The sequence below is a fragment of the Nocardioides turkmenicus genome (assembly GCF_011045035.1).
Lineage (GTDB): Bacteria > Actinomycetota > Actinomycetes > Propionibacteriales > Nocardioidaceae > Nocardioides > Nocardioides turkmenicus.
The window spans coordinates 340581-454565 of record NZ_JAALAA010000001.1 but is presented as its reverse complement, the minus strand read 5'-3'; the positions used below and the strand labels follow the sequence as shown (position 1 = coordinate 454565).

Below are 113985 nucleotides of genomic sequence, written 5' to 3'. Positions count from 1 at the left end.
CCCAGCACGCCGCCGAGCCCACTGCTCGTCGGCGGCGTGCTGGGGGCGGTGGCGGCCACGGTGGTGGCGGGCTGGGCGATCGACTTCTCGCTCGCGCCGGTCGTCGAGCAGTGGCCGATGCTGACCATGATCCTCGGGGAGGTCGTGCACCCGGAGTGGTCGGAGATCACCGACCCGTCCTCGCGGCTGTGGACCGCCCTCATGGAGACGGCCGCCATCGCGGTGATCGCGACCTTCGTCGGCTCGCTGATCGCCCTCGGCGTGGCGCTGCTGGGCTCCAAGGTCAGCGCGCCGACCGCGGTCTACCTGGTCACCAAGCCGGTGATGTCGGTGATCCGCTCGCTGCCCGACATGGCCTACGCGCTGGTCTTCGTCGCCGTCGTCACCGGCCCGCTACCCGGGATCCTGGCGCTGACCGTGTTCAACGTCGGCATCGTCGCCAAGCTGACCGCGGAGAGCATCGACGCCGTCGACCCAGGGCCGCTGGAGGCGCTCGACGCCGCCGGGGCGACCCGCTGGCAGCGTGCCCGAGCGGCGATCGTGCCGCAGATCCTGCCCAACTACGCCTCGTACGTCCTCTATGTCCTCGAGCTCAACATCCGCGCCTCCGTGGTGCTGGGTGCGGTCGGGGCGGGCGGCGTCGGGCAGCTGATCATGCTCTACTTCAACCGGGCCGACTATCCGCGGCTCGCGGCGGTCGTGATCGTCATCTTCGTGGTCGTCATCGCGATCGACCTGTTCTCGCAGGCCCTGCGGCGGAGGCTGGTGTGAGCGCGGAGACTCCGACGCGGCCGAAGCCGCCGCCGAAGTGGCCCTACACCCTGGCGGGCCTGGCACTGATCGGCATCGTGCTGGTCGCCGGATGGTCGCTGGACGACGCCAGGTGGGAGCGGCTGCCGCAGTTCCCCCGGGAGATCGTGCAGTACGCCGGCCGGATGCTCGACGGCGTGCTCACCTGGCCGGGAGCGCATCCCGAGGGCCAGGCCGATCCCGCGCTCACCTACGGCGACTGGTGGCTGCAGTCGCTGCGGCTGATGGGGGAGTCGGTGGCGCTCGCCTGGATCGGCACCTGCGTCGGAGCGCTGTTCTCCTTCCCGCTGGCTTTCCTGGCCGCCTCCAACACGTCGCCGTTGGTCCTACGGGTCCCGGTGCGACTCTTCTTCAACGCCATCCGCGCGGTCCCGGAGATCCTGCTCGCGGTGATCGTGATGCTGCCGCTGTTCGGGCTCAACCCGATGGCGGGGGCGATGGCGATCGGCATCCATTCGATCGGTTCGCTCGGCAAGCTCACGCTGGAGAACATCGAGGCGGTCGATCCGCGCCCGGTCGAGGCGGTCGCCGCCGCGGGTGCGTCGTGGTGGCAGCGGGTCCGGACGGCGGTGATCCCGCAGATGCTTCCGGAGACGGTGGCGTTCTGGCTCTACCGCTTCGAGGTGAACATCAGGGCAAGCGCGATCCTCGGCGTCGTGAGCGCCGGTGGAATTGGTGCGTTACTAAACCGTGTCCTTCGGGGCCGGGAGTGGGAATGGGGTGGAATCATGCTAGCTGTGATCATCATCGTGACGATCCTGGTAGACCAGCTGTCCGCAGCGCTGCGTCACCGGATCCTGCACGGCGCCGAAGCCACCGTGGTGGCGGCATGACGAGTGCGCCGGTTCTTCCAGCCATCCGGGCCGCGATGCCGCGGCTCAACCCGTCCGAGCGCGCGGTCGCAGAAGTGGTGCTGACTCGCTCGGAGTGGGCTATCGAGGCGACCACCGCCGAGATCGCCGCCGAGGCATCCGTCTCGACCGCGACCGTGGTCAGAGCCGCGCAGAGACTCGGGTTCCGCGGTTTCCCGCACCTCAAGGTGCTGCTGGCGCGCGATCTGGGCTCGGCCAAGACCGAGACGACCGAGGGAGGCAGCCCGCTGACGGTGGTGCGCTCCTTCTTCGCCGACATCGCCGACTCCGCCTCCGACATGGTCGGCCTCCTCTCCGAGGAGCAGGTCAGCCGGGCCGTGGAGCTGCTCGCCGAGGCGCGCCAGATCCTCGTCGCCGGCACGGGCGTCTCCTCGCCGGTCGCCAAGGACATCGCGATGAGGCTGGCCTCCCAGGGGCTCAGCACCGTCGCCCCGGGCGATCACCTCGATCAGCTCATCCGGGCCCGTCTGCTCCAGCCAGGCGACGTCTGCGTCGTCGTCAGCGGCACCGGGGCCACCGCGCCGACGATCCAGGTCGCCCAGGCCGCCGTCGCCGGGGGAGCGGCCGTGATCGCGCTGACCTCGTTCACCGGCACCCAGCTGACCAAGCTCGCCGAGGTCGAGCTGGTCACCCCGCAGGGTGGCCGTGCCGGGTTCCGTCAGGAGCTCGACTCGATCATCCGGATCCCGCAGCTCATCCTCGGTAACGCGCTCGTCGCCGCTGTGGCGGCCCGTGACCCGGAGGCCGCGGCCAACGTACGCGCCCGCGTGCTGGAGGTCGTCGGCGGCGAGCTCGACCCCCAGGGCTGAGTCCTAGAGATAGACAGCGAGCAGCTCCGCCTCGGCGCGGAGCTGCTCTGCTTTTTCACCCGCGCCGTGGGCCTCCAGGTCCGTCGCGGCGGCCAGCCGCTCGCTCTGCTCGGCGGAGACGATGGCGCGGACGTCGTCGTCGGTCAGCTCCCGCCTCGGAGCCTCGGTCGCCCCGAGGCCGATCGCCGCGCCGGCGATCGGGCCGTCGGCGGTGAGTGCCGACTCGGCCACCGGGAGCGCCTCTGCGTTGGCGACGGCGGCCAGGGTCGAGCGCAGCACGGCGGTCGCCGTGGTGTCGCGGGCCTTGCGGGCGGTGAGGAGATCGGCTCGGAGGCGAGCCTGGAGGCCGGTCATGTGCTGGACCCTAGGGTTCCTGCCGGGCCCGGGGCAATCGGGTTTCTGCCGGGAAAACGCACGTGGCGCCGTCCCCGGAGGGAACGGCGCCACGTGGCGTACTTGATGTGGATCTCGACCCGCCCGTCGCCCGCTCGCAAGCTCGCGGGCGGGGCTCGCTCGATCTCCTCCGGTCATTGGTGGGCGAGCAAGCTCGCCCACCAATGCGTCGGACCTCAGCGGCTGAGGGGCTCCTCGATCGCCGAGTGACGGTGATCGTCGAAGTCGTGACCGTCGACCTGGTGACCCTCGTGGGCGGCCAGGGCGTGAGCCTCGTGCTCGGCGTGGTGGTGTGCCTCGCTGAGCTCTTCGGCGGTCGGCTTGTCGACGTCGTGGTCGTAGTAGAAGGCGCGGAGCTTGGCGCGCAGCGACAGCTTGCCGTTCTTCTTCAGCTCCGGCTCGTCGCCGGTCCGGCCGCGGTCGCGGACGGTCATGGCGAAGGCCTCGTCCTCGGGAAGCGGGAGGTGCTTCTCGTGGTAGGCGCCCTCCGGCGTACGGATGACCGTGCCGGTCTCGTAGCCGTGCAGCAGCTTCTCGTTGTCGTGACGCTGCAGCGCGATGCACCAACGACGCGTGATGATGAACGCCGCGATCGGACCCAGGAACACGAACGCCCGCAGGAAGTAGGTGATCTGGTTGATCGAGAGGTCGAACTTGATCGCGATGATGTCGTTGCCGCCCGCGGCCCAGAAGCCCGCGTAGAACGTCATCAGGGCGACGAACGTGGCGGTGCGGGTCGGAGCGTTGCGCGGGCGCTGGAGCAGGTGGTGCTCGCGCTTGTCGCCGGTGATCCAGGCCTCGATGAAGGGGAGCAGCAGCACGACCATCCAGGCCACCATCGGCAGCACGATGACCGGGAAGAAGATGTTCCACGACCAGGTCGAGCCCCAGAAGTGCGACTCCCAGCCCGGCATGATGCGCAGCGCGCCGTCAGGCCAGCCCATGTACCAGTCAGGCTGCGAGCCCGCGGTGACCTTGGTCGGGTCGTACGGACCGAACTTCCACACCGGGTTGAGCGAGAAGAAGGCGCCGAGCAGGGCGGTCACACCGAAGGTGATGAAGAAGAAGCCGGTCATCTTGGAGATGTAGTTCGGCACCATCGGGTAGCCGACGACGTTCTTCTCGCTGCGCCCGGGTCCAGGCCAGTGGGTGTGCTTGTGGTAGATCAGCAGGATCAGATGGGCCCCGATCAGCGCCAGCAGCAGCGCCGGGATCAGCAGCACGTGGATCGTGAACAGGCGCGGGATGATGTCGTCGCCTGGGAACTCGCCTCCGAACAGGAAGAACGAGATGTACGTCCCCACGATCGGGATAGCCATGATGAACCCGTCCGCGGCCCGGATGCCGGTGCCGGAGAGCAGGTCGTCGGGGAGCGAGTAGCCGGTGAAGCCCTCGAGCGTGCCGAGGAGCAGCAGCGTCGCGCCGATGACCCAGTTGATCTCACGCGGCTTGCGGTGCGCGCCGGTGAAGAACACGCGCATCATGTGCACCATCATGCCGGCGATGAAGATCATCGCCGCCCAGTGGTGGACCTGACGCAGCAGCAGACCGCCGCGTACGTCGAAGGAGATCTCCAGCGTCGAGGCCATCGCCTCGGACATGTCGATGCCGCGCAGCGGTGCGTAGGAGCCCTGGTAGGTGATCTCGGCCATCGAGGGCTTGAACCACAGGGTCAGGAAGACACCGGTGACGAGCAGGACCACGAAGCTCCACAGCGCGATCTCACCCAGCATGAACGACCAGTGGTCGGGGAAGATCTTGCGGGAGAGGAACTTGCTGAAGCCGCTCAGGTTCAGGCGCTCGTCGGCCCAGTTGGCCGCCGCGCCGGCCTTGGTCGGCTTGCCCGCAGGCGTCGCCGGGTTGGTGCCGTTGCTGGCAGCAACCTTGGACGTGTCGGTGCTCACTGTCCGCCCTCCTTGTAGCCGTACTGCTCAGCATCGGCGGCGTGGTCCTCGGACCACTCGTCGAAGATCTCGTCGATGTCGTAGGTGTTGCGCTCCCAGTAGCTGACGCCCACAGGCTCAGGGTAGTCCGAGAGGGCAACGAGGAAACCGTCCGCGTCGACGCCCAGGGGCAGCTGCGGGAGGTGGCGGCCGGCCGGACCGAAGATGACCTTGCCGTGGTCGGCGAGGTCGAAGGTCGACTGGTGGCACGGGCACAGCAGGTGGTGCGTGGTGCGCTCGTTCAGCGAGATCGGGCAACCGACGTGGGTGCAGATCTTGGAGTAGGCCACGATGCCGTTGACCGACCAGTTGCGGGTCACGTCGTTGGTGATGTCGTTGGGGTCCATCCGAAGCAGGATGGTGGCCGCCTTCGACTTCGCGATCTGCAGCGGCGCGCCGTGGAGGCTGCCGTCGAAGATCGTCGCCGGCTCGGCATTGACCAGGTCACCGACCTCCAGGTCGCCCGGGCGGATCGGGGTGCCGACCACGTCGCGTACGACCCTCACGCCGGCGTCCCAGACGGTGTGCTCGAGGCCGGCGCCCGGGTAGGGCTGCTCCTCGGTGATCTGGGCGTTGGTCTGGCCCAGGTCCTTGAGCATCACGATCGCGGGCAGACCCAGCAGAGCGGCCGAGCCGATCATCGCGTTGCGGATGAAGGGACGGCGAGCCATGCCGGACTCGTTGAGCGCCGCCTTGAGCTCGGCGAGAGCGACCTCGCGCGTGGCGGGCGCGGGAGACGCCGGGTGGCGCTCCTCGCTCATCTCGATGTCGACGACCAGCTTGCGGGCCCACTGGATCACGCCGATGCCGAGGAACAGCAGGGCGAAGCCGAGGCTCGCACCCAGCGCCAGGTTGGAGGCGCCGTAGCCTGCCAGGACGTCACCGTCGTAGCCCGGCTCGACCGTGAAGTAGGCGACCACGAACAGCACCGAGCACAGCGCGGAGAGACCGAAGAAGAGGCTCACCTGACGCTCGGCGCGCTTCTCCGCCTTCGGGTCGACGTCGGTAGGACGCCAGTGATGCTCGTGCATACCCGGGTCGGGCAGCAGCGCGTCGGTGTGCGCGTTGAGCTCGGGGTGCGAGTCGTCGTGCTTCTCGATCTCGCTGAGGTCGCTGCTCACTTGGCAGATCCCTTCTTGGTCTGGTTGGTGCGCGTGGTGTGCGAGGCGATCCACACGGCGAAGGCCACCAGGACGCCGATTCCGACGATCCAGGCGACGATGCCCTCGGTCACCGGACCGAGCGAGCCATTGTTGAAGCCGCCGTAGTTGGGCTGCTCCCTCATCGACTCGACGTAGGAGATGACCGCCTTCTTCTCCTCCGGGCTGATGTTGCCGTCGGAGAAGGTGTCCATGGACTGCGGACCGGTCAGCATCGCCTCGTAGATGTGCTTCGGGTCGGTGTTGAGGATGCTCGGAGCCTCGCCGCCGCGCGGCATCGCGCCGCCGGCACCGGTGAAGTTGTGGCAGGCGGTGCAGTTGGTCAGGAAGATCTGGCCACCGAGGGTGACGGCCTCCTCCTTCTCCTTCTCGGAGGCGTAGGTCTCCGGGTCGTACTGCTCCTTGTCCGGGATCGCCGGGCCGGGGCCGAGGCTGGCGACGTACGCGGCCATGGCGTCGATCTCGTCCTGGTTGAAGCTGGGGTCCTTGACCTCGACCTGGGCGCCGGGCTGGGCCATCGGCATCCGGCCGGTGCCGACCTGGAAGTCGACGGAGGCGGCACCGACGCCGATCAGCGACGGACCGTAGAGCTTGCCGTTCTGGGTGGTGATGCCCTCACCGTTGGAGCCGTGGCAGGTGGAGCAGTTGATCATGAAGAGCTCTTTGCCCTCGGCGACGAGAGCAGCGTTGTCCTTCTCCTGCTCGGCCTGGGAGGCCGGAGCGAGAGCGGCGTACGCGCCACCCGTGCTCAACAGGGCGACCAGGAGCACGGCGGCACCGGCCAACGGGCGGCGACGGTGCCGCGACAGTCGACCGACGGAGCGGTTCAGTAGACGCACATTCAGTCCTTGGTCACTTGAGGAGGTAGATGGTCGCGAACAGGCCGATCCACACCACGTCGACGAAGTGCCAGTAGTAGGACACGACGATCGCGGAGACGGCCTGCTCGTGGGTGAAGCGCTTGGCGACGTAGGTCCGGCCGAGCACGAACAGGAAGGCGATCAGGCCGCCGGTGACGTGCAGACCGTGGAAGCCCGTCGTCAGGTAGAAGACCGAGCCGTAGGGGTCGTCGGGACCGGTGATGCCGCGGTTGAGGGCGATGCCTTCCTGCACCAGGGCGGCGTACTCGGTCGCCTGACCGGCGATGAAGACCGCGCCCATGAGGTAGGTGAGGATGAACCACTCACGCAGACCCCACAGGTGGATCGCGAGCAGGGAGCCCTTGCGCCCGACCTGGCCGCGCTCGGCGGCGAAGACGCCGAACTGGCAGGTGAACGACGACAGCACGAGGATGGTCGTGTTCACGGCCGCGAACGGGATGTTGAGCCCGTCGGTGTTGGCCTGCCACACCTCGGGGCTGACCGCGCGGATCGTGAAGTAGGCCGCGAACAGCGCCGCGAAGAACATCAGCTCGCTTGCGAGCCAGATGATCGTCCCCACGCTGACCATGCTCGGACGGTCGTGATGCCCGTGCAGGCGGGCTGTTGGAAGAGTCGATACTGTCGCCACGCCCGCCATTATGTCCTGCCCCTTTCCCAGAGTCTTCTTGGGACCCTGTGTGTCGTGCCCGAGGGTGCCTTCACAACCCTTGGACACCGCTCAGGCTCGGTGTGTGACATATGGCCGCGGACCCTGGTGTTGGCGCTAGCATCGGGGTGTGACCGACACCACCTCGAATCCACTGAAGATCCTCGTCTACAGCGACGACGTCGACGTACGCAAGCAGGTGATCCTCGCTCTCGGGCGCCGTCCGCACCCCTCTCTGCCGGAGGTGGAGTACGTCGAGGTGGCGACCGAACCGGCCGTGCGCGCGCAGCTCGACGCCGGTGGCCTGGCACTGGCCGTGCTCGACGGCGAGACGGCTCCGGCCGGTGGGCTGGGGATCGCCAAGGCGGTCAAGGACGAGGTGCGGGATGCGCCGCCGATCGTGGTCCTCATCGGTCGTCCTCAGGACGCCTGGCTCGCCACCTGGTCGCGTGCGGAAGCCACCGTCGCGCACCCGCTGGACCCGTTCGAGCTGGCCCGGACGGTCGTGGGACTGCTGCGCCCCGTTAACGTTGGCGCATGACGTCCGCCCCCAACTCCTGGCCCGAGGTCCTCACCACGCTGGTCGCAGGGCAGTCGCTGTCCGCGCACCAGGCGGCGTGGGCGATGGGGGAGATCCTCTCCGGTGAAGCGACCAGCGCGCAGATCGCCGCCTTCGCGGTGGCGCTGCGTGCCAAGGGCGAGACCGTCGACGAGCTCGCCGGGGTCGCCGACGGCATGCTGGCCAAGGCCAACCCGATCTTCGTGCCCGGGCGCGTGCTCGACATCGTCGGCACCGGTGGTGACCGGTCGTTCTCGGTCAACATCTCGACGATGTCGGCGATCGTCGCGGCCGGCGCCGGCGCCAAGATCGTCAAGCACGGCAACCGCTCAGCCTCCTCCAAGTCGGGGTCGGCCGACGTGCTCGAAGCGCTCGGCATCCGGCTCGACCTCGACGTCTCCCGGGTCGGCGAGGTGGCCGAGGAGGCCGGGATCACCTTCCTGTTCGCCGCCGCCTTCCACCCCGCGATGCGCCACGCGGCCGCCGCGCGGCGTGAGATCGGCATCGCCACCGTCTTCAACCTGCTCGGGCCGCTGACCAACCCGGCGCGTCCGGCGTCCTCCGCGATCGGCTGCGCCGACGCCTCCGCCGCGCCGGTCATGGCCGGTGTCTTCGCCCGTCGCGGCGTCGATGCCTGGGTCTTCCGCGGCGACGACGGCCTCGACGAGCTCACCACCACGACGACCTCCCACGTGTGGATGGTCTCGCAGGGCGTCGTCACCGAGGCGACCGTCGAGCCGCTCGACCACGGCATCGCCCGGGCCACCGCGGAGGACCTGCGCGGCGAGGACGCCGCCTACAACGCCGCCGTCGTCCGCCGGCTGCTGGCCGGGGAGAAGGGCGCCGTACGTGACGCCGTGCTGCTCAACGCCGGTGCCGCCCTCGCGGTCCACGACGCCGGCTCCGGCAGCGTCGACGAGCGGCTCGCCGGGGGGATCGCGCGGGCTGCGGAGTCGATCGACTCCGGAGCGGCGCAGGGTGTGCTCGATCGGTGGGTCGCGGCTACTTCGCGTTGAGGTAGGGGATCACGCGCCGAGTCGGCCCACACGAGTTAGTCCAGGCCGATGGAGAACGCGGCTTCCAGGTCGACCTGGGAGTAGGTGCGGAAGGCGATGTGGGTCTCGGTCTCGAGCACGCCGGGGACCTTGTTGACCTTGTCGGCGACGACCGCGGCCACGTCCTCGTGGGCGTGGACGCGCACCAGGGCGATCAGGTCGATCTGGCCGGTGACGGAGTAGACCTCGCTGACGCCGTCGATGGCGGCGACGGCCTCGGCCACCTCGGGGATCTGGGAGACCTCGGCATTGATGAAGACGATCGCTGTGATCACGCAGGTCACGTTAGCGGATCCGTCTAGAGCGCCGCTGCCCGCCGGCCCGCACCACCGATCGGGCAGGTCCAATCGCCTTCGATGTGGGCGAGGCGTACGCCCGGTGACTCCAGCCAGCGCAGCACCAGCTCGGTCTCCTCGGCACTCGCGGCCGGCACCGGGCCGGGCGCGTCCAGGACCGTCTCGGCGCTGAGCTGGAGGTCGGCGACATAGGCGTGCGCGTTGGCGTCGCGCGGGATCACGCCGGCCGCGGCGAGCCGGCCGTAGCGGACGACGTGGACCGCCCAGCGGCCGTCGTCCTCACGCCGGATCGCGGTGAGGTCGGGCAGGCGGGTCAGGCCGCTGAGCCGCTGGGTGCGGGCGGCCGCGCGCAGGTAGGAGGTCATCCGGTCGCGGTGGACGGCCGCCTCCTCGAACCGCTCCTGCTCCGCGAGGCCGGTGAGCCGCTCGGTGATCGACTCGACCACCTCGTCGGGCCGGTGGAGCAGCGACTCCCGGACCCGCGCCACCAACGCGGCGTACGTCTCGGCGGGCACGCTCTGGTCGCACGGGCTCAGGCAGCGGTGGAGCTCGGCGAGGACGCACGGCGTGCGGCGCGGGAGCAGCGGGAGCCGGTCGGAGCACTGCCGGATCGGGAACGTGTCGTGGAGCGCCTGGAGGGCCTTCTCGGCGACCTTCTTGGAGCCGAACGGGCCGAGGTAGTCCGCGTCGTCGTCGAGGACCTGCTTGACCAGCGAGAGCCGGGGCCACGGCTCTCGGGTGAGCTTGATGAAGTGCATCTTCTCGGGACGCCGCGAGCGGCGGTTGTAGGGCGGCTTGTGCTCGCCGATGAGCCGGAGCTCGCGCACCCCCGCCTCCAGCGCGGTCGCGCACTCGATGCCCTGCACGGTCGTGGCCAGCCCGACCATCTCGCCCATCCGGGAGCGGGTCTCGGAGGCCGTGAAGTAGGTGCGTACGCGGGTGCGCAGGTCCTTCGACGTGCCGATGTAGAGCACCCGGCCCTTCTCGTCCTTGAACAGGTAGACCCCGGGAGCGTGGGGCAGGTCCTCGGCCAGGTGGCGCTTCTTGCGCTGGGCGGTGGTGACCTTGGCCGAGAAGGCGGCCAGGTCCTCCAGCGTCAGCACGCCGAGGTTGCCGAGGCGCTCCATCAGGCCGTGGAGGACGTCGACGGTCGCGCGGGCGTCCTGGAGCGCTCGGTGGTTGGGGGTCGTGGGCGAGCCGAAGACCCGGGCCAGCGAGCCGAGCTTGTGGTTGGGTGCCTCGTCGCGGGTGACCACCCGGCGGGCGATCTTGACCGTGTCGAGCACCTCGAACCTCGGCCACGGTCGCTCCTGCTTCGCCGCGAAGTGCTTGAGGAAGCCGACGTCGAAGCCGGCGTTGTGGGCGACGAGCACGCAGCCCTCGGCGAACTCGAGGAACGCCGGCAGCACCGACTCGATCGTGGGGGAGGAGGCGACCATGGAGTTGGTGATCCCGGTCAGGACGGCGATCGACGGCGGGATGCCGGTGTGCGGGTTGACCAGCGTCTGGAACTCGCCCAGCACCTCCCCGCCGCGCACCTTCACCGCGCCGATCTCGGTGATCATGCCGCCGTTGTCTGGGCTCTGGCCGGTCGTCTCCAGGTCGACCACGCAGAAGGTGAGGTCGCGCAGCGGCCGGCCGAGCTCGTCGAAGCCACGCTGCGCCTCCCAGCGGCCCGCCGCCTCCTGGTGGCGGCGTGCCATGGCCCGGGCGCGCATCTCCTTCCGCGCCTCACGAACCGCCGCACTGCTCATGTTCGAACACACTAGCGGCCAGCGCCGACAGGATGTGTCAGCCCAGCAGCGGCGAGAGCGAGGAGAGCGGGACGGTGCGGGCACCGGCGCGGCGTACGTCCTTGATGATCTCGGCGTCGTCGGTGGCGACGAGGACGACGCGGCCGGCCGGCTCGGCATCGACGAGGTCGCGGATCACGTCGTCGGCGATGACGCCCTCGGGGGAGAAGAGGACCTTGACGCCGCGCGGAGGCACCGCGGTGGGACGTACGGAGGCGGAGTGGGCGTCGAAGACCACGGTCGTCTCGGCGCCGGTGCGGGCCGCGACCGGGGCGATCGCGCGCAGCAGCCGGAGCCGCTGGGCGTCGAGCGCCGAGTCGGGCCACAGGGCCTTGGAGACGTTGTAGCCGTCGACGATGAGCCGGACTCGTGGCATGGACAGGAACTGCTCGAGATGGGCGCTGCTGGTCACCCCGGCGCCGGCCGCGGCGTCGGCGGAGGCCAGCTCGGCCTCGACCCGCTCGCCCGGCGTGCCGGTGACCGGCGGCAGGGCGAGCTCGCGGCGGAGCCCGCCGGCGGCGTCGAGGAGGGTGTCGAGCAGGAACCGGGCGCGCAGGGAGGCGTCCTCGCGGTCGGTCTTCGACGTACGCCGCTCGGCGGCCGCCTCGCGCTCCAGCTTGTCGATCTGGCTGCGGAGCTGGCGCAGCTGCCGGTCGCGGGAGGCGAGCTCGTCCTCGGCGCGGGCGAGCGCCTCGCGAGCCTCGGTGAGGGCCTCGTCGAGCCCGGTGCCGGCCTCGCGGGCGGCGGCCCGGGCCTCGCCGAGCTTGCGGCGCAGCGTGGTGTTGTCGGCCTTGAGTTCGTCGATGCGCGCCTTGCGGTCGGCCCGCACCTCGCGGATCTCGTCCTCGGCCGCGGCGAGCTTGCTGCGCAGGCGGGCGACCTCGGCGTCGACCGCCGGGACGGAGGCGGCATCCAGCCGGTCCAGGGCCTCCTTGAGGGAGACCTCCCAGCCGTCGGGACGGACGAGCCAGGCGACGGCGGCCGCCTCGGCCGGGTCGTCGGGCAGGGCGACGTCGTCGCCGCCCTCGGAGACGTACGCCGGGCGCAGCTGGGTCCCGACCTTCTCCCGCACCTCGTCGTCGCTCTCGAGCACCGAGGCGATCATCGCGCCGCCTGCCTTGGCCCGCCGGGCGGGCGCGAAGTCGGCGATCCGCTTGAGCGCGGGCGGGAGGCGCACGACGTCGGGAAGCACCCCGGCCGTGAGCGCGACGATGCGCCCCCGGACCGTGTCGGGGAGCGTCGCGTACGCAGAGACCTCCATATCCCAAGTGTAGGGACCCGGCCCGACGATCGCCGCCTCGAATACCGCGCTGCGATGGTGGTGACACGCCGCACGCAACCGTACGAAAGCAAAATTGTCGGTGGTCGGTGAGACCGTCGCAGCATGACGACGAGAATCGACTGTGACACCTGCCTCGTGCGGGGACTGGCGTGCCACGACTGCGTGGTCACCGTGCTCCTCGGCCCGCCGCCGGAGCTGACCATCGAGGACGAGGAGCGCCGGGCGCTCGACGTGCTCGCCGATGGTGGGCTGGTCCCGCCGCTGCGGATGGTGGCTCTGCCATTAGTGGAGGGTATGTAGCCGAACTTTTGGGCGTGGGTGGTTGGCAGGTGGGGGATCCCGTCGGCTAGTGTGCGCAGGAACTTGGCACTCGTGGAAGTGGGTCAACCGGCTCACGCGAGTGTCGCGCTTAGTCCAGGTCCGCTTCGGGGCGGGCCAGGAGCCGGGGAACCACACCGATCATCTGGGGTGTATCCGCCGCAAGAGCGAACTGGGAGACCAGATCGAGGAGCGGCGGTAGGGCAGGTCGTGCCTGAACCCGTCAGCTCACCCGGTAGGCGTCCAACGACTACACAAGGAGACCGTCCGCTCGTGACACGCGACCGGAAGCGACTCATTGCCGGTGCAGCCGGCATCGCCGCCATCGGTGTCGCCGGGATCATTCCCGTGGCGACCCCCGCCCAGGCCGACCCAGACATCGACGACGTTCGCAAGAAGGTCGACAAGCTCTACACCCAGGCTGAGGCGGCCAACGAGGACTACAGCAACGCCAAGCTGCGGCTGCAGGACCTCAAGGACCAGCTCAAGGACCTCAACGCCGACGAGAAGCGTCAGAGCAAGGAGCTGGATAAGATCCGCGCCGAGCTCCGCGACTCCGTGCTGCGGCAGTTCGAGGGCTCCGACGTCTCGGCCGTCGGCCAGGTGATCACCTCCGAGGACCCCCAGGAGTTCCTCGCTGGTCTGGCCACCGTCTCGTCCTACAACGCGCTCCAGGCCAACCTGCTGGCCCGCTACAACACCGAGGCCGAGGCCCTCCAGGTGCGCCGCGAGGCCACCGAGGACGCGAAGGCCCAGATGGCCAAGGTCAAGACGACCATGCAGCAGAAGAAGAGCGAGATCGACAAGAAGTTCGAGGCGGCCCAGGCCGAGCTCGACGAGCTCGAGGCCGACGAGCTGGCGAAGATCCAGTCCACCGACACCAGCATCCCGGGCAACCTGCCGTCCCCCTCGGGCCGTGCCAAGGTCGCCGTCGACTACGCGCTGGCCCAGGTCGGCGACGCCTACGTCTACGGCGCCACCGGCACCGAGTCGTGGGACTGCTCCGGCCTCACCATGGGTGCCTGGGGCCAGGCCGGTGTCTCGCTGCCCCACTCCTCCTCGGCGCAGTACAGCAGCGGTCCCCAGGTCTCCCGCGACCAGCTCGCCCCCGGCGACCTGGTCTTCTACTACAGCCCGATCAGCCACGTCGGTATGTACATCGGCAACGGCCAGATCGTGCACGCCTCCAACCCGAGCACGGGTGTGAAGGTCTCGCCGATCGACGAGATGCCCTATACGGGCGCCGTCCGCCCGGGCTGAGCCCTTCGACAGGCTCAGGAACCATTGACCCAGGACCCCGAAGAGGCCGATCGTTCGCAGGTGCGAACGGTCGGCTCTCTTCTTTCCCGCATCCAGGCGCGCCCCTCCGTGATCGGGGCCGCGCTGGTGCTGGTGCTGCTGCTCGCCGGCTTCGTCGGCTGGCGGCTCACCGGCGGAGGCGAGTACGTCGCGCCCACCCCGACCACCGCGCCGGCCGTGCGCGCCGACACCGCGGGCGCCCGGGCCTCGCTGGAGCAGCTGGTCAGCGGCGTACGTGAGGGGGCGGAGCTCGACGGCGAGGACGCCTCCGCGGTGGCGGTGCGCAACGCGCACGCGATCGGCATCGAGGACGTCACCGCGAGGTACGTCGCCGAGGCGGGCAACGTGGAGCAGGACGGTTCCTGGGCGGCCGACGTCGAGATGTCCTGGCGCACTCCCGGCGACCCGGCGCTGACCGAGGAGCTGAGGGTCGGCTTCGACGCCGAGGGGGCGATCACCGGGTTCTCGGCCCCCCAGGGCACTCGGCTGCCGCTGTGGCTGAGCGGCCCGGTGGAGGTGCGCCGCACCGGCTCCACCCTCGTCGTCGCCCAGACCTCGACGGAGGTCGCCGACCGCTACGCCGAGCTGGCCGCCACCGCGGTCGCCGAGGTCCGCAAGGTGATCGGCTGGAACGAGCCGCGCCTGGTCCTGGAGGTGCCCGCCGCCGGCCTCGACGCCGCGCTCGGCGCCCAGCCGGGCACCTACACCGCCGTCGCCGCGGTGACCGCGACCGTCGACGGGTCGACCAAGGCGGGGACGCCCCTGCACGTGTGGGTCAACCAGGATGTCATCGGCGATCTGGACTCACCCGGCGCCCAGGTCGTCATCACCCACGAGGCGACCCACGCGGCCACCGACGCGGCGACCAACACCCGCCGGCCGATGTGGCTGACCGAGGGGTTCGCCGACTACGTCGCGCTCCGCGAGACCAGGCTGCCGTTGAGCAAGACCGCCGGGCAGATCCTCGCCCAGGTCCGCGAGAACGGCCCTCCCGACCACCTGCCGGGCAAGGCAGAGTTCAACACCCGCTCGGAGCACTTCGGGGCCGAGTACGAAGCCGCCTGGCTGGCCTGCGAGGTGCTCGCCGAGGCAGGCGGCGAGCAGGCCCTGGTCGACCTCTACGACGAGACCGGCCGCGGCATCGGTCTGGAGAAGGCCCTGCAGGCGAGCTTCGGCTTCGGGGAGGACGAGCTGACCGCCCGCTGGCGGAGCCATCTGTCAGACTCTGCGGCGTGAGTGGAGCGCGGCGTACGTCCTGGGTGGTTCTCGTCCTCGGGGCGGTCGTCTTCGTGGTGCTCGCGTGGGTGCTGATCCCGTGGCATCCCTACCCGGGCGGGCACCTCGACCTGCCTGACGAGCGGGACGTGTTCGCGACCGAGCAGCTGGAGCGGATGCTGGCCTACTCCGGCGCCGCCCGCTGGATCAGCCGGGCCTCGCTCGTCGTGTCGCTGCTGGTCGCCTGCGTGCTCGGATTCACCTCGCTCGGGCGGCGTCTGATCGCGCGGGTGCCCGGACCGTGGCTGCTCCGGGTGGTGCTGGCGGTCGCGGTGGTGACGCTGCTCGGCTGGGTCGCGACGCTGCCGTTCGGGGTGGCGATCCACCGGCTGCAGGTGCGCTACGGGCTCTCCAGGCAGGCATGGACGCCGTGGCTGACGGACTCGCTCCTCAACCAGGTCGTCGGCATCGTGACCACGTCCCTGGCGCTGCTCGCTCTCTTCGCCTGTATCCGCCTCGGCCGCCGGTGGTGGCCGGCTGTCGCAGCGGTCCTGGTCGCGGGTCTGGTGGTGCTCGCATCGTTCGTCTACCCGGTGGTCATCGAGCCGCTGTTCAACGACTTCGAGCCGCTGCCGCGCGGCCAGCTCCGCACCGAGGTGATGGCGATCGCCGAGCGCGAGGGGGTCGACCTGGACGATGTGCTGGTGGTCGATGCCTCCCGGCGTACGACCTCCCTCAATGCGTACGTCACCGGCTTCGGCTCCACCCGCCGGGTCGTCCTCTACGACAACCTCGTCGACTCCCAGCGCACCGCGGCCGCGCGCGGGGCGGTCCTCTCCGTGGTGGCCCACGAGCTCGCCCACGCCAAGCACGACGACGTCCTGGTCGGCACGGTCATCGGCGCGGCCGGCGCCGTCGTCGGCGTCGGTCTGCTGGGCGTGCTGCTCTCGTCCCGCCGCCAGGACGAGTACGCCACCCCCGAAGGCGTCCCGATGCTGCTGGCCGTCTTCGCGCTGGCGAGCGTGCTGGCGATGCCCGTCCAGAACGGGCTCAGCCGGCAGGTCGAGACCCGGGCCGATGTCGACGCGCTCCATGCGACCGGCGACCTGGAGTCGTTCACGCGGCTGCAGCACACCCTCGGCGTCCGCTCGCTCTCCGACCCGTCGCCGCCGAGCTGGTCGCACTGGTGGTTCGGGTCCCACCCGACGACGCTGCAGCGCATCGCGATCGCACATCGCGTTCTCGACTGAGATAAAGGCCGAGTCGGCGCATCCGACCCCTCTGGCTCGCTTCGCTTCGCCAGGCACGGGGTCAGATGCGCCGACTCGGCGCCACCAGAACTACTTTGCGTAGAGCGCGTCCACCTCGTGGCTGAACTCGCGCATGACCACGTTGCGCTTGAGCTTGAGGCTGGGGGTGAGCTGGCCACCCTCCTCGGTCCAGGAGTCGGGGATGATCACGAACTTGCGGATCGACTCGGCCTTCGAGACCGCCTTGTTGGCGTCGTCGACGGCGCTCTGGATCACCGCGCGCAGGTCCTCGTCGTCGACGAGGTCGTCGATGTTGGCGGACTTTCCGTTGGCCTCGGCCCAGGTGGGCAGCGCCTCGGGGTCGATGGTGACGATCGCGCCGATGAACGGCTGGCCGTCGCCGACGACGATGCACTGGTCGACGAGGACGTGGGCGCGGAGACGGTCCTCCAGGACGGCCGGGGCGACGTTCTTGCCGCCGGCGGTGACCAGGATCTCCTTCTTGCGGCCGGTGATCCTGACGAAGCCCTCGTCGTCGACCTCGCCGAGGTCGCCGGAGTGGAACCAGCCGTCCTCGGTCTTGGCCTCGGCGGTGGCGGCGGGGTTCTGCCAGTACTCCTTGAGCACCTGGCCGCCCTTGAAGAGCAGCTCGCCGTCGTCGGCGACGCGCACCGAGGTGCCGGGCAGCGGCCGGCCGACGGTGCCGATCTTGAACGCCTCGGGCAGGTTGACGGTGAGCGCGGCGGTCGTCTCGGTGAGGCCGTAGCCCTCCAGGACGGTGACGCCGATGCCGCGGTAGAAGTGGCCGAGGCGGTCGCCGAGCGGCGCGCCGCCGGAGACGGCGTAGGAGCAGTTGCCGCCGAGGGCGGCGAGGAGCTTGCCGTAGACCAGCTTGGAGAACAGCTTGTGCTTGGCGGCGAGCAGGAGCGGGGCCTTGCCGGTCTCGGTGGCGCGCGAGTACTCGATCGCGACCTCGGTCGCCATGTCGAAGATGCGGCCCTTGCCGTCGGCGACGGCCTTCTGCGAGGCGGTGTTGTAGACCTTCTCGAACACCCGCGGCACGGCCAGCACGAAGGTCGGCTGGAAGGTGCCGAGGTCGGCGACGAGGTTCTTGATGTCCGGGGTGTGGCCCAGGCGGGTGCGGGACTTGATGCAGCCGATCTGGATGATCCGGGCGAAGACGTGCGCCAGCGGGAGGAACAGCAGCGTGCTGCGGCCCTCGATGCTGAACAGCGCGTCGAGGGAGTCGACGACGACACCCAGCTCGAACATGAAGTTGCCGTGGGTGAGGACGCAGCCCTTCGGGCGGCCGGTGGTGCCCGAGGTGTAGATCAGGGTCGCGGTGTCGTCGGGGGTGACCGCGCTGCGGCGGGCCTCGAGCTGCTCGTCGGTGATGTCGGTGCCGAGCTTGACCAGCAGGTCGACGGCGTTGTCGTTGATCGACCAGACGTTGTTGAGGGCGGTGCAGCCCGCGCGGACCTCGTTGATCCGGCTCATGTGGCCGGCGTCCTCGGCGATCACCGCGACGGTCGAGGAGTCCTGCAGGATCCACTCGATCTGCTCGGCGGAGGAGGTCTCGTAGATCGGCACCGTCGTCGCGCCCGCGAACCAGATCGCGTAGTCGATCAGCGTCCACTCGTAGCGCGTCTTCGAGAGCAGCGCGACCCGGTCTCCAGCGCCGACGCCCGCCGCGATCAGGCCCTTGGCGACCGCCGAGACCTCACCGAGGAACTGCGCGGCGGTGACGTCGACCCAGCCATCGTGACCCGGGCGGCTGAGGACTGCCACGTCGGGTGCCTCGGCGGCGTTGCGCACGACATCGTCGGTCAGGTTGCCGGTGGGGGGAACAACGTACGTCGCGGGCGTGGAGAACTCGCGCACAAGGGCCTCCGCATACTGATGGTAGGTGGGTACGAACCGGAGGTTACCCCCGTCACAGCCCGACCATTTCACCGGGATGCTATCCGGTACGCTCCATGGCACCTAGCAAGTCAGGGAGTGAGGACACCACCGATGGCCGATCAGACCACCTCGACGATCGTGATCGAGGCCGCGCCCTCGGCAGTGATGGCGGTGATCGCCGACTTCAAGTCCTACCCCGCCTGGGCCAAGGGCATGCAGGAGGTCAGCGTCGTCGAGACCGGCGTCGACGGGAGGGCCGAGCAGGTCCGGTTCGTGCTGGACGTCGCGCCGATCAAGGACGAGTACACCTTGGCGTACGACTGGGACGACGACCGCCAGGTCACCTGGTCGCTGGTCAAGGGCAACCTGCTCCGTTCGATGGACGGTGCCTACATCCTGCGTGACCTCGGCGGTCGCACCGAGGTCACCTACCGGCTCGCCCTCGACCTGAGCATCCCGCTGATCGGCATGCTCAAGCGCAAGGGCGAGAAGGTCCTGATCGACACCGCCCTGCGAGGCCTGAAACAGCGAGTCGAATCTTGAGGATCCTCCTCTTCACCGGCAAGGGCGGCGTCGGCAAGTCGACCGTCTCGGCCGGCACCGCGGCGATGTCCGCGGCCCGTGGGCTGCGCACGCTGGTCCTCTCGACCGACGCCGCCCACTCGCTGGGTGACGCGTTCGGGGTGGGGCACGCACTGGGCTCCGAGCCCGTCGAGGTCGCCGACAACCTCTACGTCCAGCACGTCGACGCCCAGCGCCGCTTCGAGGAGTCCTGGGCCGAGGTGCAGGGCTATCTGCTGAGCGTCCTGGACACCATCGGGGTGGACCGGATCGCGGCCGAGGAGCTGACGATCATCCCCGGCGCCGAGGAGGTCTTCGCGCTCCTGGAGCTGCGCCGGATGGCCGTCTCGGGGGAGTGGGACACGATCGTGGTCGACTGCGCTCCCACGGCCGAGACGCTGCGCCTGCTCGCGCTTCCCGAGGCCCTGGGCTGGTATCTCGAGCGCATCCTCCCGGTCCAGCGCACGATGGTGAAGGCGCTCAAGCCGGTGCTCACCAAGGCCGCCGGGGTGCCGATGCCCGGTGACTCCGTCTTTGACGCCCTGGTCCGGCTCCATGGCGAGCTCGCCGAGGTCCGGGAGCTGCTGTCAGGCCCCGAGGCATCCGTACGCATCGTGCTGACGCCCGAGCGGGTCGTGCTCGCCGAGGCGCGACGGTCGTGGACGACGCTCTCCCTCTACGGCTATCGTGTCGACGGCGTCGTCGCCAACCGGATCTTCCCGGCGGGCGGCTCCGACGACTGGCGGGCTGGCTGGGTCAAGGCGCAGGACGACGTGCTGAGCGACGTCGGGGCCTCCTTCGAGGGACTGCCGGTCTGGCGCTCGTTCTACCGGCCCACCGAGCCCGTGGGGGTCGAGGATCTGCGCGAGGTCGCCGAGGCCGCCTATGCATGGACCGGCAGCGTCGACCCGCTCGCCGTCCCCGACACGCCGGCCCCGTTCCGCACCGAGACCGATGGTGAGACCACTGCCGTCCGGCTGGCGCTGCCCGGCCTGGCCCAGTGGGTCGAGCGCGACCAGGTGCAGCTGGGCCGCAACGGCGACGAGCTGGCCATCACCGTGGGCGCCTACCGGCGGCTGCTGACCCTCCCGGCGGCACTCGCCCGGATGCGCGTCAGCGGGGCGCGGGTCGAGGGCGGGGAGCTGCGAGTAACGTTTTCTCGGCAGACGACGAACACCGAGAGTGAGACATCGTGAGCGAGCAGCGCCACGAATGGGCCGAGGAGCCTTTGGGGTCGACGGCCGAGGAGCTCGGCCGGCTGATGGAGGCCATCGGCGAGTGGGCCAAGGACTCCCGGATCGGCCACCTCGCCGAGGGGCTCGGGGACCATCTCGGAACGGGGGCACCGGAGTGCACCTACTGCCCGCTGTGCCGTACCGTTCATGTCCTCCGGGAGTCGAGCCCGGAGGTCAAGATGCATCTGGCCAGCGCTGCCGCATCGTTGATGCAGGCCGCGGCCACGGTGCTCAACGCGGCGGCCACGAGTCCGGGTGCAGGCCCCAGTGAAGGACCCAGTGAAGGCGAGGATGCTCACAGTGATGGCGTGCGGGCTGAGGAAGATGCGACCCGGGAATGGGCGCACCGCTCAGAGAAGGTCGAACGGATCGATCTCGACGGCTGGAGCTGAGGCATGACGACGACGAAGAAGCTCGCCTGCGGCGTCGACGTCGGTGGCACCAAGATCCTCGGTGGGGTCGTCGACCACGACGGCAACATCATCGAGGACCACCGTGTCGAGTCCCCGGCGAAGAGCCCGGAGGCCATCGAGGCCGCCATCGTCGAGGTGGTCCAGGAGCTGAAGACCCGCCACCCGATCGAGTGCGTCGGCATCGGCGCGGCCGGCTACATCGACAAGGGCCGCTCGACGGTCATGTTCGCGCCCAACATCGCCTGGCGCGACGTGCCGCTCAAGGAGCGCCTGGAGAAGGTCCTCGAGCTGCCGGTCGTCATCGAGAACGACGCCAACGCGGCCGCATGGGGCGAGTTCGAGTACGGCGCGGGTGCCGAGGTCGACAACATGATGCTCGTGACCGTCGGCACCGGGGTCGGCGGCGGGCTGGTGCTCGAGGGCGAGCTCTACCGCGGCGCCTTCGGCGTCGGCGCCGAGATCGGCCACATGCGCGTGGTGCCCAACGGCCACCTGTGCGGCTGCGGCAACCGTGGCTGCTGGGAGCAGTACGCCTCCGGGTCGGCCCTGGTCCGCAACGTCCGTGCCGCGGCACGCGGCGGTTCGCTGCTGGCCCGTGAGGTCCTGGACCGCGCCGAGGGCGACCTCGACAAGATCAAGGGCCCGCTGATCACCGAGGCGGCCCGCGACGGCGACGCCTTCGCGATCGAGGCGCTGACCGACCTCGGCATCTGGCTGGGTGAGGGGATCGCCTCGATCGCCGCGGTGCTCGACCCGGCCGTGGTGGCCATCGGTGGCGGCGTGGCCGACGCCGATGACCTGCTGCTGGGTCCGGCGCGGCGTGCCTTCGAGGCGCAGCTGACCGGTCGTGGACACCGGCCGATGCTCGACATCCGCAAGGCCACGTTGGGCAACGACGCGGGGCTGATCGGCGCGGCCGACCTGGCCCGCAAGTGAGCCGGGACCGGTGAGCCTGCACATCGGTGTCGACATCGGCGGCACCAAGGTGCTCGCGGCGGAGGTCTCGCCGGCCGGCGAGGTGCTCCGCACCGCTCACCGCAGCACGCCGGGGCGCCGGGTCGAGCTGGAGCTGGTCGAGGACGCGCTCACCGAGGCGGTCACCGAGGTGGCCGCCGGCCGTCCCGTCGCCGGCGTCGGTCTGGCCGCCGCAGGGTTCGTCGACGCGGCGGGGGAGCGGGTCATGTTCGCTCCCCACCTTCCGTGGCGCGGCGAGCCGACGCTGACCCGGCTGTCCTCGCGCTGGGGCACCCGGGTGGCGCTCGACAACGACGCCAACTGCGCCGCGCTCGCCGAGCTCGAGCTCGGCGCTGCCCGCGGGGTCGACTCGGCCCTGCTCATCACCCTCGGCACCGGCATCGGCGGCGCCGTGATCCTGGACGGCCGCGTCGTGCGCGGCCGCAACGGCATGGCCGGCGAGTTCGGCCACATGCAGGTCGTGCCCGGCGGGCTCCCGTGCGAGTGCGGCCTCACCGGCTGCTGGGAGCAGTACTCCTCCGGCAACGCGCTGGTCGCCTTCGTCCGCGCCCGCGTGGAGACCGAGGAGTACGCCGGCGGCACGCTCGACGAGCTGGCCGCGGGCGACCCCCTCAAGATCACCGGCCCGGCGGTCACCGCCGCGGCGGCCGACGGCGATGCGCTCGCGCTGGCTGCGTACGAGTCGGTGGGGTCGTGGCTGGGGGTCGGGATGGCCGGCCTGGTGGCCGCCTTCGACCCCGAGCTCCTGGTCGTCGGCGGAGGCGTCTCGACCGCGGGGGACCTGCTGCTGGCGCCTGCCCGGAGGGCTCTGGAGAGCTCGCTCGTCGGTCGCCTCCATCGCGAGGTGCCGCCGATCGTCGAAGCCGCGTTCGGCGCCGAGGCCGGTGTCGTGGGGGCGAGCATCCTGGCCCGCCGCGCCACCGCGGACCAAGGCTAGACGCGCGCGCCGTCGTCCCAGGGGTCACGCGGCTCGGACGGCATCGTCACCAGCAGGTAGACGAACCCGGCGATGAAGGCCGCGACCAGGCCGCCGATGACCCAGCTGTTGAAGTGCTCGCCGGTGATCTGGGTGACCACGATCAGGGCGAGCACGGCGACCGGCGCACCGAGCACGCCGATCCAGGCCAGCAACCGAGCCGGGGTCGGCTTCGGCAGCGGCGGCGGGGGCGGCGGGACGTAGCCCTCGTCGTCGTCGCGCCACATGTCGTCGTAGGGGTCCGGCTCGTCGACGGTCTCGACGATGTCGATCCTCTTCTCGAAGAGGCCCGTGGAGACAGGCTCGTCCTCGAGAGTGGGGCGGTCGCCGTAGTTCTCGACGATCTCGCGCCAGGCTTCCTCGTCCGACGGCTGGTCCTCGGGAGGCACGGAGGCGTCGTCGGAGGCCCCGGTCACGTCCTCGGGCCGGTCGTCTCGCTCGCTCACTCTTCCAGCCTAGCCGGAACTCATGACAGGGTGCCCGAGTAGAAGTACCTGTCTCGTTATAGGCTCACCGGTCGAAGGCAATTTGGGAAGGCGATGGGGTGTCGACGAAGCTCTTCTACTCGTTCTTGAAGTGGGTCGCTGTCGGTCCTCTGCTCCGGGCGGTCTTCCGCCCGACCTGGGAGGGTGTCGAGAACATCCCGCGCAAGGGCCCGGCGATCCTGGCCGGCAACCACCTCTCCTACGCCGACTGGCTCTTCATGCCGCTCGGCTCTCCGCGGATGGTGCGGTTCGTGGCCAAGGCGGAGTACTTCACCGGCACGGGCGTGAAGGGTTTCCTGCAGCGTACGTTCTTCAGCGGCACCGGCAACGTGCCGATCGACCGCTCGGGCGCGACCGCGGCCGAGGGCGCTCTGATCGCCGCGAAGCGGGTGCTCGGCGACGGCGAGCTCTTCGGGATCTACCCCGAGGGCACCCGTTCCCACGACGGCAAGCTCTACCGCGGCCGCACCGGCATCGCCCGGCTGGCCCTGGACACCGGCGCTCCGGTGATCCCGGTCGCCGTGATCGGCACCGACGTGATCGCGCCCCCGGGCAAGAAGCTCGGCAAGATCGTCCGGCCGCGCATCATCTTCGGCAAGCCGCTGGACTTCTCGCGCTACGAGGGCATGGCCAACGACCGCTACATCCTGCGCGCGATCACCGACGAGATCGTCTACGAGATCCTGAAGCTCTCCGGCCAGGAGTACGTCGACATGTACGCCACCGAGGCCAAGAAGCTCGCCAACGGTGAGAAGCCCGCGAAGAAGTCCGCGCCGAGCAAGGACGTAGCCTGACGATCCACTCGTCCCACCCGTTCCCGACGCCGGAGGACCCGGTACGCCGGTGGCGCGGTCGTCTGGGTGGGCGGGTCTCGCTGTGGACCTCCGGCTCCGCCGGTTCTCGGGCAGGGCTCACCGTCTCCTCGCTGATGATGGCCAACGGGTCGCCCGGCGCCGTGCTCGGCCTGCTCGACCCGGACTCGGACCTGCGTGACGAGCTCGAGGAGACCGGCGTCGGGGTCGTGTCGCTGCTCCACTGGCGCCACCGCGATCTCGCCGAGGCGTTCGGTGGCACCGCTCCCGCGCCGGGTGGCGCGTTCCGGACCGGATCGTGGGAGACCACCGAGTTCGGGCCGCGTCTCGCCGACGCCCCGACCTGGGCCGGCGTACGCCTGGTGTCGATGACGGAAATCGGTTGGTCGGTCCTGGCGACGTGCGAGATCGTGTCGCTCGAGGTGGGTGACGACACCGACCCGCTGGTCCACCGGCACGGAAGGTATGACCGATGATCGACGGCTATCTGCGACGGCTCGGCTTCGAGGGGCGGCCGGAGGCGACGTACGAGACTCTCGTCGAGCTCCACCACCGCCATCTCGACACGCTTCCCTACGACAACCTCTCGATCATGCTCGCCGCTGTCGGAGCCACGGGGGCGCCCGACGCCGTCGACCCGGTGGAGACCCTCGAGCGGGTGGCGGCCGGGGGCAACGCGGGCTATTGCTTCCACCACAACGGTCTGGTCTCGCTGGTGCTGGAGGAGCTGGGCTTCGACGTCGTACGCCGCCCCGGCCAGCTGATCGAGACGACCGGTCCGAGCGGCGAGCTGGACCATCTCGCCTTCGAGGTCCGCGGGCTGCCGACGGCCGAGAACCCCGGTGGCCGCTGGTGGCCCGATCTGGGCTTCGGCGATGCCTTCCGGGATCCGTTGCCGCTGGTCGACGGCCACTTCCGGCAGAACGGGTTCGTCTATCGGCTGGTGCGGGTGGGCGACGACGGCTGGACCTTCCACCACGACCCGGCGGGCTCCTTCCACGGCAACCTCATCCGCGGGCTGGTGAACCTGGACGACGTCGCGGCGAGGCATCCGGCGCTCTCGACGCCACCCGGCCCCTATACGAGCAAGCTGGTCGTGCAGCGGCGCGACGCGACCGGCGCCGACACCGTGCGCTCGATCCGCTACACCCGGATCGGGGAGGGCGCGACCAGCCGCGAGCTGCGTGACTTCGCGGAGTGGACCGCGGCTCTCGAGAGCCTCGGGCTCTCCTTCGTCGGGGTCGAGGAGGACGCCCTGCGCGAACTGCACAAGCGACAGGCCGCGGAGTACGACGAGTGGCTGCTGACACGGTGACGTGGCGGGTCGCCGTACCGGCCGACGCGGAGGCGCTGGCGGACCTGGAGCAGGCGGCCAACGAGACGACGCTGGCTCACCTCTTCGTCGGCCATCCGTTCCCCTGGGAGGACGTGGCCACCGGCTGGCGTGCACGGCTCGGCGGCCCGGCCAGCGTGGTCGAGGTCGTCGACGGCCCGGGGCGACTGTCGGCGTTCTGCTGCTGGAGCGGCGAACGGCTTGAGCACCTGGCGGTCCATCCCGCCGAGCGCGGCCGTGGCCTGGCGAGGAAGGCGATCGCGCGAGCGGTCGCCGCGATCGGAGCCGGTGGCCGGGAGCCGGTGCTGTGGTGCCTGGCCGGCAACACCGGTGCCCGGGCGATGTACGAGCACCTGGGCTGGGTGCCGACCGGACGCACGACCACCTGCCAATACCCACCGTTCAGCGAGGAGGTCGAGTACGTGCTGAGATGGACGCATGAATGACGCGCCGGACGAGGAGCTGCTCGACATCGCGGCCGAGCTCTACGGGCTGCCGCTGACCGACTTCACGCCCGAGCGCGACGCTCGGGCCAAGGCTCTGAAGGGCACGCCACTGGCCGGACCGGTCAAGGCGCTCAAGAAGCCGTCGACCGCGGCGTGGGTGGTCAACCTGCTGGTGCGCTACGAGACCGAGCAGGTGGAGCAGGTGATCTCCGTCGGCGCGCTGCTGCGGGAGGCGCAGACCGGGATGGACGCTGCCCAGCTGCGGGAGCTCACCAAGCAACGCCGGCAGCTCACCGCGGCGGTGACGACCCGTGCCCGAGGCCTCGCGCGTGAGCACGGCCTCCGGGTGACCGAGGCCGTGGCGACCCAGGTCGAGGCGACTCTGACGGCGGCGATGATCGACGAGGCCGCCGCCCAGGCCGTACGCAGCGGCCTCCTCGTCGCCGCGCTGTCCGCCACTGGTGTCGACGGCGTGGACGCGGCCTCAGCAGTCGCGCTGCCGGACGCGTTGGGCTTCGAGGTCCCCGAGGTCGTACCGCCGTCTCCCGAGCCGCTGCGAGCGGTGCCGGACCTGCCCGACACCACCGCCATCGACGAGGCCCGCGAGGCGCTCGAGGAGGCCGAGTCGGCGCTGTCCGGGGCCGAGGCGGAGCGCGACAAGGCCGCGTCGGCCTTCAAGGAGATCGAGGCCCGGTCGCTCCAGGTGAAGTCCGAGATCGAGGATCTACGCCGCCGGCTCGCCGACCTGGAGGCGACCGCGCTGGAGGTCGAGGACGAGCTCTCCGAGGCGGAGGAGGCGCGTGACTCCGCCGAGACCGCGGTCTCCGAGGCTGCTGCTGCGCGTGACTCGGCGGCTGCCGAGGTGGAGCGCCTGGGCGGGTAGGGCCGGGGGTCAGATGGCCTTGCGCATCCGGACCAACGGAACCGGTGCGCCGCCGCGGTCGTCCTCGATCCGCTCGATCGGCTCGAAGCCGTAGGCCTTGTAGAGCGGTTCGCCCGACAGGGTGCCCATCAGCTCGAGCGTGGTGAAGCCCTCTGCCGCCGCGGCTCGCTCGCAGAGGTCCAGGATCAGCCGGCCCACGCCGCGCCGGGCGAACGCCGGGTTGGTGTACATCGCTCGCACCCTCGCCGGATCGGTGCTCGGGTCGAGCAGCGTCGGCTCGCGGCCGGGGGTGTGGTCGCCGCCGTAGAGCGTCGCACGCCTGCTCCAGCCGCCGCAGCCGGCGATCTCCTGACCCTCCTCGACGATGAAGTAGGTGCGGTCTTCGATCAGCTGGGTGTCGATGCCCATCACGGTTCTGCTCGAGGCGATCTGGGCCTCGGTCAGGAACCCCTTCTGGAGCTCGGCGATCGAGATGTTCATGATCTCGGTCAGGGCGGGGATGTCTTCGGGAGTGGCCAGGCGGTGGGTGAAGGGCACGGAGTGAGCCTGCCATCTCCGTCCACGTCGGCGACCGCGGATCGGGAATACAGGATTCCTGTGTGAGGGATATCACGCGAAATGGCCTTGATCTCTTGACGCTATAAAACGATGTCGATAACGTTTTCGATCGAGTTCGCGCGAGCTCTGAGGTACCACCGACCACCGTTCAATCGAGAGAACAGGATCGATGATGACCCGAGTTCGAGTAAGACCCGTGCGTGCCCGACTGGGCAGAAGCACAGCCCGCTTCGCCGCTGCGGCAGCCATGCTGGTCGCCGGCTGCTTCGCTGGCGTCTCCGCCGCCGGTCCGGCCCTGGCCGACGGCTCCACCCTGCAGGCCGCGGCTGCCGAGTCCGGCCGCTACTTCGGCACCGCCATCGCGGCCGGCCGGATGTCCGACTCGCAGTACATGACCATCGCGAACCGTGAGTTCAACATGATCACCGCCGAGAACGAGATGAAGATGGACGCGACCGAGCCCTCGCGCGGCCAGTTCAACTTCTCCGCCGGTGACCAGATCGCCAACTGGGCGATCCAGAACAACAAGCGGGTCCGCGGGCACGCGCTGGCCTGGCACTCCCAGCAGCCGAGCTGGATGCAGTCCATGGAGGGCAGCGCGCTGCGTACCGCGATGCTCAACCACATCGCCGGTGTCGCGGGCCACTACAAGGGCAAGATCTACGCCTGGGACGTGGTCAACGAGGCCTTCGAGGACGGCTCCTCCGGCGCCCGCCGCAACTCCAACCTGCAGCGTACGGGCAACGACTGGATCGAGGCCGCCTTCCGGGCCGCCCGCTCCGCCGACCCCAATGCGAAGCTCTGCTACAACGACTACAACACCGACAACTGGAACCACGCGAAGACGCAGGCCGTCTACAACATGGTCCGCGACTTCAAGGCACGCGGCGTACCCATCGACTGCGTCGGCTTCCAGGCCCACTTCAACTCCGGCAACCCGGTGCCGAGCAACTACCACGTCACCCTGCAGAACTTCGCCGACCTGGGTGTCGACGTGCAGATCACCGAGCTCGACATCGCCGGCTCCGGCACCTCCCAGGCCGAGCAGTTCCGTGGCGTCACCCAGGCCTGCATGGCGGTGACTCGGTGCACCGGCATCACGGTCTGGGGCGTACGGGACACCGACTCGTGGCGAGCCTCCGACACGCCGCTGCTCTTCGACGGCTCCGGCAACAAGAAGCTCGCCTACAGCTACGTCCTCGACCAGCTGAACACCGCGGACGGTGGATCCACCACCCCGCCGGCCGGGAGCTGCACGGTGACCGTCGCCAAGACCGAGTCGTGGGGTGACCGGTTCAACACCGTCTTCACCGTCAGTGGCACCAACAATTGGAGGGTCCTGATCCGCACCGGCTCGGGCCAGAGTCTGCAGAACTCCTGGAACGCCACGGTCTCCGGGACGTCTGGGACCCTGACTGCCACGCCGAACGGCAACGGCAACCAGTTCGGGATCACGCTCTACACGGGCGGGAACACGTCGACGCCTACTGCTAGCTGTACGGCGGTCTGAGGTTGCGGGGCGGGGTCTCGGTCGTCGACCTTGGCCCCGCTTCTCTCGTTGGTCGAGCCGCCGTAGCCGCTAGGCGGAGGCGTGTCGAGACCAACAGGGTTTCGCTTTTCGGTGGTCGAGCTTGTCGAGACCACCTCGGTTTGGCGACTGTGTTTTCGTTTCAGGGTTCGCCGCCGACCCTTGCTTTGATTGTTTCTCGATCAGCCGCCGCGTCAAGGACGCCCTTCGGGCGCCGGCTTCGCCGGCCGCTGCGCGGTCCTTGACCCGGCACCTGATCGAGAAAAGATTTCGCCTGTATCGGGGCGGCGGCGACAGAGTGGCGCAGCACTCATGTGCCTTGTTCGCCGACTGCTTAACTTGGGACTGACCTGCATAAATAGGTCGCTTGGTGTCGCTGTCCCGCATATAATAAGACGCATGTACGAGACCATCGACCGCCTCCTCGACGGGCCACCACCCGGTGCGTCCGAGGGTGAGCTGGTCGACTGGATCGCCCGTCTTGAGGCGGTGAAGTGTCGGGCGGAGGCGGTTCAGGCAGAAGCAGCGGTACGTCTCGAGGAAGCTGCCCGCATGCGGCAGGCCGGGGCTGGGGTTCCGGCCCGCAAGCTGGGTGAAGGCGTGGCCTCGCAGGTCGCGTTGGCGCGGCGGGTCTCCCCGGCGAAGGGCGCGAAGCTGCTCGGGCTGGCCAAGATCCTGCTCACCGAGATGCCGCACACTTTTGGGTTGATGAAGGCCGGGTTGTTCTCGCAGTGGCAGGCGACCATCCTTGCCCGCGAGACCGCGTGCCTGTCGTTGGAGGACCGGCGGGTGATCGACTATGAGCTCTGTGCCACCGGACCCGAGGGGGAGCCTGCGAGGGCGGTGGCGATGGGGCTGCGGCAGTTGGAGAACGCCGCGAGGAAGCTGGCCATCACCCTTGACCAGGAATCGGTCGTCAACCGGGCCGCCAACGCGGCCAAGGACCGGCGCGTCAGTGTGCGGCCGGCACCGGACACGATGACGTGGCTCGGTGCCCTGTTGCCGGTCAAGGACGGGGTCGCGGTGTTCGCGGCCCTGGACCAGGCCGCCAAGACCGCTGCCGCCGCTGGTGATGAGCGGTCGCGGGGGCAGGTCATGGCCGACACCCTCGTCGACCGGGTCACCGGCCGCACCACCGCTGAGGCGAAGCCGCGGATCGAGGTCAAGATCGTGATGACCGCCGAGGCTCTCGCCAACGACAATGACCAGCCCGCGATGGTCGAGGGCTACGGCCCCGTCCCCGCCGCCTGGGCACGTGACGCCCTCAACGATGCCGAGGTGTTCGTCCGCCGGTTGTTCACCGACCCGGTCGGGCAGTTGGTGGCGATGGAGTCACGCTCCCGCAAGGCACCCGACGGGCTGGCCGAGTTCATCACCGCCCGTGACGGTGGGATCTGCCGCACCGTCGGCTGTGATGCCCCGATCCGCAACATCGACCACGTCGAACGCCACACCGACGGCGGCGCCACCAACGCCGCGAATCTTCAAGGCTTGTGCGAACGCTGCAACCAGGCGAAAGAGGCGCTCGGCTGGCAGGCCAGACCAGGACCCGACGGCAGCATCATGACCATCACACCTACCGGCCACGTCTACACGAGCCCATCGCCAGACACCTGGCGACCAGACCCACCACCCTTGTCCCGAGCAGAGTTCTCCCTGCGCGACGTACTCCTCGACTACTCGGCCGCTGCCTGAGCGTGCCGGTGGTAGACCTTGTTCGCGATCTTCCACGCTCCGTCGACGAGCACGAGCAGGAACACGTCCGTGAAGGTGTCGGGGCCGTGGATGAGGGTCATGGTCGCGGTGGCGACGGTGCCGTGGACCTCGACGGAGTCGAGGCGGCGTACGCGGTCCTTCTCGTCGGGAGCGGGGAGCCGCTGAACAGGCCGCAGTAGTCCTCGAGCGGCCAGGAGACGAAGGCGCCGTCGCGGATGCCTTCGATGTGGGCGGAGGGGAGGAGCGCGTCTCGGAAGTGGAGGGGGTCGCCGGTGGCGTGACCGCGTACGTAGGCGTCCAGCGGACGCAGGACGGCCTCGTCGACGGGTCCGTTCACGATCTGCATGCGCACAGGGTGCTGTGCCGACGGGAGCGTGACAAACGGTCTTCTCAGTGCGGCTCGACCGCGTCCTCTCCGGAGGTGGGGTCGTAGAGATAGACCTGCTCGCCGGCTCGGGGGTCGCGGGCGGCGAGCGCGTGGAAGGTGGGGGAGGCCGGGTCGGCGAGGTCGACGACAGAGGCTCCGGCGCCGAGGACGCCGCGGACGAGATGTGGGGGTGCGGTGGTGTCGATGCGGGTGACGACGCCGGGGGTCACCCAGACGGGGATCCCGGCGAGGAAGCCGCTGGCCTGGAAGTGGAGGTGGCCGGTGAGGATCGTGCGGACGTCGCTGCCGCGCACCACGCGACCGAGCGCGGAGATGTTGCGGAGGACGACGTCGGCGACCCACGGCAGGGTTGCGAGATGGAGCGGCGGATGGTGAAGGACGAGCACCGTCCCGTCGCGCGTCGGGGTGGCCAGCTCGGAGGCGAGGCAGGCCAGCTGGTGCTCGTCCAGGAAGCCGTGGGTCCGGCCGGGGACCAGGCTGTCGATCGTGACCACCCGGAGGTCGCCCAGGAAGCTGACCGCGGCGCACAGCTCCGACTCCGGATCCAGCAACCGACCGCGGTCGCTGCCGTCGGCCTCCAGGTGTCCGCTGCCGAGCGCCTCGCGGAACGGTCCGCGGGCGTCGTGGTTGCCCGTCGAGTAGATGTGCGGGATGCCGCGCTCGGCCGCGAACGCGCCGACCCGGTCCCGGACCGAGCGGCAACCCTCGGCCGACCCGTCGTCGGCGACGTCCCCGCTGACCACGACCGCGTCCAAGCCAGGCACGTGGCGGGCGTCGCGCAGGATGGCGTCGAGCGCGGCCAGGGCGTCGACCCAGTCCATGTCAGGACCGCTCGCGGAGACGTGGGTGTCGGAGAGATGCAGGATCCGGGTCAAGACTCAGGCCCACTGTCGGGAGCGTTTGACGGCCTCGGTCCACGAGGCGTACGCCTCATCGGCCGCCCCGCGACGCGACGGGTCGGGGGAGAAGGTGCGGTCCAGCGCCCAGGTCTCCCGGATCTCGTCGAAGGACGACCACACGCCGACTCCGAGGCCGGCGAGGAACGCCGCGCCCAGGCCGGTGGTCTCGACGTAGCGGGGACGGGAGACGTCGACGCCGAGCTGGTCGGCCTGGAGCTCGCACAGCAGGTTGTTGGCGGCCGCGCCGCCGTCGACGTTGAGCGAGGCGACCGGCGTCGGCATGGTGGCCATCACGTCGCGTACCTCGAAGGCGATCGCCTCCAGGGTCGCCCGCACGATGTGGGCACGGGTGGTGCCGCGGGTGATGCCGATGATGGTGCCGCGGGCGTCGGGGTCCCAGTGGGGCGCACCGAGACCGGTCAGGGCGGGCACGAACACGACACCCTCGGACGAGCTGACGGTGCGGGCCAGGGCCTCGGTCTCCGCGGCCGAGCCGATGATCTGCAGGCCGTCGCGCAGCCACTGCACGGCGGCACCGGTGACGAAGATGGAGCCCTCGAGGACGTAGGTGACCTCGCCGGAGGGCGACATCCAGCCGGGGGAGGTGAGCAGGCCGGAGTCGGACCGCTGCGGGCTGGATCCGGTGTTGGTCAGCACGAACGATCCGGTGCCGTAGGTGCACTTGGAGTCGCCGATGTCGAACGCCGCCTGTCCGAACAGCGCGGCCTGCTGGTCGCCGGCGACGCCGGCGATCGGCAGCGAGAGGTCGAGGAACGAGCGCGGATCGGTGACCACGCCCTCACCCCAGTTGGGGCCGATCTCCGGCAGCGCGTCGCGCGGCACCCCGAACAGGTCGCACAGCTCGTCGGACCAGTCGTTGGCGCCGATGTCGAAGAGCATCGTCCGGGATGCGTTGGAGACGTCGGAGACGTGGTGCAGACCCCGGGTCATCCGGGCGATGAGATAGGAGTCGACGGTGCCGATGGCGTAGCGGCCCGACTCCACGTGCGTCCACGTGTGCGGCTCGTTCTCCTTGATCCAGGCCAGCTTGGTGGCCGTGAAGTAGGGGTCCAGCCGCAGACCCGTCAGCTCGCGGACGCGGGCGTCGTGGGACGACATCGCGGAGCACATCGCCGTGGTGCGCCGGTCCTGCCACACGATCGCGCGCCGCGGCGACCCCAGCGTCTCCCGGTCCCACAGCACGACCGTCTCGCGCTGGTTGGTGATCCCGATGCCGACGAGATCGTCCCTGTCATGGGCGGCCAGGACGGTACGGCACGCCTCCAGGGTGGCCTGCCAGATCCCCTCCGGCACGTGCTCGACCCAGCCCGGGCTGGGGAAGTGCTGGTCGAACTCCTCGTACCCCCGAGCCGCGACCTCGCCCTTGTCGGTGACGATCAGCGCGGTGACGCCGGTGGTGCCGGCGTCGATGGCGAGGATCGAAGTCACTGGGGCGTCCTGACGATGTCGAGGATGCGCCGGTCGATCCACGACAGGTCCTCGGCCACCCGCATCTCGTAGTTCTCGGTGCCCACCCAGGCGAGAAAGCCGGAGGCGCCCTGCGCCGCGGCGTACGTCTCCAGCTCGGCCTCGATCTCGGGGGTGACCGGCACCTTCTCGGCCTCGGTCGAGGCGGTCAGGTAGAGGTCGCTGAGGTCGAGGAGGCGCTTCAGCTCGGTGATCGGCGCCGGGTGGTCGTCGACGCGGAGGTCCGCCGCGATGTCGTCGTTGCCTCCGTAGCCGGCGTCCTCGCGCACGACCAGGAGAGCGGCGCTCTGTCGGCCACGGCTGTCGCCGCCGGCCTCGTCGCCCGCGGCGAGCGCGGCGAGGAGCCGGTGCTGCAGCGGCTCCTCGGGGGAGGAGGCGAGCCATGCGGCCTCCATCGCCTCGACCACCTCGGGGCCCGTGAGGATGTTGCCCTGGATCGCGTAGCCGTCGCCGGTGCGGCCGCCGGCCCAGTCGAGGCAGGACGGTCCGGTGTGGGAGACGGCGTTGCCGTCGACGTCGACGATGCCGACCTGCCGGTGGTCGCGGCGCTCGTCCTCCTCCAAGAGCCTCTCCAGGGCGACCGCGGCGGTCGCGCCCTCGTCGAGGTGGGCGAGAGCCAGACCCTTGTAGGCGACGTTGGCCTCGGCCTGGGTGGCGATGGCTCCGACCCCCGCGACGGCGGCCGGGACGGCCGATCCGACGGCGAGGAACTTCGAAGCGACGGCCACACCCCAGGTGGGCTCCCCGGTGCCTGGATCAACTGCTCTGGCGACGATGGAGAAGGTCATGACAGCGACCCTATCCACGAAATTTCGTCCGCTTACGGCGTGTTTACGAATTGTCGTACACCTGACAGCGAGGTTGGGCTTTGATTGAGGGATCCCTTCATCCCAATTTCGGAACTGAGTTTCGAACGTGACCAGGAAGGACATCATGACAACCCTGGCGAAAGAAGAAGCACCCGAGTTGAAGAGAGTGATGGGGCCCTGGCTCCTGCTGCTCTTCATCGTCGGCGACATCCTGGGAGCGGGCGTCTACGCCGTGACCGGGACCATGGCCGGCTACGTGGGCGGCATCCTGTGGCTGCCGTTCCTGCTCGCCTTCGTGGTGGCAGCGATGACAGCGTTCTCCTACCTCGAGCTGGTGACCAAGTATCCCAGCGCCGCCGGCGCCGCGCTCTACACCCACAAGGCGTTCGGCATCCACTTCCTCACCTTCATGGTGACCTTCGCGGTCGCCTGCTCGGGCATCACCAGCGCGTCGACCTCGGCGAACACGCTGGCGCAGAACTTCTTCGGCGGCCTGGAGATCAACGGCTGGATGGATGCGCCCAGCGAGGGCGCCGTCACCCTGCTGGCGTTGGGCTTCATGGTCCTGCTCGCGCTGATCAACCTGCGTGGCGTGGGCGAGAGCGTGAAGTTCAACATCATCCTCACCGTCGTCGAGATGGTCGCGCTGTGCATCGTCATCGGCGTCGGCTTCTTCGTGATCGCCCAGGGCAAGGCGGACATGTCGGAGCTGGTCTCCTTCGACGACTACTCCAACATGGGCGTCGTCTTCGCGGTCACCGCCGCGACCTCGGTCGCCTTCTTCGCGATGGTCGGGTTCGAGGACGCCGTCAACATGGTCGAGGAGACCAAGGATCCCGAGCGGATCTTCCCGCGCACCATGCTGATGGGCCTGGGTGCGGCCGCTCTGCTCTACATCCTGGTGGCGGTCTCGGTCGTCAGCGTACTGACGCCGGGTGAGCTCGAGACGATCCGCGAGTCCGAGGGCCGGGCCCTGCTCGAGGTCGTCGGCAAGGGCGCTCCCGACTTCCCGATCGACAAGGTGTTCCCGTTCCTCGCGGTCTTCGCCGTGGCAAACACGGCGCTGATCAACATGCTGATGGCCAGCCGGCTGGTCTACGGCATGGCCAGGCAGCGGGTGCTTCCCAAGCAGCTGGGTGCGATCCTGCCCGGCCGCCGCACGCCCTACATCGCGATCATCTTCACCACGCTGCTGGCGCTGGCGCTGATCTGGTACGTCTCCAGCGACCCGGACAGCAACATCGTCTCCAACCTGGGCTCCACGACCGCACTGCTCCTGCTGTGCGTGTTCGCGATCGTCAACATCGCCTGCGTGGTGCTCCGCAACCGGCGCCCCGACACCGAGAAGACATTCTTCACGGCGCCGAGGTGGCTGCCGCCCGTCGCCGCCATCCTGTGCATCTACCTGGCCGGCCCGTGGGTCGACCGCGACGGCATCGTCTACGAGATCGCCGGCGGCCTGATGGTCATCGGCGTGATCCTGTGGGCGATCACCTGGCTGATCAACAAGTTCGCCAACAAGGAGGACGAGCCGCCGCACTTCCAGGACATCGAGCACATGGATGTCAACCCCGAGGACGACAAGTAACCGGGTGAGCTCGGTCAGGGCCGGCGTACGGGATCCTTCCGTACGCCGGCCCTGCCGTGAGATGACTTCGTAACAACCGGGTGACCCGCGTACCCTGAGCCTCGTGAACGACGCCTTCCCCTCTCTCGAGCAGTTGCACGCCATCGGAGCCCTCCAGCAGCCGACCTATTCCGACCCGGTCGCGCTGGCCGCGGCGGTCGAGAAGCTGAGGAACCAGCCGCCGCTCGTCTTTGCGGGGGAGTGCGACCAGCTCAAGAGCTCGATCGCCGCCGCCGGCCGCGGCGAGGCGTTCATCCTGCAGGGCGGCGACTGCGCCGAGACGTTCGCCGAGGCGACCGCCGACAACACCCGCAACAAGCTTCGGGTGCTGCTGCAGATGGCGGTCGTCCTGACGTACGCGGCCTCCGTCCCGGTCGTCAAGATCGGACGTCTCGCGGGGCAGTACGCCAAGCCGCGCTCCTCCGACACCGAGACCCGTGGCGACGTGACCCTGCCGGCCTACCGCGGCGACGCGGTCAACGGCTACGAGTTCACCCCCGAGGCCCGCATCCCCGACCCGCAGCGGCTGCTGGACGTCTACCACGCCTCCGCCTCCACGCTGAACCTGGTGCGCGCGTTCACCACCGGTGGCTACGCCGACCTGCGTCAGGTGCACACCTGGAACTCCGAGTTCGTGCGCAACTCGCCCGTCGGCGCGAAGTACGAGGCGATGGGCTCCGAGATCGAGCGCGCGATCGCGTTCATGGAGGCCATCGGCGCGGACCTCGACGAGTTCCACGGGGTCGACTTCTACTCCTCGCACGAGGCGCTGCTGCTCGAGTACGAGCACGCGATGACCCGCATCGACTCGCGCACCGAGACGCCATACAACGTCTCCGGCCACTTCGTCTGGATCGGCGAGCGCACCCGCCAGCTCGACGGTGCCCACGTGGAGTACTTCCGCCACCTCAACAACCCGATCGGCTGCAAGCTCGGCCCCACCGCGACCCCCGACGACGCGCTCGCCCTGGCCGCCAAGCTCAACCCGAAGAACGAGGAGGGCCGGCTCACCTTCATCACGCGCTTCGGCGCGGGCAAGGTGCGCGACGGGCTGCCCGGTCTGGTCGAGAAGATCACCGCCGAGGGCGTCAACGTCACCTGGATCTCCGACCCGATGCACGGCAACACCTTCTCCACCTCCAACGGCTACAAGACCCGCCGCTTCGAGGACGTCCTCGACGAGGTCCAGGGCTTCTTCGACGTCCACCACGCGCTGGGTACGGTGCCCGGCGGCATCCTCGTCGAGAACACCGGCGACGACGTCACCGAGATCATCGGCGGCGGTGAGGAGCTCGACGAGGCCGGCCTGGTGCACCGCTACGAGTCCGTCGTCGACCCGCGTCTCAACCGCGTCCAGTCGCTCGAGATGGCGTTCCAGGTCGCGGAGATGCTCAGGTCCCGCTAGTCGCCGACGTTCTCGTCGCGCGCCCAGGCTAGCTGCATGATCTCCTCGCCGTCGTGGAGCGTGCTGCGGTTGCCGGTGTCGGTGAAGCCGGTGGTCTCGTAGAGGCGCTGGGCGCGGCGGTTGTCGGTGCGGGTCCAGACGCTGAGGCCCGCCCAGTCGCGGGACTGGAGGTCGCGGATCATCTCGGTGCCGACGTGGGACCCCCAGACAGCGGGGTCGACGAAGACCATCGAGATGTGGCCGTAGCCGGGGAGCGGTACGCCGTCGACCAGGTAGGTCTCGGCGAGCAGCATCCCGGCAGGGCGGCTGCCGTAGTGGGCGAGGAGCGCGAGCTCGGCCGCGTCCAGCTTCTCGCGGACCCTGCGGACGCGGGCCTCGGTGGCCGTCTTGCGGCGAGCCGCGTTGGCCGCTCGCCAGATGTCGACGGCCAGCGCGCGCTGCTCGTCGCTGTCGATCTCGGCGACGATGATTCTCGGCATACAGGCGTTACAGCGTCATCAGCCAGACGCCGAGCACCAACATCACGATCATGAAGATCGCACCCACCCACAGCAGCACGACCCAGGTCGAGGGGTTGTCCTCGGACTCGGCGGCCATCAGCGAGGAGACGTACTCCTGCTGGACGCCGTAGTCGCCGAAGTCCTGCTCGAGGGGCTCCTCCTCGGCGGCATAGCCGTAGCCGGTCTGCCAGTCGGCGGGGCCGTCGGTGGCGTAGGCGTCGTCGGCGTAGCCGGTCGCATAGGCCGGCTCGGGTTCGTGGACCTGGTCGGCGACGGTCTCCTCCGGCGGCGCCCAGTGACGGGCCTTCCCGTTGCTCTGCTGCTGCTGGACGAGCATCCCGGAGGGCTGGACGAAGGGCTTGTACGCCGCCTCGACCGGTGTCTCGGAGACCGGCTCGGGCTCGGGGTCGGGGACAGGGTCGGGCCCGGGGACGGGCTCCGGCTCCGGAACGGGTCCGGGCTCAGGGACCGGAGTGGGCGTCGGCTCCGGGTCGGGAACGGGGTCGGGCCCCGGGACCGGGGTCGGCTCGGGGAAGGGCGAGGGATCCGGGATCGGCCTCGGCTCCGGCTCCGGCTCAGGGATCACCGCCTCCTCGGCGACGCTCTCCGCGGCCGGCTCGTGCGCGGTCGGGGGAGTGGTCGGCGGCAGCGGTGCCGGCGGCGGCGAGGTCGGCGGTGCGAAAGCCGCGCGGATCGCGGTGGATCCGTTGGGCTCGTCGTCGGTGTCGAGCTTCTCCTCGACCTCGGGCGACTGACGCCGCGAGGTGCGCTCGGTGGGCTCGTCGTCGGGGCCGGCGGCAGCGATCGACGAGGCCGGTCCCGGCCGGTCCTCGTCGCCGTAGGCGCTGATCCGGGGCAGGCTCAGTGAGGTCTGCTCCGCGTCGGGCACGTCGTCGACCGCTTCCGGAGCGGTCGCCTCGACCGGCTTCCGGATCACGGTGGTCTCGTTCGGTTCGTCGAGCTCTTCGGGCTCGGCGGTGACGTCGTCGTTCGCAGCACTGGACACGGGTGGCGTCCTTTCCTCTACATCGGTGGAGTCAGCCTCGGCAGCTGGGTCGAGCTCCGTGGCGACCTCGAGACCACACACCGGACACGTCGGCTCCCCGGACAGCCGGTATCCGCACTGTGCGCACTTGGTCATGCCACCCCCATGGCGTCGAAGATCACTCCTGTGCGTCTCCAGCCTAGACGACCGGAGTGAGGCCGAGCGGCGAGCTTGCTCGTCCGCTCGCGCCGAGCGAGGGAGTAACCATGCGGATGCATGGAGGTCACATGCCTTGACGGTGCGCCGATGCCCGTAGATCGCGGAGCAGCGGGATATCGGGGTTGTCCGCGTCGCGCGAGCCCGGAGTCTCCAGGATGAAGGGCACCCCGGCGGTCGCCGGATGGGCGAAGAGCTCCTCGAACGCGGCCGTGCCGATGTGGCCGCGACCGATCTGCTCGTGGCGGTCGAGGTTCTTGCCGCGTACGTCCTTGGAGTCGTTGGCGTGGATCAGCCGGAGCCGCCCGGGGCCGCCGATCTCGACGATCCGGTCGACGCAGGCGGTGGCGCCACCGGGCTCGTCGAGCGGGGCGCCGGCGGCGAAGACGTGGCAGGTGTCGAGGCAGATCCCGGCCTTGGGGTGGAAGTCGACGGCCTCGAGATAGGCGGGGAGGTCCTCCACGCCCGCGCACAGCGACCGACCCTGCCCGGCGGTCGGCTCCAGCAGCAGCCAGGGCGCGTCGTCGGCGGAGATCTGGTCGAGCACGGGCAGCAGCGCCTCGCGTACCTGCCTCATCGCCACGAGGAAGTTCTCCCGGGCATCGCCCGCGGGAGAGACGAACGAGCCGGTGTGGATCACGACGCCCTCGGCGCCGATGTCGGCGGCCCGGCGCAGGTTGTGCGCGACCAGCGCGGCCGACCTCTCGTACGTCGCCGGCGTCGGCGATCCCAGGTTGACCAGGTAGGGAGCGTGGATGAAGGCGCGCATCCCACGTCGTTGGAGCTCGGCCCGGAAGGCCTTGTCGTCGGCCGGCTTGCCCGCCGAGAGGGCCCAGCCGCGCGGGTTGCCGACGAAGATCTGCAGGGTCTCGCCGCCGACCGCGTCGGTGTTGGCGAGGGCGCCCGCGACGAGGCCCTTACCGACCTGTACGTGGGTGCCGATCGGGTTGCGGAGGATCGAGTCCGTCACGTCAGTTCAGCCAGATCGTGATCTCGGAGCCGTAGGGGGCCTCGCCGCCGGCGGGCTCCTGGCGGGTCACGTAGCCGAGGCCGAGGTTGATGCCACCCTCCGCCTCCTCCTTGACCTTGAACCCGGCGGCCTCGAGGGTCTGCTTCGCGGTGTCCTTGTGCTGGCCGACCACGCTGGGGACCGGGACCGCGGCCGGACCCTTGGCGACCACGAGGGTCACGGTCTCGCCCTTGGGGAGGGTGCCGGAGTTGGGGCTCTGGCTCAGGACGGTGCCGGGCCGGGCGGTCTGGTTCTCCTCCTCCTGGATCTCGACGACGAGCCCGTCGGCCTCGAGCGACTTCTTGGCACGCTCCGCGCTGCGGCCGGTCCAGTCGACGATGTCGACGGGGGCCGGGCCCTTGCTGATCACGAGCACAACGGTCTTGCCGGGCCGCACCAGGGTGCCGGCGCGGGGCTGGGAGTTGATGACGTGGCCCTCGGGCACGTTGTCGTTGAACTTCTCGATCGGGTCGCCGACGGTGAGGCCGAGATCCTGGATCTCGTCCTGGGCGTCGTCGGCGAGCATGCCCTTGACCTTGGGCACCGAGTATTCCTCGACGCCCTTGCTCACGCTGATCTCCACCGTGGAGCCGGGCAGCGCCTTGTCGTCGCGGCCCGGGTCGGAGTCGATCACGATCCCCTTGGCGACGGTATCGGAGAACTCGGTGTTGGCCGAGACCTCGAAGCCGGCGTTCTGCAGCTGCGTGGTCGCCTCGGCCCGGGACAGGCCGGCCACCGAGGGCACCCGCTCGTAGCGGCCGTCGATGAACCACCACAGGCCGGTCGCCACCAGCGCGACGGCCACCACAGCGGCGCCGATCGCGACCGGCCCCTTCCAGGTCGCCGGCATGCTCCGGCGCTGCTTGGGCTGAGTGGGTGTCGGGGCGATGCGTACGTTCTCCTCGGGCTCGCTCAGCGGGAGCCGGCCGGCAGCGGGCAGGCCCATGCCGGGAGGTGGTGCCGCCGGACCCGGGGGCCGGCCCGGCGGGGGACCGGACGGGCCGGAGGGCGGCAGGCCGAGCGCCGGCAGCACCGCCGTCGACTCGGCGGCGGACTCGTCGTGAGCGCGCGTCGGGGCCTCGGTGCCGTTGGCGGCCTGCGCCGGCTTGTCGGGAGCGCCGGCCGAGGGGAGCGCCAGGTCGGCGGTGAGCTCGGGGTCGTCGAAGATGCCCGCGGACAAGGTGGCCATCACCCGGTTGACCATGCGCAGGAGCACGCCGGCGTCGGCCGGGCGCAGCTCGGGGTCACGGGCGGTCGCGCGGGCGACCAGGGCGTCGACGTAGCGGGGGATGCCGGGCGCCGCCTTCGACGGCGGCGGTACGTCCTCGTGCACGTGCTTGTAGGCGATGTCGACCGGCGAGGGTCCGCTGTGGGGCTTGCGCCCGGTGAGCAGCTCGTAGAGCACGACGCCGGCGGCGTAGACGTCGCTGCGCGGGCCCGACTTGGACTCGGTGACCAGCTCGGGCGCCAGGTAGGAGACGGTGCCGACCAGGTTGCCGGTGGTGGCGTCGTGGGAGTTGTTGGTCATCACCCGGGCCAGGCCGAAGTCGGCGACCTTGACCCGCTGCGAGATCGAGGCGGCGCCGGTGGTGATGAGGACGTTCTCCGGCTTGATGTCGCGGTGCACGATCCCGACCGCGTGCGCCGCGGTCATCGCGCTCAGGATCGGCTCGATGTAGGCCAGCGCCTTCGCCGCGCCCAGCGGAGCCTGGGACTGGATGGTGTCGCGGAGGGTGTGGCCCTCGATGTACTCCATCGCGAGAAAGGCGACGCCGTCGTCCTCGTCCTGGTCGTAGACGGCCACCACGTTGGGGTGGGAGAGCTTCGCAGCCGACCGGCCCTCGCGTACGAACCTCTCGGCGAAGTTGCCCTCCTCGTCGAGGTTCTGGTGCATGACCTTGACGGCGACGATGCGGTCCAGACGCATGTCGTGGGCGACGTAGACCGTCGCCATGCCGCCCTTCGCGACCTTCTCGACGATCCGGTAACGCATCCCCAGGACCTTGCCCAGAAGGGGGTCGGATGCGGTAGCCGAGCCTCCGCCGTGGCGCCCGATGGCGCCGTCACGGGGGTCCGCCTCACTAGCCACGCGATCCTCCTGTCTCCGGTCGGAGAAGTATTCCGGACCGGGCAATGGTACGGACCAGCGGGTCCCACTCACGACTTTCCGGCGCGGCTACCCGGGCCGGTAATGTGATCGTTATGAGCGAATTGCGGCTGGCAGAGCAGGATCTGGGCGTCCTGGTGGAGGACTGGATCGACTGGGCCACCGCCGCGTCGCAGCTCGGCGTGACGGTGGGCAAGGTGCGCACGATGATCCGTGAGCACGAGCTCGCCGCCGCGGTGCCTCCGGGCATCAAGGGGCAGCACATCCCGGCCCTGTTCATCCAGGACGGTCTGCCGGTCAAGGGCCTCGGCGGCCTGCTCCACGTGCTCCACGACGGCGGCTACGACGACCGCGAGATCATCGCCTGGCTCTTCCTCGACGACGACCTCCCCGGCCGCCCGATCGACGCGCTTCGGGAGAACCGCGGGTCGGAGGTCAAGCGCCGGGCGCAGGCCATGGCACTCTAGGGGCCACCCCGTCCGTACGTCTCGGAGGACCGTCGTGAGGTCGAAGCCCGCCCTGGTCGCTGTGTTGGTCGCGCTGCTCCTGGCGCTGTTCGCCGGATGCGGCGGCTCCGGAGGTTCGGGGGACGACTCCGGCGGCGGGAAGACCGGCACCGATCCCGAGAGCGGGCTCGCCTGGATCGCGGAGTCCGACCTGCCGCCCGAGGGCGTGGAGACGCTCGAGCTGATCGACGCCGGCGGCCCGTTCCCCTACCCGGGCAAGGACGGCAGCACCTTCGGCAACCGCGAAGGCATCCTGCCGGAGGAGCCGTCGGGCTACTACGCCGAGTACACCGTGCCGACGCCTGGCTCCGATGACCGGGGTGCGCGGCGTATCGTCACAGGCGAGGGTGGGGAGTTCTACTACACCGAAGACCACTACGAGTCGTTCTCACGGATCGACCGGGGGTGATGGAATGAGTGGACTGGCAGGTCTTCTCGCCGGGCGGGTCGAGCCTGGCGTCTACCGTTGGCACACCGAGCTGGCGGCCGCCGACCTCTCGGAGTCGGTGACCGGCGCCGGCTGGTCGCTGGCGCAGATCGCGGACGTGGCCGAGACCAAGGACGAGGTGCTGGGAGCCATCGGCGCCGCGCTCGGGTTCCCGGCCCACTTCGGGCGCAACCTCGATGCGCTGTGGGACTCGCTGCGCGACCTCTCCGCACCCACGGTGCTGCTGTGGGAGACGTGGGGGAGCGCGGCCTATGCCGACCGTGCCGGCTTCGACCGGATCGTCGGGGTCCTGAAGGACCGTGCGGCGGAGATCTCCGAGGACCGGCCCGCGTTCACCGTGCTGCTGCGCGGCGACGGGCCCGAGACCGACCTGCCCGACCTGGGCTGAGCATCACCCGACCGTGACGGTGCGGGTCGGGTAGCCGGTTGCTCCGTCGGGAGCGGGCGGCGCCTCGCTCCCGGTCTGCGGGGTGCCGGTGCGGTCGTAGGCCCGCGCCTGGATCCGGTGCTCGCCGGCGGTGGCCTCCCAGCGGTAGCTCCACTGCCGCCAGGTGTCGATGCTGTCCTCGGCCGCGAGCGTGGCGGGTTGCCAGGGGCCGTCGTCGATGCGTACCTCCACCCTGCTGACGCCGCGGTGCTGCGCCCAGGCGACGCCGGCGACGGTCACCTCGCCTACGGCATCGGGGTTCTCCCGGGGCAGGTCGATGCGGCACTGGGTCTTGATCGGGCCCTCGGCCGACCAGCCCCGGTCGGTCCAGTAGGCGCGGAAGTCGGCGAAGCGGGTGACCTCGAGGTCGGTGAGCCACTTGGTCGCCGAGACGTAGCCGTAGAGGCCGGGGACGACCATGCGGACCGGGAAGCCGTGGTCCGGGGTCAGCGGCTCCCCGTCCTGGGCGATCGCGAGGAGGGAGTCGCGGCCGTCGGTGAGCGCCTCGAGCGGGGTGCCGATGGTGATGCCGTCGGCACCGGTGGACTTCACCGCGTCGGCGCCTTGGGTCAGGCCGGCGCGCCGGAGGACGTCGCGGATGCGTACGCCGGTCCAGGTCGCGTTGCCGATCAGGTCGCCGCCGACCTCGTTGGAGACGCAGCAGATCGTGACGCGACGCTCGTAGAGCGGCATCGCGAGCAGGTCCTCGTAGGTCAGCTCGATCGGGTTGTCGACCAGGCCGTGGATCGTGAGGCGGTAGTCGGCGAGGTCGACACGTGGGGTGAGCAGGGCGATGTCGATGCGGTAGAAGTCGTCGACGGGGGTCAGGTGGGGCGTCAGGCCCTTGATCGGCAGCTCCACGCCGGCCGGGAGGGGCGCGGCGGGGGAGACGGGCGTCGGGATGGCCAGTCGCGTCGCCGGGTGCCGGCGCGCGGTGACGACCTTCGCGCCGACCCCGCCGGCCGCGCCCACGGCGGTCACGGCCGCCGCGGCGATCAGGAAGCTGCGCCGGTCGAAGCCGTCGGGTGCCTCCGCCTCGGCGGGTGTCTCGCCCGGCCCGCGCAGGCGCCGGGTGAGCAGGACCAGGGCGACGATGCCGATCACGAGGCCGATGACCAGCGCGACGATGCCGGCCGCCCCGTTGCCGGCTCGGTCGGCCAGCAGGGCGGCGGCATCGACGGCCCCGAGGAGCAGGAACATGCCCGCGCCGAGCACGGGGCGGCGTACGGCCAAGGCGCCGGCCACTGCGAGCAGGGCCAGCGTGACCAGCGCGACGCAGGCCAGCAGGATCGGCTTGTCGGCGGTGCCGAAGGTGGCGACCGCGGCCTCCTTGAGCCAGCGCGGGGTGAGGTCGATGACCCGGTCGCCGAGCGCGAGCAGGGGAGAGGTGCCACGCGCGAGGGCGGCGATGAGCTCGGCGACGCCGAGGCCGAGCACGCCCGCGGCGATGCCCGCGACGGGACCGCTGGGGAGGCGTCCGAGGACGGTGCCGGATGTCATGCTGAGGGTTCGTGGCCGATCGGTGGTCGGATGGGACCAATCCTCCCACCCCTCGGCTGCGAACCCTCGGGTGAGATCTGTCATTACGTCGGAAGGGGGCGCGCGTGCGCCGAGCGTTGCGGGTCGTGGGCGAGGAGTCGTCGCCCGACCCGACGGACCCGGATCCCGGAGCGGTGCTCGTCGCCGTCGCCGGGGGAGACCTGGACGCCTTCGGTCGCCTCTACGACGACCTGGCTCCGCTCGTCTTCGGCGTCGCTCGGCGTGTGGTGCGTGACCCGTCACGCGCGGAGGAGGTGACCCAGGAGGTGTTCACCGAGGTGTGGCGCCAGGCAGCCCGGTTCGACCCGGCGCGTGGGTCGGTGAGGACCTGGGTGCTGACCATCGCCCACCGGCGGGCGGTCGACACGGTGCGCTCCTCGCAGGCGTCCCGTGCCCGCGAGGAGCATGTCGCGCGGCGGGAGCCGGTCTCGGTGGTGGGGCCGGAGGAGGCCGTCGTGACGGCATCGGAGCACGAAGGCGTACGCCGCTGCCTGGACTCGCTCACGCCGCTGCAGTCGCAGGCCGTCCGGCTCGCCTACTACCAGGGCTTCACCTACCCCGAGGTCGCCGAGCTGCTCGGCCGGCCGCTGCCGACGGTGAAGACCCGGATGCGGGACGGGCTGATCCGTCTGCGCGACTGCTTGGAGGCTGGCGATGGCGCCTGACGTGCACGGCCTGGTCGGGGCCTATCTCCTGGACGCGCTGGAACCGGCCGAACGCGCTGAGTTCGAGGCCCACCTGGCGGTCTGCCCCGAGTGCCGCGAGGAGGTCGACTCGCTGCGGTCCGCGACGGCGTCCCTCGCCGGAGAGGTCGCCGAGACGCCGCCGGCCTCGCTGCGCGGCCGGGTGCTGCGTACGGCCTCGGAGATGCCGCAGCTGCCGCCTGTGGTCGCGGCGGGCTCGCGCCCTCGCCGTCGCTGGCTCCTGGGGGCGATCGCGGCGGCTGCCGCGGTGATCGTCGGCGTCGGCGTGACGGTCGGGATGGTCGTACGCGACGACGACCCGCCACGCATGACCGCCGCCCAGGTGATGTCGGCCCCCGACGCGAGGATGCACAAGGAGAAGACCTCCGACGGCGAGCTGATGGTCGCGATGTCCCACGAGATGCACATGGTCGCCGTCGACACCGCCCACCTCTCCCGCCCCGCCGGGATGACCTACCAGGTCTGGTGGCACACCGACGCCGGCATGGAGTCCGCCGGCGTCCTCGACGAGGAGATGGCCGTGGCCGTACCCGTCGAGGACGGTGACCTCATGGTCACCATGGAGCCCATGGGCGGCTCCGACGAGCCGTCGGAGAAGGTCCTCTTCCAGATGTCCGCCGAACGCCTCTGAGGCGTCGCCGGGCCCGCGGCCTCAGACGGTGCGCTGGGTGGCCGCGGTGGCGAGGGCGCGGAGGACCTCGGCGGCGTTGGCGTCGAGGACTCCCGAAGTCTTGGCGTCGTCGAGAGCGGTGAGGCCCTGGTCGGCGAGCTCGGTGATCGTCTTCTCCACCTGCTGCTCGGCGCCCGAGGTGGTGATGATCGTCCGCAGCTCGGCGACCTGCTCGGCGCTGAGCGGTTGGCCGAGCGCGCGGTCGAGGCGGTCGGCATCCGCGGGCGTCGAGCCGGTCAGGGCGAGGGCGACCAGGACGGTGCGCTTGCCCTCGACGAGATCGTCGCCGGCGGGCTTGCCGGTGACCGAGGGGTCGCCGAAGACGCCGAGGAGGTCGTCGCGCAGCTGGAAGGCCTCGCCGACGGGGAGCCCGTAGGCCGACAGCGCCTCGATCTGGGCCGGTGAGGCACCGGCCAGGGCGGCGCCGACGTGGAGGGGACGTTCGACGGAGTACTTGGCCGCCTTGTAGCGCACCACCTTCATCGCGGCCTCCACGTCCGCGGCGCCGCGCGCCTGGACGGTGATGTCGAGGAACTGCCCGGCGATCACCTCGCTGCGGGTGTGGTCGAACACCGACAGCGCGGCCGCGGTCTCGGCAGCCCCGAACCCAGAGGTACGCAGCAGCTCGTCCGACCAGGTCAGCAGCAGGTCTCCGAGGAGCACGGCAGCGGCATCACCGTAGGCGCGGGACCGGCCCGGCCAGCCCGCGGCGGCGTGGTCTGCCTCGAACGCGCGGTGGGCGGCGGGCGCGCCGCGCCGGGTGTCGGAGTCGTCGATGACGTCGTCGTGGACGAGCGCGGAGGCCTGGAGCAGCTCGAGCGCGGCGGCCGCCCGCACGAGCGCCTCCTCCTCGGCGGGAGAGGGCGCGGGCCGCACGGCGTGGAAGCCCCAACAGCAGAAGGCGGCGCGCAGGCGCTTGCCGCCGGACATCGACTCGCGTGCCCGGCGAAGCAGCGGCTCGACCTCGTCGCCGAGCGGGACCAGCCGCTCGGACTGGGTCTCGAGAAAGGTGTCCAGTGCCCCCTGGACGCGACTGCGGAATTCATCGGCGTCCCACGTTTCATTCACTCTCCGAGCCTAGGGCACTGCCTACGATGGCCCGATGGTGACTGGACGTGGACGCTCTCTCGCGGAGCTGATCAACGAGGGCGAGCGCTCGTTCTCATTCGAGTTCTTCCCGCCGAAGGACGAGGCCGGGGAGGAGCAGCTGTGGAACGCGATCCGTGCGCTGGAGCCCTACCGGCCGACCTTCGTCAGCGTGACCTACGGCGCCGGCGGCTCGACCCGTGACAAGACCGTCGCGATCACCGGCCGGATCGCCGCGGAGACCGACCTCCTGCCCGTCGCCCACCTCACCTGCGTCGGCCACACCCGCGACGAGGTCGCCGGGATCCTGGACGCCTACGCCGCCCAGGGCGTCGCCCACGTGATGGCGTTGCGCGGCGACCCCGCCGAGGGCCCGCGCGCCGAGTGGACCCCGACCCCGGGAGGCCTCGACTACGCGATCGACGTCGTGCGGCTCGCCCGTGAGCGCGGCGACTTCCGCATCGGAGTCGCCGCCTTCCCGGAGGGCCACCCGGGCGCCGAGTCGATCGAGGCCGACGCCGACGTGCTGGTCGCCAAGGCGAAGGCCGGCGCGGAGTTCGCGGTCACCCAGATGTTCTTCCGGGCCGCCGACTACTTCGGCCTCGTCGACCGGGTGCGCGCCCGCGGCGTCGACATCCCGATCCTGCCCGGGATCATGCCGATCCTGAACCTCGCCGCCATCCGCCGGCAGAGCGAGCTCATCGGCGCCGAGGTCCCCGACGAGATCGTCGAGCGCGTCACAGCCGCCGGCCCGGACCCCGCCGACATCCGTGCCGAGGGCATCGCGGTCGCCGCCGAGCTGTGCCAGGAGCTCCTCGACGGAGGCGCGCCGGGGCTGCACTTCTACACGCTCAACCGCTCCAAGGCGACGCTGGAGATCTTCGCGAAGCTCAACGTCACGGTCTAGGTCACCGCTCGGCGGGTCCGATCGACTGCGCGACCAGCGCGGCCGAGAGCCCGGCGAACGGCAGCCCCGAGCCGGGCGTGGCGTGCGCGCCGGCGGCGTAGACGTTGGGGATCGGGGTGCGCGGCCCGAGGCGCTGGAACACCGTGTTGCGCCCCGCCCACTTCACGCCCAGCGGCGACCCGCGCCAGCGGCGCACGAGCTCGGCGGCGCCCAGGTCGACCCGGTGCACGACGTGCTCGCGGACGTCGATCTTGTGGCGCGCGAGCGCCAGCAGGACGTCCTCCATCAGCTTGCCGTGGGAGTGGACCGTCCAGGCGTGCTGGCCCACGGGTGCGAGCCCACGGGTGCGTACGACCAGGGTCGGCTCGCCGTGCAGGACGAGCTCGTCGGGCAGGTCGGTGAGGTGGTCGGGCAGCGAGGAGAGCCCGAGGTGGAAGGTCATCGGCGGGATGGCCGGCAGGGTGCGGTCCACCAGCGGCCGCAGGGCCGGCAGCGAGCGCGGGTCGAAGGCGACCACGACCGCCCCGTCGGCGCCGAGGTCGATCTCGCCGGCGGCGGTGGCGACCGCGACCGCCCGCCCGTCGCGCACGACGATGTCCTCCACCCGGGTCGCGGTCTGCACCGTCACCCGGCGGGTGGCCATCCGGGCGGTGAGCACCTCGGCGACCACGCCCATCCCGCCCTCGACCCGCCAGGCGCCGAAGCGCTGCTCGAGGTAGGCGGTGAGCCCCGCCCAGGAAGGTACGTCGCGCAGCTCCTGGCCCGCGGCGACGAACGGGTGCGCCGCGACCAGCCGGAGCCGCTCGTCCTTGAAGGTCTTCCGCAGCCGCTTGTGGAGGGTCTCGCGCGACCGGAACCGCTCCGCGACGGCGGAAGGCAGCGCGGAGGGCTCCCACGGCACCTCGAAGTAGTGCTGCCGCAGCACCTCCCAGTCCTCGCTGAACCGGGCGACGTAGTCGGTCCACTGCCGGCCGAACCCGGGCTTCAGCGCGTCGAAGGCCGCCAGCTGGGCTCCACGGGTGCCGCCGGGCACCGCGACCGAGGTCTTGTCGGCGAAGCGGTGCTCGCGGACGACGTCCATGGGCACCAGCTCGAGCTCACGCTCCGCGGGCCGCCCGGACTTGCGGAACAGGTCGCGCATCACCGCAGGCAGCAGCGTCGAGGTCGCCGAGGCGTCCCAGGTGAACCCCTCCTCGCGCACGGGCACCAGCGCGCCGCCGAGCTCTCCGGAGGCCTCGAGGAGGGTCACCGAGTGACCGAGCTTCGCCAGCCGGGCGGCGCTGGCCATCCCGGCGTACCCGCCTCCGAGGACGACGACGTCGCTCATGGAACGGGATAAGGCTTGGTGGCGCCGTCGGAGGGCCCGTCGGGCGGCAGGGAGCCTCGCCTTCCGCGTCGGGTCAGCCTGCGCCAGCCCCCGCGGATGGCGCGGAGGACGAGATACATCAGCACCAGCCCGGCGATCAGCAGGACGGCGGCGACGCCGGCGGCGGCCATCGGGTGCTCGGTCGCGAACCAGACCACGCCGAGGACGAGGCCGTCCTCGGCCACGCTGACCACCGAGTTGGAGACCGGCTCGGGGGAGGAGTTGACGGCGAGCCGCTCGCTGGCCTTGACCAGGTGGGACATCAGCGCCGAGGTGCCGCCCACGACACCGCCGACGGCCTCGTTGAGCGAGTCGGCCTCACCAGCGAGCAGGACGCCGATCACGGCGCCGATGGTGGGACGGATCACCGTGGAGATCGAGTCCCAGGTCGAGTCGACGTAGGGCACCTTGTCGGCGACGAACTCGATCGCGTACATCAGCCCCGCGGCGGCCAGCACCGGCCACGTGCCGAGCACGTCCGGGATCGCCTCGGCCCCCGTCGTACGCTGCACGACGCCGAGCACCAGCACGACCAGGTAGGCGTTGATGCCGCTGGCCCACCCGCTGGAGAAGGTCAGCGCTAGAGATTCCATGAGCACATCTTGGCGTACGCCGCCGACAAACCGGCTCCTGCCCGAGACCAGGCGCACGTGTCCGCGTATTTACCTACGTTGCGCCCCGTACGGCAGAATGGGCTGATCAGAGACTGAACCCCCACGTCGCAAGGAGACCGGATGACCATGACGACACCCGACGAGAACGAAGGTGTGGTCGTGAGCGAGGACCCGGAGACCGCTGTCGAGGTGGCAGCGCTCGCGGCCGAGCCCGTGCCGCGCGAGATGACGTGGGCGATCCGACTGATCGTCGGGCTGATCGCGTTCAGCGCGGTCGTGGTCGTGGTGATGGTGCTGCGCTCCGACGACCTGGTGCGCGCCTGGGCGGAGGGCAACCCCTCGGCCAAGCGCATCCTGGAGACGGAGGGCCTCGACGCCCTGATCAACCCGCCCACCGACAACCGGGTCAGCGCGCCGGCGTTCATCGCCCCCGCCATCACGCTGTTCGGGGTCATGGCCATCATGATGGGCGTGCTCGCGGTGTTTCTCCGCAACGGCTTCGAGTGGGCCCGCATCACCATCACGTTCCTGGTGTTCATCTCCGGGGTGGCCAGCGTCGGCGGCATCCTGACCGGTCCGCCGGTCATCATCAGCGTGCTCACCGCGATCGCGCTGGTGATCGCGGCGGGGCTGTTGGCGGTCATGTGGCTGCCGGCGAACACTCGCTACATCCACCCGCCGCACCGGATCCGCGGCGCCGTCGCCGACGACTGAGCGACCCGCCCAGCTCTTCGACACGCCCCGTCACCGAAACGTCTTGTGACTGTCGGTGGCGGGGTGTAGTTTGATCTCGTGTTCGAACAAGTGTTCGAACAACCAGGCTCTGGCGGGCGTCGTCCTCGACCCCCGGCGCCCGCCGGAGCCGTCCACTGCGGGGTCGACCTTGAGCGAGAAGGACGACCCCGATGCATCTGCTGCCGGCGACGACACACAGCTACCTGTTCCGTGCCACCGAGTCGCTCTCGGAGGCCATCGTGGCCGACGACGTGCCGAGCAGGTACGCCATGGCTCACGTCGCCGCCCTCCAGGCCGCAGCGGCGCTGATCGCCGCCCGCACCGACCCGGTCGAGGCCGCCAGCCGCGCCGGTCGCCGCCGGCCGTGGAATGCCTGGGTCCGCCTGAAGAAGGTCGCGCCCGAGCTCTCCGAGTGGGCCGAATACTTCGCCGCCGGCGCCGCGAAGCGGGCCGCCGCGGAGGCGGGGTCGATCCGGGCGGTCACCGCCGAGGAGGCCGACGAGCAGGTTCGCGACGCCGACCGCTTCCTCGCCGTCGTCGAGGAGTCCCTCGGGCTGATGGCCCACACCTCCCACGTCGCGCGCCTCCAGCACGACCGCCTCGTGGGCTGATTCAGGTGTGGTCGGATCAGGGCCTACGCTTGGCCCCATGGCAGCTGGCTCCGCATCAACCAGTCGTCGGGCAGGCGCCCGGACCGTCGCCGTCTGGGACGCGCTCGACCCGGTCCTGGCCGCGGGCCCGCTCGACGTCCTCGACATCGGTGGCGGCACCGGCACCTCGGCCGTACGCATCGCCGGGCTCGGTCACAGGGTCATCGTCGTCGACCCCAGCCCGGACGCGCTGGCGGCGCTCGACCGGCGCGCCCGCGAGGCCGGCGTCTCGGTCGACGCGCGCCAGGGTGACCTGGCCGCCCTCTCCGACGTCGCCGACCCCGGTGGCGCCGACCTGGTGCTCTGCCACGGTGTCCTCGAGGTCGTCCCCGACCCGGCGGAGGCACTGGCGGGGATCCGCGAGGTGCTCCGTCCCGGCGGCACCCTCAGCCTGCTGGTCGCGCAGCGCACCGCCGCCGTCCTATCCCGCGCTCTGGCGGGCCACTTCGCGCAGGCCGCCGAGCTGCTCGACGACACCGCTCCGCAAGGTCGTTCGGGGCGCCGGTTCGCCCTCGACGAGGTTCGCGGGCTGCTCGAGACGGCTGGGTTCGCGGTCGGGGACGTTCGGGGCGTACGCGTTTTCGTGGATCACGTTCCGGGGTCGTTGCTCGACGTCGATCCCGGTGCCACCAACGCGCTCGTCGAGCTGGAGCAGCGGGCTTCTACTCGGGCTGACTACCTGCCGTTGGCTTCGCAACTGCATCTGCTCGCTTCGCTTCGCTCTTAGCTCGCTTCGCTTCGCCGGGTGGCGCCGACGCGGCGCAAACGTCCCACCTCCGCTAGCGCTCCGGCGTGACATTTGCGCCGAGTCAGCGCTTGTCCGCGTCCATGGAGGATCGGGGTGACTTCCTCCGCTGGCGCTCCGGAAGTCACCCCGATCCTCCATGTCGACATGGACGCCTTCTTCGTTTCGGTGGCGATCCGCCACCAACCCGAGCTCTGGGACCAGCCGGTGGTGGTCGGGGGCCACGCGCGAGGTGTGGTGACCTGCGCCAACTACCCCGCGCGGGCCTACGGCATCCATGCAGCGATGCCCGGCTCGATGGCGAGACGGCTGTGCCCGCAGCTCGTCTCGGTTCGGCTCGACTTCGGTGAGGTCGCCGAGGTCTCCAAGCAGGTCCGGGAGATCTTCCGCCGCGCGACCCCGCTGGTGGAGGTGGTGAGCGTGGACGAGGCGTTCCTCGACGTACGCGGCGCGACCAGGCTCTTCGGCAGCCCTGAGCAGATCGCGCATCGGATCCGGCGCCAGATCGCCGAGGAGCTGAGCATCACCTGCTCGGTCGGGGTCGCGCCGACACCGAGCGTGGCCAAGGTCGGCAGCCGCAAGGCGAAGCCCGACGGTGTCGTGGTCGTCCGGCCGGAGGACGTCCCCGGGTTCCTCCACCCGCTCGACGTCGGCGAGCTCTACGGCGTCGGCCCGAGCACCAGGAAGCGGCTCCGGCGGCTCGGGTTCGAGACGGTGGGCGACATCGCCCGCACCCCGGTCCCGACGCTCCACCAGATCCTCGGACCACGCCTCGGCGGCCACCTGCACCGGTTGGCCACCGGCACCGACCGCCGCGAGCTGACCGGCCGGCTGGGACCCGACCTGCCCGACCGGTCGACCGGCGCCCAGGAGACCTTCGGCCACGACCTGAGCGACCGTGAGGACATCGTGCGCGAGCTGCTCCGCCTCTCCGCCCGTGTCACCCGGCGGATGCGGAGGGCGGGCACCGTCGGGCGCACCATCGCGCTGACCGTGCGGTTCAGCGACTTCACCACCATCTCGCGCTCGCGCACGCTGCCCGACCCCACCGACGTCACCCAGGAGGTGCATGCCATCGCCGTCCGGCTCTACGACGACCTGAACCTCCGTGGCCGGGCCCTGCGGCTGGTCGGGGTCAGGGTGGAGCACCTGGTCGCCCGCGAGGGCACCGACCGGCAGCTGGTGCTCGGCGAGCGGGAGCGCGGCTGGTCCGAGGCCGACCGCGCCGTCGACCAGGTCGCCGAACGCTTCGGCTCACAGCTCGTACGCCGGGCGAGCCTGCTCCACAACGGCCGGGGTTGACGCACCTGCCCGGTCCGTTGACACAATCGGTCGTGGTTGTGCCATGGGGCAGAACGTGACGGGGCAAGAATTTTCTGGGCTCACTACCGCCTTCAGGATGGCGTGCCTAGACTTGTAGGTGCCCCAACAGGACATGGGAGGTACGGTGCCACTCTCGGAAGAGGAGCTTCGCCTGCTCGAGCAGATGGAGCGCGCGCTCTCGGCGGAGGACCCGAAGTTCGCCTCCGCCCTCCGAGGCACGGCCCTGCGCCGTGCCCAACGTCGACACGCGGTCATTGCGGGCTTCGTGCTCGCCGGTGGCGTCGCGCTGTTGATGACCGGTGTGATCTCACGGATGTGGATCGTCGGCGTGGTCGGCTTCCTGGTGATGCTCGCCTCGACCTCCGTGCTGCTCACCGCTCTGCGCGGTGCCGCAGCTGTCGAGGAGGATGATGGGGACCACGCTCCACGCAGCTCGTTCCTCGACCGGGCCAGCGAACGCTGGAAGCAGCGCCGCCGCGACAACGACCTCTGATCCGCCGGATCAGGACGAGATCAGCTCCCGCTCGGACCGGGCAGCCGGCCCGTCCACAGCCGAGGTGCTCGGACGGCGGAAGACCGACGCCGGCCACAGGCGTGCTCGGCGCCGCGCCCGCCGGTCGGCCTGCTCCCTGAGCGCGGCCGAGACCAGGCGTACGTCGTCTCCGACCGCCGCGGTGTCGCGGTGCTCGGCATAGCGGTTGCGCTCGACGGCGGCCACGATCCGCTGCAGCGCGAGCATCGGCTCGCGGTGCTGCAGCTGAGGGGCGAGTCCGGCGGCCTCCTCCCGCGGTGAGCGAGTGCCGGACCAGGGCAGCCCGAGGTCGATCGCGGTGTCGCCGAGCTCGTTCCAGCCGGCCTCCGCGTCGCCGGTGAGCCGAACCGTACGCCGGCGGCGCCGGATCACCGCGGGGGCGGCGAGCGCGACGACTCCGACCAGGGCGAGGATGCCGAGGCCGGCCCAGATGGCGCCGGCGTTCGACTCCTCGGTGCCGGTGTCGGCGACCTCCGGGGTGTCCGGGGCCTCCTGCTGCGGCCGGTTGGGCACCGGGGCCGCACCCGTGCCGGCGCTGGGGACGGGCGCCTCCGGTTCGTTGCGGGCGTTGCCCAGCGCACCCGCGGTGTAGCGCGGCTCCCTGGTGTCGGCAGCAGCCGGGGTCGGCTCGAAGCGGACCCAGCCGATGTCCTCGAACCACAGCTCGGGCCAGGCGTGGAGGTCGCGGCCGCGGAACTGCCAGCCGCCGTCCTCGTCCCGGTCGCCGTTCAGGAACCCGACGGCGACCCGGGCCGGGATGCCGAGCTCGCGGGCGAGCACCGCCATGGCCGTGGCGTACTGCTGGCAGTAGCCGACCTTGTTGGTCGTCAGGAACTCCAGCAGGGCCGTGCTGTCGGCGCCGACGTCCCGCTCCAGGCTGTAGGTGAACTCACCGCTGTGGCGGAACCAGTTCTGCAGGGCGACCGCCTTGGCGAACGGCCGTTCCTGGCCGGCGGTCCGCTCGAGCGCGATCTGCTCGATCTCGTCGGGGAGCAGCGGCAGATCGGTCATCCCGGGCGGCGCGGCGATGCCGGCCTCACCCGCGGCAAGCAGGCGCTCCTGGGACGGCTCGACCGGAGCGGCGGTCATCCGCCACCGCTGCCCGGCAACGGTCTGGTCCCGGCCCTCGGTGGACATGAAGTCGAGCGTGTCCTCGTCGTAGCGCCACGGCCCCCTGGCCGTGATCTCGAGGGGATGGGTGAACACCGGGAGCCATGCCGACTGGAACGTCGCGCTGGCCTTCATCTGGTAGGTCGTGGGCTCGCCGAGCAGGGTCTCGTCGGACATCGGCGGCTCGAAGGTGGCCACGCCGGTCTGGTCGGCGGGGACGTCGCGGTCGCCGGGAGTCCACTCGGTGCCGGTGAACTTCGTCAGGGTGAGGATGCGGAGGTAGGAGGGCGAGGTCGTGGGCTCGTCGTAGAGCGGGGTCGCGGTGACCATCACCTCGTCGGACTGCCGGCGCAGGTCGCCGTAGAGCCCGACGGTCGGGTTGATCACCCGCAGCTGTCCGCTGCCGTCGCCCGGGCCCAGGCCGGGAAGCGAGACATTCGGGCTGGGCATCCAGGCCGGGGTGAGCAGGGCGATCGCGACCGCGGAGACGCCGATGACCGCCGGGCCGGCGGATGGCACCACGGGGAGGTCCTCGTCGAGGCGCCGCCCCCAGCGGCCCAGCTGCTGGGCGCGGTCGATCCGCAGCATCACCAGGAACGCGGTCGCAGTGAGCAGGAAGACGACCCAGGAGACGCCACCCCAGCCGCCGGCGCCGATGATGCTGAACGGCACCGTGAAGACACCCAGTACGACGAGCCCCATCATCGGCGGCCGCCGCAGCGAGACCGCCAGGATGTCGGCCAGCAGCACCGCCGCCACGCCGCCCGGGACGAGGTAGGCAGCGACCTCCGGTGCGGACATCGGCAGGTCGAAGGGGTTGAAGGCCGAGTAGGCCTCGGCCATCGCGGCCTCGACCCGAGCCCGGCCTGCGGCGGTGACCGGGAAGGGGTGCCGGACGAGCAGGAGGCTGGTCGCGATCGTGCCGAGCAGCAGCTGCAGCAGCACCACCACCGAGCCGTGCACGCGCAGCAGCCGAGCGGAGATGCCGGTGCCGATGACGAGCAGGCCGGCGACCAGGATCGGCCCGAGGTAGGAGAACGGGGTCGAGGTGAACGAGCCCCACGAGGACAACGCGAACAGGACGGTCAGGAAGCACGCCACCGGCACCGCCATCGCGGGCGCGACGCCGCGTACGTCAGCGGAGGTCATCATCGCGCCATCCCCGCTCCGGCGGCCGCGCCTCGGGTGCCGAGCTCGCGCCAGCGCGTCGCCACCGAGTCGCCGATCCCGAGCTCGACCGCCTTCCACCCGTTCTGGATGAGCAGAGGTACGCCGCTGGGCCGCTGCTGCTCGGGTGCGAGGTGCACCGCGCTCCAGCCGTCCACGTCGAGCGCGAAGGCGAGGGCGGCTCCGGTGTGGTGTCGCACCCGGCGAAGCACGGCGGCGTCCTCCTCATCGAGGGAGCCGAGGACCGCGACGGTGACCCCGCCCTGGCCGGCCTCGCCGATCCAGGAGGCGTCGATGCGGTGGTGCTGGACCGTCTCCACGACGGCGAGCGCCTCCAGCAGAGCGGCAGCGTCGGCCTGACCCTCACGGTCGTGCCAGCCGGCGTTGAGCTCACCGGCGAGGTTGGCGCCGGGCGAGGTGCCGGCGGAGGTCACCAGGCGTACGGAGTAGCCGGCTTCGACCAGGTGGACCGCGACCGAGGCGGCGACCACGACGGCCTGCTCGAAGGAGGAGCCCGCGCCCTGACCCCGGTGGACCGAGCGGCGGTTGTCGAGGAAGACGGTGGCCCGGGCCTGCCAGGGCTGCTCCTCGCGGCGCACCATCAGCTCGCCGAGCCGGGCCGAGCTGCGCCAGTGCACCCGCCGCAGCTCGTCGCCGCGCCGGTACTCACGCACCGTGACGTCCTCCGCGCTCCCGCCGATGAAGGCGCGCGGCCGGGAGTCGCCGGACGCGGTCGCGTTGCCGGTCAGCGGTGTCGACGGCAGCGGGAGCACCCGCGGGGTGACCGTGAACGGCTGCGTGGACTGGAAGGCGCGGTTGAGCTCGACCAGGCCGAACGGGTCGGCGACCGTCACGCGCATCGGACCGATGTCGAAGCGGCCGCGGATCTCCGAGCGGACCTGGTAGCCGAGCCTGTGGCGCCAGCCGAAGCCGATCCGGTCGACCACGAAGCGCGGGCGACCGCCCAGGGCGTAGGGCACCGTCTCCTCCAGCAGCAGGGTCCCGGTGGGGATCCGGCCCTCGTTGGCGATGGTGAGCTCGACCCTGGCGGGCTGGCCGGCCTCGGTCAGGTGGGGCTCGATGTGGCGTACGAGAGCCAGCCGGTAGCGGCCCCACGCGGCGACCACCGCGGTCACCAGCGGCAGCGCGACGAGCAGCATCCCGATCCTGGACAGCGTCGACTGGTCCAGCAGGATCCCGCAGACGATCGCGGTGATCCCGGCGGCCAGGAACGCCCGGCCCCGGACGGTCAGTCCGGACAGCGCCTCGCGCATCGCTCTCTCCCTGGTGCTCGGCCCGGCAGGTCAGGTCTGCGGCACCGGCACGGCGGACACGATGGTCTCGAGGATGTCGGTGACCGAACGTCCGTGCATCGCCGCAGAGGCGCTGGGGAGGAGACGGTGGGCAAGGACCGGGCCGGTCAGCCTGCGTACGTCATCGGGGAGGACGAACTCGCGTCCGTGCAGGGCGGCATGAGCCTTCGCGGCCCGCAGCAGGTGCAGGCTGGCCCGGGGCGAGGCGCCCAGGGCCAGCTCGTTGTTGGCGCGGGTCGCCGCGGTCAGGGCGACCGTGTAGCGGCGGACGGCGTCGGCGACGTAGACCTGGTTGACGACGCCGATGAGCTTGCGGATCTCCGCGGCGTCGGTCACCGGGTCGAGGTCGTCGAGCGGGTTGGCCGCGCTGTGGCTGGCCAGCATCGCGATCTCGGAGCCGACCGGCGGGTAGCCGATCGAGACCCGTGCCATGAACCGGTCGCGCTGCGCCTCGGGGAGGGCGTACGTCCCCTCCATCTCGATCGGGTTCTGGGTCGCGATCACCATGAACGGCGACTCCAGCTGGTAGGTCGCGTTGTCGACGGTGACCTGATGCTCCTCCATGCACTCCAGCAGCGCCGACTGGGTCTTGGGGGAGGCGCGGTTGATCTCGTCGCCCACCACGATGTTGGCGAAGATGCCACCCGGGCGGAACTCGAACTCCCGGCTGTTCTGGTTGAAGATCGACACTCCGGTGACGTCGCTCGGGAGCAGGTCGGGCGTGAACTGGATACGCCGCACCGAGCAGTCGATCGAGCGCGCCAGCGCCTTCGCCAGCTGGGTCTTGCCGACCCCCGGGACGTCCTCGATCAGGAGATGCCCCTCGGCGAGGAGCACGGTGAGCGTGGAGTCGACGACGTCGGTCTTTCCTTCGATCACCTTCTCGATGCTGTCGCGAATGCGGCCCGCGACCCGCACCAATGTCTCGATCTCTGCCCCATGGGCTGGGCCCGGTCCTGCGGCCTCCAACGGCGTCGTCACGTCGCGTCCTTCCGACTCACACCTGCTTATGGGAACACCGTACGGGGTAGCGCCTACGGGCGTCTGCGCCATTGTCCCGACTGTGACCTGCCTGAGGGACGGCTAGGGCCTGCCGCTGAAGCGGCATGTGGTGCGAAAACACCTCGTGGGGGAGGAAGGTGGTTTGAATGTGGGGGATTGTGGGGTACGGTGGGGCAAAGTGGAGGAACGATCCACGTTGAGCTGACCGCGGGGGCGAGCACATGTTCTTCATGGGCACGTACACGCCGAAGCTCGACGAGAAGGGCCGGATCTTCCTTCCCGCAAAGTTCCGAGAACGACTGGCGGAGGGGGTTGTCGTGACGCAAGGTCAGGAGAACTGCCTCGTGGTGTGGCCCGAGGACGTCTTCATGCAGGAGGCGCAGCGGGCCCAGCAGACGCCGCTCACCTCTCGGGACGCACGCGACTACGCCCGTGTCCTCTTTGCGGGGGCCGAGCAGACGACACCGGACAAGCAAGGCCGGATCGGCATCCCGCCGCTCCTGCGTGACTACGCCGGGATCGTCAAGGACGTGGTCGTGATCGGTGTGATGGACCGGATCGAGATCTGGGACCCGGCCAGGTGGGCGGAGTACTCCGCGGGTGCACAGGCCAAGTTCGCGGACCTCGACGAGTCGACGGACTGATAAAGGGACAGATCGACAAAGCGACAGAAACAAGACAAGTCAACAGCGGATCCGCAGGACGAGGTCTCAGTCCCGCTCCACTCATCCAGCCATCCGGGGCACCTTCCCCGGTTCCGGACGGCACAGGTGGTGACGGAGCGGGCATGAGACCTGGCTCTGCGGATCCGTGGCGTTGTCAGCCCGTGGCTCTGCCAAGAGGCGGGGGAGAACACACACCAGACGAAGCCGTGCGATGGGGGTCGAGGCGGTGACGAACCAGAAGCACGTGCCGGTGATGCTCGACCGCATCGTCGACCTGCTCGCGCCGGCGCTCGCCGACGGCGGTGTCCTCGTCGACTGCACGACCGGTCACGGCGGCCACACCGAGGCGGTCCTCGAGCGCGTCCCCGGCTCACGGGTGATCGGCATCGACCGCGACACCTACGCCCTCGGCATCGCCGGGGAGCGGCTGGCGCGCTTCGGCGACCGCTGGACCGGCGTCCACGCGGTCTACGACGAGATCCTCGACGTGGTCGCCGGGCAGGGTCTGGACGAGGTCCAGGCGGTGCTCTTCGACCTCGGCGTCTCCTCGATGCAGCTCGACCAGCGGGAGCGTGGGTTCGCCTACGCCGAGGACGCGCCGCTCGACATGCGGATGGACGCGACCCGCGGCCAGACCGCGGCGGACGTCCTCAACACCTACTCGGTGGCGGACCTGACCCGGATCCTGCGGGACTACGGCGAGGAGAAGTTCGCCAAGAAGATCGCCCACGCCGTGGTCAAGCGTCGCGAGAAGCAGCCGTTCACGACCTCGGGACCGCTCGTGGAGCTCCTCTACGCGGAGATCCCGGCACCGGCCCGTCGCACCGGCGGCCACCCGGCCAAGCGCACCTTCCAGGCGCTGCGGATGGAGGTCAACGACGAGCTCGGGGCGCTGCGTACGGCACTGCCGGCCTCGCTCGAGGCCGTCGGCGTCGGCGGACGCGTGGTCGTCGAGTCCTACCACTCGCTGGAGGACCGGCTCACCAAGCGGGCCTTCGCCGAGGCGACCAAGCTGGACGTACCTCCCGACCTGCCGTTCGTGCCGCCCGACGCGGAGCCGTCCTTCCGCCTGCTCACCCGTGGTGCCGAGCAGGCCACCGAGGAAGAGATCGAGGAGAACCCGCGCGCCGCCTCGGTGCGACTGCGCGCGGTGGAGCGCATCAAGCCCCGATCCAACCCACGAGACAACACAGCCAAGTCAACCCCTGGAGCGACCAGATGAGCATCGCCGCCGCGCCACAGGCGCCCGCGCGCCGCCCGGACCGGGCGGCCGAGACCACCCAGCCCCGGCTCGCCGCCGTCCCGGAGCCGCTTCCGGCCCCGCTGGCCCCGCGGCTGCCGTTCGTCGTGCTCGTGTCGATGCTGCTCGTCGGCGGGGTCGTGGGTCTGCTCGTCTTCAACACCTCCATGCAGCAGTCGGCCTTCCAGGAGCAGCGCCTCCAGGAGCAGGCGACCACCCTGGCCGCCCGGGAGCAGGCGCTCGACGGTGAGCTGAAGAAGATGGAGGACCCGCACAAGATCGCTGCCGCGGCGAAGAAGCTGGGCATGGTCGTCCCACAGAACGCGGCCATGCTGCGGGTACCCGAGGCCAAGGTCGAGGGCGAGGCGGTGCCGGCCGACCGCTCCGCGACACCGCCGCTGCACCCGAAGGTGGCCAAGCCCTACAGCGTGCAGGTCGCCGAGCAGAAGGCGGCCGAGGCGGCCGCGGCGAAGAAGAAGGCGGCCGAGCTGGCGGAGAAGAAGCGCCAGGAGGCGGCAGAGAAGCAGGCGGCCGAGGAGCAGCGTACGTCCACGGGCGAGGCCCGGTAGGGGAGGAGAGCGATGGCCAGGCGACAGCTCCAGCGGAAGGTCCGCCGGCCGGCGCGACGCCCGGGCCCCAAGGCCACGCAGCGACGCGGGCCGGTGCACATCCGGCTCCGCGTCGGCTTCATCCTGGTGGCGATGGTCCTCTCGGTCTTCGGTGGCCGGCTAGTGCAGCTGCAGGGCATCGACCCCCACTCGTACGCCGCGATGGCGGCCGCCGAGAACGTCGTCGACGTCGTGCTGCCGGCCGAGCGGGGCGAGATCCTCGACCGGGACGGCGAGGCGCTGGCCGACTCCTCCGACGGGCTGATGGTCCTGGCCGACCCGAAGCAGACCAAGAAGGACGCCCCGGCGATCGCCGCGTTCCTGGCCAAGGAGCTCGGTGTCGACTACGCCTCGGCGCTGGCCAAGCTGCGCAAGGACGGCAGCCGGTTCCAGTACATCAAGCGTCAGGTGCCCGCGACCCAGGCCACCGCCGCGGTGGAGAAGGCGGGCAAGGAGGGCTTCCAGGGGCTGTGGACCAGCCGTGACCCGCTGCGCAACTACCCCAACGGTGACGTCGCGGCCAACCTGGTCGGCTTCATGGGCAACGACGGCCCCCTCGCCGGTCTCGAGGCCGCCTTCGACAAGCACCTGGCCGGCAAGGACGGCCACGCCGAGTACGACGCGACCAGCCCGGTCAGCGGCACCCGGATGCCGCTGGGCACCAACAACCGCGTCGACCCCGTCAACGGCAACGACCTGACCCTCACCATCGACCGCGACCTGCAGTACTACGTGCAGCAGACCCTGATGGACGCGGTGCAGAAGTCGCGCGCGGAGTCGGGGATGGCCGTGGTCATGGACACCCAGACCGGCGAGATCCTCAGCCTCGTCGACTACCCGACCTTCGACGCCCGGGACCCTGCGGCCTCGCCGAAGGCGCTGCGGGGGAGCAACGCCCTCTCCAACGTCTACGAGCCGGGCTCGGTGCAGAAGGTGCTCACCGTCGCCGGCCTCCTCGACCAGGGGCTCGTCTCACCGTCGACCCGGATCCGGGTGCCGGAGTCCTACATGTCCGGCGGCGCACCGATCCGCGACTGGTATCCCCACGGCGTCGAGAAGCTCACCCTCGCCGGCGTGATCGCGAAGTCCTCCAACATCGGCACCGTGATGGCTGCCGACAAGTACGCCGACGGCCAGCTGCGCGAGTACCTGTCGGCCTTCGGCCAGGGCCAGCGCACCGGTCTCGGCCTCGACACCGAGTCGGCGGGTCTGCTGGCCTCGCCGGAGACCTGGAACGACGCCAACGAGGACCGCATCGACTTCGGCCAGTCCATCTCGGTCAACGCCGTGCAGATGACCGCCGCGCTCAACACGATCGCCAACGGCGGCGTACGCATCGACCCGAGCCTGATCGTCGGGAGCGCCACCAACAACTCCGGCGCCGAGGTCGGCACCGACACCGCCGAGCGCAACCGGGTGGTGTCCCAGGAGGCCGCCACCCAGACCGCGGAGATGATGGAGCGGGTCATCAACGACCCGGTCAACGGCACCGCCAAGCAGGCCGCCGTCCCCGGCTACCGGGTCTCCGGCAAGACCGGCACCGCGCAGCGGGTCAACTCCGAGTGCAAGTGCTACGACGGCACCACCACGGTCTCCTTCGGCGGCTTCGCCCCCACCGACGACCCCCGCTTCACGGTCTACGTGGCCATCCACAACCCCGGCAACGGCGGTGGCGGTGGTTCCGTCACCGGCCCTGTCTTCTCGCAGATCATGTCCTTCGCGCTGCGCCGCTACGGTGTCCCCCCGACGGGCACCGAGCCGTCGAAGATGCCTACTGGTTGGTGAGGCGCGCTCGTAGCCTGTGCGCTGTGACGGATGAGACAGCTGCTCCGCAACCAGAAACATAACATAGATATGTTATGTTTCTGTGGTGAGTACGTCGCCAGCCTCCGGCCGTGACCTGTCGCTCGCCCTCGAGAAGGTGGTGCGACTGGTGCGTGAGGTGTCGACGGCGGGAGACATCTCGCCGACCGCGGCGACGGTGCTCGGCGTACTGGCCCGGACGGGAGCGCAGCGGGTCACCGACCTCGCCAGGATCGCCGGGGTCAGCCAGCCTGCGATGACGCAGCTGGTCAACCGGCTCACCCAGCAAGCGCTGGTCGCCCGCGTCGCCGACGACGCAGACCGTAGAGCGGTCCTGCTCGAGATCACCGCTGCCGGGCGAGAGGTCCTCGAGACCAGGCGCGGCCAGCGGGCCCGGGTGCTCGACGCCGCGCTGGCCAGGGTCTCCGCCGAGGACCGTGCCGCGATCGCGGCCGCGCTGCCCGCGCTGGGCCGGCTGGTCGACGCCGTGCTCGATTCCTGACACGCCGGCCTGCCGGTGACGCGTACGAGAAACAAACGTCTGAGAAGAGGCAAGAAGTATGGGCTCCCACTCTGGGGCAGCTGTCGCAAGTCCGTTCAAGCAACCTCGCGCCGTGTGGGCGGTCGCGTTCGCGTGCGTGGTGTCGTTCATGGGCATCGGGCTCGTCGACCCGATCCTGCCGGTGCTCGCCGAGGAGCTGGAGGCGACGCCCGCGCAGGTGTCGCTGCTGTTCACCAGCTACCTGGTCGTGACCGCGGTGGCGATGCTCGGGGTCGGCTGGGTCTCCAGCCGGATCGGCGCGAAGTGGACCCTGATCCTCGGTCTGGTGCTGATCGTGGTGTTCGCCGGGCTGGCCGGCACGGTCGACGGCGTGGACGGCATCGTCGGCTTCCGGGCCGGCTGGGGACTGGGCAACGCGCTGTTCATTTCCACGAGCCTGGCGGTGATCGTCGGCTCGGCGACGGGTGGGTTCGCGGGTGCGATCATCCTGTACGAGACCGCGCTGGGCCTCGGGATCGCGGTCGGCCCGCTCCTCGGTGGCGTGCTCGGCGGCATCTCCTGGCGCGGCCCGTTCTTCGGTGTCTCCGCGCTGATGGCGATCGCGCTTGTCGCGACGCTGGTCTTCCTGCCGCCGACGCCGAAGCCGGAGAAGAAGGTCTCGCTGGTGGCCCCGCTGGCCGCGCTGCGCCACCGCGGGCTGCTGACCATGGGCATCATGGCGCTGCTCTACAACTGGGGCTTCTTCACCCTGCTCGGCTACGCGCCCTACCCGATGGGTCTCCACGACCCGCTCCAGCTCGGCTGGGTCTTCTTCGCCTGGGGCATCCTGGTCGCCGTCTTCGCCGTGTGGGGCGCGCCGTGGGCGCAGCGCCGCTTCGGCACCGCCGCGACCCTCTACGTCAACCTGCTCGGCCTCGGCATCCTGCTCGCCGTCATCGGCCTGGGCGTCTCCTCACCGACGGTGGTGATCGTGGCCGTGATCCTGTCGGGCATCTTCGTCGGGCTCAACAACACCCTGACCACCCAGGCGGTCATGCTGGTCTCGCCGGTGGAGCGGCCGATCGCGTCCTCGGCCTACGGGTTCGTACGCTTCATCGGCGGTGGCCTCGCCCCGTTCGCCGCCGGGAAGATCGCGGAGGCGACCGAGCAGTCGGTGGCCTTCTACGTCGGCGCCGCGGCGTTCCTGGTCGCGATCCCCGTCCTGGCCAGCGGCCACCGGCTGATCACGGCCGCCGAGCGCCCTGAGCCTGCCGAGACCGCCGAGACCGCCGAGACCGCCGCGCCGTCGCTGCAGCCCGCCGGCTGAGGCTCGCTGCGCCACGCCTGAGGTCGGCCCGGCGGGACCTCGTCCCGCCGGGCGGATAACCTTCGCCTGGTGAGCAGTGCGTACGAGACGGCGGACCCGAAGAGCCCGACCCGCCCCCGAGTGACCGAGCCGGTGACGCTGGCCGACCTGGCCGATGAGCTCGGCCTGGACGTCCGTGGCGAGGCACGCGTCACGGGGGTCACGCTGAGCTCCCAACGAGTGCTGCCCGGTGACCTCTACGCCGCACTCCCCGGCAGCCGCGCGCACGGCGCCACGTACGCGGCCGGTGCGATCGAGGCCGGCGCGGTGGCGGTGCTGACCGACGCGGCTGGCGCCGGGGTGCTGGAGTCCCAGGGCCTCGGCGAGGTGCCGACGCTGCTCGTGGAGCAGCCGCGCACGGTGCTCGGCGCCCTCTCGGCCCGCGTCTACGGCAACCCGTCGGGCAGGCTGAAGCTGATCGGGGTGACCGGCACCCAGGGCAAGACCACGACCACGCGGCTCGCCGAGAGCGCGCTGCTCGACGCCGGCCACCGCGCCGGGGTGATCGGCACCGTCGGCACCCGAATCGGCGGTCACGACGTGAAGACGCCGCTGACCACGCCGGAGGCGCCCGACCTGCACGGCCTCTTCGCCCGGATGGTGGAGGAGGGCACCGAGGCGTGCGCGATGGAGGTCTCCTCCCACGCCCTGGTGATGGGCCGCGTCGACGGGGTCGTCTTCGACGTCGCCGTGTTTCTCAACCTGGGCCGTGACCACCTCGACTTCCACGAGACGGTCGAGGACTACTACGCCGCCAAGGCCGATCTGTTCACCCCGGAGCGGGCGAAGCTGGGCATCGTCAACATCGACGACGAGCACGGCCGCCGGCTCGCCGCCGAGGCGACCATCCCGATCCTCACCTACGCCCTCCACGACGACACCGCCGACTGGCGCGCCACCGACGTCGACCTGCGCCCCGACGGGTCCACCTTCACCGTCCACGGCCCCGACGGCCTGTCGTTCCCCGCCGCCAGCCCGCTGGCCGGGGACTACAACGTCAGCAACACCCTCGCGGCTCTGGCGAGCATCCACCATGCGTACCAGAGCGACGATGTCGTACGCAGCGTCGCCACCGCCCTCGCCAAGGGGTCCGGCGTCCCGGGGCGCCTCGAGCGGATCGACGAGGGCCAGCCGTTCACCGTCGTGGTCGACTACGCGCACAAGCCGGACGCGGTCGAGGCCGCGCTCGGCACCCTCCGCCCGCTGACCGAGTCCCGGCTGATCGTGGTGATCGGGGCCGGGGGAGACCGTGACACCGGCAAGCGGCCGATCATGGGGGAGATCAGCGCCCGTCTGGCCGACCACGTGATCGTCACCGACGACAACCCCCGCACCGAGGACCCGGCGAGCATCCGGCGGCAGGTGCTGGAGGGCACCACCGGCGGGTCCGCGAGCGTCGAGGAGATCGGCGACCGGCGGGCTGCGATCGAGCGTGCGATCGGTCTCGCCGAGCCGGGCGATATCGTCGTCGTCGCAGGTAAGGGGCATGAGACGGGCCAGGAGATCAACGGTGTGACCCACCCGTTCGACGACCGCGAGGTCGTCCGTGAGGCGCTGTCCTCACACTGATCGACGGGCCGATACGGCGGGGTGCCGCAGAGCCGGCGAAGCCGTAGGGAAGAATGCCCGGGGCCGGTGTCTTCGCTATGCACACCGGCCCGGGGGCAAGGACATGGAACGGCATGGCAAGGAAGGCACCCGGCTGACATGAGAGCGATCTTGCTGAGCGGAGCGATTGCGCTTCTGTTCTCGCTGCTCGGCACCCGATTTGCGATCGTACAGTTCACGAAGTTGGGCTACGGCCAGGAGATCCGGGAGGACGGGCCGACCACCCACCGCACCAAGCGCGGCACGCCGACCATGGGTGGCGTCGCCATCGTGATCTCGGTCGTGGTGGGCTACTTCGCGGCCAAGCTGCTGACCGGCGACGCCCCGAGCGCGACCGCCTACCTGCTGCTCTTCCTGCTGGTGGGCATGGCCGCGGTCGGCTTCGTCGACGACTTCATCAAGGTCTTCATGCAGCGCAACCTCGGTCTGCGCGCGTGGTCCAAGATGGTCGGGCAGACGCTGGTCGCGGTCGGTTTCGGCGCGGTGGCGATCCACCCCGGCCTGGCCAACGACGACGGCATCACGCCCGCGGCCGACCAGCTCTCCTTCATCCGAGACTTCGGGCCCCACTTCCTCGGCGGCGACGGTGTCCTCTACTGGCTCGGCGGCGCCCTGCTGCTGGGCATCTTCTGGATCATGGTCACCGGCACGTCCAACGCCACCAACCTCACCGACGGCCTCGACGGCCTGCTGGCGGCGTCCTCGGCGATCGTCTTCGCGGCCTACACGATCATCTCGATCTGGCAGAACAACCAGCGCTGCGGCCGCCCGAGCGTGGAGATCGGCACCTGCTACGAGGTGCGCGACCCGCTCGACATGGCGATCCTCGGCGCCGCGATCAGCGGCGCGTGCATCGGTTTCCTGTGGTGGAACGCGAGCCCCGCGAAGATCTTCATGGGCGACACCGGCTCGCTCGCGCTCGGCTCCGTGCTGGCCGGCTTCGCGATCCTGTCCCACACCGAGTTCCTGCTGATCATCCTCGGCGGCCTCTTCGTCACCGAGACGGTTTCCGTGATCCTGCAGACGGGCTGGTTCAAGATCACCCGCAAGGTGACCGGCACCCCGAAGCGCATCTTCCGGATGACCCCGATCCATCACCACTTCGAGATGCTCGGCTGGGAACAGGTGACCGTGGTGATCCGGTTCTGGATCATCACCGGCCTCTGCGTCGCGGCCGGTCTGGGAATCTTCTACGCCGAATGGGTGGCGACCATCTGATGGACCTCGAGAACCTCGACAAGCTCGGCCGCAACGACTCCTGGGAGGGCGTGCGGGCGGTCGTCGCCGGCTTCGGCGTCTCCGGCTTCGCGGCCGCCGACAACCTCACCCACCTGGGTGCCTCCGTGATCGCCCTGGACGAGTCCCCGGGTGACGAGGAGCGCCAGGAGAAGGCCAAGCTCCTCGGCATCCTGGGTGCCGACGTACGCCTCGGCGAGGGCGCCACCCACGTGCTGCCCGACGACGTCGACGTCGTGGTCACCTCGCCCGGCTGGCGCCCGACCGCGCCGCTGCTCGCCCAGGCGCGCGAGCGCGGCATCCCGATCTGGGGAGAGGTCGAGCTCGCCTGGCGGCTGCGCGACCCCGACAACGCCGCCCCCTGGCTGGCGGTCACCGGCACCAACGGCAAGACCACGACCGTGCAGATGCTCGACAACATCCTGCGTACGGCCGGGCTGCGGTCCGTCGCCGTCGGCAACGTCGGCCTGCCGATCGTCGAGGCCGTGATGGACCCCGAGCCCTACGACGTCTTCGCCGTCGAGCTCTCCTCCTTCCAGCTCCACTACACCTCGTCGATGGCCGCCGAGGCCGCCGTCGTCCTCAACATCGCCGAGGACCACCTCGACTGGTACCCCTCGATGAAGGAGTACGCCGCCGACAAGGGCCGCGTCTACGAGGGCGTCGAGCGGGCCTGCGTCTACAACGTCGCCGACGAGGCCACCATGCACCTGGTCGAGGAGGCCGACGTGGTCGAGGGCGCCCGCGCCATCGGGTTCACGCTCGGCACCCCGGCCGTCGGCCAGGTCGGCGTCGTCGAGGACATCCTGGTCGACCGGGCCTTCATCGAGGAGCGCCAGACCTCCGCCGCGGAGCTGTGCCAGATCTCCGACCTGGCCTCCTCCGCGCCCCACTACGTCCAGAACGCGCTCGCCGCCGCCGCGCTCGCTCGGGCCCACGGCGTCTCCCAGGCAGCCGTACGCGACGGCCTGAAGTCGTTCCGCCCCGACGGCCACCGCATCGAGGTCGTCGCCGAGGTCGGCGGCGTCACCTGGGTCGACGACTCCAAGGCCACCAACCCGCACGCCGCGCAGGCCTCGCTGCAGGCCTACGACCCGGTGGTCTGGATCGCCGGCGGCCTGGCCAAGGGCGCTCGGTTCGAGGACCTGGTCGCCTCCATCCACGACCGGCTGCGCGCCGTCATCCTGATCGGCCAGGACAGGGACGTGATCGCCTCCGCCCTCGCCGCCCATGCCGGTGGCATCGAGGTCGTCCAGCTCGACGAGCCCGACGGCGAGGCCGCTCTCGCCGAGGCCGTCGAGATCGCCGCCGCCCTGGCCAAGCCCGGCGACACCGTGCTCCTGGCCCCCGGCTGCGCCAGCCAGGACCAGTTCCGCGACTACAAGGCGCGCGGCGACGCCTTCGCCGACGCCGTACGCCGCACCGTCTGACCCGCCGCGGGCGGGGAGCCGACACGCGGAGGCAGATGCGCCCCGAGCGCCGAGACGGCGGCGAGAATGTAACGGACGTACTGGAGCGGGAACTGGGAGGTAGGCCCGTGACGACCACCAGCCCCGACCAGACCGGTTCCGGCTCGGCCGAGCAGGCCAAGGCGTACCCGAAGACGGTGCTCGGCTACCTCAAGGCGTGGTTCCATGCGCTGCGGGTCGCGCTGAACCGGCCGCTGGCCGCCTACTACCTGCTGCTCACCAGCACGGCGCTGCTGCTGACCATCGGGCTGATCATGGTGCTGAGCGCCTCGAGCGTGTGGGCCTACACCCAGATGGGCAACTCCTACGCGATCGTCGGGCGGCAGGTGCTCTGGGTGATCATCGGCATCCCGTGCGCGTTCATCGCCTCCAGGATCAAGCCGAAGCACCTGCGACGCCTGGCCTGGCCGGGATACGTCGTCGCCTGCGTGCTGCTCTTCCTCACCATCTTCCTGGGTCACGACGTCAACGGGCAGCAGAACTGGATCGGCGCCGGTCCGGTCAAGATCCAGCCGTCCGAGATCGCCAAGCTGGCGATCGTGCTGTGGGCGGCCCACGTCTATGCGCTCAAGGAGCGCCGGCTCGACAGTCTCCACGAGGTGCTGATGCCGGTCCTGCCCGGCATCGCGCTGGCCACCGGGCTCGTCCTCGCCGGCCGGGACCTCGGCACCGCGCTGGTCTTCTTCGCGATCGTGCTCGGGATGCTGTGGGTCGTCGGCGCACCGGGCAAGCTCTTCGGGATGGCGATCTCGATCATCGGCGTCTCGGTGCTCTTCCTGATCAGCACCGACACCGAGCGGCTCGCCCGGCTGACCAGCTTCGCCGACCCGTTCAAGGACTACCACGGACAGGGCTGGCAGCCTTCCCACGGTCTCTACGCGCTCAGCTCGGGCGGCGTGCTGGGGCAGGGGATCGGCGCGTCCCAGCAGAAGTGGGGCGACCTGCCCGAGGCCCACACCGACTACATCTTCGCGGTGCTGGGTGAGGAGCTGGGCCTGGTCGGCACGCTCCTGGTCGTCGGTCTCTTCCTGACCCTCGCCTTCGCGCTGGTCAAGGTCGCGCGCCAGACCGACCGGCCGTTCGTCCGCTACTTCAGCTTCGGTGTCCTGGTCTGGCTGCTCGGCCAGATGATCATCAACGTCGGCATGGTGCTCGCCCTGCTGCCGGTCATCGGCATCCCGCTGCCGCTGGTCTCCTACGGCGGCTCGGCGCTGATCCCGTCGATGGTCGCGCTCGGTGTCGTGATCGGCTTCGCCCGCCGCGAACCGGCGGCGGCCGCGGCGCTGAAGCAGCGTAAAGCCTTGGCAAAGGATCGGGCACGCCAGGCAGCCGCCTACCGGTCCGCTCAACGCAACCGATAAGTTCTGACGCATCATGAAGGCCCTCCTCGCCGGCGGTGGCACCGCTGGACACACATCCCCTCTGCTCGCCACGGCTGACGCCCTGCGCCGTCTCGACCCCAGCGTGGAGGTGACCTGCCTCGGCACGCCTCGCGGCCTGGAGAACCAGGTGGTCCCCGCCGCGGGATACCCGCTCGAGCTGATCCCGCCGGTGCCGATGCCGCGTCAGCTCAGCAGCGACCTGCTGAAGGTGCCGGCCAACCTCAAGGGCGCTGTCGACGCGACGTACGAGGTGCTCGACCGGGTCCGTCCCGACGTGGTCGTCGGCTACGGCGGGTACGTCTCGATGCCGGCCTATCTCGCCGCGAAGCGGCGTCGCATCCCGATCGTCGTGCACGAGGGCAACGCGATGCCCGGGCTCGCCAACAAGGCGGGTGCCCGGGTCGCCGACCGGGTGGCGGTCAGCTTCCCCGACACCAAGCTGCCGAAGGCCGAATACATCGGCCTGCCGATCCGCCGGATGATCTCGACGCTGGACCGCTGGGCGCTGCGCGCCGAGGCCCGCAGCTTCTTCGGGCTCGACCAGCACCGCCCGACCGTCGTGGTCACCGGCGGCTCGCAGGGCGCCCGCACCATCAACGAGGCGGTCTCCGGCGCCTACCGGACGCTGGCCAGCAACGGCATCCAGGTGCTCCACGTGATCGGCCCGAAGAACGAGCTCGCCTCGCCCGGCCCCGGCTACCACGTGCTCAACTACGTCGACCGGATGGACCTCGCGCTCGCCGCGGCCGACCTGATGATCTGCCGCTCCGGCGCCAACTCGGTGATCGAGGCGAGCGCGGTGGGTGTCCCGGCGGTCTACGTACCCCTCCCGATCGGCAACGGCGAGCAGTCGCTCAACGCGCGGGCGGTCGTCGAGGCCGGTGGCGCGGTGCTGGTCCCCGACGCCGAGATGAACGCCGGCTGGGTCGCCGGCAACGTACCCCCGATCGTCACCGACCGCGCCCGGCTCGAGGCGATGTCGAAGGCGGCCAGCGACCTGGTCCCGCGCGACGCGGACGAGCGGCTGGCGCGGATGATCTTCGAGGTCGTCGCAGGAGGAGGTAGGTCATGAGGGTTCCGGTTCCTGAGCACATCCTTCCCGCCGAGCAGCTGGGCAAGGTCCACTTCATCGGCATCGGCGGTGCCGGCCTGTCGGCGATCGCCCGGGTCATGCTGGCCCGCGGGATCCAGGTCTCCGGCAGCGACGGTGCCGACTCCTCGATGGTCGCGGCGCTGCGCGAGGAGGGCGCGACCGTCTACGTCGGCCACGACGCCTCCCAGGTCGAGGGCGTCGACACGCTGATCGTCTCCACTGCGATCCGCGAGGACAACCCCGAGTACGTCGCGGCCGTCGAGAAGGGCCTGCGGATCTACCCGCGCTCGGCCGGCCTGGCCTCGGTCATGGAGGGTCGCCGTGTCCTCGCCGTCGCCGGCACCCACGGCAAGACCACCACGACCTCGCTGCTGACCGTCGCGCTGCAGGCCGCGGGCGCCGCGCCGACCTACACGGTCGGCGGCGAGCTGGCCGCCTCCGGCACCAACGCCGCGGAGGGCTCCGGCGACCTCTTCGTCGCCGAGGCCGACGAGTCCGACGGTGCCTTCCTGGTCTACAAGCCCTACGCCGCGGTCGTCACCAACGTCGAGGCCGACCACCTCGACCAGTGGGGCACCGAGGAGGCCTACCGCGAGGGCTTCGCCCAGTTCGTGGGGCGCCTCGCCCCCGACGGCTTCCTGGTCGCGGTCATCGACGACCCGGGCGCCGCCGACCTGCGCCACGTCGCCCACTCGCTCGGCCGCCGCTTCATCGGCGTCGGTGAGTCGGAGTTGGCCGACGTACGCGCCGTCGATGTCGTCCTGGAGGGCACCACCTCCTCGTTCACGGTCGTCGACGGGCTCGACGAGCTGGGCCGGGTCACGCTGCAGATCCCGGGGCGCCACTACGTCGCCGACGCGCTTGCCGCGCTGACCGTCGGTCTGCGCCTCGGCCACTCCTTCGACCTGCTCAAGGCGGGTCTGGAGTCGTTCACCGGCACCCGGAGGCGGATGGAGCGCAAGGGCGAGGCCGCAGGCGTACGCGTCTACGACTCCTACGCCCACCACCCCTCCGAGATCGCCGGCGACCTCGTCTCCGGCCGGTCCGTGGCGGGGGAGGGGCGACTGGTCGTCGCCTTCCAGCCCCACATGGTCTCGCGCACCCGCATCTTCGGCGAGGAGATGGGCCGCGTGCTCGGTGCCGCCGACGAGGTCGTCGTCCTCGACGTCTACCTCGCCCGCGAGGACTACGACCCCGAGGTCACCGGCAAGCTGGTCGCCGACGCGGTCCCGCTCCCGGCGGACCGTGTCGTCGCCGTCGAAGGGCTCGAGCAGGCGGCGGACGAGCTGGCCCGCCGCGCCCGTCCGGGTGACCTGGTTCTGACGCTCGGGGCAGGTACCGTGACCGAGGTGGGTCCGATGGTGCTTGCCAAGCTGCGTACGGCAGAGCAGTAACGCTGGGGGAGGCGAGCATGGGGGAGAAGGGGTCGGACACCGAGATCGCCCAGGCCCTGGAGATCGCCCAGTCGGCGTCCGGGGAGCGTGAGCTGGACCTCGACTCGGTGGAGGCGGAAGCCGGAGCCGAGGCGACCGACGAGGCGGGCGACGAGCCGACCGGGGAGCAGGAGCCCGAGCGGCCGGCGGTCGACGCCGCGACCCTGAAGAGCCGCAAGGCCTTCGCCCGCCGCCAGTGGCGACGGCGCTGGCTCGCCTGGCGCTACCTCATCGTCGGCACGCTGGTCATCGCCCTCCTGCTCGGCGGGATCTGGGCCGTCTACTTCTCCACCTGGCTGCAGGTCAAGGGCACCTCGGTGCACGGCACCATGAAGATGACCAGCGCCAAGGCGGTCGCCGAGTTCGCGGCGGCTCCGGTCGGCGAGCCGCTGGCCACCGCCGACCTCGAGGCCGTGCAGGTGCGGGTGCTCAACGGCCTGCCGATGGTGCGCTCGGTCAACGTCTCGCGCGAGTGGCCCGACAAGATCCGCATCGACGTCACCGAACGTACGCCGGTCGCGGTCGTGTCGATCGGTGGCAGGCTCCGGGCACTGGACGAGACCGGCACCGTCTTCTGGGACTACAAGAAGGCGCCGGCCGGCCTGCCGAAGGTGAACACCGTGACCGGCACCAACTCCGATGCGCTCCGCGAGGCCGCCGCGGTGGCCTCGGCGCTCCCGGCCGACCTGGCCAAGCGGGTCGACTACGTCGAGGTCACCACGGTCGACTCGATCTCGCTGGAGCTGCGCAGCGACAAGCGTGTGGTGTGGGGGAGCAGTGCCCAGTCCGACACCAAGGCCGACGTGCTGGTGGCGCTGATGAAGGCGGAGCCCGACGTGGCCCGCTACGACGTCTCCGTGCCCGGCCAGCCCGTCACCAGCAAGAGCGTCGACTGATCCGGAGCGGAGATCTTCCCTACCGGACGGCAACGGATCGGCACAACTGATCTGTGCCCGCGTGTCGCGCCAGTTTGAGGACGTACGTCTGCCTACTGTTCTGAGAACGGCGAGGTTGACATAACTATAACCCTCAGCCTGAGGGTAAGGGTTGAGAGACCCGCCGTAAGGACCAACCAGCGATCGAAGGGGCGACCACCGTGGGAGCTGCACAGAACTATCTGGCGATCATCAAGGTCGTCGGCATCGGTGGCGGCGGCGTCAACGCTGTCAACCGGATGATCGAGGTCGGCCTCAAGGGGGTCGAGTTCATCGCCATCAACACCGACGCCCAGGCGCTGCTGATGAGCGACGCCGACGTCAAGCTCGACATCGGCCGTGAGCTCACCCGCGGTCTCGGTGCCGGCGCCAACCCGAGCGTGGGGGAGAGCGCCGCCGAGGACCACGCCGACGAGATCGAAGAGGTCATCAAGGGCGCCGACATGGTCTTCGTGACCGCCGGCGAGGGCGGCGGCACCGGCACGGGCGGCGCTCCGGTCGTGGCCCGCATCGCCCGCAGCCTCGGTGCCCTGACCATCGGTGTGGTGACCCGCCCGTTCGCCTTCGAGGGCCGTCGTCGCGCCAACTCCGCCGAGGAGGGGATCACGAAGCTCCGCGAGGAGGTCGACACCCTCATCGTCATCCCCAACGACCGGCTGCTGTCGATCTCCGACCGCAACGTTTCGGTGATGGACGCGTTCCGTCAGGCCGACCAGGTGCTGCTGCAGGGTGTCTCCGGCATCACCGACCTGATCACCACGCCCGGCCTGATCAACCTCGACTTCGCCGACGTGAAGTCGGTCATGTCCAACGCCGGATCGGCGCTGATGGGCATCGGCTCCGCCCGCGGCGACAACCGCAGCGTCGAGGCCGCCGAGATGGCCGTCTCCTCGCCGCTGCTGGAGGCGTCCATCGACGGCGCCCACGGCGTCCTGCTCTCGATCGCCGGCGGCTCCGACCTCGGCCTCTTCGAGATCAACGAGGCCGCCGCCCTGGTCGCCGACGCGGTCCACCAGGAGGCCAACATCATCTTCGGTGCGACCATCGACGACGCGCTCGGCGACGAGGTCCGCGTCACGGTGATCGCGGCCGGCTTCGACGGCGGCATGCCGAAGCGTCGCGAGGGCGCCTCGGCGCTCGGTAGCGTGCAGGGCCGGTCCACCGGCTCGCGGCCGGCCGACAACGGCGAGACCGCCGCCGTGGCCACCGCGGTCGCGACCCGGCGCACCGAGGAGGCCGCCGAGGCTCCGGCCGCGGCGCCGGAGAAGCCCGCGCCCGCCAAGCCGGCCGCTCCCGCGACCCCTCCGCCCGCGGCTCCGCCGGCCGAGCCCGCTCCGGTCGCCAAGAAGCCGGCCCCGAGCGTGCAGTTCAGCGATGATGAGCTCGACGTTCCCGATTTCCTGAAGTAAGCACAGTTTGAAGTAAGGCCCCTTCTTGTACTCCTTCCGAGCCTCCGCAGGCCTCGTCGACCTGGCGTTCACCGACAGGTACGGCGGGGTCAGCCGTGCTCCCTACGCCGAGCTCAACCTGGCGATCAACGGATCGGACTCCCCGGAGGCCAAGGCCGAGAACCACCGGCTGCTGCTGGCCGACTTCGCCGACGGCGCTCCCTACGCCGACCTCTACCAGGTCCACGGCGACGCGGTCGTCGACGCGGAGTGCGGCGTCCGCCCGGAGGCGGACGGCATCGTCACCACCGAGCGCGACCTGGTGCTGCTGGTCCGGACCGCCGACTGTGTACCCGTGCTGTTCGCGGACGAGGCCGCCGGGGTCATCGGTGCGGCCCACGCCGGACGCAAGGGGATGGCGGCCGGCGTCGTGCCCGCGACCCTCGCCCGGATGCGCGCCCTCGGCGCGACCCGGATCACCGCCTGGGTGGGACCGCACGTGTGCGGCAAGTGCTACGAGGTGCCTGCCGAGATGCAGGAGGAGATCGCCGCGGTCGAGCCGGCTGCGCGCGCCACCACGAGCTGGGGCACCCCCAGCCTCGACGTCGGGGCCGGAGTGCTCTCCCAGCTGGCCCGCGAGGGTGTCGAGACGGTCGACGCGAGCCGCTGCACCCGCGAGTCCGAGGACCTCTACTCCTACCGCCGTGACGGCGCCGGCATGTCGCTGGGTGCCCTGATCCGGCTGCGGGGTGCCTGATGGGCGACCGCACCGAGGAGATCGCCGAGGGGCTCGCCGAGACCCGCGAGCGGATCGCCGCGGCGGCCAAGGCCGCCGGCCGCCCCGCCGACGACGTCCACCTGATCGTCGTCACCAAGTTCTTCCCGGCCTCCGACGTACGCATCCTGGCCGGCCTCGGCGTCACCGACGTCGGCGAGAACCGCCACCAGGAGGCGGCGGCCAAGGCGGCCGAGTGCGCCGACCTGGGGCTGCGCTGGCACTACATCGGCGGGCTTCAGTCCAACAAGGCGGCGGCCGTGGCCGGCTACGCCGACGTGGTCGAGTCCGTCGACCGCTCCTCGCTGCTGCCCCGGCTGAGCCGTGGCGCCGGGGAGCGCGGCCAGATCCTCGACGTGCTCCTGCAGGTCTCCCTCGACCCGCCCGGGCGCGAGGGGCGTGCCGGGGCGGACCCCGGTGACGTACGCGACCTCGCTGCCGAGGTCGAGGCGACCGACGGGCTCCGTCTGCGGGGCCTGATGGCGGTCGCTCCGCTCGGCGAGGACCCGGACCCGGCCTTCGTCCGGCTGGCGCGGATCCGGGAGGACTTCCTGGTCGAGTATCCCGAGGCGACGGTGCTGTCGGCGGGGATGAGTGGCGACCTGGAACAGGCGATTGCCCATGGCGCGACACACGTACGTGTCGGGTCTGCGGTCCTCGGAGAGAGGCCAACTGTCAAGTAATGTCTCGGGAAGCAATACTCTGGGGAAGGTGGGAACATGAGCGGCGCTATGCGCAGGTTCGGTGAATACCTCGGCCTGCTCGAGGACACCGGGTACGACGACGACGTCTACGAGGGTGATGACGACGAGACCCGCTCCCACGAGGCCGTCAAGGCGCCGGTGCGGTCGAAGCAGTCCCGTCCGGCCCCCGTGGCTGACCTTTCCGAGCGGCGACGAGCAACGGTGGTGCCAGCAGTGGCAGAGCTTTCCAAGATCATCACGCTGACCCCGACGTCCTACAACGAAGCGCGTCAGGTCGGCGAGAACTACCGCGACGGGACGCCGGTGATCATGAACCTCACCGAGATGAACGACGCGGACGCGAAACGGCTTGTCGACTTTGCCGCGGGCTTGATCTTTGCTACCTATGGGAACATCGAGAGGGTCACCAACAAGGTGTTTCTTATCTCACCTGCGAACGTTTCGGTCACGGCTGAGGCCAAGCAGAGGATCGTTGAGGGCGGCTTCTTCAACCAGAGCTGAAGCCTTCGACACCTGCCTGTGGGTGCCTGGATGCGGTCCGCATCTGGCATGTCTACGGACAGGCGCTAGAGTTTCGACAGCATTAACCTGATGCCGCCCCCCCGGCGGTGCAGTCCGTACGTCTGAGTCAACCGAGTAATGAATGGGTGAGGTCATGCCGCTGACGCCAGAGGACGTGAGCAACAAGCGCTTTACTCCCGTCCGGCTCCGCGAGGGCTACGACATGGGCGAGGTGGATCAGTTCCTCGACGAGGTCGAGGCCGAACTGGCACGTCTCACCCGGGAGAACGACGACCTTCGCGGGAAGTTGGCATCTGCGCAGTCGGGTGGGGGTCCGTCCTTCCCGATGGCTCCCGAGCCGCCTGCTCCTGAGCCGATGCCGGCCCCCGAGCCGGTCTCGCACCAGATGCCGATGTACCAGGAGGCACCGCAGACCGGCGGCATCGAGACGATCCGGGTCGAGACCGTGCCGGAGGCCTCCAACGCCGCGGCGCGACTGCTCGAGCTGGCCACGCGCAACCACGACGCGCTCATCGACACCGCCAAGAACGACGCCGACAAGATCGTCGGCGAGGCCCGCACCAAGGCCGAGCGCCTCGAGTCGGAGGCGAAGGCGAAGGCGGACCGCATGGAGGCCGACGCGCGCACCCGTGCGCAGATGCTCGACAGCGAGACCGCCGAGCGTCGTCAGCAGCTCTTCGGCGAGCTGGAGCGTGAGAAGGACAACCTGACCACCGAGGTCGACACGCTGCGCAACTTCGAGCGTGAGTACCGTTCGCGTCTGAAGAGCTACTTCACGCAGCAGCTCGACGCGCTGAACAACTCGGCTGAGTCACAGGCGCCCGTCATGGCGGCCGCCGTCAACGAGTCGGGCCCGGCGCCCAAGCGCTTGCGTTCCATCCTGGGGGAAGACGAGGGCTGAGGTCCTCGTAGTCAGGCTTCCATCGGCCGGTCCCGCGTCGCGGGGCCGGCCGATGCGCATGTCCCGGCCTTCTGACGGGTACGGCACGGAAACGCGTTGTAGCAGGTGAGATGGGTCCTGTACGTGGATTGTGCGGTTTTTCCACGCTGCGGACCAATATGAGTGCAGTTTCGGTGTGTTAGTTGAGTGGAGCACGATCCCGGGCTACATTCCGGGCACGCACTCCGCACCGACTCGGCGGCGCGAAGTGATGGCAGGAGAAAGGGGACTCCATGTCTGTACCGATGAGGTGTCGCGCCAGCGCGGCAGTCGGGCGCGTCCAGGTGATGTCGCCCGAGCTTTCTGGGAATACCAGCTCCTACGTCATGGCTTCCACGTCGGTGGCCACGGCGAGCGCCTAGCCAAACCTGACCACCGTGCGGCCCGGGGGGCCGTGTCTCACACCAGAAAGCGAGTGCCGTGCCTAAGAAAGCAACCAAGACCGTCGTATCTCCTGACCAGCTGAAGGTCAAGGACGGCGAGGACCCGTGGACCAAGGACGAGCTCAACGAGGTCGTCGACGAGCTCCACGAGATGAGGGCCCACAGCCTCGAGGTGCTCACCGCCCTCGAGACCGAGCTCTCCGGCCTGATGAAGGACTCCGGCGACGGCGCCGGCCAGGACCAGGCCGACATGGGGGCGACCAGCTTCGAGCGTGACCACGAGCTGACCGTGGTCAACAGCGAGAAGGACAAGCTGGCGCAGATCGAGCGGGTCCTGGGTTACCTCGAGGACGGGACGTACGGCATCTGTGAGTCCTGCGGGCAGCCGATCGGCAAGATGCGGCTCATGGCGTTCCCGCGTGCCACACTGTGCATGACATGCAAGCAGCGCGAGGAGCGTCGCTGAGCGACGCACACACCGGTCCTGAGTCCGACGTGCGCCCTGTTCGATGGGCCGAGTTCGCGACCGTCGCAGTGCTTCTGCTGGTCATCGACCAGCTCACGAAGCTCTGGGCGGTCGCGACGCTCGTTCCCGGGCAGCCGCAGGAGCTGATCGGCTCGGTGCTGCAGCTCAACATCATCCGCAACCCGGGAGCGGCGTTCTCGACGGGGACCGGCTACACCTGGGTCTTCACGACCCTGTCGATCGCGGCCACGATCGGCGTGCTCTGGTTCGCGCGCCGGGTGCGTCACCGCGGCTGGGCGTTCGCGCTCGGCCTCCTCATCGCGGGAGTCAGCGGCAACCTGATCGACCGGCTGCTGCGCGAGCCCGGTTTCTACGTCGGCCACGTCGTCGACTTCCTGCAGCTGCCCAACTGGCCGATCTTCAACGTCGCCGACATGTGCATCAACGTCGCGGCGGTGCTGATCGTGATCCTCTCGTTCAAGGGGATCGGGCTCGACGGCACCATCGACGGCGGGGCCGCGGACGTCTCCGAGGGCGAGGCGAAGTGAACTTCGGCCACGCCGACCAGCGCACGCTGCTCGTCCCCGACGGTCTGGAGGGGGAGCGGGTCGACGCCGCCATGGCGCGACTGTTCGGACTGTCCCGCACCCGGGCCGCGGAGCTGATCGCCGAGGGTCTGGTGACCGTGGACGGCTCGGCCGTGGCCAAGAGCGACCGGGTCAGCGCGGGGTCGATGCTCGACGCCACGATCCCGTCCCAGGCCGACCCGCTCGAGATCAAGCCCGAGATCGTCGAGGGCATCAAGATCATCTACGACGACGACGCCTTCGTGGTGATCGACAAGCCCGTCGGCGTGGCCGTGCACCCCTCGCCGGGCTGGCAGGGGCAGACCGTCGTCGGCCACCTCGCCGCGGCCGGCTTCCGGATCTCCACCTCGGGGGCCAAGGAGCGCGAGGGCATCGTCCAGCGCCTCGACGTCGGCACCTCGGGCGTGATGGTGATCGCCAAGTCCGAGCACGCCTACTCCGTTCTCAAGAACGCGTTCCGGCAGCGTACGGTCGACAAGACCTACCACGCGCTGGTCCAGGGCCATCCGGATCCGCTCGAGGGGACGATCGACGCCCCGATCGGACGGAATCCGAAGTACGACTACAAGTTCGCCGTCCGGGCCGACGGGCGCCACTCGGTGACGCACTACGAGACGCTCGAGGCGCACCGGTTCGCCTCGTTGCTGAAGATCCACCTCGAGACCGGGCGCACCCACCAGATCCGTGTGCACATGTCCGCGCTGAAGCACCCGTGCGTCGGCGACCTGACCTACGGAGCCGATCCGGCCCTGGCCCGCCGCGTCGGTGTCGAGCGGCAGTGGCTGCACGCGGTGCAGCTCGGCTTCGAGCACCCGGAGACCGGCGAGTACGTCACGTTCGAGTCGACCTACCCCGACGATCTCCAGCACGCTCTCGATGTCATCCGCGACGCGCACTGAGACGGTGCTCCGCCCGGCGGAGCCCGAGGACATCGCCGAGATCCTCACCACCTACGTCGAGGCCCGGGCCGCGGCGCCGATGCCCCCGCCGATCTACCCGGTCTCCGACATCCGGGAGTGGCTCGCGGTGAAGGTGCTCGCACCCCAGAAGGGGTCGCAGGTCTGGGTCGCCGAGGTCGCCGGCCAGGTCTCGGCCTTCGCCGCCTTCACCCCGACCTGGCTCGACGACCTCTTCGTCCACCCCCGCGCCCAGGGCACCGGCCTCGGCACCATGCTGCTCGACCTGGTGAAGTCCCTGGCCCCCGACGGCTTCGGTCTCTGGGTCTTCGAGATGAACACCCCGGCGCGGGCGTTCTACGCCCGCCACGGCCTGCGTGAGGTCGAGCGCACCGACGGCTCCGCCAACCAGGAGAAGACCCCCGACGTACGGATGGCCTGGCCCTGACCTGGGACTACTCGCCCTTCAGGTGGGCCATCTCGGCTGCGATGAGGGCGATCTCGCGCGGGCCGACGTGGCAGCAGCCACCGACGTACGCAGCACCGGAGCTCACCCAGGAGAGGGCCTCGCCGGGGCGGAAGTGAGGGGTGCCGGACCAGGCGCCGTCGGCGTAGGTCTCGCCGGTGTTGGGGTAGACGACGGCGGGTTCGCCGGTGGCGGTGGCCAGCTGGACGGCGGCGGGCACGTCGGCCGGGTCGCAGCAGTTGACGCCGACCGCGACCACGGAGCGGATCCCGGCGGCCAGCGCCAGGGCGTCGGCCAGGGGCTGGCCGGCCCGGGTCCGGGTGCCGGCGCAGGAGTAGGAGAACCAGACCGGGAGGCCGATGTCGTCGAGGAGGTCGACGAGCACCTCGGCCTCCTCGATGTCGGGGATGGTCTCGACCGCGATGAGGTCGGGGTCCTCGGTCTCGAGCAGAGCCAGCCGGGGCGCGTGGAAGTCGCGCAGCGTCGCCGCGGAGACGCCGTAGCGTCCGCGGTACTCCGAGCCGTCGGCCAGGTAGGCGCCGTAGGGTCCGATCGAGGCGGCGACCAGGCGCCCGGGAGCCTCGGCGGCGACCTCGCGCGCGACCCGGACGCTGCGGCGCAGCAGCTCGGTGGCGTACGTCTCGGTCATGCCCGCCTCCACGAAACCGGGCACGCTGGCCTGGTAGCTGGCGGTGGTCGCGACGTCGGCCCCGGCGGCGTAGTAGGCGCGGTGGACGGCGGCGATCTCCGCGGGTGACTCGTCCAGCAGCCGGGCGGTCCACAGGGCGCCGGAGACGTCGTGACCGCGTGCTTCGAGCGCGTTGGACAGGCCGCCGTCGAGGATCGTCACCACAACCCCGATGCTACGGCCTGCCGCTGTGAAAACTGTCGGTGGCGCCAGATAGTCTGTAGTCCTTCCCCCAGGTCGTCCGTCGTCGTTGAGCACGGGCTCCTGCGCCCGCTCCATCCGTTCGACCTCGAGGAGGGCTCCACGCCAATGGCGGCCGGCTCCAAGGACTCATTCGTCCACCTGCACGTCCACACCGAATACTCGATGCTGGACGGTGCCTCGCTCCTCGACGGTCTCTTCAAGCGGACCAGCGAGCTGGAGATGCCGGCGATCGCGATGACCGACCACGGCAACATGCACGGGGCCTACGACTTCTGGAAGAAGGCGAAGGCTCACGACGTCAAGCCGATCATCGGCATCGAGGCCTACATCACCCCGAACACCCCGCGTTCCGAGCGCAAGCGGGTGCGGTGGGGCAAGGGCGACGCCGCGCAGGAGGGCGGCGACGACGTCTCGGGTGGTGGCGCCTACACCCACATGACGATGTGGGCGGAGAACACCGGGGGGATGCACAACCTCTTCCGGCTCTCGAGCCGGTCCAGCCTGGAGGGCTACTACTTCAAGCCGCGGATGGACAAGGAGATCCTCGCCGAGCACTCCAAGGGGATCATCGTCTCCACGGGTTGCCCGAGTGGCGCGATCCAGACCCGGCTGCGACTGGGCCAGTGGGAGGAGGCGCTCAAGGAGGCCGGCGAGCTGCAGGACATCTTCGGGAAGGACAACGTCTTCCTGGAGCTGATGGACCACGGCATCTCGATCGAGAAGCGGGTCCGCGACGATCTGCTCAAGCTCGGCAAGACCATGGGCATCCGCCCGGTCGCCACCAACGACTCCCACTACAACAACCCCGAGGACGCCGCGGCCCACGAGGCGCTGCTGTGCGTCCAGTCGGGCAGCCGGATGACGGAGCCGCCCTACTCCAAGGGCGGCAAGCGGTTCGCGTTCGAGGGCAGCGGCTACTACATCAAGTCCGCCGCGGAGATGCGTGAGCTGTGGGGGCAGCAGGACCTGATCGAGGCATGCGACAACACCCTGCTGATCGCCGAGCGCTGCGACGTCGAGTTCACCGAGTCGACCGGTGGCTACATGGCGCGCGCCGACATCCCCGAGGGCGAGACCGAGGAGTCCTGGCTGCGCAAGGAGACCTGGCGCGGCATCGAGCTCCGCTACCCGGGCGACAAGCTGACCCAGGAGGTCAAGGACCGCGTCGAGTTCGAGATCGACGTCATCCTGCAGAAGGGCTACCCGGGCTACTTCCTCGTGGTCGCCGACTTCATCCAGTGGTCGAAGAACAACGGCATCCGGATCGGCCCGGGCCGTGGTTCGGGTGCGGGGTCGATCGTGGCGTACGCGTTGAGGATCACCGATCTCGACCCGCTCGAGCACGGCCTCTTCTTCGAGCGGTTCCTCAACCCCGAGCGTCCCTCGATGCCCGACTTCGACATCGACTTCGACGACCATCGCCGTGGCGAGACGATCAAGTACGTCACGGAGAAGTACGGCGCGGAGAAGGTCGCCCAGATCGCGACCTTCGGGCGGATCAAGGCCAAGCAGGCGATCAAGGACGCCGCCCGCATCCTCGACCACGGCTTCGCGATCGGCGACCGGATCACCAAGGCGCTGCCGCCCGACGTGATGGGCAAGGGCGTGCCGCTCAAGGAGCTGTTCAACCCCGAGCACAAGCGCTACGGCGAGGGTGGCGACTTCCGCGCCCTGCACGACTCCGACCCCGACGTCCGCAAGATCTACGAGACCGCGCTCGGTCTCGAGGGACAGATCCGGCAGACCGGCATCCACGCCGCCGGCGTGATCATGGCCTCCGAGCCGATCATCGACATCGTCCCGCTGATGGAGCCCAAGCAGGACGGCCAGGTCGTCACCCAGTTCGAGTATCCGACCTGTGAGTCGCTCGGCCTGGTCAAGATGGACTTCCTGGGCCTCTCCAACCTCCACACCCTCGAGGACGCGCTCGCCAACATCCGCGCCAACCGAGGCATCGACCTGGTGCTCGAGGACGTCCCGTTCGACGACAAGCCGACCTACGAGCTGATGCAGCGCGGCGACACGCTCGGCGTCTTCCAGCTCGATGGTGGTGGCATGCGCGCGCTGCTGCGGTCGATGCTTCCCGACCGCTTCGCCGACATCACTGCGGTCTCCGCGCTCTACCGGCCCGGCCCGATGGGTGCCGACTCCCACAACAAGTACGCCCACCGCAAGAACGGCCGCGAGCCGATCGTGCCGATCCATCCCGAGCTCGAGGAGCCGCTCGCGGAGGTGCTGGGGGAGACGTACGGCCTGATCGTCTACCAGGAGCAGGTGATGTCGATCGCGCAGGTCCTGGCGGGGTTCTCGCTGGGACAGGCGGACAACCTCCGCCGCGCGATGGGCAAGAAGAAGAAGGCCGAGCTCGACAAGCAGTACGCCGGGTTCCAGGCCGGCATGATCGAGCGCGGCTACTCCCAGGATGCGATCGACACCATCTGGGAGATCCTGCTGCCGTTCTCCGACTACGCGTTCAACAAGTCGCACTCGGCGGCCTACGGTGTGGTCACCTACTGGACCGCCTACCTCAAGGCCAACTACCCGACCGAATACATGGCCGCGCTCTTGACCTCGGTCAAGAACGACAAGGACAAGATGGCGATCTACCTCAACGAGTGTCGCCGGATGAAGATCGCGGTCCTGCCGCCCGACGTCAACGAGTCCTCCCACGACTTCACCGCGGTCGGCAACGACATCCGATTCGGTATGACCGCGGTCCGCAACGTCGGCGCCCAGGTGGTCGACGGGATCGTCGAGGCGCGCGAGTCGAAGGGGCGGTTCACCGACTTCAACGACTTCCTCTCCAAGGTGCCCGACCGAGCGTGCAACAAGCGCGTGATCGAGTCGCTGATCAAGGCCGGCGCCTTCGACGACATGAAGCACCGGCGCCGGGCGCTGGTGGCGATCCACGAGACCGCCGTGGACCAGTACGTCGACATCAAGCGCAACGAGGCGATCGGCCAGGACTCGCTCTTCGGTGGGCTCGACGACGGTGACGGGGTCGAGTTCGGGGTCTCGGTGACGATCCCGGAGATGGACGAGTGGGACAAGATGACCCTGCTCGGCCACGAGCGCGAGATGCTCGGCCTCTACGTCTCCGACCACCCGCTGATGGGCCTCGAGCACGTCCTCGCCAACGGCACCGACTGCACGATCGGCCAGCTGATGACCGACGAGACCCGGCCCCACAACTCCACCGTCACCGTCTCCGGGCTGGTCACCAACGTCAACCGGCGCATCACCAAGAAGGGCGACGCCTGGGCCACGGTGACGCTGGAGGACCTGGAGGGCTCCGTCGAGGTGCTGCTCTTCCCGTCCTCCTACCAGCTGGCGGCGCCCCACCTGGTCGAGGACTCGATCATCCGGGTCAAGGGCCAGCTCTCCCGCGACAAGGACCAGCCCGAGCTGCGCGGCCAGGAGGTCACCGTCCCCGACCTGACCGGCGGGCCGGGCGCGGCCGGGGGGCCGGTGGTGATCACGCTGCCGTCGACGCGGTGCACGCCGCCGGTGATCGCCTCGCTACGTGACGTACTGACCACATATCCCGGCGTAGCCGAGGTCAGGCTACGGTTGATGACACGGGACGCGACCCGGGTCATGAAGCTCGATGACCGGCTGCGGGTGACGCCGACTCCCGAGCTTTTCGCCGACCTCAAACACCTCCTCGGACCAGGATGCCTGACAATCTGATCGTGCCGCCGCCGCCCAGTCTTCATGTGACCGGTCGCCGCTCCACCCGCCCCGACCTGTCCCGTCCGGTGCTGGTGCAGGTGGCCGTCATCGCCGTGGCCTTCGTCGTCGGCGGTCTCGTGGCCGGCCTGGCGGCGGCGACCCTGTGGACCCCGCCGACCGGGATGGTGCTCGAAGACAAGTGGTATCGCGGGCTCGTCTCGATCGACCCGCCCACCATCGCGCAGAACATCGACCAAGGCGTCTTCGCGGCGACCGGGTGGTTCTCGGTCTGCGCGATCGTGCTCGGGCTGCTGGTCGGCATCGCGGCCGCGGTCTGGCTCAACCGCTCCGAGCTGGTCACCCTCGCCGCGCTGGCGGTCGGGGGCACGGCCGGCGGTGGTCTGATGCTGCTGGTCACCTCGCTGCTCTCACCCGAGGACCCCAACGGTCTCGCCAAGGGCGCCGCCGACGGCACCGTGCTCCAGGACAGCTTCCAGCTGGCCTCGCCATGGCTGGTCCTGCTCGTCCCGGGGTCGGCGATGCTGGCCCTGATGGTGATCTTCCTGATGTGGGCGCCCCACGAGCACGATGAGCGTCCGGACGAGCTGGCCAGGTGAAATTCGGCGGACAGCGCTCCGCCTTCGGACGTAGATTCGCCAGGTTGGACGGTCGGCATCGGTGCCGGCCGACAGAACCTGGAAGTGACTGATGTCCGAAACAACACCCGGCCAGACGCCGTCTGAGCCGGCGGCAGAGATCCTCGAGCTCGGCGAAGCCCCTGCCGGAAAGAGCAAGAAGCCGCTGATCATCGGAGCCGGAGCCCTTCTCGGCGTGGCCGTCCTGGCCGGTGCCGGCACCGTGGCGGCGGTGGCGCTGAGCAAGGCCGGTGGCTCGCCGGCGGAGGCGTTCCCCGTCTCGACCGTCGTCTACACCGAGGTCGACCTCACCGAGGCGAAGGACGCCGTGCCGCTCCTGCGCAAGCTGCCCTCTCTCGAGAGGGAGCTCGGCCTGAAGGAGGGCGACGACCCGCGGGAGTCGCTGCTCGCGAAGGCCTGTGACGAGCTCGACTTCGCCCGCGACCTCGAGCCGTGGCTCGGCTACAAGGCAGCGTTCGGAGCCGTCGAGAACGGGGATGTGCCCGCGCTCGCCTTCGCACTCCAGGTCACCGACGAATCCGAGGCCGAGAAGGGCCTGCCCGAGGTCGCCGAGTGCGCCGGTGCGGAAGCCGCCTGGTCGGTCTCCGACGGCTGGGCGCTCGTGGCGGAGACCGACCAGGCTCTCGCCGCGATCGAGAAGGCCGCCGAGAAGGGCACCCTGGCCGACGACGCCGGCTTCGAGAAGTGGACCGGTGACGTCGGCGGAACCGGGTTCGTGACGGCGTACGTCTCCGAGAAGCTGCCCGAGGTGCTGGCCGACGCGGCCGCGAGCGGTGCGTTCGACGACGCGGGCGGTGACCTCGCGGAGAACCCGATGGCCGGGGCGGCCCCGGTGCCGGACCCGGAGGAGCTGGCCGAGGCGTTCGGCACGGCGATGAAGGACTTCGACGGCGCGGCGCTCACCGTCCGCGCGGTGGAGGGTGCGTTCGAGCTCGAGGGCGCCTCGACGGTGACCGAGCAGGCCAAGGGAGCGGAGGCGGGCACCGTCGCCGGCACCCTCCCGAAGGACACCACCGCCGTCATCGCCGCCAACCCCGCCGATGGCTGGCTCTCTGCCGGTCTGGCGGGGAGCGGCGTCGAGGACCAGTTCACCCAGATGCTCGGGATGGCGCCGGGGGACCTGGAGAAGGTTCTCGGTGACAGCTTCGCGCTCGCCCTCGGCGAGCTGGATCTGGGTGCCCCGGACGGGCTGCAGGTCGGGCTCAAGCTCGACGGAGCCGACGCCGCGGGCGTCGAGAAGCTCGTGGGCGATCTGACCAAGGGCTTCGGCGCCCAGGGCATGGTCAGCGTCGACAGCGAGGGTGATGTGACCACGGTCGGCGTCGGCGACTATGGCACCGACCTGCTCGCCGACGGTGGCCTGGCGGGCACCGAGAAGTTCAAGAATGCGGTCCCGAACGCCGATGACGCCTCCGCGGTGGTCTACGTCGGCTTCGACGGTCTCGACGAGGTGGTCACCACCGAGGCCCCCGAGGTCGCCGACGACATCGAGGCGCTCGGCCAGCTCGGCTTCAGCGCCTACCTCGACGGCGACACCTCGCGAGCCCTGGCCCGCATCACCGTCGACTGACCCCACGCCGAGTCGGCTCGTCATGACGAGCCGACTCGGAGTCGTTCCGCCTATCTGGCGATGGGAGCGGTGGTGGCGCCGGTGACCTCGACCAGGTCGCTGGGGGAGAGCTCGATGTCGAGGCCCCGCCGTCCGCCGGAGACATAGACCGTCTCGTATGCCGCCGCGGACTCGTCCACGACGGTCGGGTGCGGACGCTTCTGGCCGACCGGTGAGATCCCGCCGGCGACGTACCCGGTCGCGCGCTCGGCCGCGGCGACCTCGGCCATCTGCGCCTTCGAGCCGCCCAGCGCACGGGCGAGCGCCTTGAGGTCGAGCTGGCCGGTTACGGGGACGATGCCGACGACCAGCTTCCCGTCGAGGGAGGCCATCAGGGTCTTGAAGACCCGCGCGGGCTCGACGCCGAGTGCCTCGGCGGCCTCCAGGCCGTAGGACTCGGCACGCGGGTCGTGCTCGTAGGGATGGAGGGTGTAGTCGATGCCGGCCCGGGTGAGGGCGACGGTCGCCGGCGTGCCGCCGCCGGCTCGTTTCTTCTTCGCCATCAGTTGGGTGACCACTTCGTGCGGGCGACCTCGGTCGCGGGCAGCGAGGGGATGACGTTCATCGCCCTGAGCTCGGCACGGAGCAGGTCGGTCGCCATGCCGAGACGTACGGCGGCGTCGGGTGCCTCCAGAAGCGCCTGCCGGTCGGGCATGGGCAGGGGAGTGGTGGCCGAGATGGTCCAGGAGAGGAACTCGGGGTCCTTCGGGAGCGAGCCGGTGAACGGGTCCTCGCGGAACTCCAGCAGCGCTGCCCGGTAGGCGGTGAAGGTCGCCCGGGCGGTGTCCACGACCGTCTGCGGGACGGTGACCTGCACCTCGGGGAGCTCCTCGACGTCGGCGACGGGGAAGTCGCCCGAGCTGACCAGGCTGTCCATCCGGATGCGGTCGACGGCCAGCACCTCGAGGTCGAAGGAGCCGTCCTTGTGCTGCTCCACCTCCGTGATCAGCAGCTTCACGCCGACGCGGTAGAGCGACTGGGCGCCGGTCTCGCCGACCTCGTAGCCCTCGCGGATCGCCACCGAGCCGAAGTGGCGCTCCTCCTCTTCCTGGCGGAGCAGGTGGTGCACCATGGCGCGGTAGCGGTCCTCGAAGACCCGCAGCGGCAGCGTCACGCCGGGGAACAGGACCGCATTGAGCGGGAACATCGGGAGTCGCTCATTCACGGGACCAACCTAGGGGTCCGCAGGCGTATCCGCCCGCGGACCCCTGCCCGTGTCTCTGGATCTGGGTCAGTCCTCGTACGCGGCCCGGTCGATCTTGGTGTGGTAGCGCTGGCCCGTGGCGGCGCCGAGGAGCGCCCCGACGAGCATGACGGCCAGGAGTACGACAGCGGTGATCACCGCACCCCAGCCGAGCTGATCGGTGCTCAGCCCCACGTTGGGCAGGTCGACCTGCTGCATGATGTTGTAGTTCGAGCCGAACAGCGCGCCGGCCACGGCGGCGATGATCATCACCACGATGGCCACGATCCAGACGCCGAGGCCCTGACGGCGGGCGTCGAATCGGGACATCCGGGCGGCGACGTACCCGCCGGCGAAGTAGCCGATGAACATCACCACGGCGAGCGTGATCGCGGCCGCGATCCCGACCGAGTCAGCCATCGACTGCAGGTCTGCCCGCGTCCAGTTCTGGTCGGAGCCGATCGCGGAGGCGACGGCGCTGATGATCGCCCCGAGCAGGAAGGTGACACCGACCGCGACGAGCCAGCCGAAGAAGCAGGCTCCCCAGTTGATGCCTCCGTAGGTGTCGTGGAGAGCGGCGCGGCGGCCATCCTCCGTGTGACGGTAGTGCTCGACGCGGTCCCCCTCGTGCAGGTTGCTCACCTCGCTGGTGGCCCGGTGCGGGCGCTCGACGTTGTCGTCGTGGCCGACGACAGCGGGACCGCCGGGATAGGGATCACGCGTCTCGGCGTGGTTCACGTCGGTCTCGGGGTGGTTCTCGTCGGCATGCTTGTCTTGTCGGTGGAAAAGTCCAGGGCGTGCCATGACGATCCTCCTTAGGTGGGTCAGTGGATCCGGGTACCCGGATCCGGGTGCCGTATGCGTCTCTCGGCCGCGTCCACGTGGCGTCGGCAGATCGGCTCAGGGGCCTGCCGACTCGTAGACTTGAGGCATGATCCGCCGCATCGACCTGAGGGGTGCCGACCGAGGCACCGTCGACTACCGCGCCGCCGTGCCGCGCGCCGAGTTCGACATCGAGGCGGCCACTCATGCGGTGCAGCCGATCATCGACGCCGTCCGCGAGCGCGGACAGGAGGCGATCGCCGAGTTCTCCGAGAAGTTCGACGGCATACGCGTCGACGACATCCGGGTCCCGGCGGCCGCGCTGACCCAGGCTCTCGACGAGCTGGACCCCGACATCCGTGCCGGGCTGGAGGAGTCGATCGCCCGCCTCCGGGCGACCTGCACCGCCGAGCTCGAGCAGGACGCGGTCACCGATCTGGCGCCCGGCGCCCGGGTGACCCACCGCAAGGTGCCGGTGGGACGCGTGGGGCTCTACGTGCCCGGCGGCCTGGCTCCGCTGGTCTCCTCGGTGCTGATGAACGTCGTCCCGGCCCAGGTCGCCGGGGTGCCCTCGATCGCGCTGGCCTCCCCGCCCCAGAAGGAGTTCGGCGGACTGCCGCAGCCGACGATCCTGGCCGCGTGCGCGCTGCTGGGGGTGGACGAGGTCTACGCCGTCGGTGGCGCCCAGGCGATCGCGATGTTCGCCTACGGGGTCGACCCGTGCGAGCGCGTCGACATGGTCACCGGACCCGGCAACATCTACGTCGTCACCGCGAAGCGCCTGCTCAAGGGCCAGGTCGGGATCGACTCCGAGGCCGGTCCGACCGAGATCGCGATCCTCGCCGACGAGACCGCCGAGGCCGCCTACGTCGCCGCCGACCTGATCTCCCAGGCCGAGCACGACCCGCTGGCCGCCTCCGTGCTGGTCACCGACTCCGAGACGCTCGCCGCCGACGTCGAGGCCGAGCTCGAGAAGCAGGTCGCGGCCACCAAGCACGTCGAGCGGATCCGTACGTCGCTGAGCGGCGCCCAGTCCGGCATCGTGCTCGTCGACGACGTCGACCAGGGTGTCGACGTCGTGAACGCCTACGCCGCCGAGCACCTCGAGATCCACACCGCCGACGCGCTGACGGTGGCCGGGCGGATCCGCAACGCGGGGGCGATCTTCGTTGGCCCGTTCGCGCCGGTGTCGCTGGGTGACTACTGCGCCGGGTCCAACCACGTGCTGCCCACCGGCGGCTGCGCCTGCCACTCCTCGGGCCTCTCGGTGCGGGCCTTCACCAAGTCGGTCCACGTCGTCGACTACTCCCGCGAGGGGCTGGCGGCGGTCAAGGACCACGTGGTCACGCTCGCCGAGGCCGAGGACCTGCCGGGACACGGCGCCGCCGTGTCGGTGAGGTTCTCATGACCACCTGGCCCCCGATCCGGGAAGAGCTCGCCGGGATCGCGCCCTACGGCGCTCCGCAGCTGGACGTCCCGGTGCAGCTCAACGTCAACGAGAACCCCTACCAGCCCTCCGCCGAGACGGTCGCCGACATCGCCGCGAGCGTCGGCGCGGCGGCGCGCAACCTCAACCGCTATCCCGACCGCGAGTTCGTCGCGCTGCGGGAGGGGCTGGCGGCGTACCTGCGCGCGGATGTGCCGAACGCACAGATCACGCCGGAGCAGGTGTGGGCCGCCAACGGGTCCAACGAGGTGATGCTGCAGCTGCTGCAGGCCTTCGGCGGCCCGGGGCGCACCGCGATCAGCTTCGCGCCGACCTACTCGATGTATCCGGAGTACGCCCGCGACACCAACACCGAGTGGGTCGTCGGCCACCGCGAGACCGACTTCGCGATCGACCTGGAGAAGGCGCGGGCGCTGGTCGAGGAGACCCAGCCCCACGTCGTCCTGCTGCCGAGCCCCAACAACCCGACCGGCACCGCGCTGCCGCCGGAGGCGGTCACCGCGCTGTGCGAGGCGGTCGGTGACAACGGGATCGTCGTGGTCGACGAGGCCTACGGCGAGTTCCGGCGCAGCGGGGTGCCCTCGGCGCTCGAGCTGCTCGACCGTCACCGCAACCTGGTCGTCACCCGCACGATGTCGAAGGCGTTCGCCGGAGCGGGGCTGCGGCTCGGATACCTCGCGGCCGACCCGGCGATCTGTGACGCGATCCGCGTCGTACGCCTGCCCTACCACCTCTCCGCGGTGACCCAGGCGGCGGCGAGCGCTGCGCTGCGGCACGCGCCGGAGCTGCTGGGCTACGTCGCTGCGCTCCGGCAGGAGCGGGACGAGCTGGTCGAGTGGCTGCGCGGGGAGGGCCTGGAGGTGGCCGACTCGGACGCCAACTTCGTCCTCTTCGGGCGCTACGCCGACCGGCACGCCGTGTGGCAGGGGCTGCTCGACCACGGGGTGCTGATCCGCGAGACCGGGCCCGAGGGCTGGCTGCGGGTCTCGGTCGGCACGCCCCGCGAGATGAACGCATTCAGACAAGCTTTGACCGATGTGAACGGAGCACGCGCATGAGTTCGGCAAGGACTGCCCGCATCGAGCGGGAGACCTCGGAGTCGAAGGTCGTCGTCGAGGTCGACCTCGACGGCACCGGACGGGTGGATGTCTCGACGGGCGTCGGGTTCTACGACCACATGCTGACCGCGTTCGGCCGTCACTCGCTGGTCGACCTGACCGTCCACTCCGAGGGCGACGTCCACATCGACGCCCACCACACCGTCGAGGACACCGCGATCGTGCTCGGCCAGGCGCTGCGCGAGGCGCTCGGCGACAAGAAGGGCATCCGCCGCTACGGCGACGCCACCGTCCCGCTCGACGAGGCGCTCGTTCGCTGCGTCGTGGACGTCTCCGGCCGTCCCTACTCGGTCCACACCGGTGAGCCGGAGGGCCAGCAGTACGTGCTGCTCGGCGGCTCCGGGGTGCCCTACCTCGGCTCGCTGACCCAGCACGTCTTCGACTCGATCGCCCACCACGCCCACCTGACGATGCACGTCAACGTCCTCGCCGGGCGCGAGCCGCACCACATCGTGGAGACGCAGTTCAAGGCGTTCGCGCGGGCGTTCCGCGACGCGATCGCCTACGACCCGCGCGAGACGGGGATCCCGTCGACGAAGGGCGCCCTGTGAGTGCGCCTTCTGTCGTCGTGCTCGACTATGGGTCGGGCAACCTACGCTCCGCAGTCCGTGCCGTCGAGCGTGCCGGTGCCTCGGTCGAGCTGACCAGCGACCTCGACACCGCGATGGCGGCCGACGGGCTGCTCGTGCCCGGCGTGGGCGCATTCGCGGCCTGCATGAAGGGCCTGCGGGCGATCCGCGGCGAGCGGATCATCGCCCGTCGGCTCGCCGGCGGGCGCCCCGTCATGGGCATCTGCGTCGGCATGCAGATCCTCTTCGAGACCGGCATCGAGCACGGCGTCGAGACCGAGGGCTGTGGCGAGTGGCCGGGTGTCGTCGAGCGTATCCAGGCGCCGATCGTGCCTCACATGGGCTGGAACACGGTGGATGTCCCTGCGGGGACCTCGCTGTTCGCGGGCGTCGAGAAGGAGCGGTTCTACTTCGTGCACTCCTACGGCGTGCGCGACTGGACCCTGGTCACCAACGACCGCACCGTCGCTCCGCTGGTCACCTGGGCCGAGCACGGTGGGGACCGGTTCGTGGCCGCCGTCGAGAACGGGCCGCTGAGCGCGACCCAGTTCCACCCGGAGAAGTCCGGTGACGCCGGCGCCGCGGTCCTTCGCAACTGGGTGCAGTCGCTGAAGGTCGCCTGACGTGGCCCAGACCGGGGCCCGTGCGAGGGCCCGCGCCGAGCGCGAGCGGCAGGCCGCGGCTGCCGCCGAGGCGCGGGCGGCACGCGAGGCCAAGGAGGCCGGGCGCCGCGCCCGTCGGAAACGGCTCCTGGGATGGGTTCCGGCTCGCCGGCCCCGTCCCGCGAGCGCGCTCGCGGAGCGCCGGCGGCGCAACGTACGGGTCCTGGTCGTCGTCCTGCTGCTCCTCAACGCGCTCGTCTATCTCGTCACCGAGGACATCGGCACGGTGATCTTCTCCGCCATCGCGTCCGTGCTGGTCGCACCGGTGGTCTACACGCTGCTGTTCCGCCGCTGACCCTTCCGGGCCCGGCAAGATGGGCATCGTGATCGACGACTTCGCCAAGGCTCACCTGCACGACAAGATCCGAGGCGTCCGGGACGCGCTCGTGTGGAAGCTCGAGGGGCTCTCGGATGACGACGTCCGCCGACCGATGACCCCCACCGGCACGAACCTGCTCGGGCTGGTCAAGCACAACGCCCTCTCCGACGCGCGCTACTTCGGCGAGGTCTTCGACCGTACGCCGCCGCTCGACCTCCCGCAGTGGGACACCGCCGGGTGGTGGGACGGCACCCACCGGGCGACGGAGCACGAGAGCTCGGCGGACATCCTCGATCTCTACCGGCGCGTCGGGGTACACGTAGACGCCACCATCGAGGAGCTCTCGATCGATGCGCCCGGCTACGTCCCGTGGTGGGGCGAGAAGGTCATGCTCTTCAACGTGATGGCCGCCCGTCTCAGCGACGCCACCCGTCACGCCGGCCACGCCGACATCCTCCGGGAGTCCATCGACGGCTCGGTCGGCGTCAACCGCCCCATCTCCGGATAGGTCTGTCCGCATGTCGTCCTGCACATCGTCGCGACGCGGTCCAGCCGGGCGTACTGTCATCACATGACGACCTACGAGGTCTCCAGGTCCGCGGTGCTGCCGTGTGACATCGGGCGGGCGCACGCGCTGCTCGACGACTTCCACGAGTGGCCGGCCTGGTCGCCCTGGGAGGAGCTCGACCCGGACATGTCGCGCACCTACTCGGGCGCGGAGTCCGGTGTCGGCGCGCGCTACGCCTGGTCGGGCAACAAGCGTGCGGGCGCCGGCGCGATGGAGATCACCGAGTCGACGCCTGACCACATCGAGGTGGCACTGGAGTTCCTGAAGCCGTTCAAGAGCCGGAGCACGGTCAGCTTCGACCTGGCGACGGTCGCTGACGGAACGCGGCTCACCTGGAGCCACACCGGCTCGGTCGGCGGCGTGATGGGGCTGATGCTCAGGTTCTACTCGATGGAGAAGGCGATCGCGCCCGACATGGAGAAGGGGCTGGCCAAGCTGGCGGCCGTGGCAGCGGGCCCGAATCCGATTGCCTAGGAGACCCGGTGCGGCCTAGGTTGCCGGCCATGACACCTCGGCGGTTCGGGATCTGCATCGACGCCAACGACCCGGGACGGGTCGCGGCGTTCTGGGCGGCGGTGCTGGATCGCGAGATCGAGATCGTGGGTGAGGAGATCGGGCTGCTGCCGCGTACGGATGACGATCTCCGGATCCGGTTCCTGCCGACGGAGGTGCCGAAGACGCTGCCGAACCCGCACCATCTCCACCTGACCAGCAGGCTGCCGGACGACCAGCAGCGGACCGTCGACCGGCTGATCGGCCTCGGCGCGAGACACCTCGACGTGGGCCAGCGCCCAGAGGAGGACCACATCGTGCTGGGCGACCCGGAGGGCAACGAGCTGTGCGTGATCCCGGCCGGCAACGGCTGGCTGGCGGGGACGGAGTTCCTGGGAGAGGTGGCCGCGGACGGGTCGCGGGAGACCGGCGTCTTCTGGAGCGCGGCGCTCGGCTGGCCGCTGGTCTGGGACCAGGACGGAGAGACCGCGGTCGCGACGCCGTCGGGAAGTGCGAAGGTGGCCTGGGGTGGGCCGCCGCCGGTGCCGCGCGGGCCCCGGGACCGGTTCCGTTTCGACCTGATCGTGCCCGAGGACACCGAGCCCGCGGACGAGATCCGGCGGCTCGAACAGGTGGGCGCCAGGCTGGTCGCCGAGCTCGGCGGGGACGGGCGCTGGGCGAGGATGACCGACCCCGATGCGTACGAGTTCGAGGTGCTGGCGGCTCGCTGACGGAGGAACCGTCTCGCAACCGGACGGCGGGGCAGGGGTGGCGGCGTACAGAACATAGGATCGTCCCCATGGGTGACTACCTCGAGCTCCTGCCGGCCGTCGATGTGAAGGGCGGGCAGGCGGTGCAGCTGGTCCAGGGCGTGGACGGGTCGGAGAAGCGGTTCGGCGATCCCTTCGAGGCCGCGCTGAGGTGGCAGGAGACGGGTGCCGAGTGGATCCATCTGGTCGACCTCGACGCCGCGTTCGGTCACGGCAACAACCGCGAGATCCTCGCCGGGATCGTCGGCAAGCTCGACATCAAGGTCGAGATGAGCGGTGGCATCCGCGACGACGAGTCGCTCGAGGCCGCGATGGCGACCGGCTGCCGCCGCGTCAACATCGGCACCGCCGCGCTGGAGAACCCGGAGTGGACCCGGCAGGCGACCGCAACCTACGGCGACCGGGTCGCGGTCGGCCTGGACGTACGCGGCCGCACCCTCGCCGCGCGCGGCTGGACCAAGGAGGGCGGCGACCTCTACGAGACCCTCGCCCGTCTGGACCAGGAGGGCTGCGCGCGCTACGTCGTCACCGACGTCAACAAGGACGGCATGCTCCAAGGCCCCAACCTCGACCTTCTCCGCGCGGTCTGCGAGGCCACCGACCGGCCGGTCGTGGCGAGCGGGGGAGTGACCACGATCGACGACATCGAGGCGCTGATGGGTCTGGTGGAGATCGGCGTGGAGGGTGCGATCGCCGGCACGGCGCTCTACACCGGCTCTCTCGACCTCGCCGAGGCGCTCGACCTGACCCTCGGCCGGCAGCGCGGGGATCTGTCGTGAGCCTCGCCGTACGCGTCATCCCGTGTCTCGACGTCGATGCCGGTCGCGTCGTCAAGGGGATCAACTTCAAGGAGCTGCGCGACGCCGGTGACCCGGTGGAGCTGGCCGCGACCTACGACAAGGAAGGCGCCGACGAGCTCACCTTCCTCGACATCTCCGCCTCTCACGAGGGCCGGGCGACGACGCTCGAGATCGTCACCCGCACCGCCGAGCAGGTCTTCATCCCGCTCACCGTCGGCGGCGGGATCCGCAGCGTCGACGACGTGGACCGGATGCTCCGTGCCGGCGCCGACAAGATCGCGGTCAACACCGCGGCCATCGTGCGTCCCGAGCTGATCGCGGAGATCGCCGACCGGTTCGGCAACCAGGTGCTGGTGCTGTCGGTCGACGCCCGCCGTGCGCCGGGGACCGACTCCGGGTTCGAGGTGACGACCCACGGCGGCCGTAAGTCGGCTGGCCGAAGCGACGCCCGAGGCAATTGGCAGAGTACCGACGCGGTCGAGTGGGCGGCGAAGGCCGTCGAGCTCGGTGCCGGCGAGATCCTGCTCAACGCGATGGACGCCGACGGCACCGAGGACGGCTTCGACATCGAGCTGATCAAGGCCGTACGCAGCGAGGTGACCGTCCCGGTCATCGCCTCCGGCGGCGCGGGCAAGGCAGAGCACTTCCCGCCCGCGGTCGACGCCGGCGCCGACGCGGTGCTCGCGGCGACGATCTTCCACTTCGGCAAGGTTCGGATCGGCGAGGTCAAGCAGGCGCTCTCCGGCGCCGGCGCTCCGGTTCGCTGACGGCGGGCGACTAGCCCAGCAGCGCGCTCGGGATCTGCCCGTGGCGTACGCGCTGGGGGTGGTTGCCGACGTCGAGGTAGGCGAGCTCCTTGCCGGTGCGGAAGTCGATCACCGCGACCGCGTCGGCGTCCGAGAGCGACGCCCAGCAGGTGTGGCCGAGGCCCTCGGTGGTCCAGTAGGGCTTGCCGTAGTAGTGGCCGGTGGTCTCCTCGTCGAGGATGGTGTGCTCGCCGCTGACGCGGTCGACCATCGCGACGTAGTCGTCCATCGTGCCGGCGGCACACAGCGTCTCGCCCTTGGAGTCGATCGAGAGACCGTGGTGGGCGGAGTCGTTGACGTAGAGCTCGCGCGGCAGCTTGGTGCGCTTGGGGAGCGGGATGACGCGGGTGACGGCGCCGGTGCGGGGCTCGGCGACGGAGCCGGTGGAGTAGCCGACCTTCCCGTCGATGTCGGCCGCCTGGGTGTCGAACTCGACCAGGCCGTGCAGGAACGACATCTGGAAGTAGAGGAACCGCTCGCCCGGAGCGACCGCCATGGGACGTACGGCTGAGGAGATCGAGGGGTAGCCGGCCTCCTCCAGCTCCTTGCCCATCTCCCAGCGCTGGGAGATCTCGAAGGTGGACTCGTCGACGATCTGGAACCAGCGGTCGCCCTTGATCGCGTCGTGGACCGGGCCGATCTTGATCGGCGGGAGCAGGTCGGTGCCGGGGATGGTCCCGAGCCCGAGCTGGTCCAGGTTGATCAGCGGCAGCGAGTCGAGGGAGATCTCCTTCTGGTCGCCGGGGAGGTAGACGCGGCCGATGGAGGCGTGGAAGATGCGCGAGCCGTCCTCGGAGTAGTTGTTCTCGTGGGGCGTCTCGCCCGACTCGAACGTACGCAGCCGCTCACCGGTCCGCGGGTCGCCGGCACCGCCCATCCAGTACTCGTGCACCGAGCGCGACGTCGAGTCCGAGACCAGCAAGCGGGTGCCGTCGGGGGAGAGGCCCATGTGGTCGGTGCGGTGGCCGTCCATCTGCTGCTCGACCACGACGGAGTCGGGCGAGCCCGCGAGCGCCTTCTCGATGTCGATCCAGACCACGTCGGCGAGGCTCGGGCGCGAGACCGCCAGCAGCCGACCGTCCCGGGTGGTGAACATGTCGTCCACGAGCTGGTCGTTGCCCTCACCGGGACCGTAGCGGACCAGGTAGTAGTAGGCCAGCCGCTTGGGATCCTGGTGGATCTCGGCGATCTCCTCGTCCTTGTCCGGCACCAGGTCGATGCCCTTGCGCAGCACCTCGAGGCTGCGGGCGTCGACGATGGAGGCCGTCCCGTCCCAGTTGTTGCCCACCACCATCACGTCCCGCAGCTCAGGTGTCGCGCTCGCGCTCATCGCTGGGGCGGCTGCGGTGAGCGAGAAGACGAAGAGCATGGCGACGGTGACTGCTGCCGCACGGCGCATCGCGGAACCTCCTGGGGGATTCGGTTATCTGTGGTCCAACCTCTCCGGGCGTGGCGAGGTTACGGACGGTCGTTCCACTGACTGGGACGACGATCACAGAGACGCCGAATTGCGCGCGGACGGTCCAAAAAAATTCGTCGCATCCACCACCCTGGCCTAGGCTTTACCTGAGATGAGTGACGATGAGCCGACCGCCCAGAGGGCCACAACGACCGACGGGTTCAAGGTTCTCGGAGTCGCTATCCGGCGCGAGTGGGCGGTCTTCACGCTCTCGACGCTCGGGTCCGCGCTCTTCGGTGCGCTGACGGTCGCCGACGCCTGGGTGCTCGGCTGGTCGACCGACCACGTCCTGGTGCCGGCCCTGCGCGACGGCGAGATCGGCGCCGGCTGGCTGTGGGCGGTGGTGGGGCTCTTCGTCGCCGTCGCGATCCTGCGCGCGGTCGGGGTGGTGGCGCGGCGGCTGGGTGCCGGGGTGATGCAGTTCCGGATGCAGGCCCACTCGCGACGCGCGGTGACCCGGCAGTACCTGGCGCTCCCGCTCGCCTGGCACCACCGGCACCCGACCGGTCAGCTCTTGTCCAACGCCAACTCCGACGTCGAGGCTTCCTGGGCGCCGATCGCGCCGCTGCCGATGGCCGTCGGCACCCTCGCGATGATGGTGATCGCGGTCGGGCAGATGTTCTGGACCGACGTCGTCCTCGCGTCGGTCGCGATCCTGGTGTTCCCGGCGGTCGTGGTCGCCAACCTCGTCTTCCAGCGCTTCTCCTCGCCGCTGATGACCCGCGCCCAGCAGCTGCGCGCAGAGCTCTCCGGGATCGCCCACGAGTCCTTCGACGGCGCCCTCGTCGTCAAGACCCTGGGACGCGAGGCCGAGGAGACCACGCGCTTCCGGGAGAAGGCCCAGGAGCTGCGGGACGTCAACATCCGCGCCGGCCGGCTCCGTGCCGCCTTCGACCCGATCCTGGCGGCGCTTCCCAGCGTCGGCGTCCTGGCCGTGCTCGCCGTCGGCGTCGGACGCGTCTCCAGCGGAGGCGCCGCCCCAGGTGACGTGGTCCAGATCGGCTTCCTGCTCACCATCGTCGCCTTCCCGATCCGCTCCTTCGGGTGGCTGCTGGGCGAGTTCCCCCGCAGCGTCGTCGGCTACCGCCGGGTCCAGCGGGTCCTGGACGCGACCGGCCGCCTTCCCTACGGCACCGCGACGACCAGCCGCGAGGCGACCGGTGCCCGCGTGAGCGTCGACGGCATCTCCTACGCCTACGCCGACGGCCCGACGCTCCTCGACGGCGTCGACTTCGAGGTCGAGCCGGGACGTACGGTCGCGATCGTCGGCGAGACCGCCTCGGGCAAGAGCACCCTGACGATGCTGCTGGCCCGGCTGGTAGACCCGGCGACGGGCCGGATCACGCTCGACGGCACCGACCTGCGCGACCTCGCCGCGGGGGAGTGGGCCCGGGTGGCGGCGCTGGTGCCGCAGACCGCCTTCGTCTTCGACGACTCCGTGCGCGGCAACGTCACCCTCGGTGCCGACCTGACCGACGACGAGGTGTGGTCGGCGCTCAAGGCGGCCCAGGCCGACGGCTTCGTCGCCGCGCTGCCGAACGGCCTCGACACCACCCTCGGCGAGCGCGGCGCGAGCCTCTCCGGCGGACAGCGTCAGCGCCTGGCGCTGGCGCGAGCCCTCGTACGCCGCCCGCGGCTGCTCATCCTCGACGACGCCACCTCGGCGGTCGACCCCGAGGTCGAGCAGCGCATCCTCGCCGCGCTGCGCGACGGCGCCGGTGACACCAGCCTGGTCGTGGTGGCCTACCGGAAGGCCACGATCGCCCTCGCCGACGAGGTCGTCCACCTCGAGAACGGCCGGATCCGCGACCGCGGAACCCACACCGAGCTGCTCGCCCGCGACGAGTCCTACGCCCGCCTCGTCAACGCCTACGAGACCCCGGAGGCAGCCAAGTGACCGCCACCCTCGAGCCCGAGACCAGGGTCGGCAGCGGCGAGGACCTCGGCGCCATCGAGACCATCCGCAGGGGCATCAAGCACTCCCCGGAGCTGGTCGAGGGCATCCGCGGCACCTTCGCGCTGGCCGTGATCGCGAGCGTCGGCCAGGTCGTCGTGCCCATCGTCGTCCAGCAGACCCTCGACAACGGCCTGAGCGGCCCCGGCGGACCCGACCTCGGCTACGTCCTGCGCGCCGGTCTGGTCGCGCTCGTCGCCATCGCCGTCACGGGCGTGGCGTCCTACCTGATGACCAGCCGGCTCTTCACCGCCGCGGAGCGGGGCCTGGCGACGCTGCGTACGAAGGCCTTCCGGCATGTCCACGACCTGCCGATGCTCACCCAGTCGACCGAGCACCGCGGGGCCCTGGTCTCCCGGGTCACCAGCGACGTCGACCAGGTCAGCCAGTTCATCGTCTTCGGCGGACTGCTCTTCATCGTCAGCGTCGGGCAGATGCTGATCGCGACCGTCGTGATGGTGGTCTACTCCTGGCAGCTCGCGATCCTGGTGTGGCTCTGCTTCGGCCCGCTCTTCCTGAGCCTGCGGTTCTTCCAGCGCAAGCTCTCCGCGGCCTACACGCTCTCCCGCCGCCAGGTCGCGAAGATGCTCTCCGCGGTCTCCGAGCCGGTCGTCGGGGCGGCCGTGGTGAAGGCGTACGCCGTCGAGGACCGCACCCAGCAGCGCATCGACCGCGAGATCGACGCCACCAGCGCGGCCCAGACCCGGGCGCAGGCCTACACCTCGATCTTCTTCAGCCTCGGCGGCCTCTCCGGCGGCCTGGCCAACGCCGGCGTGATCGTCGGCGGCGTCCTGCTCGCGCTCGCCTATCGGGGCAGCGGTGGCGCGCTGAGCGTCGGCGAGATCCTGGCGTTCGCGTTCCTGGTGACGCTGTTCGTGGGCCCCGTCCAGATGGGTACGCAGATCCTCACCGACGCCCAGAACGCGATCGCCTCCTGGCGGCGCACGATCGGGATCCTGGACACGCCCGCCGACCTCGTCGACCCGGGTCCTGCCGGCGCGGTCCTGCCCCGTGGTCCACTGTCGATCGAGTTCGAGGACGTCACCTTCGCCTACCCCGGCGGCCGTCCGGTCCTCCACGACATCTCCTTCGAGATCGCCCCCGGCAGCCGGGTCGCGGTGGTCGGCGAGACCGGCTCGGGGAAGTCGACGATCGCCAAGCTGCTCACCCGGGTCATGGACGTGACCTCCGGGAAGGTGAGCCTCGACGGCGTCGACGTACGCGACATCGGCAACGCCTCGCTGCGCACCAGCGTCGTGCTCGTCCCGCAGGAGGGCTTCCTCTTCGACTCCACGCTCGCCGAGAACGTCCGCTACGGGCGCTTGGACGCGACCGACGAGGAGATCGAGGAGGCCGCCCGTGTGCTCGGCCTGGGGGACTGGCTCGCCGGTCTGCCCGACGGCGTCCGCACCAACGTCGGACAGCGTGGCGAGTCGCTCTCGGCCGGCGAGCGCCAGCTCGTGGCGCTGCTGCGCGCCCAGCTCGCCGATCCCGACCTGCTGGTCCTCGACGAGGCCACCTCGGCCGTCGACCCGCGTCTGGAGATGCGGATCAACCGGGCTCTGGACCGGCTGATGAGCGGCCGCACCTCGGTCACCATCGCCCACCGCCTCTCCACCGCCGAGGCCGCCGACGAGGTGATCGTCGTCGACGCCGGCCATCTCGCCCAGCGCGGCCCGCACAGCGAGCTGGTGGCGCAGGCAGGCTCGACGTACGCACGCCTGCACGCGTCCTGGGTCGCCCAGCAGGGTGCATAGATCGGCCCTCGCTGCTCCGGTTGCTCAGACCTGGATGTCGTCATGGCCGGAGATGCGACCTCCGAGGACGACGGACCCCATGAACGACTCGAACTCCGGGCCGACCACCGCGAATTGCCCATACTTACAGGTCACGGTGAACGAAAGCATCACGCGCTTCCTTCTGTCCGTCGAATCGATGAGGGTTTCGATCACTTGGGCTTGATAGAGATCGAACCGGGACCCATCGATGCGAGCGTCGACCTCGGTGAGTTGCACGATCGCAGGCATCTGTTCGGATTCGACACGTGTTCTCTTGATCAGGTCGGCGCTCGCCCCGTTGGACCGCAACGACTCCACCGACGAGTCGGCCGCGTCCTCGAGACTCGGCAGATCCACTCCGTACGTGCCTCGAACGGTCAGGATCGGAACAAACCCGTCGGCCACGGATCCCCAGCGAAGTGCGACTGCGAACGCGTCTGCTTGTTCAAGACTGTCAGGATCAGCGCCGCGCCAATGCGTGTTGGGTAGATCGAACTCGATCGGAATCGGGAATGCGGAGGCCATCAGAAGAGGCCGCCAACTGCATGGACCACGCCTTTGGCAGCGTTCTTTGCTTCACTGGCGTCGATAGTGATCTTGTCAACTGCGTCGGGGCCAATGGCTTTCTTGATGTTGTTGATCTGCTCAACGGGATTCGTGGTCATGCCATCAGCGATCTCGGCGGCTTCTGCGGGATTCGCCATCGCCAGCCTGCCGATGTCGTAATAGGTCTTAGGTAGCGCCAAGGCTCCCTTGATCGCACCCTCGGCTGATTCGCCCGGATGTTCCGCGGCCCATCCGGCTCCACGGCCCACAGCTCCGCTGAGATCATTCGCGGTGTCGGCCAAGTCGCGTGCAGCGACGCCCGGGTTCTCTATGATCTCCTGGGCCGTGCGCCCCATCTCGGGGAAGTCCAGTTCTACCGATGGCTTGATCGTCCCTCCGATCCCGGGCGTCAGGCCGAACTCGCTGCCAAAGCTGAACTTCCCGTCCTTCCAGCCGTAATTCACGCCGCCAGTGGCGCCGTTCCCGGTCTGGCCCTCTGCATTGAATCCGATCCCGATGCCGCCGTAGTTGACCGTGCCGCCGAGTCCGGCTTTCGCGCCATTGGATACGTCAACTCCCGCCTCGACACGGTCTCGACCGACCCTGAGCTTTGCCTCCGCATCACTGCCTACGTATGCGTACCCACTGGCGCCCATCGTCAGGAACCCATCTTTGATGCTGAGATTTCCTTCGACGTCGACGATGTGTTTATGGACGCCGATGCCGAGATGGAGTCCATCCTTGTCGATCTTCCCGATCACTTCGCCGGAATAGCTGTTCAGGGTGAGGCTTCCATCCGACTCCAGTTTCACATCGCCTGCTTGAGCCCCAACCTTGCCATCGATCTGAAACTGATGCGCTTTGCCACTGGCGTCGATGAACTGAATCTGCTTGCCGTCTGGGCTTATCTCGAAACCCTTGAGTTCGCCGGACTTCCCGCCGTCGGCGGCGGGATCGTCGGCAGCCATGTCGAAGAATCCGCCCAAGATCCTGCCGAACGCCCCCAAGGCACCGCCGCGACCAGTGGCCTCGGTGTCCGCGCCTGCCTTGCGGTCGTTGTCCCGAGTTGCCGGCATGACGACTACGTTCCCGGCGTCGTTCAACCTTTCGCGGGCATCGGTCAGAATCTCTTCCGCTTCCTTGCGCAGAGACTCACCTGGGTCGACGAACGGGCCAGGGTGAACGTATCCGATCAGCGGAACCGGTCTGCCGCTTCTGAGCGCGGCATTGTGCGCCTCGACCTGGCGGTTGTAGCCATCGACAGCCGCGTTGTGGTCGGCCAACGCCGCCTTGGTCGCGGCTTCGCCCTCATTCCATTTGTCGATGGCCTCCTGGGCGCGGTCTTGCGCAGTCGCCAACGCGTCCGCATACCCGCTCAAGCTCGTGCCTGCGTCCTTGAGGGCGTCGCGGTAGGCCTCGAACTTCGCCGTCTCCTGCCCTGCCTTGAGGACGTACCCGAGTTTCCCGACACCACCTTCCCACGTCGGAACAGCAAGGCCAGCGATCGTGTCGAGCAGGTTGTCGATGCGCCTCTGCTCGTCGAGGATCGCCGTGGCTTGCTCAGCCACCGCCGCCTTGTCGCCGACGATCAACGCCTTCGGGTCATCAGACGCGCCGAGCTCGGCGCCCATGGGGAGCGTCATCAGCTGGCCGTCGACGCGTCGGACGGTGGAGGCGTCAATGGGGAGAACTGGGCGCCGTCTCGGCCGTAGATATGGGGCAACGGCTGCTGTTGCCCAGACAGCCGCGGGGTGTCAGGCAAAGGCGTCAACTTGCTGCTACCGCCTTCTGCGAAGATGCCCGGCTGCATCCGATGAGCACTGTCGAGGTCAGCCTGCTCATAGTCTCGCGCCTTGTCGCGGAGATACTCGGACAGCGACTCCAGTCCCTTCCCCAACTGGCGTTGGGCGTCTCTCGACTGCGACAGCACATCTTTCAACCAGGCGGCGACCTGGACGTGGCCGACCCGATCAGACCCGACAGCCGACTCCGGCATCTTCGACGAACCGAGATCTTCGAGCACGGCGTCGTACTTTCCTGCCGTGCGTCGTAGATCCTCGATCGTTACTTCGTACCCGTTCATCGGCCCCCCGTGCAGTCGTGGATCTCTACTCCTCTTCTTCCTCAGAAAGTCGGCAGTTCAACCACATCCAGCACGAAGATTTCTACCCGAGGAAACAAGAGCTTCTGGCTTCAAAGCAAAGTTGGCACGCCCGAAGCAGCGAGTCAACGCCAATCGCAGGCCACTGCAGGGAAACCGCCGAACGCGCGGCAACACCGCTAGGCGGCCAGGGCTGCGAACGGGGGCCACGGGAGGTTGCGGACGACCGTGAACACCACGGTCAGTGCCAGCCAGGCGTAGAGCGCGGCAGGGGAGCGCGCCCAGGCGGGTGCTGGACGGCCGCCGACTCGATCCCGGAGCCAGAAGAACCAGAGCAGCGCGAGCAGCGGCAGCCCCAGCAGGAACATCAACGCGTTGTGGTCGATCGCGCCGGCGACGTCACCCGAGAGCAGCGACATCGTGCCGCGTGTCATCCCGCACCCGGGGCAGTCGATGCCGGTGAGTGCGTGGATCGGGCACGGCGGCACGTAGGCGATGAGCTCGGGAGCTGTGACGAAGACGGCCGCGAGGCCCGCCCCACCGGCCACGACGGTCAGTGGGACGAGCCCCGCACGCGCTCGTGTCATTGTTTGCGAACGAGAGTTCAGTAGGTGGTGGTCGAACCACCCATGCTGACCGCGCCGACCGCGATCAGGATGATGTACAGAACGATGAGCACAACACCGACGGCCGCACCGATGCCGGCCCACTTCTTCGCGCCCGCGCCATCGCCCTGAACGGCCTTGACGATCGCGACGATGCCGAACGGCAGGCAGCAGAACAGGGTGACCAGGATCCCGAGAACGAGACCAGTGGTGTCGGTTCCGGGCTTCTCGGACGGGGTGTAACCAGACATGCGCTATACCTCTAGTGTGTGTTGACCGCGACGGTCATAGTGTGGAACCCGGCCCGGTGTGTGGTGGGCCGAGTTTTGCGTGCGCATCTTTGCATGGGTCTGCATGCCGCGACAGGTGAATCGCCGTGCCCGTGCAACCTCGTTACAGAGACGGATGTGCGGAGGCTCGGGTGCCGTGGGGATACTGGACGTGTGAGCTCTCTTGACCCCACCATCGCCGACCGGCTCAAGCGCGACCCCGACGGGCTGGTGCCCGCGGTGGTGCAGCAGCACGACACCGGTGAGGTGCTGATGCTCGGCTACATGGACGACGAGGCCCTTGCGCGCACGCTCGCGACCGGTCGGGCGACGTACTGGTCCCGCAGCCGGCAGGAGTACTGGGTCAAGGGGGAGACCTCCGGCCACCGGCAGCACGTCAAGGAGGTCCGCCTGGACTGCGACGGCGACACGATCCTGCTCAAGGTCGACCAGGAGGGTCCCGCCTGTCACACCGGCGACCACACCTGCTTCGACGCCGGCCTGATCTCGTGAGATCGTCGTTCGGCCCCACCGTCGGCGCCGGTCTCGCCGGCGCGGCCCTGGCCGCCTGGGCGGGCTCCAACGAGTGGGTGAAGGTGACCGCGCCGGCCCAGATGCCGGCCGACCTCAACGACTCGCCGGCCACCACCGGCCTGGCCCTGGTCGCGCTCGCGGCCTGGGGCGTGGTGCTGGTCACCCGAGGTCTCGTACGCCGCCTCGTGGCCGCCCTCGCCGGCCTGGCCGGGATCGGTGTGATCGTCACCTTCTTCGGCCACGCCGGGATCGACGCGCTCGGCCGGGCGATCGACTCCGAGGTCGTCTGGGGCGAGACCGAGCACACCACGACCCCGTGGCCCTACCTGGCCCTGCTCGGCGCCGTCGTGACCATCGCGGCGGCCGTCGCCGCCGTGCTCCTGGCTCGTTCGTGGCCCGAGATGGGCCGCCGCTACGACGCCCCCGGCGACGCCAGGCCGGAGCGGAAACCGCTGGAGGAGCAGTCCACGATCGACGTCTGGAAGTCGTTGGACGAGGGTCGGGACCCGACATCCGGTGATCAGTGAATACACTGCAGCCAAGCAAAGAGAACTCGTAGAGGAGCATCGCATGTCCGCCAGCCACGGCAACACCCCGGCAGCCTGGATCGCAGTCGCGGTCGGCCTCCTCGGCTTCCTCATCGGCAGCGTCGCCATGATGCTCGAGCCGATCAGCTGGCTGATCTTCTGGATCGGCGTGGCCGTCACCATCGCCGGTGGTCTGCTCTTCATCGTGCTCGCCAAGCTCGGCTTCAACGTCGAGTCACACTGAGCCTGTGAGACAGCGAGGCCCCCGGCGGATCCGCCGGGGGCCTCGTTCTCGTCTTCGCTCAGTTGATGTTCCCGCTCGAGTACTCGAACTGCGACGGAATGACTCCGCTGGCTACGAGGACCCAGTAGATGACAGCGAAGAGCAGGAAAACGGCGCCCAGGATGAGGCCAGTCATCGCCATGCCCTTTCCGGTCTTCTCGCCGCGGTTGATCTCCTTGAGCGCAAGGAGGCCCGTGACGACGGCGACGATGTTGAACACGAAGATCGAGCAGCAGAGGACGCTGACGATTCCGCTGACGAGGGAGATGATCGCCAAGACGGACGTGCCCTGTGGTTGAGCGCCGCCAGGTGGAGTCGGCGCGCCGTACTGCGGCGGCGGCGGGGGCGGTGTTCCGTAGCTCATGTCCTGACCTCCAAAGTCAGCCGAGTGTTGATGAGTTGGAAGCAAAGTAGCCGTTGCTGCCCGCACTGTGGCGCCAAATCGGGCGTGTCACGGTTCGGGTGAGAGGCTTTGCACGTGGGTCATACCCAGAAACGAGAGGTTTAAACATGTCGGTGCTCGAAAAGATCATCGACGGCGTACGTCTGGACCTGGCGAAGCGCCAGGAGACGGTGTCGGAGGCGGACCTGCGGGCCCGTCTGGCCGACGTCGACGCGCCGCGCGACCCGATGCCGCACTTCCGTGCGCCGGGCAGCAGCGTGATCGCCGAGGTGAAGCGGAAGAGCCCCTCCAAGGGCGCTCTGGCCGACATCCCCGACCCGGCCGAGCTGGCCCGGAAGTACGCCGCCGGTGGTGCCGCCGCGATCTCGGTGCTCACCGAGGAGCGCCGCTTCGGCGGCTCCCTCGACGACCTGCGCGCGGTCCGCGCCGCGGTCGAGACGCCGATCCTGCGCAAGGACTTCATCGTCGAGCACTACCAGCTGCTGGAGGCCCGGGCCGCCGGCGCCGACCTGGCGCTGCTGATCGTGGCCGCGCTGGACGACGACACCCTGCGCCGCCTCTACGACCAGGCTCGTGAGCTGGGGCTGACCGTGCTGGTCGAGACCCACGACGAGGAGGAGGTCGCCCGGGCGGTCGACCTCGGCGCCGAGCTGATCGGCGTCAACGCGCGCAACCTGAAGACGCTGGAGATCGACCAGGACGTCTTCGGACGGCTCGCGCCGCTCATCCCCGAGGACCGGGTGAAGGTCGCCGAGTCGGGCATCTTCACCGCCACCGACGTGAAGCGCCACGTCTCCGAGGGGGCCCGCGCGGTCCTCGTCGGGGAGGCGCTGGTCAAGCATGGCGACCCGCAAGGCACGGTCGCCGAGTTCACCGGAATCCAAGGCTAGGCCGAGAGCAGATACAGCCATGACAACTCACATTCACGAGACCACGTCCTACGACGCCGACGAGCTCGGCTGGTTCGGCGGCGAGGCCGAGGGGTTCGGCGGCCGCTTCATGCCCGAGGCGCTGATGAAGGCGCTCATCGAGCTCGACGAGGCCTGGCAGCAGGCCAAGGCGGACCCGGAGTTCGTGAAGGAGTTCGACGCGATCCTGCGTGACTACGCCAACCTGCCGAGCCCGCTCTACCACGCGACCCGGCTCTCCGAGCAGCTCGGTGTGCGGATCCTCCTCAAGCGCGAGGACCTCAACCACACCGGCGCCCACAAGATCCGCAACGTCCTGGGTCAGGCGCTCCTCACCAAGCGGATGGGCAAGACGCGGGTGATCGCCGAGACCGGCGCCGGCCAGCACGGTGTGGCCTCCGCGACCGCGGCCGCCTACTTCGGGCTCGACTGCACCGTCTACATGGGCAAGGTCGACACCGACCGCCAGGCGCTCAACGTGGCCCGGATGCGGCTTCTCGGCGCCGAGGTCGTCCCGGTTCCCTCCGGCAGCGGCACCCTCAAGGACGCCATCAACGAGGCGCTGCGCGACTGGGTCGCCAGCGTCGACCACACCGCCTACCTGTTCGGCACCGCTGCCGGGCCCCACCCGTTCCCGACGCTGGTCCGCGACATCGTGCGCGGCATCGGCGACGAGGCCCGGGCCCAGTCGCTCGAGCAGTTCGGTGGTCTCCCGAACGCCGTCGTCGCCGCGGTCGGCGGCGGCTCCAACGCGATCGGCCTCTTCACCGCGTTCCTCGACGACAAGGACGTCGAGATCCACGGCTTCGAGGCCGGCGGAGACGGCTTCGAGACCGGCCGTCACGCCGCGACCATCCAGGCCAACGACCCGGGCGTGCTCCACGGCGCCCGCACCTACGTGCTGCAGGACGAGGACGGCCAGACCATCGAGTCCCACTCGATCTCCGCCGGCCTCGACTACCCGGGCGTCGGGCCGCAGCACGCCTGGCTCGCCAAGTCCGGCCGGGCGAGCTACACGAGCATCACCGACAAGGAGGCGATGGACGCCTTCGCGCTGCTCTCGCGCTCCGAGGGCATCATCCCGGCGATCGAGTCGGCCCACGCGATCGCCGGTGCCATCAAGATCGCCCCGGAGATCAAGGAGCGTCACGGTGAGGGCGCCACGATCCTGATCAACCTGTCCGGTCGCGGCGACAAGGACATGGGCACGGCCATCGACTACTTCGGTTTGGGAGAGAGCAAGTGAGCACGTCGGTAGCGTTCGAGAAGGCGAAGGCCGAGGACCGCGCCGCCCTGGTCGGCTACCTGCCAGCGGGCTTCCCGTCGGTGGAGGGCTCGATCGAGGCGCTGACCACGATGGTCGAGGCGGGCTGCGACATCATCGAGATCGGCCTGCCCTACTCCGACCCGGTCATGGACGGCCCCACGATCCAGGACGCCGTGCAGCAGGCCCTCGACGGCGGCGTACGCGTCGACGACGTGTTCCGCGTCGTCGAGGCCGTGGCTGCGACCGGGGTGCCGACCCTGGTGATGACCAGTTGGAACCCGATCGAGCGCCGCGGCGTCGACCGCTTCGCCCAGCAGCTCCAGGACGCCGGCGGCGCCGGCCTGATCACGCCCGACATCACCCCCGACTTCGCGCCGGAGTGGATCGAGGCCGCCGACGCCCGCGACCTCGACAAGGTCTTCCTGGTGGCGCCGAGCAGCACCGACGAGCGGATCGCGATGACCACGGCCCAGTGCCGCGGCTTCGTCTACGCCACCGCGGTCATGGGCGTCACCGGCGCCCGCGCCAAGACCTCCGAGCTGGCCGCCCCGCTCGTCGCCCGCACGCGGCAGACCACCGACCTGCCGGTCGGGGTCGGCCTCGGGGTCAGCAACGGCGCCCAGGCGGCGGAGATGGCCGCGTACGCCGACGGCGTCATCGTCGGCTCAGCCTTCGTGCGTACGCTGCTGGACAACCGCTCCGACGAGCAGGCGGCGCTCAAGGCGCTGGCGCACCTGACCGAGGACCTGGCCGCGGGAGTCCGCGCACGTTGAGGTTCCTCGTATCGACCGTCCTGCTCGTCCTCGTCGGGGTCGTCAGCGGCTGCGGCGCCGCCGGCACCGGCCAGGCGCCGGCCTCGGCGATGACCGGGCAGGAGCACACCCCGTACCAGCTCTCCGACACCGCCCTGACCGACACCGACGGCGAGCCGTACTCGCTGGCGACCGACGCGGACAAGCCGCTGACGCTGGTGTTCTACGGCTACACCCAGTGCCCCGACGAGTGCCCGCTGGTCATGTCGAGCCTGACCGCCGCGCTGACCCGGCTCGACGACGCCGAGCGTCAGAAGGTCGACGTGGTCTTCGTGACCACCGACCCGGCGCGCGACACGACCGAGGTGCTCGAGAAGTATCTCGAGCGCTACGACGACGACTTCATCGGCCTCACCGGCGACCTGAAGGACATCGTCACCCTGGCCGAGTCGATGCGGCTCTACGTCGGGGAGGCCGACCGGCTACCGAGCGGGGGCTACGATCTCGGGGTCCACGACACCCACGTCTCCGCAGTCATCGGGGGAGAGGCGCGGGTCGTGTGGTCGATGAACACCTCGCCCAAGCAGTTCGCCGACGACATCCACCACCTTCTTGAGGAAGAAACCGCCGCATGATGCTCCCGATGTCCATCCCCAGCCCGGCCGAAGGTGTGCTCTGGCTCGGGCCGATCCCGCTGCGCGGCTACGCGTTCGCGATCATCCTCGGCATCATCGTCGCCGTCTGGGTCTCGGAGAAGCGCTGGCAGGCACGCGGCGGGCGCGCCGGTGACATCCAGGACATCGCGCTGTGGGCGGTGCCGTTCGGCCTGGTCGGCGGGCGGATCTACCATGTCATGACCGACTGGCAGCTCTACTTCGGCGAGGGCGCCAACCCGGTCGAGGCGCTCTATATCTGGCGCGGCGGCCTCGGCGTGTGGGGCGCGATCGCGCTCGGTGCCGTGGGCGCGATCATCGGCGCCCGCACCAAGGGCATCAAGATCGTCCCGCTGCTGGACACCATCGCCCCGACCTGCCTGCTCGCCATGGGCATCGGCCGCTGGGGAAACTGGTTCAACCAGGAGCTCTTCGGGCGGCCCACCGACCTTCCCTGGGGCCTGGAGATCGACCCGTCGCGCTACCCCGAGGGTCCGAGCCAGTTCCCCGAAGGCACCCTCTTCCACCCGACGTTCCTCTACGAGTTCTGCTGGGACGTCCTCGCCTTCTTCGTCATCGTCTACCTGCAGAAGAAGCTGCGCCTCGGCGGCGGCCGCGTGGTCGCGCTCTACGTGATGGCCTACTGCCTCGGCCGGGGCATGATCGAGACCCTGCGCATCGACAACGTCCAGCTGGCCGACGTGCTCGGCCTGCGCTGGAGCGAGTGGATGTCGATCATCCTGTTCGTGCTGGCCGCGGCATGGTGGGCGTACGCCACCTTCACCGGTCGGGGTAAGGTCGAGGAGGAGGTCTACAGCGATCCTGCCAAGGCCCCCGGGAACGACCCCGACAGCAAGGGCGACACCGAGAAGGACTCCGTCGGCGACGATGCCGACACCGGGGCCGACACCGGAACCGACAACGGGACCGACGCCGAGGAATCCTCGACAAAGGCCTGATCAGACGCAGAAGTTGGGCGCAAAGCCGCGCCCCGCGGGAGGGTGTCCGTCCCTTGACCCTCGTTCGCAACCTACGCGTGACACAGTGGTAACCTAGCCGCACTCGCGCGGGCCAACGCTGTCCCCTGCAGATTGCCAGTTTCATCCCCGCAAGGGCGCGCGCACCTGTCGCAGAACATCCCCACGCTCCGGACCCGGCTCGAAGCAGAGCCGGAAATCCGGGGCTATTGGGCTGCGTCGGACAGTGCGCTCCCGAGCCCGGACAGACGGGAGATCCCGGTGCCGTACGAGCACTCGTATCCATCCCCCCAGGGCCTCTACGACCCTCGGTTCGAGAAGGACGCCTGCGGCGTCGCCATGGTTGCGACGCTGACCGGTGTGGCCAGCCACGACATCGTGAAGCAGGGCATCCGCGCCCTGGTGAATCTCGACCACCGCGGCGCCGCCGGCGCCGAGACCAACTCTGGCGACGGCGCCGGGATCCTGCTCCAGGTCCCCGACGCGTTCCTGCGTGAGGTCGTCGACTTCGACCTCCCGGCCGAGCGTGCGTACGCCGTCGGCACCGCCTTCATCCCGGGCGACGTCGACCAGGTCGAGCGCACCGTCAAGCTGGTCGAGGACATCGCGACCGAGGAGGGCCTCGAGGTCCTCGGCTGGCGTGACGTACCGGTCAACCCGGACTCCCTCGGCGCCACCGCGAAGGCGGTCATGCCGACCTTCCGCCAGCTCTTCGTCGCCGGCGCCAAGCAGCGTGTGACGGGCCTGGCCCTGGAGCGGCTCGCCTTCTGCCTGCGCAAGCGCGCGGAGAAGGAGACCGACGTCTACTTCCCGTCGCTGTCCAGCCGCACCATCGTCTACAAGGGCATGCTCACCACGCCCCAGCTGGCCGAGGTGTTCCCCGACCTGGTCGACGAGCGGGTCGCCTCCGCGATCGCCGTCGTCCACAGCCGGTTCTCGACCAACACCTTCCCGAGCTGGCCGCTGAGCCACCCGTTCCGGTTCATCGCCCACAACGGCGAGATCAACACCGTCATGGGCAACCGCAACTGGATGAAGGCGCGCGAGGCGCTGCTGGAGTCCGAGCTGATCCCGGGCGACCTCGAGCGGCTCTTCCCGATCTGCACCGAGGGGGCCTCCGACTCGGCCTCCTTCGATGAGGTCCTCGAGCTGCTCCACCTGGCCGGCCGCAGCCTGCCCCACGCCATGCTGATGATGATCCCGGAGGCGTGGGAGAAGCACGAGGAGATGGACCCCGCCCGCAAGGCGTTCTACGAGTTCCACTCGAGCCTGATGGAGCCCTGGGACGGTCCGGCGAGCGTCGTGTTCACCGACGGCACCCAGATCGGCGCGGTCCTCGACCGCAACGGCCTGCGTCCCTCTCGCTACTGGGTCACCGAGGACGGCCTGGTCGTGCTCGGCTCCGAGGCCGGCGTGCTCGACGACATCGACCCCGCGACCGTGGTCCGCAAGGGCCG

The 113985-nt window shown here is 70.1% G+C and carries 116 protein-coding genes, 1 pseudogene and 1 riboswitch (1 of these 118 cut by a window edge); of the genes and pseudogenes, 80 read left to right on the top strand and 37 right to left on the bottom strand.

What is annotated here, in order from left to right; translation table 11 throughout:
- The 3 genes from phnE (G5C66_RS02190) to G5C66_RS02180 all read left to right on the top strand — a co-directional run.
- The coding region (gene phnE, locus G5C66_RS02190; protein ID WP_165109243.1) for a phosphonate ABC transporter, permease protein PhnE at positions 1–771 on the top strand (771 nt) is incomplete at its 5' end.
- A complete protein-coding gene (phnE, locus tag G5C66_RS02185; protein ID WP_165109241.1) occupies positions 768–1643 on the top strand; it encodes a phosphonate ABC transporter, permease protein PhnE in 876 nt (291 codons plus the stop codon). The genes phnE (G5C66_RS02190) and phnE (G5C66_RS02185), both read left to right, overlap by 4 nt.
- Positions 1640–2491, top strand: coding sequence for a MurR/RpiR family transcriptional regulator (locus G5C66_RS02180; RefSeq protein WP_165109239.1), 852 nt, complete (start codon positions 1640–1642; stop codon positions 2489–2491). The genes phnE (G5C66_RS02185) and G5C66_RS02180 overlap by 4 nt, the downstream gene beginning before the upstream one ends.
- Before the next feature lie 3 nt (positions 2492–2494).
- On the opposite strand, the gene G5C66_RS02175 is transcribed toward G5C66_RS02180, so the two are convergent.
- The 5 genes from G5C66_RS02175 to ctaE form a co-directional block, all read right to left on the bottom strand.
- Positions 2495–2845, bottom strand: coding sequence for a GatB/YqeY domain-containing protein (locus G5C66_RS02175; RefSeq protein ID WP_165109237.1), 351 nt, complete (start codon positions 2843–2845; stop codon positions 2495–2497).
- Positions 2846–3060: 215 nt separating this feature from the next.
- Entirely contained in the window at positions 3061–4788 is a 1728-nt protein-coding gene (gene qcrB, locus G5C66_RS02170; RefSeq protein ID WP_165109235.1) for a cytochrome bc1 complex cytochrome b subunit, read from the bottom strand.
- The gene (gene qcrA / locus G5C66_RS02165) at positions 4785–5948 is read right to left on the bottom strand and encodes a cytochrome bc1 complex Rieske iron-sulfur subunit (protein ID WP_165109233.1); all 1164 of its coding nucleotides are present in this window, start codon (positions 5946–5948) and stop codon (positions 4785–4787) included. Before qcrA ends, qcrB begins: the two co-directional genes overlap by 4 nt.
- Positions 5945–6826: a cytochrome bc1 complex diheme cytochrome c subunit gene (gene qcrC, locus G5C66_RS02160; RefSeq protein ID WP_165109231.1), complete on the bottom strand. Its 882-nt coding sequence runs from the start codon at positions 6824–6826 to the stop codon at positions 5945–5947. The genes qcrA and qcrC overlap by 4 nt, the downstream gene beginning before the upstream one ends.
- A gap of 13 nt (positions 6827–6839) precedes the next feature.
- A complete protein-coding gene (gene ctaE, locus G5C66_RS02155; protein WP_206443581.1) occupies positions 6840–7505 on the bottom strand; it encodes an aa3-type cytochrome oxidase subunit III in 666 nt (221 codons plus the stop codon).
- Between the two features lie 139 nt (positions 7506–7644).
- On the opposite strand from ctaE, the gene G5C66_RS02150 reads away from it, so the two are divergent.
- Together G5C66_RS02150 and trpD are read left to right on the top strand one after the other, a co-directional pair.
- Positions 7645–8055 (top strand): Rv3143 family two-component system response regulator, encoded by a 411-nt coding sequence (locus tag G5C66_RS02150; RefSeq protein WP_165109227.1) that lies wholly within the window; start codon positions 7645–7647, stop codon positions 8053–8055.
- Positions 8052–9089 (top strand): anthranilate phosphoribosyltransferase, encoded by a 1038-nt coding sequence (gene trpD, locus G5C66_RS02145; protein WP_165109225.1) that lies wholly within the window; start codon positions 8052–8054, stop codon positions 9087–9089. Before G5C66_RS02150 ends, trpD begins: the two co-directional genes overlap by 4 nt.
- A 35-nt stretch (positions 9090–9124) precedes the next feature.
- Here trpD and G5C66_RS02140 read toward each other — a convergent pair whose 3' ends face one another.
- From G5C66_RS02140 to G5C66_RS02130, 3 genes are all read right to left on the bottom strand, one after another.
- Positions 9125–9403, bottom strand: a complete 279-nt coding sequence (locus G5C66_RS02140) for an Lrp/AsnC ligand binding domain-containing protein (protein WP_165109223.1) — start codon at positions 9401–9403, stop codon at positions 9125–9127.
- 23 nt (positions 9404–9426) lie between these two features.
- Positions 9427–11127: a DEDD exonuclease domain-containing protein gene (locus G5C66_RS02135; RefSeq protein ID WP_165109310.1), complete on the bottom strand. Its 1701-nt coding sequence runs from the start codon at positions 11125–11127 to the stop codon at positions 9427–9429.
- Positions 11128–11215: 88 nt separating this feature from the next.
- On the bottom strand, positions 11216–12478 hold the full coding sequence (locus G5C66_RS02130) for an NYN domain-containing protein (RefSeq protein ID WP_165109221.1): 1263 nt from the start codon (positions 12476–12478) through the stop codon (positions 11216–11218).
- A 123-nt stretch (positions 12479–12601) separates the two neighbouring features.
- On the opposite strand from G5C66_RS02130, the gene G5C66_RS02125 reads away from it, so the two are divergent.
- The 4 genes from G5C66_RS02125 (at position 12602) to G5C66_RS02110 (ending at position 16581) form a co-directional block, all read left to right on the top strand.
- Positions 12602–12799: a hypothetical protein gene (locus G5C66_RS02125; protein ID WP_008363129.1), complete on the top strand. Its 198-nt coding sequence runs from the start codon at positions 12602–12604 to the stop codon at positions 12797–12799.
- A gap of 96 nt (positions 12800–12895) precedes the next feature.
- Positions 12896–13075, top strand: a riboswitch (cyclic di-AMP (ydaO/yuaA leader).
- 15 nt (positions 13076–13090) lie between these two features.
- On the top strand, positions 13091–14077 hold the full coding sequence (locus G5C66_RS26700) for an NlpC/P60 family protein (RefSeq protein WP_165109219.1): 987 nt from the start codon (positions 13091–13093) through the stop codon (positions 14075–14077).
- A gap of 60 nt (positions 14078–14137) precedes the next feature.
- The gene (locus G5C66_RS02115; RefSeq protein ID WP_165109217.1) at positions 14138–15352 is read left to right on the top strand and encodes a hypothetical protein; all 1215 of its coding nucleotides are present in this window, start codon (positions 14138–14140) and stop codon (positions 15350–15352) included.
- Positions 15349–16581 carry a M48 family metalloprotease gene (locus G5C66_RS02110; RefSeq protein WP_165109215.1) on the top strand — a complete coding sequence of 411 codons (1233 nt, stop codon included), beginning with the start codon at positions 15349–15351 and terminating at the stop codon, positions 16579–16581. The genes G5C66_RS02115 and G5C66_RS02110 overlap by 4 nt, the downstream gene beginning before the upstream one ends.
- Positions 16582–16671: 90 nt before the next feature.
- Here G5C66_RS02110 and G5C66_RS02105 read toward each other — a convergent pair whose 3' ends face one another.
- Positions 16672–18462 carry an AMP-binding protein gene (locus G5C66_RS02105; RefSeq protein ID WP_165109213.1) on the bottom strand — a complete coding sequence of 597 codons (1791 nt, stop codon included), beginning with the start codon at positions 18460–18462 and terminating at the stop codon, positions 16672–16674.
- 132 nt (positions 18463–18594) lie between these two features.
- On the opposite strand from G5C66_RS02105, the gene G5C66_RS02100 reads away from it, so the two are divergent.
- From G5C66_RS02100 to G5C66_RS02080, 5 genes are read left to right on the top strand one after another with little or no spacing between them, the layout of a single operon-like run.
- Positions 18595–19026 (top strand): SRPBCC family protein, encoded by a 432-nt coding sequence (locus tag G5C66_RS02100; RefSeq protein WP_165109211.1) that lies wholly within the window; start codon positions 18595–18597, stop codon positions 19024–19026.
- On the top strand, positions 19023–20240 hold the full coding sequence (locus tag G5C66_RS02095; RefSeq protein WP_165109209.1) for an ArsA family ATPase: 1218 nt from the start codon (positions 19023–19025) through the stop codon (positions 20238–20240). The genes G5C66_RS02100 and G5C66_RS02095 overlap by 4 nt, the downstream gene beginning before the upstream one ends.
- Positions 20237–20671, top strand: coding sequence for a DUF5304 family protein (locus G5C66_RS02090; RefSeq protein ID WP_165109207.1), 435 nt, complete (start codon positions 20237–20239; stop codon positions 20669–20671). The genes G5C66_RS02095 and G5C66_RS02090 overlap by 4 nt, the downstream gene beginning before the upstream one ends.
- Positions 20672–20674: 3 nt before the next feature.
- Entirely contained in the window at positions 20675–21628 is a 954-nt protein-coding gene (locus G5C66_RS02085) for an ROK family glucokinase (RefSeq protein WP_165109205.1), read from the top strand.
- A gap of 10 nt (positions 21629–21638) precedes the next feature.
- Positions 21639–22604 (top strand): ROK family protein, encoded by a 966-nt coding sequence (locus G5C66_RS02080; protein ID WP_165109203.1) that lies wholly within the window; start codon positions 21639–21641, stop codon positions 22602–22604.
- Here G5C66_RS02080 and G5C66_RS02075 read toward each other — a convergent pair.
- The gene (locus G5C66_RS02075) at positions 22601–23089 is read right to left on the bottom strand and encodes an MFS transporter (RefSeq protein WP_165109201.1); all 489 of its coding nucleotides are present in this window, start codon (positions 23087–23089) and stop codon (positions 22601–22603) included. The genes G5C66_RS02080 and G5C66_RS02075 overlap by 4 nt on opposite strands.
- 98 nt (positions 23090–23187) lie before the next feature.
- Here G5C66_RS02075 and G5C66_RS02070 point away from each other — a divergent pair, with 98 nt between their 5' ends.
- The 5 genes from G5C66_RS02070 to G5C66_RS02050 are packed head-to-tail and all read left to right on the top strand — an operon-like array spanning position 23188 to position 26602.
- Complete coding sequence (locus tag G5C66_RS02070) at positions 23188–23922, top strand: 1-acyl-sn-glycerol-3-phosphate acyltransferase (RefSeq protein WP_165109199.1); 735 nt, start codon at positions 23188–23190, stop codon at positions 23920–23922.
- Positions 23919–24416 (top strand): flavin reductase, encoded by a 498-nt coding sequence (locus G5C66_RS02065; protein ID WP_165109308.1) that lies wholly within the window; start codon positions 23919–23921, stop codon positions 24414–24416. Before G5C66_RS02070 ends, G5C66_RS02065 begins: the two co-directional genes overlap by 4 nt.
- The gene (locus tag G5C66_RS02060) at positions 24413–25255 is read left to right on the top strand and encodes an arylamine N-acetyltransferase family protein (protein ID WP_165109197.1); all 843 of its coding nucleotides are present in this window, start codon (positions 24413–24415) and stop codon (positions 25253–25255) included. Before G5C66_RS02065 ends, G5C66_RS02060 begins: the two co-directional genes overlap by 4 nt.
- Positions 25237–25719 (top strand): GNAT family N-acetyltransferase, encoded by a 483-nt coding sequence (locus G5C66_RS26695; protein WP_165109195.1) that lies wholly within the window; start codon positions 25237–25239, stop codon positions 25717–25719. Before G5C66_RS02060 ends, G5C66_RS26695 begins: the two co-directional genes overlap by 19 nt.
- Positions 25712–26602 carry a hypothetical protein gene (locus G5C66_RS02050; protein ID WP_165109193.1) on the top strand — a complete coding sequence of 297 codons (891 nt, stop codon included), beginning with the start codon at positions 25712–25714 and terminating at the stop codon, positions 26600–26602. The genes G5C66_RS26695 and G5C66_RS02050 overlap by 8 nt, the downstream gene beginning before the upstream one ends.
- Positions 26603–26611: 9 nt before the next feature.
- On the opposite strand, the gene G5C66_RS02045 is transcribed toward G5C66_RS02050, so the two are convergent.
- Complete coding sequence (locus G5C66_RS02045; RefSeq protein WP_338144037.1) at positions 26612–27139, bottom strand: GNAT family N-acetyltransferase; 528 nt, start codon at positions 27137–27139, stop codon at positions 26612–26614.
- Between the two features lie 217 nt (positions 27140–27356).
- On the opposite strand from G5C66_RS02045, the gene G5C66_RS02040 reads away from it, so the two are divergent.
- A complete protein-coding gene (locus G5C66_RS02040; protein WP_338144036.1) occupies positions 27357–28670 on the top strand; it encodes a glycoside hydrolase family 10 protein in 1314 nt (437 codons plus the stop codon).
- 417 nt (positions 28671–29087) lie between these two features.
- Entirely contained in the window at positions 29088–30383 is a 1296-nt protein-coding gene (locus tag G5C66_RS02035; RefSeq protein WP_165109189.1) for an HNH endonuclease, read from the top strand.
- On the opposite strand, the pseudogene G5C66_RS02030 reads toward G5C66_RS02035, so the two are convergent.
- The 4 genes and pseudogenes from G5C66_RS02030 to G5C66_RS02015 all read right to left on the bottom strand — a co-directional run bounded on the left by G5C66_RS02030 (position 30365) and on the right by G5C66_RS02015 (position 33967).
- Positions 30365–30750: pseudogene (locus G5C66_RS02030) on the bottom strand (nuclear transport factor 2 family protein). The gene G5C66_RS02035 and the pseudogene G5C66_RS02030 overlap by 19 nt on opposite strands.
- 44 nt (positions 30751–30794) lie before the next feature.
- The gene (locus G5C66_RS02025) at positions 30795–31667 is read right to left on the bottom strand and encodes a metallophosphoesterase family protein (RefSeq protein WP_165109187.1); all 873 of its coding nucleotides are present in this window, start codon (positions 31665–31667) and stop codon (positions 30795–30797) included.
- Positions 31668–31670: 3 nt separating this feature from the next.
- Positions 31671–33140: a glycerol kinase GlpK gene (locus G5C66_RS02020; RefSeq protein WP_165109185.1), complete on the bottom strand. Its 1470-nt coding sequence runs from the start codon at positions 33138–33140 to the stop codon at positions 31671–31673.
- Positions 33137–33967, bottom strand: coding sequence for a DUF1028 domain-containing protein (locus tag G5C66_RS02015; protein ID WP_165109183.1), 831 nt, complete (start codon positions 33965–33967; stop codon positions 33137–33139). Before G5C66_RS02015 ends, G5C66_RS02020 begins: the two co-directional genes overlap by 4 nt.
- A 187-nt stretch (positions 33968–34154) precedes the next feature.
- Between G5C66_RS02015 and G5C66_RS02010 the strand changes: the two genes are divergently transcribed.
- Both G5C66_RS02010 and G5C66_RS02005 read left to right on the top strand, forming a co-directional pair.
- Positions 34155–35576: an APC family permease gene (locus G5C66_RS02010; RefSeq protein WP_338144040.1), complete on the top strand. Its 1422-nt coding sequence runs from the start codon at positions 34155–34157 to the stop codon at positions 35574–35576.
- Between the two features lie 103 nt (positions 35577–35679).
- Complete coding sequence (locus G5C66_RS02005; RefSeq protein WP_165109179.1) at positions 35680–37020, top strand: class II 3-deoxy-7-phosphoheptulonate synthase; 1341 nt, start codon at positions 35680–35682, stop codon at positions 37018–37020.
- Here the strand turns inward: G5C66_RS02005 and G5C66_RS02000 are convergent.
- The 4 genes from G5C66_RS02000 to pknB all read right to left on the bottom strand — a co-directional run bounded on the left by G5C66_RS02000 (position 37017) and on the right by pknB (position 41819).
- The gene (locus tag G5C66_RS02000) at positions 37017–37499 is read right to left on the bottom strand and encodes a GNAT family N-acetyltransferase (RefSeq protein WP_165109177.1); all 483 of its coding nucleotides are present in this window, start codon (positions 37497–37499) and stop codon (positions 37017–37019) included. The two genes, G5C66_RS02005 and G5C66_RS02000, sit on opposite strands and share 4 nt — an antisense overlap.
- Before the next feature lie 7 nt (positions 37500–37506).
- Complete coding sequence (locus G5C66_RS01995) at positions 37507–38526, bottom strand: hypothetical protein (RefSeq protein WP_165109175.1); 1020 nt, start codon at positions 38524–38526, stop codon at positions 37507–37509.
- A 262-nt stretch (positions 38527–38788) separates the two neighbouring features.
- Positions 38789–39691, bottom strand: a complete 903-nt coding sequence (locus G5C66_RS01990) for a deoxyribonuclease IV (RefSeq protein WP_165109173.1) — start codon at positions 39689–39691, stop codon at positions 38789–38791.
- A gap of 1 nt (position 39692) precedes the next feature.
- Positions 39693–41819: a Stk1 family PASTA domain-containing Ser/Thr kinase gene (gene pknB / locus G5C66_RS01985; protein ID WP_338144035.1), complete on the bottom strand. Its 2127-nt coding sequence runs from the start codon at positions 41817–41819 to the stop codon at positions 39693–39695.
- 113 nt (positions 41820–41932) lie between these two features.
- Between pknB and G5C66_RS01980 the strand changes: the two genes are divergently transcribed.
- Genes G5C66_RS01980 through G5C66_RS01970 form a run of 3 tightly spaced genes read left to right on the top strand, consistent with a single transcriptional unit; the run spans position 41933 to position 43179 of the window.
- The gene (locus G5C66_RS01980; RefSeq protein WP_206443580.1) at positions 41933–42304 is read left to right on the top strand and encodes an Rv2175c family DNA-binding protein; all 372 of its coding nucleotides are present in this window, start codon (positions 41933–41935) and stop codon (positions 42302–42304) included.
- 34 nt (positions 42305–42338) lie between these two features.
- Positions 42339–42752 (top strand): guanyl-specific ribonuclease, encoded by a 414-nt coding sequence (locus G5C66_RS01975; RefSeq protein ID WP_338144034.1) that lies wholly within the window; start codon positions 42339–42341, stop codon positions 42750–42752.
- Positions 42753–42756: 4 nt separating this feature from the next.
- Positions 42757–43179, top strand: a complete 423-nt coding sequence (locus tag G5C66_RS01970) for a barstar family protein (protein WP_165109171.1) — start codon at positions 42757–42759, stop codon at positions 43177–43179.
- Between the two features lie 3 nt (positions 43180–43182).
- On the opposite strand, the gene G5C66_RS01965 is transcribed toward G5C66_RS01970, so the two are convergent.
- Positions 43183–44718, bottom strand: coding sequence for a molybdopterin-dependent oxidoreductase (locus G5C66_RS01965; protein ID WP_165109169.1), 1536 nt, complete (start codon positions 44716–44718; stop codon positions 43183–43185).
- Between the two features lie 104 nt (positions 44719–44822).
- Here G5C66_RS01965 and sigK point away from each other — a divergent pair, with 104 nt between their 5' ends.
- Both sigK and G5C66_RS01955 read left to right on the top strand, forming a co-directional pair.
- Entirely contained in the window at positions 44823–45422 is a 600-nt protein-coding gene (gene sigK, locus G5C66_RS01960) for an ECF RNA polymerase sigma factor SigK (protein ID WP_165109167.1), read from the top strand.
- The gene (locus G5C66_RS01955; RefSeq protein WP_165109298.1) at positions 45412–46092 is read left to right on the top strand and encodes an anti-sigma factor; all 681 of its coding nucleotides are present in this window, start codon (positions 45412–45414) and stop codon (positions 46090–46092) included. Before sigK ends, G5C66_RS01955 begins: the two co-directional genes overlap by 11 nt.
- A 21-nt stretch (positions 46093–46113) precedes the next feature.
- Here G5C66_RS01955 and G5C66_RS01950 read toward each other — a convergent pair whose 3' ends face one another.
- A complete protein-coding gene (locus G5C66_RS01950; protein ID WP_165109165.1) occupies positions 46114–47199 on the bottom strand; it encodes a polyprenyl synthetase family protein in 1086 nt (361 codons plus the stop codon).
- Between the two features lie 34 nt (positions 47200–47233).
- Here G5C66_RS01950 and metF point away from each other — a divergent pair, with 34 nt between their 5' ends.
- Positions 47234–48124: a methylenetetrahydrofolate reductase [NAD(P)H] gene (gene metF / locus G5C66_RS01945; protein ID WP_165109163.1), complete on the top strand. Its 891-nt coding sequence runs from the start codon at positions 47234–47236 to the stop codon at positions 48122–48124.
- Position 48125: 1 nt separating this feature from the next.
- Here the strand turns inward: metF and G5C66_RS01940 are convergent, their stop codons facing one another.
- Entirely contained in the window at positions 48126–49451 is a 1326-nt protein-coding gene (locus G5C66_RS01940) for a phytoene desaturase family protein (protein WP_165109161.1), read from the bottom strand.
- Positions 49448–50083: a DUF4126 domain-containing protein gene (locus G5C66_RS01935; protein ID WP_165109159.1), complete on the bottom strand. Its 636-nt coding sequence runs from the start codon at positions 50081–50083 to the stop codon at positions 49448–49450. The genes G5C66_RS01940 and G5C66_RS01935 overlap by 4 nt, the downstream gene beginning before the upstream one ends.
- A gap of 141 nt (positions 50084–50224) precedes the next feature.
- Here G5C66_RS01935 and G5C66_RS01930 point away from each other — a divergent pair, with 141 nt between their 5' ends.
- The 5 genes from G5C66_RS01930 (at position 50225) to G5C66_RS01910 (ending at position 54050) form a co-directional block, all read left to right on the top strand.
- Complete coding sequence (locus G5C66_RS01930; protein ID WP_165109158.1) at positions 50225–50818, top strand: hypothetical protein; 594 nt, start codon at positions 50225–50227, stop codon at positions 50816–50818.
- 191 nt (positions 50819–51009) lie between these two features.
- Positions 51010–51450: an SAV_6107 family HEPN domain-containing protein gene (locus tag G5C66_RS01925; protein ID WP_165109156.1), complete on the top strand. Its 441-nt coding sequence runs from the start codon at positions 51010–51012 to the stop codon at positions 51448–51450.
- A gap of 37 nt (positions 51451–51487) precedes the next feature.
- Positions 51488–52216 (top strand): methyltransferase domain-containing protein, encoded by a 729-nt coding sequence (locus G5C66_RS01920; RefSeq protein ID WP_165109154.1) that lies wholly within the window; start codon positions 51488–51490, stop codon positions 52214–52216.
- Positions 52217–52330: 114 nt separating this feature from the next.
- Entirely contained in the window at positions 52331–53536 is a 1206-nt protein-coding gene (dinB, locus tag G5C66_RS01915) for a DNA polymerase IV (protein ID WP_165109152.1), read from the top strand.
- Between the two features lie 145 nt (positions 53537–53681).
- Positions 53682–54050 (top strand): DUF3040 domain-containing protein, encoded by a 369-nt coding sequence (locus G5C66_RS01910; RefSeq protein WP_165109150.1) that lies wholly within the window; start codon positions 53682–53684, stop codon positions 54048–54050.
- A gap of 9 nt (positions 54051–54059) precedes the next feature.
- On the opposite strand, the gene G5C66_RS01905 is transcribed toward G5C66_RS01910, so the two are convergent.
- From G5C66_RS01905 to G5C66_RS01895, 3 genes are read right to left on the bottom strand one after another with little or no spacing between them, the layout of a single operon-like run.
- The gene (locus tag G5C66_RS01905) at positions 54060–56351 is read right to left on the bottom strand and encodes a transglutaminase TgpA family protein (RefSeq protein ID WP_165109148.1); all 2292 of its coding nucleotides are present in this window, start codon (positions 56349–56351) and stop codon (positions 54060–54062) included.
- A complete protein-coding gene (locus G5C66_RS01900) occupies positions 56348–57640 on the bottom strand; it encodes a DUF58 domain-containing protein (RefSeq protein ID WP_165109146.1) in 1293 nt (430 codons plus the stop codon). Before G5C66_RS01900 ends, G5C66_RS01905 begins: the two co-directional genes overlap by 4 nt.
- A 30-nt stretch (positions 57641–57670) precedes the next feature.
- On the bottom strand, positions 57671–58660 hold the full coding sequence (locus G5C66_RS01895) for an AAA family ATPase (RefSeq protein WP_338144033.1): 990 nt from the start codon (positions 58658–58660) through the stop codon (positions 57671–57673).
- Between the two features lie 242 nt (positions 58661–58902).
- On the opposite strand from G5C66_RS01895, the gene mraZ reads away from it, so the two are divergent.
- The 22 genes from mraZ (at position 58903) to G5C66_RS01785 (ending at position 81109) form a co-directional block, all read left to right on the top strand.
- On the top strand, positions 58903–59325 hold the full coding sequence (gene mraZ / locus G5C66_RS01890; protein WP_165109144.1) for a division/cell wall cluster transcriptional repressor MraZ: 423 nt from the start codon (positions 58903–58905) through the stop codon (positions 59323–59325).
- A 232-nt stretch (positions 59326–59557) separates the two neighbouring features.
- Entirely contained in the window at positions 59558–60568 is a 1011-nt protein-coding gene (rsmH, locus tag G5C66_RS01885) for a 16S rRNA (cytosine(1402)-N(4))-methyltransferase RsmH (RefSeq protein ID WP_165109142.1), read from the top strand.
- Positions 60565–61155, top strand: coding sequence for a cell division protein FtsL (ftsL, locus tag G5C66_RS01880; RefSeq protein ID WP_165109140.1), 591 nt, complete (start codon positions 60565–60567; stop codon positions 61153–61155). Before rsmH ends, ftsL begins: the two co-directional genes overlap by 4 nt.
- 12 nt (positions 61156–61167) lie before the next feature.
- Positions 61168–62979 carry a peptidoglycan D,D-transpeptidase FtsI family protein gene (locus tag G5C66_RS01875; RefSeq protein WP_165109138.1) on the top strand — a complete coding sequence of 604 codons (1812 nt, stop codon included), beginning with the start codon at positions 61168–61170 and terminating at the stop codon, positions 62977–62979.
- Between the two features lie 85 nt (positions 62980–63064).
- Complete coding sequence (locus G5C66_RS01870; RefSeq protein WP_165109136.1) at positions 63065–63499, top strand: MarR family transcriptional regulator; 435 nt, start codon at positions 63065–63067, stop codon at positions 63497–63499.
- Positions 63500–63611: 112 nt separating this feature from the next.
- Positions 63612–64805: an MFS transporter gene (locus G5C66_RS01865; RefSeq protein WP_338144032.1), complete on the top strand. Its 1194-nt coding sequence runs from the start codon at positions 63612–63614 to the stop codon at positions 64803–64805.
- A gap of 69 nt (positions 64806–64874) precedes the next feature.
- Positions 64875–66413 (top strand): UDP-N-acetylmuramoyl-L-alanyl-D-glutamate--2,6-diaminopimelate ligase, encoded by a 1539-nt coding sequence (locus tag G5C66_RS01860; protein WP_478354312.1) that lies wholly within the window; start codon positions 64875–64877, stop codon positions 66411–66413.
- 138 nt (positions 66414–66551) lie between these two features.
- Positions 66552–67670 carry a phospho-N-acetylmuramoyl-pentapeptide-transferase gene (gene mraY, locus G5C66_RS01855; RefSeq protein ID WP_165109132.1) on the top strand — a complete coding sequence of 373 codons (1119 nt, stop codon included), beginning with the start codon at positions 66552–66554 and terminating at the stop codon, positions 67668–67670.
- Complete coding sequence (gene murD, locus G5C66_RS01850) at positions 67652–69118, top strand: UDP-N-acetylmuramoyl-L-alanine--D-glutamate ligase (RefSeq protein ID WP_165109130.1); 1467 nt, start codon at positions 67652–67654, stop codon at positions 69116–69118. The genes mraY and murD overlap by 19 nt, the downstream gene beginning before the upstream one ends.
- 107 nt (positions 69119–69225) lie before the next feature.
- Complete coding sequence (gene ftsW / locus G5C66_RS01845; protein WP_165109128.1) at positions 69226–70518, top strand: putative lipid II flippase FtsW; 1293 nt, start codon at positions 69226–69228, stop codon at positions 70516–70518.
- Between the two features lie 13 nt (positions 70519–70531).
- Entirely contained in the window at positions 70532–71611 is a 1080-nt protein-coding gene (murG, locus tag G5C66_RS01840; RefSeq protein WP_165109126.1) for an undecaprenyldiphospho-muramoylpentapeptide beta-N-acetylglucosaminyltransferase, read from the top strand.
- Complete coding sequence (gene murC, locus G5C66_RS01835) at positions 71608–73026, top strand: UDP-N-acetylmuramate--L-alanine ligase (protein WP_165109124.1); 1419 nt, start codon at positions 71608–71610, stop codon at positions 73024–73026. Before murG ends, murC begins: the two co-directional genes overlap by 4 nt.
- 17 nt (positions 73027–73043) lie before the next feature.
- A complete protein-coding gene (locus G5C66_RS01830; RefSeq protein WP_165109122.1) occupies positions 73044–73961 on the top strand; it encodes a cell division protein FtsQ/DivIB in 918 nt (305 codons plus the stop codon).
- A gap of 200 nt (positions 73962–74161) precedes the next feature.
- Positions 74162–75409, top strand: coding sequence for a cell division protein FtsZ (ftsZ, locus tag G5C66_RS01825; RefSeq protein WP_165109120.1), 1248 nt, complete (start codon positions 74162–74164; stop codon positions 75407–75409).
- Between the two features lie 25 nt (positions 75410–75434).
- The gene (gene pgeF / locus G5C66_RS01820) at positions 75435–76145 is read left to right on the top strand and encodes a peptidoglycan editing factor PgeF (protein ID WP_165109118.1); all 711 of its coding nucleotides are present in this window, start codon (positions 75435–75437) and stop codon (positions 76143–76145) included.
- Positions 76145–76846 carry a YggS family pyridoxal phosphate-dependent enzyme gene (locus G5C66_RS01815; protein ID WP_165109116.1) on the top strand — a complete coding sequence of 234 codons (702 nt, stop codon included), beginning with the start codon at positions 76145–76147 and terminating at the stop codon, positions 76844–76846. The genes pgeF and G5C66_RS01815 overlap by 1 nt, the downstream gene beginning before the upstream one ends.
- A 36-nt stretch (positions 76847–76882) precedes the next feature.
- Positions 76883–77368 carry a cell division protein SepF gene (locus tag G5C66_RS01810; protein WP_165109114.1) on the top strand — a complete coding sequence of 162 codons (486 nt, stop codon included), beginning with the start codon at positions 76883–76885 and terminating at the stop codon, positions 77366–77368.
- 154 nt (positions 77369–77522) lie between these two features.
- On the top strand, positions 77523–78290 hold the full coding sequence (locus tag G5C66_RS01805; protein WP_241248118.1) for a DivIVA domain-containing protein: 768 nt from the start codon (positions 77523–77525) through the stop codon (positions 78288–78290).
- Between the two features lie 459 nt (positions 78291–78749).
- Positions 78750–79178 carry a TraR/DksA C4-type zinc finger protein gene (locus G5C66_RS01800; protein ID WP_165109110.1) on the top strand — a complete coding sequence of 143 codons (429 nt, stop codon included), beginning with the start codon at positions 78750–78752 and terminating at the stop codon, positions 79176–79178.
- The gene (gene lspA, locus G5C66_RS01795; RefSeq protein ID WP_206443579.1) at positions 79151–79726 is read left to right on the top strand and encodes a signal peptidase II; all 576 of its coding nucleotides are present in this window, start codon (positions 79151–79153) and stop codon (positions 79724–79726) included. The genes G5C66_RS01800 and lspA overlap by 28 nt, the downstream gene beginning before the upstream one ends.
- Positions 79723–80664, top strand: a complete 942-nt coding sequence (locus G5C66_RS01790) for an RluA family pseudouridine synthase (protein ID WP_165109106.1) — start codon at positions 79723–79725, stop codon at positions 80662–80664. The genes lspA and G5C66_RS01790 overlap by 4 nt, the downstream gene beginning before the upstream one ends.
- Positions 80642–81109: a GNAT family N-acetyltransferase gene (locus tag G5C66_RS01785; protein WP_165109104.1), complete on the top strand. Its 468-nt coding sequence runs from the start codon at positions 80642–80644 to the stop codon at positions 81107–81109. Before G5C66_RS01790 ends, G5C66_RS01785 begins: the two co-directional genes overlap by 23 nt.
- Before the next feature lie 7 nt (positions 81110–81116).
- Here the strand turns inward: G5C66_RS01785 and mmuM are convergent, their stop codons facing one another.
- The gene (gene mmuM / locus G5C66_RS01780; protein ID WP_165109102.1) at positions 81117–81980 is read right to left on the bottom strand and encodes a homocysteine S-methyltransferase; all 864 of its coding nucleotides are present in this window, start codon (positions 81978–81980) and stop codon (positions 81117–81119) included.
- A 144-nt stretch (positions 81981–82124) separates the two neighbouring features.
- Between mmuM and dnaE the strand changes: the two genes are divergently transcribed.
- The 3 genes from dnaE to G5C66_RS01765 all read left to right on the top strand — a co-directional run bounded on the left by dnaE (position 82125) and on the right by G5C66_RS01765 (position 87917).
- A complete protein-coding gene (gene dnaE / locus G5C66_RS01775; protein WP_165109100.1) occupies positions 82125–85709 on the top strand; it encodes a DNA polymerase III subunit alpha in 3585 nt (1194 codons plus the stop codon).
- The gene (locus tag G5C66_RS01770) at positions 85694–86308 is read left to right on the top strand and encodes a hypothetical protein (protein ID WP_165109098.1); all 615 of its coding nucleotides are present in this window, start codon (positions 85694–85696) and stop codon (positions 86306–86308) included. The genes dnaE and G5C66_RS01770 overlap by 16 nt, the downstream gene beginning before the upstream one ends.
- A gap of 91 nt (positions 86309–86399) precedes the next feature.
- The gene (locus tag G5C66_RS01765; RefSeq protein ID WP_165109096.1) at positions 86400–87917 is read left to right on the top strand and encodes a hypothetical protein; all 1518 of its coding nucleotides are present in this window, start codon (positions 86400–86402) and stop codon (positions 87915–87917) included.
- Between the two features lie 50 nt (positions 87918–87967).
- Here G5C66_RS01765 and ybaK read toward each other — a convergent pair whose 3' ends face one another.
- The 3 genes from ybaK to G5C66_RS01750 form a co-directional block, all read right to left on the bottom strand.
- Positions 87968–88459, bottom strand: a complete 492-nt coding sequence (ybaK, locus tag G5C66_RS01760; RefSeq protein WP_165109094.1) for a Cys-tRNA(Pro) deacylase — start codon at positions 88457–88459, stop codon at positions 87968–87970.
- On the bottom strand, positions 88459–89121 hold the full coding sequence (locus G5C66_RS01755) for an LON peptidase substrate-binding domain-containing protein (RefSeq protein ID WP_165109092.1): 663 nt from the start codon (positions 89119–89121) through the stop codon (positions 88459–88461). Before G5C66_RS01755 ends, ybaK begins: the two co-directional genes overlap by 1 nt.
- A 66-nt stretch (positions 89122–89187) precedes the next feature.
- Positions 89188–89943 (bottom strand): APC family permease, encoded by a 756-nt coding sequence (locus tag G5C66_RS01750; RefSeq protein ID WP_165109090.1) that lies wholly within the window; start codon positions 89941–89943, stop codon positions 89188–89190.
- A gap of 127 nt (positions 89944–90070) precedes the next feature.
- Between G5C66_RS01750 and hisD the strand changes: the two genes are divergently transcribed.
- From hisD to hisF, 10 genes are all read left to right on the top strand, one after another.
- Positions 90071–91369 (top strand): histidinol dehydrogenase, encoded by a 1299-nt coding sequence (hisD, locus tag G5C66_RS01745; RefSeq protein ID WP_165109088.1) that lies wholly within the window; start codon positions 90071–90073, stop codon positions 91367–91369.
- Positions 91366–92466, top strand: coding sequence for a histidinol-phosphate transaminase (locus tag G5C66_RS01740; protein ID WP_165109086.1), 1101 nt, complete (start codon positions 91366–91368; stop codon positions 92464–92466). Before hisD ends, G5C66_RS01740 begins: the two co-directional genes overlap by 4 nt.
- Positions 92463–93077, top strand: coding sequence for an imidazoleglycerol-phosphate dehydratase HisB (gene hisB, locus G5C66_RS01735; protein WP_165109084.1), 615 nt, complete (start codon positions 92463–92465; stop codon positions 93075–93077). The genes G5C66_RS01740 and hisB overlap by 4 nt, the downstream gene beginning before the upstream one ends.
- Positions 93074–93718, top strand: coding sequence for an imidazole glycerol phosphate synthase subunit HisH (gene hisH / locus G5C66_RS01730; protein ID WP_165109082.1), 645 nt, complete (start codon positions 93074–93076; stop codon positions 93716–93718). The genes hisB and hisH overlap by 4 nt, the downstream gene beginning before the upstream one ends.
- A 1-nt stretch (position 93719) precedes the next feature.
- A complete protein-coding gene (locus tag G5C66_RS01725; protein ID WP_165109080.1) occupies positions 93720–94052 on the top strand; it encodes a hypothetical protein in 333 nt (110 codons plus the stop codon).
- A gap of 28 nt (positions 94053–94080) precedes the next feature.
- Positions 94081–94584 carry a mycothiol transferase gene (locus G5C66_RS01720; protein WP_165109078.1) on the top strand — a complete coding sequence of 168 codons (504 nt, stop codon included), beginning with the start codon at positions 94081–94083 and terminating at the stop codon, positions 94582–94584.
- 63 nt (positions 94585–94647) lie between these two features.
- Positions 94648–95118, top strand: a complete 471-nt coding sequence (locus G5C66_RS01715) for an SRPBCC family protein (RefSeq protein WP_165109076.1) — start codon at positions 94648–94650, stop codon at positions 95116–95118.
- Between the two features lie 29 nt (positions 95119–95147).
- A complete protein-coding gene (locus tag G5C66_RS01710; RefSeq protein WP_165109074.1) occupies positions 95148–95867 on the top strand; it encodes a VOC family protein in 720 nt (239 codons plus the stop codon).
- A 68-nt stretch (positions 95868–95935) separates the two neighbouring features.
- On the top strand, positions 95936–96685 hold the full coding sequence (gene priA, locus G5C66_RS01705) for a bifunctional 1-(5-phosphoribosyl)-5-((5-phosphoribosylamino)methylideneamino)imidazole-4-carboxamide isomerase/phosphoribosylanthranilate isomerase PriA (RefSeq protein ID WP_165109072.1): 750 nt from the start codon (positions 95936–95938) through the stop codon (positions 96683–96685).
- On the top strand, positions 96682–97473 hold the full coding sequence (gene hisF / locus G5C66_RS01700) for an imidazole glycerol phosphate synthase subunit HisF (protein WP_165109070.1): 792 nt from the start codon (positions 96682–96684) through the stop codon (positions 97471–97473). Before priA ends, hisF begins: the two co-directional genes overlap by 4 nt.
- 10 nt (positions 97474–97483) lie before the next feature.
- On the opposite strand, the gene G5C66_RS01695 is transcribed toward hisF, so the two are convergent.
- The gene (locus G5C66_RS01695; protein ID WP_165109068.1) at positions 97484–98911 is read right to left on the bottom strand and encodes a YncE family protein; all 1428 of its coding nucleotides are present in this window, start codon (positions 98909–98911) and stop codon (positions 97484–97486) included.
- Between the two features lie 172 nt (positions 98912–99083).
- On the opposite strand from G5C66_RS01695, the gene G5C66_RS01690 reads away from it, so the two are divergent.
- Positions 99084–100868, top strand: coding sequence for an ABC transporter ATP-binding protein (locus G5C66_RS01690; RefSeq protein WP_165109066.1), 1785 nt, complete (start codon positions 99084–99086; stop codon positions 100866–100868).
- Positions 100865–102682, top strand: coding sequence for an ABC transporter transmembrane domain-containing protein (locus G5C66_RS01685; protein ID WP_165109064.1), 1818 nt, complete (start codon positions 100865–100867; stop codon positions 102680–102682). Before G5C66_RS01690 ends, G5C66_RS01685 begins: the two co-directional genes overlap by 4 nt.
- Before the next feature lie 24 nt (positions 102683–102706).
- Here G5C66_RS01685 and G5C66_RS01680 read toward each other — a convergent pair whose 3' ends face one another.
- The 5 genes from G5C66_RS01680 to G5C66_RS01660 form a co-directional block, all read right to left on the bottom strand.
- Positions 102707–103228 (bottom strand): hypothetical protein, encoded by a 522-nt coding sequence (locus G5C66_RS01680; protein WP_165109062.1) that lies wholly within the window; start codon positions 103226–103228, stop codon positions 102707–102709.
- Positions 103228–104880, bottom strand: coding sequence for a putative T7SS-secreted protein (locus G5C66_RS01675; protein WP_165109060.1), 1653 nt, complete (start codon positions 104878–104880; stop codon positions 103228–103230). The genes G5C66_RS01680 and G5C66_RS01675 overlap by 1 nt, the downstream gene beginning before the upstream one ends.
- A gap of 11 nt (positions 104881–104891) precedes the next feature.
- Positions 104892–105332 carry a hypothetical protein gene (locus tag G5C66_RS01670; protein ID WP_165109058.1) on the bottom strand — a complete coding sequence of 147 codons (441 nt, stop codon included), beginning with the start codon at positions 105330–105332 and terminating at the stop codon, positions 104892–104894.
- A 197-nt stretch (positions 105333–105529) separates the two neighbouring features.
- A complete protein-coding gene (locus G5C66_RS01665) occupies positions 105530–105937 on the bottom strand; it encodes a DUF2752 domain-containing protein (protein ID WP_165109056.1) in 408 nt (135 codons plus the stop codon).
- Between the two features lie 17 nt (positions 105938–105954).
- Positions 105955–106206, bottom strand: coding sequence for a CD225/dispanin family protein (locus tag G5C66_RS01660; protein WP_165109054.1), 252 nt, complete (start codon positions 106204–106206; stop codon positions 105955–105957).
- A gap of 192 nt (positions 106207–106398) precedes the next feature.
- Between G5C66_RS01660 and hisI the strand changes: the two genes are divergently transcribed.
- The 3 genes from hisI to G5C66_RS01645 are packed head-to-tail and all read left to right on the top strand — an operon-like array spanning position 106399 to position 107529.
- On the top strand, positions 106399–106737 hold the full coding sequence (gene hisI / locus G5C66_RS01655; protein ID WP_165109052.1) for a phosphoribosyl-AMP cyclohydrolase: 339 nt from the start codon (positions 106399–106401) through the stop codon (positions 106735–106737).
- The gene (locus G5C66_RS01650; protein ID WP_165109050.1) at positions 106734–107285 is read left to right on the top strand and encodes a Trp biosynthesis-associated membrane protein; all 552 of its coding nucleotides are present in this window, start codon (positions 106734–106736) and stop codon (positions 107283–107285) included. Before hisI ends, G5C66_RS01650 begins: the two co-directional genes overlap by 4 nt.
- Before the next feature lie 43 nt (positions 107286–107328).
- On the top strand, positions 107329–107529 hold the full coding sequence (locus tag G5C66_RS01645; RefSeq protein WP_165109048.1) for an HGxxPAAW family protein: 201 nt from the start codon (positions 107329–107331) through the stop codon (positions 107527–107529).
- Positions 107530–107587: 58 nt separating this feature from the next.
- Here G5C66_RS01645 and G5C66_RS01640 read toward each other — a convergent pair whose 3' ends face one another.
- Complete coding sequence (locus tag G5C66_RS01640) at positions 107588–107932, bottom strand: DUF4190 domain-containing protein (RefSeq protein WP_165109046.1); 345 nt, start codon at positions 107930–107932, stop codon at positions 107588–107590.
- 146 nt (positions 107933–108078) lie between these two features.
- On the opposite strand from G5C66_RS01640, the gene trpC reads away from it, so the two are divergent.
- The 6 genes from trpC to gltB form a co-directional block, all read left to right on the top strand.
- Positions 108079–108861, top strand: a complete 783-nt coding sequence (trpC, locus tag G5C66_RS01635) for an indole-3-glycerol phosphate synthase TrpC (RefSeq protein ID WP_165109044.1) — start codon at positions 108079–108081, stop codon at positions 108859–108861.
- A gap of 19 nt (positions 108862–108880) precedes the next feature.
- On the top strand, positions 108881–110125 hold the full coding sequence (trpB, locus tag G5C66_RS01630; RefSeq protein WP_165109042.1) for a tryptophan synthase subunit beta: 1245 nt from the start codon (positions 108881–108883) through the stop codon (positions 110123–110125).
- Positions 110122–110919, top strand: a complete 798-nt coding sequence (gene trpA, locus G5C66_RS01625; protein ID WP_165109040.1) for a tryptophan synthase subunit alpha — start codon at positions 110122–110124, stop codon at positions 110917–110919. Before trpB ends, trpA begins: the two co-directional genes overlap by 4 nt.
- Positions 110916–111533: an SCO family protein gene (locus G5C66_RS01620; protein ID WP_165109038.1), complete on the top strand. Its 618-nt coding sequence runs from the start codon at positions 110916–110918 to the stop codon at positions 111531–111533. The genes trpA and G5C66_RS01620 overlap by 4 nt, the downstream gene beginning before the upstream one ends.
- An 8-nt stretch (positions 111534–111541) precedes the next feature.
- The gene (gene lgt / locus G5C66_RS01615; protein ID WP_241248117.1) at positions 111542–112510 is read left to right on the top strand and encodes a prolipoprotein diacylglyceryl transferase; all 969 of its coding nucleotides are present in this window, start codon (positions 111542–111544) and stop codon (positions 112508–112510) included.
- Between the two features lie 279 nt (positions 112511–112789).
- Positions 112790–113985 carry the 5' end (the start) of a glutamate synthase large subunit gene (gene gltB / locus G5C66_RS01610; protein ID WP_165109034.1) on the top strand. It continues 3361 nt past the right edge of the window, so 1196 of the gene's 4557 nt are visible here — the first part of the coding sequence; its start codon is at positions 112790–112792; its stop codon lies beyond the right edge, outside the window.

Coding starts and splice junctions, on each gene's coding strand:
- G5C66_RS01710 (WP_165109074.1), top strand. CDS start 95,148: ATGACACCTCGGCGGTTCGGGATCTGCATCGACGCCAACGACCCGGGA.
- hisB (WP_165109084.1), top strand. CDS start 92,463: ATGAGTTCGGCAAGGACTGCCCGCATCGAGCGGGAGACCTCGGAGTCG.
- G5C66_RS01740 (WP_165109086.1), top strand. CDS start 91,366: ATGACCACCTGGCCCCCGATCCGGGAAGAGCTCGCCGGGATCGCGCCC.
- G5C66_RS01670 (WP_165109058.1), bottom strand. CDS start 105,332: ATGAACGGGTACGAAGTAACGATCGAGGATCTACGACGCACGGCAGGA.
- G5C66_RS02175 (WP_165109237.1), bottom strand. CDS start 2,845: ATGACCGGCCTCCAGGCTCGCCTCCGAGCCGATCTCCTCACCGCCCGC.
- lspA (WP_206443579.1), top strand. CDS start 79,151: ATGCAAGCAGCGCGAGGAGCGTCGCTGAGCGACGCACACACCGGTCCT.
- murD (WP_165109130.1), top strand. CDS start 67,652: ATGGGTGGCGACCATCTGATGGACCTCGAGAACCTCGACAAGCTCGGC.
- metF (WP_165109163.1), top strand. CDS start 47,234: ATGGTGACTGGACGTGGACGCTCTCTCGCGGAGCTGATCAACGAGGGC.
- G5C66_RS01810 (WP_165109114.1), top strand. CDS start 76,883: ATGAGCGGCGCTATGCGCAGGTTCGGTGAATACCTCGGCCTGCTCGAG.
- G5C66_RS01785 (WP_165109104.1), top strand. CDS start 80,642: ATGTCATCCGCGACGCGCACTGAGACGGTGCTCCGCCCGGCGGAGCCC.
- G5C66_RS01695 (WP_165109068.1), bottom strand. CDS start 98,911: ATGCGCCGTGCGGCAGCAGTCACCGTCGCCATGCTCTTCGTCTTCTCG.
- G5C66_RS02015 (WP_165109183.1), bottom strand. CDS start 33,967: ATGACCTTCTCCATCGTCGCCAGAGCAGTTGATCCAGGCACCGGGGAG.
- G5C66_RS01980 (WP_206443580.1), top strand. CDS start 41,933: ATGAGCGAATTGCGGCTGGCAGAGCAGGATCTGGGCGTCCTGGTGGAG.
- G5C66_RS02135 (WP_165109310.1), bottom strand. CDS start 11,127: ATGGCACGCCGCCACCAGGAGGCGGCGGGCCGCTGGGAGGCGCAGCGT.
- G5C66_RS01920 (WP_165109154.1), top strand. CDS start 51,488: ATGGCAGCTGGCTCCGCATCAACCAGTCGTCGGGCAGGCGCCCGGACC.
- ybaK (WP_165109094.1), bottom strand. CDS start 88,459: ATGGCGAAGAAGAAACGAGCCGGCGGCGGCACGCCGGCGACCGTCGCC.
- hisD (WP_165109088.1), top strand. CDS start 90,071: ATGATCCGCCGCATCGACCTGAGGGGTGCCGACCGAGGCACCGTCGAC.
- G5C66_RS01925 (WP_165109156.1), top strand. CDS start 51,010: ATGCATCTGCTGCCGGCGACGACACACAGCTACCTGTTCCGTGCCACC.
- G5C66_RS01935 (WP_165109159.1), bottom strand. CDS start 50,083: ATGGAATCTCTAGCGCTGACCTTCTCCAGCGGGTGGGCCAGCGGCATC.
- G5C66_RS01640 (WP_165109046.1), bottom strand. CDS start 107,932: ATGAGCTACGGAACACCGCCCCCGCCGCCGCCGCAGTACGGCGCGCCG.
- G5C66_RS02130 (WP_165109221.1), bottom strand. CDS start 12,478: ATGGAGGTCTCTGCGTACGCGACGCTCCCCGACACGGTCCGGGGGCGC.
- G5C66_RS02125 (WP_008363129.1), top strand. CDS start 12,602: ATGACGACGAGAATCGACTGTGACACCTGCCTCGTGCGGGGACTGGCG.
- trpC (WP_165109044.1), top strand. CDS start 108,079: ATGTCGGTGCTCGAAAAGATCATCGACGGCGTACGTCTGGACCTGGCG.
- G5C66_RS02085 (WP_165109205.1), top strand. CDS start 20,675: ATGACGACGACGAAGAAGCTCGCCTGCGGCGTCGACGTCGGTGGCACC.
- trpB (WP_165109042.1), top strand. CDS start 108,881: ATGACAACTCACATTCACGAGACCACGTCCTACGACGCCGACGAGCTC.
- G5C66_RS01765 (WP_165109096.1), top strand. CDS start 86,400: ATGTCCGAAACAACACCCGGCCAGACGCCGTCTGAGCCGGCGGCAGAG.
- G5C66_RS01715 (WP_165109076.1), top strand. CDS start 94,648: ATGACGACCTACGAGGTCTCCAGGTCCGCGGTGCTGCCGTGTGACATC.
- G5C66_RS02060 (WP_165109197.1), top strand. CDS start 24,413: ATGATCGACGGCTATCTGCGACGGCTCGGCTTCGAGGGGCGGCCGGAG.
- G5C66_RS01680 (WP_165109062.1), bottom strand. CDS start 103,228: ATGGCCTCCGCATTCCCGATTCCGATCGAGTTCGATCTACCCAACACG.
- G5C66_RS02035 (WP_165109189.1), top strand. CDS start 29,088: ATGTACGAGACCATCGACCGCCTCCTCGACGGGCCACCACCCGGTGCG.
- G5C66_RS01830 (WP_165109122.1), top strand. CDS start 73,044: ATGGGGGAGAAGGGGTCGGACACCGAGATCGCCCAGGCCCTGGAGATC.
- murC (WP_165109124.1), top strand. CDS start 71,608: ATGAGGGTTCCGGTTCCTGAGCACATCCTTCCCGCCGAGCAGCTGGGC.
- G5C66_RS01660 (WP_165109054.1), bottom strand. CDS start 106,206: ATGTCTGGTTACACCCCGTCCGAGAAGCCCGGAACCGACACCACTGGT.
- G5C66_RS01750 (WP_165109090.1), bottom strand. CDS start 89,943: ATGGCACGCCCTGGACTTTTCCACCGACAAGACAAGCATGCCGACGAG.
- G5C66_RS01965 (WP_165109169.1), bottom strand. CDS start 44,718: ATGACATCCGGCACCGTCCTCGGACGCCTCCCCAGCGGTCCCGTCGCG.
- dnaE (WP_165109100.1), top strand. CDS start 82,125: ATGGCGGCCGGCTCCAAGGACTCATTCGTCCACCTGCACGTCCACACC.
- lgt (WP_241248117.1), top strand. CDS start 111,542: ATGTCCATCCCCAGCCCGGCCGAAGGTGTGCTCTGGCTCGGGCCGATC.
- G5C66_RS02100 (WP_165109211.1), top strand. CDS start 18,595: ATGGCCGATCAGACCACCTCGACGATCGTGATCGAGGCCGCGCCCTCG.
- mraY (WP_165109132.1), top strand. CDS start 66,552: ATGAGAGCGATCTTGCTGAGCGGAGCGATTGCGCTTCTGTTCTCGCTG.
- G5C66_RS01665 (WP_165109056.1), bottom strand. CDS start 105,937: ATGACACGAGCGCGTGCGGGGCTCGTCCCACTGACCGTCGTGGCCGGT.
- ctaE (WP_206443581.1), bottom strand. CDS start 7,505: ATGGCGGGCGTGGCGACAGTATCGACTCTTCCAACAGCCCGCCTGCAC.
- G5C66_RS01805 (WP_241248118.1), top strand. CDS start 77,523: ATGCCGCTGACGCCAGAGGACGTGAGCAACAAGCGCTTTACTCCCGTC.
- G5C66_RS01690 (WP_165109066.1), top strand. CDS start 99,084: ATGAGTGACGATGAGCCGACCGCCCAGAGGGCCACAACGACCGACGGG.
- G5C66_RS01905 (WP_165109148.1), bottom strand. CDS start 56,351: ATGATGACCTCCGCTGACGTACGCGGCGTCGCGCCCGCGATGGCGGTG.
- G5C66_RS01900 (WP_165109146.1), bottom strand. CDS start 57,640: ATGCGCGAGGCGCTGTCCGGACTGACCGTCCGGGGCCGGGCGTTCCTG.
- rsmH (WP_165109142.1), top strand. CDS start 59,558: ATGGGGGTCGAGGCGGTGACGAACCAGAAGCACGTGCCGGTGATGCTC.
- murG (WP_165109126.1), top strand. CDS start 70,532: ATGAAGGCCCTCCTCGCCGGCGGTGGCACCGCTGGACACACATCCCCT.
- mraZ (WP_165109144.1), top strand. CDS start 58,903: ATGTTCTTCATGGGCACGTACACGCCGAAGCTCGACGAGAAGGGCCGG.
- G5C66_RS01770 (WP_165109098.1), top strand. CDS start 85,694: ATGCCTGACAATCTGATCGTGCCGCCGCCGCCCAGTCTTCATGTGACC.
- G5C66_RS01645 (WP_165109048.1), top strand. CDS start 107,329: ATGTCCGCCAGCCACGGCAACACCCCGGCAGCCTGGATCGCAGTCGCG.
- G5C66_RS01940 (WP_165109161.1), bottom strand. CDS start 49,451: ATGAGCGACGTCGTCGTCCTCGGAGGCGGGTACGCCGGGATGGCCAGC.
- G5C66_RS01955 (WP_165109298.1), top strand. CDS start 45,412: ATGGCGCCTGACGTGCACGGCCTGGTCGGGGCCTATCTCCTGGACGCG.
- G5C66_RS02180 (WP_165109239.1), top strand. CDS start 1,640: ATGACGAGTGCGCCGGTTCTTCCAGCCATCCGGGCCGCGATGCCGCGG.
- G5C66_RS02000 (WP_165109177.1), bottom strand. CDS start 37,499: ATGCCGAGAATCATCGTCGCCGAGATCGACAGCGACGAGCAGCGCGCG.
- G5C66_RS01970 (WP_165109171.1), top strand. CDS start 42,757: ATGAGTGGACTGGCAGGTCTTCTCGCCGGGCGGGTCGAGCCTGGCGTC.
- G5C66_RS01930 (WP_165109158.1), top strand. CDS start 50,225: ATGACCATGACGACACCCGACGAGAACGAAGGTGTGGTCGTGAGCGAG.
- ftsL (WP_165109140.1), top strand. CDS start 60,565: ATGAGCATCGCCGCCGCGCCACAGGCGCCCGCGCGCCGCCCGGACCGG.
- G5C66_RS01815 (WP_165109116.1), top strand. CDS start 76,145: ATGGGCGACCGCACCGAGGAGATCGCCGAGGGGCTCGCCGAGACCCGC.
- trpD (WP_165109225.1), top strand. CDS start 8,052: ATGACGTCCGCCCCCAACTCCTGGCCCGAGGTCCTCACCACGCTGGTC.
- G5C66_RS01875 (WP_165109138.1), top strand. CDS start 61,168: ATGGCCAGGCGACAGCTCCAGCGGAAGGTCCGCCGGCCGGCGCGACGC.
- G5C66_RS01675 (WP_165109060.1), bottom strand. CDS start 104,880: ATGGGCGCCGAGCTCGGCGCGTCTGATGACCCGAAGGCGTTGATCGTC.
- G5C66_RS02050 (WP_165109193.1), top strand. CDS start 25,712: ATGAATGACGCGCCGGACGAGGAGCTGCTCGACATCGCGGCCGAGCTC.
- priA (WP_165109072.1), top strand. CDS start 95,936: ATGGGTGACTACCTCGAGCTCCTGCCGGCCGTCGATGTGAAGGGCGGG.